Origin of the sequence: Shewanella sp. SP2S2-6 (assembly GCF_031931965.1) — a bacterium.
GTDB lineage: Bacteria > Pseudomonadota > Gammaproteobacteria > Enterobacterales > Shewanellaceae > Shewanella > Shewanella baltica.
The window spans coordinates 1-115,343 of the sequence record NZ_JAUOEQ010000010.1 but is presented as its reverse complement, the minus strand read 5'-3'; the positions used below and the strand labels follow the sequence as shown (position 1 = coordinate 115,343).

Annotated in this window: 106 protein-coding genes, 13 tRNA genes and 1 pseudogene (1 of these 120 running past the window's edge); 49 read left to right on the top strand and 71 right to left on the bottom strand. The window is 45.3% G+C overall.

From position 1 onward, the window contains the following. From Q4Q57_RS09835 to Q4Q57_RS09820, 4 genes are all read right to left on the bottom strand, one after another. On the bottom strand, positions 1-223 hold the start of the coding sequence (locus tag Q4Q57_RS09835) for a hypothetical protein (RefSeq protein ID WP_311890712.1). Its footprint begins 530 nt before the window's first position; the window shows 223 of its 753 coding nt (coding positions 1-223); its start codon is at positions 221-223; the stop codon falls past the left edge of the window. 136 nt (positions 224-359) lie between these two features. Beyond that, positions 360-686, bottom strand: a complete 327-nt coding sequence (locus Q4Q57_RS09830; protein WP_311890711.1) for a hypothetical protein — start codon at positions 684-686, stop codon at positions 360-362. 5 nt (positions 687-691) lie between these two features. Next, positions 692-1,315: a hypothetical protein gene (locus Q4Q57_RS09825; protein ID WP_311890710.1), complete on the bottom strand. Its 624-nt coding sequence runs from the start codon at positions 1,313-1,315 to the stop codon at positions 692-694. A gap of 31 nt (positions 1,316-1,346) precedes the next feature. Continuing rightward, positions 1,347-1,550: a Cro/CI family transcriptional regulator gene (locus Q4Q57_RS09820; protein WP_311890709.1), complete on the bottom strand. Its 204-nt coding sequence runs from the start codon at positions 1,548-1,550 to the stop codon at positions 1,347-1,349. A gap of 138 nt (positions 1,551-1,688) precedes the next feature. Here Q4Q57_RS09820 and Q4Q57_RS09815 point away from each other — a divergent pair, with 138 nt between their 5' ends. The 15 genes from Q4Q57_RS09815 to Q4Q57_RS09745 all read left to right on the top strand — a co-directional run bounded on the left by Q4Q57_RS09815 (position 1,689) and on the right by Q4Q57_RS09745 (position 11,546). Next, positions 1,689-2,414: a helix-turn-helix transcriptional regulator gene (locus Q4Q57_RS09815; protein ID WP_311890708.1), complete on the top strand. Its 726-nt coding sequence runs from the start codon at positions 1,689-1,691 to the stop codon at positions 2,412-2,414. A gap of 283 nt (positions 2,415-2,697) precedes the next feature. Then, positions 2,698-4,815, top strand: a complete 2,118-nt coding sequence (locus Q4Q57_RS09810) for a retron Eco8 family effector endonuclease (protein ID WP_311890707.1) — start codon at positions 2,698-2,700, stop codon at positions 4,813-4,815. A 142-nt stretch (positions 4,816-4,957) separates the two neighbouring features. Further along, positions 4,958-6,079, top strand: coding sequence for a reverse transcriptase domain-containing protein (locus Q4Q57_RS09805; protein ID WP_311890706.1), 1,122 nt, complete (start codon positions 4,958-4,960; stop codon positions 6,077-6,079). A gap of 513 nt (positions 6,080-6,592) precedes the next feature. Continuing rightward, a complete protein-coding gene (locus tag Q4Q57_RS09800) occupies positions 6,593-6,955 on the top strand; it encodes a hypothetical protein (protein WP_311890705.1) in 363 nt (120 codons plus the stop codon). Between the two features lie 103 nt (positions 6,956-7,058). Beyond that, positions 7,059-7,406 carry a hypothetical protein gene (locus Q4Q57_RS09795; RefSeq protein ID WP_006082041.1) on the top strand — a complete coding sequence of 116 codons (348 nt, stop codon included), beginning with the start codon at positions 7,059-7,061 and terminating at the stop codon, positions 7,404-7,406. 36 nt (positions 7,407-7,442) lie between these two features. Next, positions 7,443-7,607: a hypothetical protein gene (locus tag Q4Q57_RS09790; protein WP_012197007.1), complete on the top strand. Its 165-nt coding sequence runs from the start codon at positions 7,443-7,445 to the stop codon at positions 7,605-7,607. Positions 7,608-7,617: 10 nt separating this feature from the next. Next, complete coding sequence (locus tag Q4Q57_RS09785) at positions 7,618-7,947, top strand: hypothetical protein (protein ID WP_311890704.1); 330 nt, start codon at positions 7,618-7,620, stop codon at positions 7,945-7,947. Continuing rightward, positions 7,944-8,267 (top strand): hypothetical protein, encoded by a 324-nt coding sequence (locus tag Q4Q57_RS09780; protein ID WP_311890703.1) that lies wholly within the window; start codon positions 7,944-7,946, stop codon positions 8,265-8,267. The genes Q4Q57_RS09785 and Q4Q57_RS09780 overlap by 4 nt, the downstream gene beginning before the upstream one ends. Next, the gene (locus Q4Q57_RS09775; protein WP_311890702.1) at positions 8,267-8,560 is read left to right on the top strand and encodes a hypothetical protein; all 294 of its coding nucleotides are present in this window, start codon (positions 8,267-8,269) and stop codon (positions 8,558-8,560) included. The genes Q4Q57_RS09780 and Q4Q57_RS09775 overlap by 1 nt, the downstream gene beginning before the upstream one ends. Beyond that, complete coding sequence (locus Q4Q57_RS09770; protein ID WP_311890701.1) at positions 8,561-8,839, top strand: hypothetical protein; 279 nt, start codon at positions 8,561-8,563, stop codon at positions 8,837-8,839. Then, positions 8,836-9,066, top strand: a complete 231-nt coding sequence (locus Q4Q57_RS09765) for a hypothetical protein (RefSeq protein ID WP_012089043.1) — start codon at positions 8,836-8,838, stop codon at positions 9,064-9,066. Before Q4Q57_RS09770 ends, Q4Q57_RS09765 begins: the two co-directional genes overlap by 4 nt. Beyond that, a complete protein-coding gene (locus Q4Q57_RS09760) occupies positions 9,063-9,671 on the top strand; it encodes a hypothetical protein (RefSeq protein WP_311890700.1) in 609 nt (202 codons plus the stop codon). Before Q4Q57_RS09765 ends, Q4Q57_RS09760 begins: the two co-directional genes overlap by 4 nt. Beyond that, positions 9,668-10,000, top strand: coding sequence for a hypothetical protein (locus Q4Q57_RS09755; protein ID WP_311890699.1), 333 nt, complete (start codon positions 9,668-9,670; stop codon positions 9,998-10,000). Before Q4Q57_RS09760 ends, Q4Q57_RS09755 begins: the two co-directional genes overlap by 4 nt. A gap of 134 nt (positions 10,001-10,134) precedes the next feature. Further along, on the top strand, positions 10,135-10,356 hold the full coding sequence (locus Q4Q57_RS09750; protein ID WP_012089465.1) for a hypothetical protein: 222 nt from the start codon (positions 10,135-10,137) through the stop codon (positions 10,354-10,356). A 5-nt stretch (positions 10,357-10,361) separates the two neighbouring features. Continuing rightward, a complete protein-coding gene (locus tag Q4Q57_RS09745) occupies positions 10,362-11,546 on the top strand; it encodes a recombinase (RefSeq protein ID WP_012089466.1) in 1,185 nt (394 codons plus the stop codon). A gap of 163 nt (positions 11,547-11,709) precedes the next feature. Here the strand turns inward: Q4Q57_RS09745 and Q4Q57_RS09740 are convergent. After that, positions 11,710-11,786 (bottom strand) — tRNA-Pro (locus Q4Q57_RS09740). 496 nt (positions 11,787-12,282) lie between these two features. On the opposite strand from Q4Q57_RS09740, the gene Q4Q57_RS09735 reads away from it, so the two are divergent. Continuing rightward, complete coding sequence (locus Q4Q57_RS09735; RefSeq protein WP_311890698.1) at positions 12,283-14,463, top strand: diguanylate cyclase; 2,181 nt, start codon at positions 12,283-12,285, stop codon at positions 14,461-14,463. A gap of 98 nt (positions 14,464-14,561) precedes the next feature. On the opposite strand, the gene Q4Q57_RS09730 is transcribed toward Q4Q57_RS09735, so the two are convergent. Then, the gene (locus Q4Q57_RS09730) at positions 14,562-16,040 is read right to left on the bottom strand and encodes an alpha/beta fold hydrolase (RefSeq protein ID WP_311890697.1); all 1,479 of its coding nucleotides are present in this window, start codon (positions 16,038-16,040) and stop codon (positions 14,562-14,564) included. A gap of 185 nt (positions 16,041-16,225) precedes the next feature. Here Q4Q57_RS09730 and Q4Q57_RS09725 point away from each other — a divergent pair. After that, a pseudogene (locus Q4Q57_RS09725) lies at positions 16,226-16,707 on the top strand (DUF6942 family protein). A 260-nt stretch (positions 16,708-16,967) separates the two neighbouring features. On the opposite strand, the gene nadE reads toward Q4Q57_RS09725, so the two are convergent. The 10 genes from nadE to dapA form a co-directional block, all read right to left on the bottom strand. Then, positions 16,968-17,798: an ammonia-dependent NAD(+) synthetase gene (gene nadE, locus Q4Q57_RS09720; protein ID WP_311890696.1), complete on the bottom strand. Its 831-nt coding sequence runs from the start codon at positions 17,796-17,798 to the stop codon at positions 16,968-16,970. A 201-nt stretch (positions 17,799-17,999) separates the two neighbouring features. Continuing rightward, entirely contained in the window at positions 18,000-19,304 is a 1,305-nt protein-coding gene (locus Q4Q57_RS09715) for an inosine/guanosine kinase (protein WP_006086215.1), read from the bottom strand. Positions 19,305-19,467: 163 nt separating this feature from the next. Then, a complete protein-coding gene (hemH, locus tag Q4Q57_RS09710; protein ID WP_311890695.1) occupies positions 19,468-20,472 on the bottom strand; it encodes a ferrochelatase in 1,005 nt (334 codons plus the stop codon). 111 nt (positions 20,473-20,583) lie between these two features. Next, complete coding sequence (adk, locus tag Q4Q57_RS09705) at positions 20,584-21,228, bottom strand: adenylate kinase (protein WP_006082054.1); 645 nt, start codon at positions 21,226-21,228, stop codon at positions 20,584-20,586. Between the two features lie 140 nt (positions 21,229-21,368). Further along, positions 21,369-22,232 carry a tetratricopeptide repeat protein gene (locus tag Q4Q57_RS09700; RefSeq protein ID WP_311890694.1) on the bottom strand — a complete coding sequence of 288 codons (864 nt, stop codon included), beginning with the start codon at positions 22,230-22,232 and terminating at the stop codon, positions 21,369-21,371. A 301-nt stretch (positions 22,233-22,533) separates the two neighbouring features. After that, a complete protein-coding gene (gene htpG, locus Q4Q57_RS09695) occupies positions 22,534-24,447 on the bottom strand; it encodes a molecular chaperone HtpG (RefSeq protein ID WP_311890693.1) in 1,914 nt (637 codons plus the stop codon). A 181-nt stretch (positions 24,448-24,628) separates the two neighbouring features. After that, positions 24,629-27,724 carry an efflux RND transporter permease subunit gene (locus Q4Q57_RS09690; RefSeq protein WP_006082057.1) on the bottom strand — a complete coding sequence of 1,032 codons (3,096 nt, stop codon included), beginning with the start codon at positions 27,722-27,724 and terminating at the stop codon, positions 24,629-24,631. Beyond that, on the bottom strand, positions 27,721-28,803 hold the full coding sequence (locus Q4Q57_RS09685; RefSeq protein ID WP_259510572.1) for an efflux RND transporter periplasmic adaptor subunit: 1,083 nt from the start codon (positions 28,801-28,803) through the stop codon (positions 27,721-27,723). The genes Q4Q57_RS09690 and Q4Q57_RS09685 overlap by 4 nt, the downstream gene beginning before the upstream one ends. A gap of 369 nt (positions 28,804-29,172) precedes the next feature. Next, a complete protein-coding gene (gene bamC, locus Q4Q57_RS09680) occupies positions 29,173-30,270 on the bottom strand; it encodes an outer membrane protein assembly factor BamC (protein ID WP_311890692.1) in 1,098 nt (365 codons plus the stop codon). Between the two features lie 3 nt (positions 30,271-30,273). After that, positions 30,274-31,158 (bottom strand): 4-hydroxy-tetrahydrodipicolinate synthase, encoded by an 885-nt coding sequence (gene dapA, locus Q4Q57_RS09675; RefSeq protein WP_311890691.1) that lies wholly within the window; start codon positions 31,156-31,158, stop codon positions 30,274-30,276. A gap of 172 nt (positions 31,159-31,330) precedes the next feature. On the opposite strand from dapA, the gene Q4Q57_RS09670 reads away from it, so the two are divergent. Beyond that, entirely contained in the window at positions 31,331-31,882 is a 552-nt protein-coding gene (locus Q4Q57_RS09670; protein ID WP_311890690.1) for an ACT domain-containing protein, read from the top strand. A gap of 3 nt (positions 31,883-31,885) precedes the next feature. After that, the gene (gene bcp / locus Q4Q57_RS09665; RefSeq protein WP_311890689.1) at positions 31,886-32,353 is read left to right on the top strand and encodes a thioredoxin-dependent thiol peroxidase; all 468 of its coding nucleotides are present in this window, start codon (positions 31,886-31,888) and stop codon (positions 32,351-32,353) included. 244 nt (positions 32,354-32,597) lie between these two features. On the opposite strand, the gene Q4Q57_RS09660 is transcribed toward bcp, so the two are convergent. Continuing rightward, positions 32,598-33,215, bottom strand: coding sequence for a LysE/ArgO family amino acid transporter (locus tag Q4Q57_RS09660; protein ID WP_106650801.1), 618 nt, complete (start codon positions 33,213-33,215; stop codon positions 32,598-32,600). A 125-nt stretch (positions 33,216-33,340) separates the two neighbouring features. Here Q4Q57_RS09660 and Q4Q57_RS09655 point away from each other — a divergent pair, with 125 nt between their 5' ends. After that, a complete protein-coding gene (locus Q4Q57_RS09655; RefSeq protein ID WP_311890688.1) occupies positions 33,341-34,276 on the top strand; it encodes a LysR family transcriptional regulator ArgP in 936 nt (311 codons plus the stop codon). Positions 34,277-34,370: 94 nt separating this feature from the next. On the opposite strand, the gene htpX is transcribed toward Q4Q57_RS09655, so the two are convergent. Next, positions 34,371-35,234, bottom strand: a complete 864-nt coding sequence (gene htpX / locus Q4Q57_RS09650) for a protease HtpX (RefSeq protein ID WP_006082065.1) — start codon at positions 35,232-35,234, stop codon at positions 34,371-34,373. A 286-nt stretch (positions 35,235-35,520) separates the two neighbouring features. Here htpX and pepE point away from each other — a divergent pair, with 286 nt between their 5' ends. Then, complete coding sequence (pepE, locus tag Q4Q57_RS09645; RefSeq protein WP_311890687.1) at positions 35,521-36,234, top strand: dipeptidase PepE; 714 nt, start codon at positions 35,521-35,523, stop codon at positions 36,232-36,234. Positions 36,235-36,775: 541 nt separating this feature from the next. Then, entirely contained in the window at positions 36,776-38,371 is a 1,596-nt protein-coding gene (locus tag Q4Q57_RS09640; RefSeq protein WP_409438186.1) for a glucan biosynthesis protein G, read from the top strand. Positions 38,372-39,242: 871 nt separating this feature from the next. On the opposite strand, the gene Q4Q57_RS09635 is transcribed toward Q4Q57_RS09640, so the two are convergent. The 11 genes from Q4Q57_RS09635 to Q4Q57_RS09585 all read right to left on the bottom strand — a co-directional run bounded on the left by Q4Q57_RS09635 (position 39,243) and on the right by Q4Q57_RS09585 (position 46,803). After that, positions 39,243-39,329 (bottom strand) — tRNA-Leu (locus Q4Q57_RS09635). A 140-nt stretch (positions 39,330-39,469) separates the two neighbouring features. Next, positions 39,470-39,556: transfer RNA gene (locus Q4Q57_RS09630), tRNA-Leu, on the bottom strand. A 49-nt stretch (positions 39,557-39,605) separates the two neighbouring features. Next, positions 39,606-39,679, bottom strand: a tRNA-Cys gene (locus Q4Q57_RS09625). A 44-nt stretch (positions 39,680-39,723) separates the two neighbouring features. Continuing rightward, a tRNA-Gly gene (locus Q4Q57_RS09620) sits at positions 39,724-39,799 on the bottom strand. Positions 39,800-40,019: 220 nt separating this feature from the next. After that, positions 40,020-40,568: a CDP-diacylglycerol--glycerol-3-phosphate 3-phosphatidyltransferase gene (pgsA, locus tag Q4Q57_RS09615; RefSeq protein WP_006082068.1), complete on the bottom strand. Its 549-nt coding sequence runs from the start codon at positions 40,566-40,568 to the stop codon at positions 40,020-40,022. Between the two features lie 47 nt (positions 40,569-40,615). Continuing rightward, positions 40,616-42,445 carry an excinuclease ABC subunit UvrC gene (uvrC, locus tag Q4Q57_RS09610; RefSeq protein WP_311890685.1) on the bottom strand — a complete coding sequence of 610 codons (1,830 nt, stop codon included), beginning with the start codon at positions 42,443-42,445 and terminating at the stop codon, positions 40,616-40,618. Positions 42,446-42,548: 103 nt separating this feature from the next. Beyond that, entirely contained in the window at positions 42,549-43,193 is a 645-nt protein-coding gene (uvrY, locus tag Q4Q57_RS09605) for a UvrY/SirA/GacA family response regulator transcription factor (protein ID WP_006082070.1), read from the bottom strand. Positions 43,194-43,581: 388 nt separating this feature from the next. Continuing rightward, positions 43,582-43,672, bottom strand: a tRNA-Ser gene (locus tag Q4Q57_RS09600). A 299-nt stretch (positions 43,673-43,971) separates the two neighbouring features. Next, a tRNA-Ser gene (locus Q4Q57_RS09595) sits at positions 43,972-44,062 on the bottom strand. Positions 44,063-44,252: 190 nt separating this feature from the next. Then, positions 44,253-46,250, bottom strand: a complete 1,998-nt coding sequence (locus tag Q4Q57_RS09590) for a methyl-accepting chemotaxis protein (RefSeq protein WP_311890684.1) — start codon at positions 46,248-46,250, stop codon at positions 44,253-44,255. Between the two features lie 462 nt (positions 46,251-46,712). Next, a tRNA-Ser gene (locus Q4Q57_RS09585) sits at positions 46,713-46,803 on the bottom strand. Between the two features lie 221 nt (positions 46,804-47,024). On the opposite strand from Q4Q57_RS09585, the gene Q4Q57_RS09580 reads away from it, so the two are divergent. Both Q4Q57_RS09580 and fabA read left to right on the top strand, forming a co-directional pair. Next, positions 47,025-48,758, top strand: coding sequence for an AAA family ATPase (locus tag Q4Q57_RS09580; protein ID WP_311890683.1), 1,734 nt, complete (start codon positions 47,025-47,027; stop codon positions 48,756-48,758). A 74-nt stretch (positions 48,759-48,832) separates the two neighbouring features. Further along, complete coding sequence (gene fabA / locus Q4Q57_RS09575) at positions 48,833-49,348, top strand: bifunctional 3-hydroxydecanoyl-ACP dehydratase/trans-2-decenoyl-ACP isomerase (RefSeq protein WP_028759638.1); 516 nt, start codon at positions 48,833-48,835, stop codon at positions 49,346-49,348. A 123-nt stretch (positions 49,349-49,471) separates the two neighbouring features. On the opposite strand, the gene rmf is transcribed toward fabA, so the two are convergent. The 5 genes from rmf to rlmKL form a co-directional block, all read right to left on the bottom strand. Further along, complete coding sequence (gene rmf, locus Q4Q57_RS09570) at positions 49,472-49,648, bottom strand: ribosome modulation factor (protein WP_006082074.1); 177 nt, start codon at positions 49,646-49,648, stop codon at positions 49,472-49,474. 187 nt (positions 49,649-49,835) lie between these two features. Continuing rightward, positions 49,836-51,671 carry a DUF3466 family protein gene (locus Q4Q57_RS09565; RefSeq protein WP_220590500.1) on the bottom strand — a complete coding sequence of 612 codons (1,836 nt, stop codon included), beginning with the start codon at positions 51,669-51,671 and terminating at the stop codon, positions 49,836-49,838. Between the two features lie 28 nt (positions 51,672-51,699). Then, the gene (locus Q4Q57_RS09560) at positions 51,700-53,625 is read right to left on the bottom strand and encodes an ABC transporter ATP-binding protein (RefSeq protein WP_311890682.1); all 1,926 of its coding nucleotides are present in this window, start codon (positions 53,623-53,625) and stop codon (positions 51,700-51,702) included. A 1-nt stretch (position 53,626) separates the two neighbouring features. Continuing rightward, entirely contained in the window at positions 53,627-53,881 is a 255-nt protein-coding gene (locus tag Q4Q57_RS09555; protein ID WP_311890681.1) for a glutaredoxin family protein, read from the bottom strand. Continuing rightward, positions 53,874-56,003, bottom strand: a complete 2,130-nt coding sequence (rlmKL, locus tag Q4Q57_RS09550) for a bifunctional 23S rRNA (guanine(2069)-N(7))-methyltransferase RlmK/23S rRNA (guanine(2445)-N(2))-methyltransferase RlmL (protein WP_311890680.1) — start codon at positions 56,001-56,003, stop codon at positions 53,874-53,876. Before rlmKL ends, Q4Q57_RS09555 begins: the two co-directional genes overlap by 8 nt. Before the next feature lie 257 nt (positions 56,004-56,260). On the opposite strand from rlmKL, the gene Q4Q57_RS09545 reads away from it, so the two are divergent. From Q4Q57_RS09545 to Q4Q57_RS09525, 5 genes are all read left to right on the top strand, one after another. After that, positions 56,261-56,337: transfer RNA gene (locus tag Q4Q57_RS09545), tRNA-Met, on the top strand. Between the two features lie 41 nt (positions 56,338-56,378). Beyond that, positions 56,379-56,455, top strand: a tRNA-Met gene (locus Q4Q57_RS09540). 41 nt (positions 56,456-56,496) lie between these two features. Then, a tRNA-Met gene (locus tag Q4Q57_RS09535) sits at positions 56,497-56,573 on the top strand. A 155-nt stretch (positions 56,574-56,728) separates the two neighbouring features. After that, positions 56,729-56,805, top strand: a tRNA-Met gene (locus tag Q4Q57_RS09530). 47 nt (positions 56,806-56,852) lie between these two features. Next, a tRNA-Met gene (locus tag Q4Q57_RS09525) sits at positions 56,853-56,929 on the top strand. 181 nt (positions 56,930-57,110) lie between these two features. Here Q4Q57_RS09525 and Q4Q57_RS09520 read toward each other — a convergent pair. The 10 genes from Q4Q57_RS09520 to Q4Q57_RS09475 all read right to left on the bottom strand — a co-directional run bounded on the left by Q4Q57_RS09520 (position 57,111) and on the right by Q4Q57_RS09475 (position 66,920). Next, positions 57,111-57,524, bottom strand: a complete 414-nt coding sequence (locus tag Q4Q57_RS09520) for a hypothetical protein (RefSeq protein WP_311890679.1) — start codon at positions 57,522-57,524, stop codon at positions 57,111-57,113. Positions 57,525-57,775: 251 nt separating this feature from the next. Continuing rightward, entirely contained in the window at positions 57,776-58,267 is a 492-nt protein-coding gene (locus tag Q4Q57_RS09515; RefSeq protein ID WP_311890678.1) for a GNAT family N-acetyltransferase, read from the bottom strand. A gap of 454 nt (positions 58,268-58,721) precedes the next feature. Beyond that, positions 58,722-59,321, bottom strand: a complete 600-nt coding sequence (recR, locus tag Q4Q57_RS09510; protein WP_006082081.1) for a recombination mediator RecR — start codon at positions 59,319-59,321, stop codon at positions 58,722-58,724. A gap of 12 nt (positions 59,322-59,333) precedes the next feature. Next, positions 59,334-59,663: a YbaB/EbfC family nucleoid-associated protein gene (locus Q4Q57_RS09505; protein WP_006082082.1), complete on the bottom strand. Its 330-nt coding sequence runs from the start codon at positions 59,661-59,663 to the stop codon at positions 59,334-59,336. Between the two features lie 230 nt (positions 59,664-59,893). Then, positions 59,894-63,187 carry a DNA polymerase III subunit gamma/tau gene (gene dnaX / locus Q4Q57_RS09500; RefSeq protein WP_311890677.1) on the bottom strand — a complete coding sequence of 1,098 codons (3,294 nt, stop codon included), beginning with the start codon at positions 63,185-63,187 and terminating at the stop codon, positions 59,894-59,896. A gap of 37 nt (positions 63,188-63,224) precedes the next feature. Then, positions 63,225-63,776 (bottom strand): adenine phosphoribosyltransferase, encoded by a 552-nt coding sequence (gene apt / locus Q4Q57_RS09495; protein ID WP_086010671.1) that lies wholly within the window; start codon positions 63,774-63,776, stop codon positions 63,225-63,227. A 264-nt stretch (positions 63,777-64,040) separates the two neighbouring features. Then, the gene (locus tag Q4Q57_RS09490) at positions 64,041-64,409 is read right to left on the bottom strand and encodes a YbaN family protein (RefSeq protein ID WP_106650817.1); all 369 of its coding nucleotides are present in this window, start codon (positions 64,407-64,409) and stop codon (positions 64,041-64,043) included. Positions 64,410-64,763: 354 nt separating this feature from the next. Then, positions 64,764-65,510, bottom strand: a complete 747-nt coding sequence (locus Q4Q57_RS09485; protein ID WP_311890676.1) for a putative DNA-binding domain-containing protein — start codon at positions 65,508-65,510, stop codon at positions 64,764-64,766. Beyond that, positions 65,510-66,379: a DUF692 domain-containing protein gene (locus Q4Q57_RS09480; RefSeq protein WP_311890675.1), complete on the bottom strand. Its 870-nt coding sequence runs from the start codon at positions 66,377-66,379 to the stop codon at positions 65,510-65,512. Before Q4Q57_RS09480 ends, Q4Q57_RS09485 begins: the two co-directional genes overlap by 1 nt. A gap of 112 nt (positions 66,380-66,491) precedes the next feature. Further along, entirely contained in the window at positions 66,492-66,920 is a 429-nt protein-coding gene (locus tag Q4Q57_RS09475) for a hypothetical protein (RefSeq protein ID WP_311890674.1), read from the bottom strand. A gap of 268 nt (positions 66,921-67,188) precedes the next feature. Between Q4Q57_RS09475 and Q4Q57_RS09470 the strand changes: the two genes are divergently transcribed. Continuing rightward, positions 67,189-68,142, top strand: coding sequence for a tRNA-dihydrouridine synthase (locus Q4Q57_RS09470; protein ID WP_011847064.1), 954 nt, complete (start codon positions 67,189-67,191; stop codon positions 68,140-68,142). 247 nt (positions 68,143-68,389) lie between these two features. Next, positions 68,390-68,749 (top strand): TraR/DksA C4-type zinc finger protein, encoded by a 360-nt coding sequence (locus tag Q4Q57_RS09465; RefSeq protein ID WP_311890673.1) that lies wholly within the window; start codon positions 68,390-68,392, stop codon positions 68,747-68,749. A 103-nt stretch (positions 68,750-68,852) separates the two neighbouring features. On the opposite strand, the gene Q4Q57_RS09460 is transcribed toward Q4Q57_RS09465, so the two are convergent. The 4 genes from Q4Q57_RS09460 to Q4Q57_RS09445 form a co-directional block, all read right to left on the bottom strand. After that, positions 68,853-71,513 (bottom strand): TonB-dependent receptor, encoded by a 2,661-nt coding sequence (locus tag Q4Q57_RS09460; protein WP_311890672.1) that lies wholly within the window; start codon positions 71,511-71,513, stop codon positions 68,853-68,855. A gap of 421 nt (positions 71,514-71,934) precedes the next feature. Continuing rightward, complete coding sequence (gene ushA, locus Q4Q57_RS09455; RefSeq protein WP_311890671.1) at positions 71,935-73,653, bottom strand: bifunctional UDP-sugar hydrolase/5'-nucleotidase UshA; 1,719 nt, start codon at positions 73,651-73,653, stop codon at positions 71,935-71,937. Positions 73,654-74,016: 363 nt separating this feature from the next. Beyond that, positions 74,017-74,688 (bottom strand): carboxylesterase, encoded by a 672-nt coding sequence (locus Q4Q57_RS09450; protein ID WP_311890670.1) that lies wholly within the window; start codon positions 74,686-74,688, stop codon positions 74,017-74,019. An 88-nt stretch (positions 74,689-74,776) separates the two neighbouring features. Beyond that, positions 74,777-75,004, bottom strand: coding sequence for a DUF3389 family protein (locus tag Q4Q57_RS09445; protein ID WP_106651841.1), 228 nt, complete (start codon positions 75,002-75,004; stop codon positions 74,777-74,779). Between the two features lie 251 nt (positions 75,005-75,255). Here Q4Q57_RS09445 and Q4Q57_RS09440 point away from each other — a divergent pair, with 251 nt between their 5' ends. Further along, positions 75,256-77,199: a M1 family metallopeptidase gene (locus Q4Q57_RS09440; RefSeq protein WP_311890669.1), complete on the top strand. Its 1,944-nt coding sequence runs from the start codon at positions 75,256-75,258 to the stop codon at positions 77,197-77,199. 178 nt (positions 77,200-77,377) lie between these two features. On the opposite strand, the gene Q4Q57_RS09435 is transcribed toward Q4Q57_RS09440, so the two are convergent. The 3 genes from Q4Q57_RS09435 to Q4Q57_RS09425 form a co-directional block, all read right to left on the bottom strand. Beyond that, the gene (locus Q4Q57_RS09435; protein WP_006082096.1) at positions 77,378-77,866 is read right to left on the bottom strand and encodes a peptidylprolyl isomerase; all 489 of its coding nucleotides are present in this window, start codon (positions 77,864-77,866) and stop codon (positions 77,378-77,380) included. Between the two features lie 144 nt (positions 77,867-78,010). Beyond that, positions 78,011-79,333 carry a lytic murein transglycosylase gene (locus Q4Q57_RS09430; RefSeq protein WP_311890668.1) on the bottom strand — a complete coding sequence of 441 codons (1,323 nt, stop codon included), beginning with the start codon at positions 79,331-79,333 and terminating at the stop codon, positions 78,011-78,013. Positions 79,334-79,376: 43 nt separating this feature from the next. Beyond that, on the bottom strand, positions 79,377-79,511 hold the full coding sequence (locus tag Q4Q57_RS09425; RefSeq protein ID WP_311890667.1) for a hypothetical protein: 135 nt from the start codon (positions 79,509-79,511) through the stop codon (positions 79,377-79,379). Positions 79,512-79,764: 253 nt separating this feature from the next. Here Q4Q57_RS09425 and Q4Q57_RS09420 point away from each other — a divergent pair, with 253 nt between their 5' ends. Then, complete coding sequence (locus Q4Q57_RS09420) at positions 79,765-80,124, top strand: DUF2750 domain-containing protein (RefSeq protein WP_006082098.1); 360 nt, start codon at positions 79,765-79,767, stop codon at positions 80,122-80,124. Between the two features lie 51 nt (positions 80,125-80,175). Further along, the gene (locus Q4Q57_RS09415) at positions 80,176-80,817 is read left to right on the top strand and encodes a hypothetical protein (protein WP_311890666.1); all 642 of its coding nucleotides are present in this window, start codon (positions 80,176-80,178) and stop codon (positions 80,815-80,817) included. 184 nt (positions 80,818-81,001) lie between these two features. On the opposite strand, the gene Q4Q57_RS09410 is transcribed toward Q4Q57_RS09415, so the two are convergent. Beyond that, a complete protein-coding gene (locus tag Q4Q57_RS09410; protein ID WP_311890665.1) occupies positions 81,002-81,946 on the bottom strand; it encodes a chemotaxis protein CheV in 945 nt (314 codons plus the stop codon). A gap of 194 nt (positions 81,947-82,140) precedes the next feature. Further along, on the bottom strand, positions 82,141-82,755 hold the full coding sequence (locus tag Q4Q57_RS09405) for a class I SAM-dependent methyltransferase (protein ID WP_311890664.1): 615 nt from the start codon (positions 82,753-82,755) through the stop codon (positions 82,141-82,143). A 101-nt stretch (positions 82,756-82,856) separates the two neighbouring features. On the opposite strand from Q4Q57_RS09405, the gene Q4Q57_RS09400 reads away from it, so the two are divergent. The 5 genes from Q4Q57_RS09400 to Q4Q57_RS09380 all read left to right on the top strand — a co-directional run bounded on the left by Q4Q57_RS09400 (position 82,857) and on the right by Q4Q57_RS09380 (position 86,484). Next, entirely contained in the window at positions 82,857-83,408 is a 552-nt protein-coding gene (locus Q4Q57_RS09400) for an LON peptidase substrate-binding domain-containing protein (protein ID WP_220777788.1), read from the top strand. A gap of 145 nt (positions 83,409-83,553) precedes the next feature. Continuing rightward, positions 83,554-84,216: a sigma-70 family RNA polymerase sigma factor gene (locus tag Q4Q57_RS09395; RefSeq protein WP_220777787.1), complete on the top strand. Its 663-nt coding sequence runs from the start codon at positions 83,554-83,556 to the stop codon at positions 84,214-84,216. Further along, complete coding sequence (locus Q4Q57_RS09390; protein WP_311890663.1) at positions 84,209-84,928, top strand: ChrR family anti-sigma-E factor; 720 nt, start codon at positions 84,209-84,211, stop codon at positions 84,926-84,928. The genes Q4Q57_RS09395 and Q4Q57_RS09390 overlap by 8 nt, the downstream gene beginning before the upstream one ends. Before the next feature lie 821 nt (positions 84,929-85,749). Then, positions 85,750-85,923, top strand: coding sequence for a hypothetical protein (locus Q4Q57_RS09385; RefSeq protein ID WP_006082106.1), 174 nt, complete (start codon positions 85,750-85,752; stop codon positions 85,921-85,923). A gap of 300 nt (positions 85,924-86,223) precedes the next feature. Beyond that, on the top strand, positions 86,224-86,484 hold the full coding sequence (locus tag Q4Q57_RS09380; RefSeq protein WP_311890662.1) for a hypothetical protein: 261 nt from the start codon (positions 86,224-86,226) through the stop codon (positions 86,482-86,484). A 172-nt stretch (positions 86,485-86,656) separates the two neighbouring features. Here the strand turns inward: Q4Q57_RS09380 and Q4Q57_RS09375 are convergent, their stop codons facing one another. From Q4Q57_RS09375 to Q4Q57_RS09360, 4 genes are all read right to left on the bottom strand, one after another. Next, on the bottom strand, positions 86,657-88,129 hold the full coding sequence (locus Q4Q57_RS09375) for a nicotinate phosphoribosyltransferase (protein WP_311890661.1): 1,473 nt from the start codon (positions 88,127-88,129) through the stop codon (positions 86,657-86,659). A gap of 10 nt (positions 88,130-88,139) precedes the next feature. Further along, on the bottom strand, positions 88,140-89,045 hold the full coding sequence (gene prs, locus Q4Q57_RS09370) for a ribose-phosphate diphosphokinase (RefSeq protein WP_311890660.1): 906 nt from the start codon (positions 89,043-89,045) through the stop codon (positions 88,140-88,142). A 283-nt stretch (positions 89,046-89,328) separates the two neighbouring features. After that, the gene (locus tag Q4Q57_RS09365) at positions 89,329-90,042 is read right to left on the bottom strand and encodes an NrtR DNA-binding winged helix domain-containing protein (protein ID WP_311890659.1); all 714 of its coding nucleotides are present in this window, start codon (positions 90,040-90,042) and stop codon (positions 89,329-89,331) included. A 112-nt stretch (positions 90,043-90,154) separates the two neighbouring features. Then, positions 90,155-91,153, bottom strand: coding sequence for a pyridoxal-phosphate dependent enzyme (locus Q4Q57_RS09360; RefSeq protein ID WP_311890658.1), 999 nt, complete (start codon positions 91,151-91,153; stop codon positions 90,155-90,157). A 285-nt stretch (positions 91,154-91,438) separates the two neighbouring features. On the opposite strand from Q4Q57_RS09360, the gene Q4Q57_RS09355 reads away from it, so the two are divergent. Next, on the top strand, positions 91,439-91,846 hold the full coding sequence (locus Q4Q57_RS09355) for a YccF domain-containing protein (protein ID WP_106650835.1): 408 nt from the start codon (positions 91,439-91,441) through the stop codon (positions 91,844-91,846). A 30-nt stretch (positions 91,847-91,876) separates the two neighbouring features. On the opposite strand, the gene Q4Q57_RS09350 is transcribed toward Q4Q57_RS09355, so the two are convergent. The 3 genes from Q4Q57_RS09350 to Q4Q57_RS09340 all read right to left on the bottom strand — a co-directional run bounded on the left by Q4Q57_RS09350 (position 91,877) and on the right by Q4Q57_RS09340 (position 94,751). Then, on the bottom strand, positions 91,877-92,806 hold the full coding sequence (locus Q4Q57_RS09350; RefSeq protein WP_409438185.1) for an alpha/beta fold hydrolase: 930 nt from the start codon (positions 92,804-92,806) through the stop codon (positions 91,877-91,879). Continuing rightward, positions 92,803-93,831, bottom strand: a complete 1,029-nt coding sequence (locus Q4Q57_RS09345; protein ID WP_311890657.1) for a M14 family metallopeptidase — start codon at positions 93,829-93,831, stop codon at positions 92,803-92,805. The genes Q4Q57_RS09350 and Q4Q57_RS09345 overlap by 4 nt, the downstream gene beginning before the upstream one ends. 173 nt (positions 93,832-94,004) lie before the next feature. Beyond that, on the bottom strand, positions 94,005-94,751 hold the full coding sequence (locus Q4Q57_RS09340) for a transporter substrate-binding domain-containing protein (protein WP_311890656.1): 747 nt from the start codon (positions 94,749-94,751) through the stop codon (positions 94,005-94,007). A 270-nt stretch (positions 94,752-95,021) separates the two neighbouring features. Between Q4Q57_RS09340 and Q4Q57_RS09335 the strand changes: the two genes are divergently transcribed. Beyond that, complete coding sequence (locus Q4Q57_RS09335; protein ID WP_259590330.1) at positions 95,022-95,294, top strand: PGPGW domain-containing protein; 273 nt, start codon at positions 95,022-95,024, stop codon at positions 95,292-95,294. 106 nt (positions 95,295-95,400) lie between these two features. Here Q4Q57_RS09335 and Q4Q57_RS09330 read toward each other — a convergent pair whose 3' ends face one another. Continuing rightward, positions 95,401-97,113 (bottom strand): AMP-binding protein, encoded by a 1,713-nt coding sequence (locus tag Q4Q57_RS09330; RefSeq protein ID WP_311890655.1) that lies wholly within the window; start codon positions 97,111-97,113, stop codon positions 95,401-95,403. Between the two features lie 139 nt (positions 97,114-97,252). After that, the gene (locus Q4Q57_RS09325; protein ID WP_006082114.1) at positions 97,253-97,633 is read right to left on the bottom strand and encodes a DUF6508 domain-containing protein; all 381 of its coding nucleotides are present in this window, start codon (positions 97,631-97,633) and stop codon (positions 97,253-97,255) included. Positions 97,634-97,910: 277 nt separating this feature from the next. Here Q4Q57_RS09325 and Q4Q57_RS09320 point away from each other — a divergent pair, with 277 nt between their 5' ends. The 3 genes from Q4Q57_RS09320 (at position 97,911) to Q4Q57_RS09310 (ending at position 100,632) form a co-directional block, all read left to right on the top strand. Next, the gene (locus tag Q4Q57_RS09320; protein ID WP_071939306.1) at positions 97,911-98,372 is read left to right on the top strand and encodes an EVE domain-containing protein; all 462 of its coding nucleotides are present in this window, start codon (positions 97,911-97,913) and stop codon (positions 98,370-98,372) included. Between the two features lie 121 nt (positions 98,373-98,493). Next, positions 98,494-98,838 (top strand): hypothetical protein, encoded by a 345-nt coding sequence (locus tag Q4Q57_RS09315; protein WP_011847087.1) that lies wholly within the window; start codon positions 98,494-98,496, stop codon positions 98,836-98,838. Between the two features lie 519 nt (positions 98,839-99,357). Further along, a complete protein-coding gene (locus tag Q4Q57_RS09310) occupies positions 99,358-100,632 on the top strand; it encodes a hypothetical protein (RefSeq protein WP_311890654.1) in 1,275 nt (424 codons plus the stop codon). Positions 100,633-100,779: 147 nt separating this feature from the next. Here the strand turns inward: Q4Q57_RS09310 and Q4Q57_RS09305 are convergent, their stop codons facing one another. Further along, positions 100,780-101,574 carry a TIGR00266 family protein gene (locus Q4Q57_RS09305; protein ID WP_006082118.1) on the bottom strand — a complete coding sequence of 265 codons (795 nt, stop codon included), beginning with the start codon at positions 101,572-101,574 and terminating at the stop codon, positions 100,780-100,782. A gap of 315 nt (positions 101,575-101,889) precedes the next feature. Continuing rightward, a complete protein-coding gene (locus Q4Q57_RS09300) occupies positions 101,890-102,804 on the bottom strand; it encodes a LysR family transcriptional regulator (RefSeq protein ID WP_006082119.1) in 915 nt (304 codons plus the stop codon). Positions 102,805-103,018: 214 nt separating this feature from the next. Here Q4Q57_RS09300 and Q4Q57_RS09295 point away from each other — a divergent pair, with 214 nt between their 5' ends. After that, positions 103,019-104,179 carry a homogentisate 1,2-dioxygenase gene (locus Q4Q57_RS09295; protein WP_311890653.1) on the top strand — a complete coding sequence of 387 codons (1,161 nt, stop codon included), beginning with the start codon at positions 103,019-103,021 and terminating at the stop codon, positions 104,177-104,179. A 97-nt stretch (positions 104,180-104,276) separates the two neighbouring features. After that, complete coding sequence (gene hppD / locus Q4Q57_RS09290) at positions 104,277-105,317, top strand: 4-hydroxyphenylpyruvate dioxygenase (RefSeq protein WP_011847092.1); 1,041 nt, start codon at positions 104,277-104,279, stop codon at positions 105,315-105,317. A gap of 124 nt (positions 105,318-105,441) precedes the next feature. Here the strand turns inward: hppD and Q4Q57_RS09285 are convergent, their stop codons facing one another. From Q4Q57_RS09285 to Q4Q57_RS09260, 6 genes are all read right to left on the bottom strand, one after another. Continuing rightward, positions 105,442-105,996 carry a sugar O-acetyltransferase gene (locus Q4Q57_RS09285; protein WP_311890652.1) on the bottom strand — a complete coding sequence of 185 codons (555 nt, stop codon included), beginning with the start codon at positions 105,994-105,996 and terminating at the stop codon, positions 105,442-105,444. A 139-nt stretch (positions 105,997-106,135) separates the two neighbouring features. Beyond that, entirely contained in the window at positions 106,136-106,651 is a 516-nt protein-coding gene (locus Q4Q57_RS09280) for an Atu1372/SO_1960 family protein (protein WP_063883071.1), read from the bottom strand. Next, positions 106,648-107,637, bottom strand: a complete 990-nt coding sequence (locus Q4Q57_RS09275; protein WP_311890651.1) for a glycine betaine ABC transporter substrate-binding protein — start codon at positions 107,635-107,637, stop codon at positions 106,648-106,650. The genes Q4Q57_RS09280 and Q4Q57_RS09275 overlap by 4 nt, the downstream gene beginning before the upstream one ends. Further along, positions 107,624-108,100 (bottom strand): VOC family protein, encoded by a 477-nt coding sequence (locus Q4Q57_RS09270; protein WP_259590325.1) that lies wholly within the window; start codon positions 108,098-108,100, stop codon positions 107,624-107,626. The genes Q4Q57_RS09275 and Q4Q57_RS09270 overlap by 14 nt, the downstream gene beginning before the upstream one ends. A 141-nt stretch (positions 108,101-108,241) precedes the next feature. Further along, entirely contained in the window at positions 108,242-109,408 is a 1,167-nt protein-coding gene (locus Q4Q57_RS09265; protein WP_311890650.1) for an L-dopachrome tautomerase-related protein, read from the bottom strand. Between the two features lie 11 nt (positions 109,409-109,419). Further along, positions 109,420-109,995 carry a YbhB/YbcL family Raf kinase inhibitor-like protein gene (locus tag Q4Q57_RS09260; RefSeq protein ID WP_063883073.1) on the bottom strand — a complete coding sequence of 192 codons (576 nt, stop codon included), beginning with the start codon at positions 109,993-109,995 and terminating at the stop codon, positions 109,420-109,422. 185 nt (positions 109,996-110,180) lie between these two features. On the opposite strand from Q4Q57_RS09260, the gene Q4Q57_RS09255 reads away from it, so the two are divergent. Both Q4Q57_RS09255 and Q4Q57_RS09250 read left to right on the top strand, forming a co-directional pair. Continuing rightward, complete coding sequence (locus Q4Q57_RS09255) at positions 110,181-110,744, top strand: hypothetical protein (protein ID WP_063883074.1); 564 nt, start codon at positions 110,181-110,183, stop codon at positions 110,742-110,744. 198 nt (positions 110,745-110,942) lie between these two features. Next, positions 110,943-111,566, top strand: a complete 624-nt coding sequence (locus Q4Q57_RS09250) for a LysE family translocator (protein WP_107948040.1) — start codon at positions 110,943-110,945, stop codon at positions 111,564-111,566. A gap of 133 nt (positions 111,567-111,699) precedes the next feature. Here the strand turns inward: Q4Q57_RS09250 and Q4Q57_RS09245 are convergent, their stop codons facing one another. After that, positions 111,700-113,112: a GNAT family N-acetyltransferase gene (locus Q4Q57_RS09245; RefSeq protein ID WP_311890649.1), complete on the bottom strand. Its 1,413-nt coding sequence runs from the start codon at positions 113,110-113,112 to the stop codon at positions 111,700-111,702. Between the two features lie 108 nt (positions 113,113-113,220). Between Q4Q57_RS09245 and ggt the strand changes: the two genes are divergently transcribed. Then, a complete protein-coding gene (gene ggt / locus Q4Q57_RS09240; protein ID WP_311890648.1) occupies positions 113,221-114,960 on the top strand; it encodes a gamma-glutamyltransferase in 1,740 nt (579 codons plus the stop codon). Positions 114,961-115,343: the final 383 nt, after the last annotated feature.

The following is a 115,343-nucleotide window of genomic DNA, read 5'->3' as shown; positions in this document are numbered from 1 at the left end:
CAGCCACATTAGGCTCAGTGCTATTAGGCATGTTCGACTTAGATTTAAGCGCCATCGCCTTAAGCATTAACTGCTTTGCTTGCATCATGAGTAACGTCACTTGCGCGGTTTCCATCTCGGTAAGCGTGGCCACGGCGGGCCCATCAGCACTGCTAACTTGCCCATGTACCGAACACGCGGCGCCGCCCTCCAAACAACAAATTAAACATTCAGGATCAAACATCGTTCTGCTCCTCACTTCATCTTAGGTATCAAGCCCGCATCGGTCGCCAAACTGTGGCGGGCAATTTGATAACGGCACTTTTTACGCGCCCAGTTATCACTTAACTGATTTGTGAACATGTCATTCACTCCTTCTCTTATTTCAACAACTGCCATTTATGCCCATTGGCACACACGGCGCGTTTCGAGCCTGACTTGGTTTGCTTTAAAGCCAAACCGCACTGGCCACACGGCACATCAGCCACCCGCTTAAGCATCACCGCATTAATCTGTGCGCTGTGATTCGCGCGTTTTGGCCGATAACCTAACGCCCGCGCCACTTTTACATACTCTTTCGCAATCCATTTGCCATCGGGTTCTAAGTGCAAACCGTCGCCGATCATGTCGCCCAAGCGGATCAACTGCTGATGCAGCTCAGTCTTAGCACTGGCGATAACATTGATGTTAAGGTTCGCTTGCGGCATCGCGGTCACTTCTCGGCCGCGTATTGCGCCGCCTTGCCGCCATGACTCGCTAAATACGGATACGCCAGCTCTAACGCTGCCATGCTGGCTTGCGTGGTCGCAGCCGACTCTTTTAACTCACGGTGCGCCGCCACTAACTGCTCGCGCTTGGGCTCATTGCCCAAATGGATCACCGCCACTTGCGCCTCGGCGTTCTCTTTGGTTAACGATGCCGCCATATCGGCCACATGCAACACATGGCCGTCATTCATGCGGTCAGCAATGACCGTCACCCCAGTGCAACCAAACACATCGTTGAGATACTGCACCCGCAAATGCTCGGGCAGTGCCGCCACCAGTGCTTGCTCAACATGAAACAAGCGATCTGCCTGCGGATGCTGGCCCTCGTACTGGCCGAGCCAACGGAACAGCTTTTGGGCATTTATCCGCGCATCGTTGTGCACGTCTTGAGTACTCGCAAAGCTAATGCCCTCCGCCGCTAACACTTCACTCAGCCCAAGGCGCTCAACCGCCGCAACAAAATCTATCGCCAGCGCAAAGCGCGTCATCTTGGGTAACTCCAACACCCGATGAATCGTTTTCATCAACAAATTCAAACGGCTATCTTTTTTACGTGAATTGGTTTTCATGTGTACCTACCTCCTTCAACCTAAAGTGAACCTAAGCCACACTCGCCGACTTAGGATTATCTAAAACAATAACGGGGTTAACTTTGAGGGCGCCGTGGGTTAGGCGCTCGATTTGATAAGCGCGGAGTTCGGGAACGTCTTCACCCCAACCTGAAACTGACGGGCTTTTAATGTTCAGTGCAGCCGCAGTTGCTGCGGTTCCACCAAAAAAGTTAAGGACATCTGTCTTTTTCATGAAGACCCCTGAAATGGATTTAACAAAAACTTGAAAAGATAATAGTAGGTTTTCCTACATGTGTAAACTAAAACTACGATTACAATGTCATGGTTTTTATGTAGTCTTGCCTACATGTAATATCTGGAAGTGCTGTCAATGAAAAAAACCATGGGAAAACGAATTGCTGAGCGAAGGAAAGAACTGGGATTATCTCAGAATGAAGTAGCTCAATATGTAGGTATTAATCGCGTATCAGTGAGCAATTGGGAAACAGATGGTAAGAATGGCACCTCACCAAAAGGTGCCAATTTGATAGCTTTAGCAGAACTACTCAAATGCACTCCAGAATGGCTACTCAATGGCGATGTAGAATCTAAAGTAACAGTGGAGTCTAATGCTGAGTGGCATGCTGGCTTTGATTTGTGGGATGGTGATACGCCGCTAAGGGATGATGAAGTCGCATTACCTTTTTACCGCGAAGTCGAATTGGCCGCAGGTAATGGTTCAACTTTCGTGCAAGAAAATGGCGGTTGCAAGCTCCGCTTTGCCAAATCTACTCTAAAAAAGAGTAATGTTGATCCCCAACATGCCGCTTGTGTCACTGTTTCTGGTAACAGCATGTTACCCGTCCTGCGTCATGGCACCACAGTTGGCGTCGATACCAGTAAAAAGAATATTGTCGATGGCGAAATGTATGCCATAGATCATGACGGCATGCTAAGAGTAAAGATGCTCTACCGTATGCCAGGTGGTGGCATTCGTATCAAAAGCTACAACAATGATGAGTTTCCAGACGAATTTATCCAGCCTGAAAAAATGGCAGATATTAAGATTATAGGTTGGGTGTTCTGGTGGTCAGTTCTAAATATTTGGAATAGTTAGGTTAGTAAATTTAAAACTATGACTCTCCTTATGTTTTCATCTGAAAAGACTTATTAGAAGAAATTTCAATAATAGAACAAACATTCTATTATTCTTCAACCAATATCTTATGTAAGTAACTCTTCGTAGGTTAAGTACATGATATGAAAATTTGAATTTCGCATTTTCTCTAGAATATCTTTGACATTCTTAACCTAATAAACATAAAGTACGAGAGCCTAACACATCCACCCATACAAACAATAACATTTTTGCAACCAACCATATAGAAACTGAGCGATCTATGACAGTACAATCGATTAAGATTACAAACTTACTATCTTTTGATGAGTTAGAAGTAAAAGATTTGAAAGATATGAACTGTATCGTTGGCAGAAACAATGTAGGTAAGTCTAACTTACTTAAGGCATTAAAATTTTTCTATAACAAGTTAGATGGGAAAGAAGAAATATCACCAAAGCTGCATTCTAATTACTCTTATAAAGGAACTATATCAGTCACTTTTGATACAACTAGAATATATAGAATTACGCGAAAAAAACCAAATGACAAATACTTCTCATTTATATCCAGAAAATTAATCCCTGCACATAAAAGAGGTATATATGCACTCAATAGATTTGATGCTGACAATACTTCATTCACACTAACACTTAACATATATAATGATGGTTCGGTGAAATGGTTAACTAAGGATAAGAAAACTCGTAATCTGATTCTATATTTATATCCATTCTTTCATATTGAGCCCCGCCATATGGATCTTCATGAATGGGATAGCTTATGGGATTTGATATCTCGGCTGAAATCATTCAACCTATCCAGAATTGATGACGAAGCTGTCATCAATTTTTTTGATGAATCGATTAATTCAGCTAAAGGAAACTCCTATCGGACATATATTAATGAATTAAACGATATCATATCAACCAAGCCTAGCACACCAAAGGAAAAAGTACTTAGTTATATTAAAGCTGGGCTTAAAGGGTATAAGTTTGAGATAGATGAAAATGATTTAAAAATCCAATCAGATGGAACAAATTCCTTTCACTTTATAAAAATATTTCTAAAAATTCTAGTTACCATTTCAAAAAGAGAATATATTACTCCATTCGTTTTTATCGATGAGCCAGAACTCGGGCTACACCCTAAAATGAATGAGGTACTCATACATGATATTTATAACCATTACCAATATATAGAGGGAAGTAAAAGCAAATTAGCAAGGCCTAAAGTCTTCATAACCACGCATTCACCAAACATTGTAAAAGAAGTAATAAAAAGGTTCAGAGATAAGCAAAATGTATATAACTTCCAAAAATCAAACGACCTTTCTACTAATATAAAATTGTTGAATTCAACTTATGACAACGAAAGTTTTATAAACATTTTTAGTGACAATGAGGCAAGATTGTTTTTTAGCGATTTCATTCTCTTTGTAGAAGGGGAAACTGAACTTGAGATTTTCGGAAACATGAAACTATCAAAACATTTCCCTCATTTAAATAACATAGACATTTATAAAAGTAGTAGCAATGTTGTTGGTGAAAGAATAAATCCATCTTATTCTAACTCAGCAATTCCATATATGTTTTTGTTCGATGCTGATAAAGCAATAAAGTTATGTGGTTCTCCGGGGGATTTCTCATTAAAATATAACAGTAACGGTGATTACTTTAAAATGGGATTAAAGGATTTAGAAAAGGAAAGGAATAAATACAAATTAGGTTTCAATGAAAAGTATAGATCTATAAAATCTAATGTCACTTTTTTAATTAACAACTTATCAAAAAAGGTTGAAGTGGACATTACCAAGCAGGAATTCTCACCTAAACTTGAATTCGAATTTATATTTAATGCGATTAAAAAACATTTGCTAATGAAAAACTTTTATATTTGCAGAACAACAATTGAAGGTTGCTTAATACAGGATTCAAGTTCAGAAATATTTTATAACTGGCTTAATGAAAAATATAAAATTGATATGAACCCTGTTTTTGATAGAATAAATAACAATAAAAACCTAACAGAAAATATGCTCATTGATTATATGAGAGTGATCTTTAATGGTAAAACGAAGACTCTCATGAGCTATAAATCCTTTCATCCAGAAAGCTATAAACAATTAATTAAAAGCGGCAAAGAAATCAATTCAAATTTACTGAATACAAGTAAATTAGCCAAAGCATATATGAGTGCTCTTGAAACAAGTACGATAAGCAATAAAATGTTAGGTAAAACAGATGGTTGGACAACAAGCTTTATAAATTTTGCAATAGACCAAATAGAAAAAGAATGTTGTATTACAAAACAAACATTTGGTAGCGTATTTAAGCTTCATTTTCCAGAGCTATATGATATTATACGTATGCTTCAACCCGATAGTAGAGGGAAGATATGAGTTTTTACGAGTATCAGAGGGCTTGCCCCTCCCGCCTTCGGGCACAGTCCCAATAGCCACTATCACTGGTCAGCCTAATTAGGTTGCTAATGGGTCACACCTACGGTGTAATGATGTTCTTTTGTATCGGGTTGAAGTACTTATGAAAATTAAAATAATTAACAATGAATTTTTCAAGAATGCAATCTTAAAAGGCAACACAGCTTTACTCGATAATTTTCAACCAAGTGTTATTGAGCGAAAAGTTGGTGATGATGTTTTTTTTGAGATACAAAAAAATAGTGATCATCATTCTATTAATGAAAAAATTACGAAAATCGTTTTATCTCACATCCCTATTAATTCATCTGCATGTGGATTCGTGCAAGGAAAATCATACTTCGACTTCCTCAAACCTCACATCCACGGATATTATTTCCTACGATTGGATATAAAAAAATTTTTCCACTCCATAGCTTTTAATGAAATCCAATCACTACTTAAAGATTGTTTTAGTAGTGACAAAGAAAAATCTAAATATTCTCCTCTTGATATTGCTATTATGGCTGTAACACATAAAGTGACAGAAACATTTCTAGACGAAGATTTGAAAGGAAAAGATATCTTACCTATTGGATTCTCATCTTCACCTGTAATTTCAAATATTCTTTTCAGAAGAATTGATATATTAATACAAAAATATTGTGAAGATAAAAAAATAATTTATAGTAGATATGCTGACGATTTACTATTCTCATCCTCAGAAAGTAAATTCCTACAAGGTGAACAATTCGAAAAAGAAATATCAATCTATATTTCTAGCTTATCCTTGACCTTAAAAAGCTCAAAAAGAAAATCTTGTGAAAATACTATATCATTAAATGGCTATGTTATACAAAATACTAAAAAACAAAGCATTGAAAAGCAGAAAACATTCAGTTTTTTAAAAATACATAAAGAAGATCCTGTTGGCACCATAAGACTTTCTGATAAAAAAATAAAAATAATAAAGAAACTTGTATCTTATTTGCGAAAAAATAAATCCGCAACCTTTATTATGGAAAACTTGTTCAATTTGAATTTCATAAAATTTAAAAAAGAGTTTGCAGATGATAAAGTATTTTATAGAAAATTTTCACAAGATCAGCTACAAAACAAACTAAAAGGCTATAGGTCATATTTACTTTCTTTAATTATATTCAATAATAGAAATGGATGTGTAGATAAAAACTGTTTAAAAAAAGCAAATGAAATAATTAAGGAGTTAGAAAGAAAAATATTGTAAACCATCTACACCGTACATGACTGAAGTATGCTTTTTCAAGTTTGGAATAACACCTACTTAAATGCATAACTTAAACTCCAATATCAATAAATCTCATTTGCAAACTACAAAATCTATTTATACATCCAACGCTAGAAATAAAAGCATTAAATTTGCCAAAAATTTAATGGTCGCAATCTGCTGCAAAAAATTCGCCTTTTCACGGTGATTCCAAACAACCTTAGTTAACCCTCCTCCCTTACGAAGAACTTTCATGCACATAGCCACCGTGCCCCTAAATCTAACTTATCAGTCCCATCACATTGCATTTCGTTACTCAGACATGAATTTAAAAAACAAAAGTAGGATAACCTACATAAACATTGACACTAGAGTGTAGGTTATCCTACTATGGTTGTGTCGATTAGATACTGCACAGCAAACAGCTAATCCCAAGCACTGACATTCTGAACCATAAACGACTGATCGCCCTTTCGAGCTTTGCTCTCAATGGGCACTACCGAGGACAAGGAAATGATTCTAGCGAAAGTTCACACCACACCTAAGCAACGCGATGAGTTTCGTCTACTGGTTGCCATACGTTTTGCCTGCTTGATGGCGCTGGCCAAGGGCCACACCGACCCGATGGATTGCCCACGGGTGCAAGCCCGCTGCAATGAGCTAGTAAAGCATTTTGCCTATCACCACCCAAGCGCTGCCTTTTACCGCCAGTTCATTCGCCACACGGGCGAACTTGGGCTCAATTTCTGCCTGCGCTTCACTGAGCCCCAACAAGGTTTGTACGGCAAGGTGATGGTGTGGCGTAACGACTCGCAAGCCGTCGCTAATGTGCATCCGCTGCACACGATGACGACAGCCGCGCCCGTCGGCCGCTAAGCAGTAGAGCCGCTGCGAACATTCACGATTTAGGCAACCAAGGGGTGATGGTCCATATCCCAGTAACGATAACGGCGATAGTTTCACCTTGTTGGAGGCAATTATGTTTTTTGTTTACGGCGTGTCCATGACCTTAGCGAAAAATCAAGCGGCCAAAAAGTGCAGCACCTCTGTAGGCGCACACCCTAACCGCCGTCAACTGAGCCCCGACGAGTACCAAGCTAAGTTGGATGATATGGCGCAGCACTTGTTTGAAACCATGAAGCCACAACGCCTGTCGCATTCGTTATCGACGCCCGCGCTGTGCCAGCAATATATCGTGTTAGCCATGACCCAAGAAGCCCACCGCGATGTGCATATTCGCTATCACAAGCTGTCGGACAAGGTGAACCCCAAAACCAAGAAACCCATCATCAATCTGGTGGTGTTTAACGGCGAAGCCGCAGCCTAGCCCTGCTGAGTGTGATGACGAGAGAAGGAATGCAGCATGTTAACTGATGACAAACCGCTACACAGCGATATCAAAATCGGCGTTGGCCATATCGTCGCGTTTAAGGAAGGTTGGATGTTGCCCGGTGGCAAGTTTACCACCGACCGCACTGTCGCCATTCGTGCCGCCAAAGGTCTGCACCGTTTCTTGGTTAAAAGATAAGGAAATCAGCATGAGCCAATTTGACTACATCAAACAGCATTACGCTGTTCCAGCCGAAATAGGCCGCTTAGTTAAAGTGAATGGCCGCGCTGGCGTGATCATCAAAGATTGCGGTCATCACCTTGGCGTTAACTTTGATGATGACAAGCCTGGCGTTGTTCGTCATTGCCACCCAACTTGGGAGGTTGAATACGGTGGCATTGGCTGTATTCGAAAAACAACTAAGTCACAGCAGCGCTATAAGCGTTATTTAGAGTACGGCGACGGCTTTAAAAACTTTATGGAGTTTTGCTACTGGGACGCAAGCCCTGAGCACGAATGGAACAGAGGTGAAGCATGAATCAACAACTCACCCCAAAGCAAATTGCGGCAAGGGCGTACTACCAAGCGCATAAGGAAAGTATCAAAGCGCAAAAACGCGCTAAATACGCACCTAAAGCGCGAAAGCTAAAAGTGATGAAAGTCGCCAACTCATCTACCACATCGCCATCAATAGTTGCACCTAAAACACAAGCAGTACGATTTCAGCAGGAAAAGGAACCTGTAATTCAGTCCGTGAGGATATCGGCTGAAGATAAAGTTCGCTTGGATAAACGCCGCCGCATCGAGAATATCAAACTAGCTAAAGAGTTGGGCTTAAGCATTGAGGATTTTGAATGATGAACCACTTACTCCCGGGCTTTGAATCACAAGAGCGCGTTTCGTTATTGCTATCGCTCACCCGCATTAGTTCACCCGAGGTGATTGCCGCGTTAACGCTGCATTACACCAGTGCCCTGCCCGCCGAACGCGCGGCGGCTCGCCACGGTATTGAACTGTCGAACTTTATGCGCGGGCAAAAGAAGTTAGAGCAAATCGCCGCCACGGTCGAGGCCATTAAAGCCATCGACTGGGCCAAGCTGCAATTAACTCATTTGCAATCAGGCTCTTTGCAACCGAAGCAGGTGGCCTAAATGACTCAATCAGCGGCGTTTCGCCATCTGTTAAATCATTACCGCAGCCATAAGTTGAACCTGCTACTCAAGGCAACAACGGGCGACAGCATCAAAATCGCGCTGGCGCTCGGCGCACTAGATTGCCTGTACTGGCAAGCATTGGGCAACGGCTTAACCAACCTCGCTAAGGGCATTAACCGCACCATAGTGTATTCGTACCGATATCACTCAATGCGCCTGCCCTGCCATTCGCCTGTCAGCCAAACCAGCGACAACCAAAACAAGGAGGCGGCATGAATACGTTCAGCACTAAAGCGGGTGTGGTCACGCTATCTAAGCCCTACTCCACCTTGATGTGCGATCAACAACAAATCGAAGTGAAGTACACCCCAAACAACTATCACGGTTGGGGCATTTGTAAGTCTTTTAACGCCATCGAGTGCAGCGACTTCGGCCAAGCCGACGCCGAAGTATTCGCACTCAACGCAGAATCAAAACTCAGGATAAAAGGAGAAGCAGCATGAACACACCCAAGATTAAAGCGTTTCAAGTACAAGAACATTGCGAGGGCGCCGCATGCATTGTGTTTCATCAACATGCTGCTGCCGCTCGTCGCATAGGTGCGGGCGAACTTAATCTGACCTTTGAAGATGATATGTCAGTGACTCGCTGCCCTGAATATGACCAATACGCTGAGCAAGGCAACGTGCCTTATCAAGTGTTACTGGCCGATGGTTGGTGTTTTACCTGTTACCACTGCGGCAACCCAATTAAAGCCGAAGACGATGAAGGTAATGCGACGGACATTGAAGCGGTGATCTGCATTGGTGAGGCGTTTTATTGCAACGCGGCGTGCCATTCGCACAAGCAAGCTGACATCACGGAACACAATGCTAAGGCCGAAGCCTTTAAGCAACAGCTGTTATCACTGCGCCCTGATCTAACCTTCACGGCGTTTAACGGTGCATATCCACAACTGTATTGCACTGCGACATTTACTTTTGAGGGTGCTCAATATGGCGGCTCAGTGGCCTATGACAAGGCTGGCGAGCTTGATTGGCGAGTATCAAACACTGATTTGCCCGCATGGCAAACAAATCAAGCCCAGCGCCAAGGAGAAGCAGCATGAAGTCGATACAAGCAGCAACAGTTGAACGTGAAGAAGGTTATTGGACCCATCCAGATTTACCCGAGTGGGATGAAGGCGTGACCCGTGTTGAGTGTGAAGCATGGGCCGCACGCCAAGGCGGCGAGTTTGTGGCGATTTGGTTTGAACTCGATGCCCCTGAAAATCAGATCGAGCGCTACTTTGACGAGGGCGATAACGATATCAGCGATTGGAACCCCGTTTGCGACAAGGCCGGCTCATTCTTGCTGAGTATTCACGACACAGAAGATGGCCCCGTCGCACTGTTTTTCGCACCTAAGGACAAGGAATTGGCAACGGTAGGTAAATGACCTGACAGCAAAGAGAGGAGTTAGAAGGTAATTGCACCACAAAAATCAACGCTGAAGGCATTTATGTTCCTGCGATGGAATCGGCCTAAGGCCAAGTAAACATACAAACGTCATAGCAAATAAGAGAGGCTATTATGAAAAACACAGCAAAGTTAATGAAGGCACGCGAATGGGCTAGCCGCGAGTTCACTAAAGGGTCAATGCCGCAAAATAGAACGATTTCTACGTGGATATTGAAAGGTAAAATTCGTGGTGCCGTCATTAGTGGCACTGTCTATGTGTATGAGGATCAGTATTTTGGCGTTCCGCAGGTTGTCAGTAATGCGGTTATGCATCTGGTCGCGGAATCGGTGTAAGTATCATGGTGCGCCCAAAAATGCCGGTAAATAAGAATCTTCCTTCATATCTAAGATATGAGATCGACTCTGGCGTTTACCGCTTTACCCTGATTAACGGTATTAGGAAATCACTGGGTAAAGATAAAATCCAAGCAATACAGATAGCAAATGAATATAACCGGATCATGCGCCCAAGTTCTGGGTTGATTGTAGATGACCTGATAAAGGCTTCGGGCGGTATTGAATCTGAGCAGCAACTTCCTTTTGCTGATCATGTTGACCGTTTGATGGAGATCATTTTCAAAGAGGAGTCACCCAGTAAGCAATTCGCTAGCACTATGCTAAACGATGCGTCGAGAGTGAAGGAGTACTTCAAGGCTATACCAAGCCAGGATATTGGCCTTGAGCATATTAATGGATTTCTTAACCAGTACCATCCTAACGCGAGTGCGAATGTGCATAATCGCAAACTGGGTTTCATTGAAAAGTTGATTAATTACGCCATTGATCAATCGCTGATGGTTGATAACCCTGCCGCCAAAAAGATGAAAAAGCGTAAAACCAAAGGCAAAGAACGCCAACGCTTAAGTTTGGATGCTTTCAAACTTATCCACGCTGCGGCGCCACTTTGGTTACAAACAGCAATGGAGTTAGCGCTTCAAGCATCACAGGCAAGGTTAGAAATTTCTCGAATTAAGTACAGCATTAAAAAACCTAAGGATGGGCAATGCGGCTGTATTTGGTTTGAGGCTCCGGTTGATGGGATTTATGGAACGCTGTTTATCCATAGGCAAAAAGTTGAGGAAAAGGAAGCTAGCCATGTCGCTATCCCTATTGGTCAGGAGATTAAAGGGATTATAGATAGAAGCCGTGATGGGATTTTATGCCCGTATGTTGTTCATCGGGTTCCTGAGCGAAATACTAGGCAAAGCGCTGAAACAAACCATCGTTATCAGCTTGATCCAAACTACCTTAGCAGAGCATTTTCTGCGGTAAGGGATGACATTGGATTATTTAGTCACCTTGAAGTTAATCAGCGGCCGACTTTTCATGAAATCCGCGCCCTATCTGCAAGACTGTTTTCGGATATGGGGATTGATCCTCAAGGCCGCATGGCGCATACCGATTCGAAGTCTACCAAGGTCTATGTTCGTGATCATTTGGAATGGACTGAGGTACCACATGCAGAGATTAACATGGCAAATTAGCCTAGAAAAACTAAGGCAAACGGGCCTGAATGGCCTCGGTTATTGAAAGCCTGTTTGACCTGAGTTCGACCATAGTTTGACCGCTTAAAAATGAATATTAAAATCGGATTAAAATAAAAAAGCCTGCAAACTATTAAGTTTACAGGCTTTTTTATTTTGAATTTGGTCGGTATGAGAGGATTCGAACCTCCGACCCCTGACACCCCATGACAGTGCGCTACCGGGCTGCGCTACATACCGAAATTGTTTAAGTGAATTGTATTATTAGCGCTGACTTAGTCCGTTATAACGTACTGGCTATTTCAAGCTAATTTTTTAAATCACTTATCACCTAAGATACTGTTTATGGGGTTTATCTTAAGTGAGCCAGAACTGTAGCAATTGCCTTGCAACTGCGCAAGGGCTTCATGAGATCTCTTTGAACAACTGCTTAGTTTATGTTCTGAATGACACAATTTTCATCGATAACCGTTCGGAAATGGCCTTATCCATTGGTTATAGCATTCGTCAGCCTGCGACTGACGAGAATTGACCTATCTTCAGCGAAATCATCTAATGGCACTATTTGTTTCGACAATCCGTTTCGACAATCCATTTCTATCATCAGCTTCAACAATCTATTTACGTTATAGCTTTGTTTGGGGAGGTAATTGAATGACTGGGATAGAGGCGTTGGGTTTATTTGTGCCATAATCACAGACAGTTAACACAAGCCATTTTCTAAAGGGACTTTTCTTTGCATCTACCCGCCTTCCAAACCACCCATCTCAGACTGGCCATTATTTTTGGGGTATTCGGCTTAGCTCTGAATCTTTTTCCCATCCCTCTATTCGCTAATGTGCAATTGATTCTCGGCAACGTGGCCGTGGTGATAGTGGCAATACTCTTAGGGCCTTGGTATGCGTTGATCACCGCCCTATTTACCGCAACGGGGCTCATGATCGTGTGGTCGAGCCCGCACGTGTATTTACTGTTTTTACTCGAAGCATTATGGCTTGGTTTTGCAAGGCGCCGAGATATTCAAATACTCTATGCCAGTGTGAGTTATTGGGTATTATTGGGGATCCCGCTGTTAGCCATTTATGTGGCTGTCATTGCTAAAATGCCCGCCAGCCACATTCCTTTTACCGCGATAAAACAAGCCGTTAATGGCATGATTTACGCTGCAATTGGCGAACTCTGTGTGGTTGCTATTCCAAGCCTATGGCATTTTAAAGGCAAGCTGACCAATCTTAACCGGCGCACTTTTAGCTCGCAGCTCAGTTACTTGTTTACCTTAATCATTACTGTAAGTTTATTAGTTTCATCCTTAGCCTTTAATCACTTTTTTATTGATAAACAACAAGTGATGATTAATCGCAATCTGGACGATACGGCAACCCATTTGAGCCATGCAACCGACAACTATCTCGCTTACAACACCCAAGTCATCGCTAGTACCGCCAAGTTTTTGAGCCTGTCGAATGCAGACATCAATGAGTGGCAGGCATTACTTTCAAGCATACACGATAGTAATCAAGGTTTTAAAACCATGCTGATTGCGAATGAACAAGGCAACTTACTCGCAGCCAGTCCAATGGCCAATATAGTTGAGTTAGACCGCCTAGCAGAAATCCCTTCTGTGATGGATAGGGAATACTTTATCCAAGCGTTTTATAACCATAAAACCTTTGTATCACCCGCATTTATCGGTAGAGGTTTTGGTAATGACGTAATCGTTGCCATCAGTGCCCCCATTTTTAGTCCAAATGCTCCCAATCAAGCCAGAGGGATAGTCGAAGGCAGCTTAGATTTACGCTATTTTTCCAGCATAGATAAACAAAACCTGCACCATGAGCAGCAATCTATTTTACTGACCGATGAGAACAATAATCTGATTTATGCCTCCCAAGGGTTAGGACTCGCACCGTTCACCCCCTTGTCATTCAGCAAAGGCAGCGAGATATATCGCGCCCGGCTTCAACTGATGAACCTGCATAATCTAGATTCAAATACCCCTGAGTACATCTATGCCCAGCATAAGTTAAACAATGGGTGGCAACTCTATGTTTTAGAACCTTTTGTGCCGCTTTTAAAACTGGCTGAACGCCAATATGTCAACACGGTAATTTTGCTGTTTTGCTCCTTAGTCGGCGCCTTTTTTATTACTAAAGCCATCAGTAAGTTACTGACCGAACCTCTGTCGCTTTTAGCGCAGCATTTCGGTCCCGCTAAGCAAGAAAAAGCCAGCGACGAGAAGTTTGAGCATGATCTACTCGATAAAAGTACCCCTAAAGAGATCTATAGCTTGTATGAAAGTTTGGCCTCAAACCAGCAAACCTTACTCGAACACCAACAAGAACTTGAACAAAAAGTACAGCAGCGCACCCAAGATTTAGAGGCCGCTAATGTGAAATTAAAGGATTTAGCCGAGCGCGATCCGCTGACGAATCTCTATAATCGCCGCTATACCGAACACCAATTCCCGCTCATCCAACAGATGTGCGAGCGGGGTCAAGATGCCATGACACTTGCCATAATGGACTTGGACCACTTCAAACAAATCAATGATACTTATGGTCATTTGGGCGGCGACGAGTGTTTAAAAGTGGTTGCTAAACTCTTAACCTCGCTCTTCAAACGGGATATTGATTTAATCTCGCGCTACGGCGGCGAAGAGTTTCTACTGATTTTGCCTATGTGTAATGCCCTGAAAGTCGAAGCACATCTTAATGAATTTAAACAGCAACTCGCTGATACTGTGATAATCAATCCGCAGGATAATCGAAGCTTCAATGTCACGGCGAGTATTGGCGCTGTGATTGCCAATGCCACCTATAGCGACTCCTTAGAGTACTGGCTTAAACAGGCCGACAATAACTTGTACCTGGCAAAGGAACAGGGACGTGATCGGGTTGTTTGCAGCCTGATTGTTTAACTGGCGCTTGTTTAGGAGAAAGCTGTTGAAGAGGCAGTCGTTCAAAGGTAAAGAAGGTTAAGGCCAGATTAGCTGAGCGGTTAATCAATCACAAAATCCTAGTGCATATGGGCGAGTCGATACTCATCCATGCGCTCAAGTAGATACGGGAAAAAGGGATTCCATTTCTGGCGCAACATTTCCGATGCCGACACGCTATATAAACCGCGCTCTCCCCGTGAAGCCGTGGCACCGATTTGGATCCGATGTGAATCAGGTTGAATGATCGCGCCATAGAGGCCATCATCCACACCAAAGGGTAACGCAACATGGGACAAGGAATACACGCCGGCGGGCCAATACAGATCTAATGCACGCACTTGTTCATTGCCTTCTGTGACCACTTTACCCTGCGCAGCTAAACCAAAGCTACGCGCTTGAACTTGCGTGGTTTCGTGACTGATATTTTCCACCACAGTGCCGCGATAATGCAGCGCAGGACTATTGATACTCGCCAACAAGCCCGCCAGCGGATCATTAGATACCATTTTGGCATTCACATCGAGTCGGTTCATGTCGAACAGCACGAGCTCATGGCCTTTTTCTGGTAACGTTTGATACAGATTATTCACCACAGCCGAGGTTGAAACGGTTGCATCCACTACCGACTGAAAAGTGAGTATCGATGGAATTTGTGCCCTTTGCGGCAAAGTTAATCCAGCCAATAAACCTTGGTTACGTAGCGCTAATTGATACACCACATCGCCCGCATTGACCGCAAAAGAAGTGTATTTAAAGGGATCGTACTCCACTTGAATGCTGTTCCACTGCAGTTTATCCAGTTCCAGCAACCGGCCTATCCAACTCTGCCAGCGCGCGGCCGCCGCTAATGGCGCTAACCCTATGGCGGGAGAGATAAAAATCATCCCAGCATAATCTGGGTTCTTATCTTGACTGATACGTTCTAATTCATGGTTAAGCGCTACGGCGGCACCGGTCGAAAAGCCTACAACAAATAGCGGTTTACACTTCAGAGATTGCCGCATATGCGCTGTGGCTAAGTTCACCGCGGCGACAAGATCTTGCCAATAAACCTCAGTTAAGCCACTCGGAATGGTGCCATGCCCTGGCAATCTTAAACCCAGAACATGGGCTTTACCTTTAAAATGCGCTGCCACATTGGATAAGGCATAGGGCGAGTCTGACATGCCGTGGAGCAGCAATATCCCAAACTCGGCATCGGCTACGGGCCATTCATAACTGCGATTCCAATTTTGGGGCCAATGGGCAGGATCGGATAAGCTATTTTTGACATAGCGGTTCACGGGAGAGAATTCATTGGCAGGAATTTTTTGGACGACTTTGCGCTCAACTTCGGCGAATAAGCGCTCTTCTAGCGCTAAGTACTCATTAAAACTAGCGAGTTTAGTATTGTAATGGAACTCATTATCTAGCTCGACCGTATGCCATAACGACAATTCAGGGCGCGCATTGAGAAAGTAAATCCCGGTCGCGAGTAACGCCAGCGCTATGCCAATGCTCGCATACAATGCGGCTAAGAATAGGTGTTTTGTCGAACCTATGATGATGGCCTTCATGGCTGTTCCTACATAACAATAAGATAAAATGAGCAAGCCAATTATACGGTTAGAAAAAAACATCCTTCAAATTTTTTACCGTAATAACATCCACAGCCATAAACCGCGCTATTTTATTAACTGCATAAGCCCTAATTGGGTTAGGATCGAAAGCGCCTTATTCCAACGAAACTTATACGCTCTCGATGATTATCGGTAATCCCTACGCTAGCTTCGCCTACTATCTTCCTACTGCGCCGCTGATACCTGACAACTGGCATTACACTCAACCAGACGCTGTCGCGACTCTGATAGCGTTAAATGGCAATCATTGGCGTAAGATCTTCACTATTATGGCAAAAATCAGCGCGGTCGGAGAGGATTGGCGCAGCTATCGTGACCAAGTGTTACTCAAGCAAAATGAACTGATCTGCATAAGCGGCACTGAGTTGATGGCAAACACGAAGATCCATCTCATCGCGGGGCAAGTGGCTGCAAAGTGTTTAGGACTCACCATGTCTGCAAGCGATATCCATGCGCAGCATTTAACCGCCCAAAACAAATCCATAACCGCGATGACGCTTCCATCTTCGCAGGGGCAGCATTGTTTACTCACGCCCTATTTGGATTATGCCAATACCCAAACCAGCTGATCGCTCTGACACGGCAACACTTAGTCGTGCCATAATCCCTACAACAAGATGCCGTGGCTAAATGTTGCGACCAGATGCCACTGTCACAGGTCTCAGCAACATTCCTCTGCAACATCCCCCAGTGAGATGCCCCTGCAGGATAGCCAGCTTTAATGAATAATCGCAGCCAGTCTCCTCGTTACAGCGACGCCAACAGCTGTAAAGGCTGCCACTAGCTCAGCAACTAGGTAAAAAGACATAAAAAAGCACTCGTGAACTGAGTTCAAGCGAGTGCTTATTCGTGTACGATTTAGCGTTAGTCGTAGATCGTTGGGATAGGCTGACGCTTATGCTGCGTCGCCTTATAAATACCAATCAACTTGTCCTCAACCGCCTTGCCGACGTCTTTTCCCTCAAGGAAATCATCGATTTGGGCATAGGTTAGCCCCAGTGCGACTTCATCTTCGAGTAACGGTTTATTGTCTTCTAGATCCGCGGTCGGCGCTTTATGCACTAAAGACTCTGGCGCACCAAGATACGCGGCAAGTTGGCGAACCTGGCGCTTGTTAAGACCAAATAATGGCGCTAAATCGCAGGCACCATCGCCCCACTTGGTATAAAAACCTGTGATATTTTCGGCGCTGTGATCTGTCCCCACGACGAGTCCACCTACGAGTCCGGCGAGTTCGTATTGAGCGATCATCCGCATACGAGCTTTAACGTTACCCTTAACAAAATCCACTTTTGCCACATCGGGCAAAGGCAATCCAGCTTCGGCTAACGCGGCGACGGTAGCGCTGTGTACGCCATCAACACCTTGATGCACATTCACTGTGACCAATTTAGAGGGCTGAATAAACTGACAGGCTAATTGCGCCTCATGCTCATCTTTTTGGATCTGATAGGGTAAACGCACGGCGACAAACTGGTAACCGCCTTGGCTATTTTCGTGGTTTAGACTGTCCACCGCCAACTGACACAAACGCCCAGCGGTAGAAGAATCCACCCCACCGCTGATCCCTAATACCAATGCCTTGCTGCGCGCTTCTTTTAGTTTGGTTTTAATAAACGCGACCCGACGTTGCACTTCGAACTCTGGCTCTATGGCCGTGAGTACTTTCATTTCTCTTAAGATTTGCGCTTTCACCGAAAATTCCACCTTAAATAATCGCTTTATTTGGACTATCTGAACCCGACTAACGTTAACATTTATTCGCAACTGCCTGTAGTTAAAATTAGCGCTTGGCCGATTGATTGTTGATAAACGCCATAAAAATAAGGGCAACAACGGTTTGCCGTTATTGCCCTAGCGTAAATCAGTCAGCTTAATACCAATACAGGTACTGGCTTATCTTTCCCAGTAGGATTCTTCTAAGCTGTCTTCGCGCTCAGGTAAACCACGGGATAAACGCGGACTATGCTGGGCTAATACTTCATAGGCGACGCGGTTAGCGTACTTACATACTTGAGAAAACGAGGAATAACACAGGCCATCGCGCTTATGTTTACTCGAACCCGGCACGTTAGTCTTGTGAAAAGTATTAGCCGCCAGATCGTGCAATAACGCCGATAACGCGCCATCACCTGCCCCATTAGTATTCCCAATTTTTTCTGGACCGCCCATATAAGGTGAAATGTGGGCAAACACTTTGATTGGTGTTTCACAGTCATTCTTAAGCTTTGGACGGGAGAACTCATAACGGTTAAATTCTGGGATCGCGCCCGGCAACAAGGTATGAACGGTTTCGCGCTTTTCAGAATCTTCAGTATAACCCGCAGTATAAAGCCCGATTGGACCCGCTGTGGTTAATACCATGTCACACCATTCCAAGGCTTTTTCACTGGCGAGCAGAGGATCCCGTGAACCGGTTAAGGCTTCACCTTCATCTTCATTCATCGCCAAAATGGTGACATGTTCTTTGATGAAGTTTTGCCACCATTGCGGATCTTCTTCAATCAAAAAACGCGTGCCTAAGGTCAATACTACCGGCACCTCGGCGGCTTTTGCGTATTCGATGGCGCACATGGCCGCATCGGTAATACGGTCGCCATCGCTGGCGCGCATTAAATATGCGGTCAGCACTAAGGCAGAGCTGCCCTGTATTACATCTTTATCAATATATTCAGGCGTGAGTTTATCCATCGAGCCTTTGCTAATCGCAAATGTCCGCTCGCCACACTCAGAAATCAAGGTAAAACAGCGACCGATAGGGCCATCTACAGGCTGTAGAAAGTTAAGGTCGACTTTAGAAGAGGTATTACATAAATAGCGATAAGCGTAACTGCCCACTTCGATATTCTGACTCATCACCCCGAATAACACTGAACGGTCATCGGCCAGAATAGAATAATTGTGCACTGTGTTGCCAATCGTGCCACCAGCAAATTCATCGCTAATCAAGCCATGAATTTTTAACTCAGTGTAGAGTCTGTGGGCCTGTTCATCATTGATCAGGGTCGAGTTGCCTTTTGGTAAGCCATAACGGCTCAGCAATTCGTCCTCCACTTTCGCTTCGATATCCACTAAAGTTTGATCAATACCGCTGATATAGGTCGCAAACGGCTGAGGCTGTTGAGTCAGCTGTTCAAGCAGCGGATCTCGGGTTTTAACCGGAAAATAATGTTTTGATTTACGCTGACCGGGAAACTTCATAGTGGCTCTCTTTTCCTGGCATCCATGCTAATTGGCGTCTGCCGAGGCGGTCAAGCCAAGCAGCATCCTAAAAATATTGAGTCTAGGCTAGCGAGACAAAAAAACCACCCCTTAGCCGGAAGGGCGCAGATTCTATCACAAAATCAGTTCGAAGCCAGTGCTCCTATACCCAAGATACCGCTTGTTCTTGGATTAATTGCCGTAATAATTCAATGTGTGATTCATCGTCGTTCAAACAAGGGATAAACCGATAGTCGCTGCCACCCGCATGTAAAAAGGTTTCTTTCGCACCGATGGAGATTTCTTCTAAGGTTTCGAGGCAATCGGTCGCAAACGCAGGGCAAATCACATCGACACTTTTGATCCCTTGCGCAGGTAACTCGGTCAATAGTTTATCGGCGTAGGGCGTGAGCCATTCTTCGCGGCCAAAGCGCGATTGGAAGCACACCTGCCATTGCGACTCGCTCAGCTCAAGTTTTTGCGCCAACAGTTTAGCCGTGACAAAACACTGCTCACGGTATGGATCGCCCTCTTTCACATAACGCAGTGGAATACCATGAAATGACAAGAGCAACTTGTCGGCCTGCCCATGGGTTTTCCAGTGGCGCGTCACACTGTGTGCCAGCGCAGCAATATAAGCGCTATGGTCAAAATAGTCTTTATTAAAGCGAACCTGCGGCATGTCACGCACGGTTTTAAGATAACGGGCAACGGCATCGAATACACTTGCCACCGTCGAGCAGGAATATTGGGGATACAAAGGCAGCACAACAATGCGCTCTGCCCCTTGGTCTTTCAGGCGCTCAAATCCCGCATCGATGGAGGGATTGCCGTAACTCATACCCAGTTCAACAGGAATGGTCTGGTTAAACGTGGCACTTAAGTCCACCGCCAGCTTTTGTGCTTGGCGTGCACTTATCACCATCAAGGGCGAGCCTTCCGGCGTCCACACGCTTTGGTAGAGTTTGGCGACTTTCGCCGGACGGGTGTTGAGGATAATGCCGTTCAGCAGCGGTTGCCAAATCCACGGCGATAAATCAACGACACGCGGATCACTTAAAAACTGCCTTAAAAATCGTTTTACGGCCTTAGGGCTAGGTTCATCAGGCGTGCCGAGGTTAACCAATAACACACCAAAAGCAGGGGAAGGATTCAACGTTAGGCTCATGGTTAATGAAGTTCACTTGGAGGCTAACATTGCGATACCCATAAAAAAAGCCTGCATCGGCAGGCTTTTTTCTAATATGAGAACTCGTTCTCGTAAATTATGCTTTTTCGGTTATTTCAACACGCTGGCAAGCTGCTCACTCACTGCCGCAACCGATTGAGTACCGTCAAACTTGTTGTATTGAGTTTGACCAGCTGCAGCCACTTTACCGTAGTATTCAACCAGAGGCTTAGTTTGCTCGTGGTAAATCGCAAGACGTTTACGCACTGTGCTTTCTTCGTCATCTGGACGAATAGCTAAATCTTCGCCCGTTACGTCGTCTTTACCTTCCACTTTAGGTGGATTGAAAACCACATGGTAAACACGGCCAGAACCTGGGTGAACACGGCGACCGCTCATGCGCTTAACGATTTCTTCGTCTGGCACGTCGATTTCAATCACGTGATCAATGCTAATACCGTTTGCCGCCATCGCATCCGCTTGTGGAATAGTACGTGGGAAACCGTCTAACAAGAAACCTTTAACACAGTCTTCCTGTGCGATACGCTCTTTAACCAGACCGATGATCAGATCATCAGAAACCAGTTGACCAGCATCCATCACTTTCTTCGCTTCCAAACCCAGTGGAGTACCGGCTTTTACCGCGGCACGTAACATATCACCAGTGGAAATTTGTGGGATACCATACTGTTCCATAATGAACTGGGCCTGGGTACCTTTACCGGCACCTGGGGCGCCCAATAGGATAATGCGCATCTCAAGAGTCCTCTTTTCGCATTGATATTCTTCTTAGGGCGGCGATCTTCGCACATCTGGCCGCCATTGAGAAGGGTTTTAGCTTCGACTTTAGCCTCAGAAACCGCAAATAAACTGCGGTTACTAAGCGATTTTTTTCATTAATAGAGCAAGGTATAGAGCTTACGGCGGTATTGATTGGCTATGGGATTACCTTGGCCAAGTGCCGTTAACACTTCCATAAATACTTGTTTTACAGTGCCATTTTCAGCACCTAAATCTTTACTGAGCACACCGAATAACAGATCTAATGCTTCATCATCGCGGTGGGCGGCATGCAATGCCTTACTCAGCTCGAGTAATAACACTAAATCTGTTGGATTTTGCTCAAACTTTTGCTGTAAATCGCGAATTTCAGGGGTATCCGCTGCATCTAGGGCAAGTGCGAGCTTAGCTTTTAAACTCTGGAAGTAACCGTCTTGGTCGGCAAGCCCGACTTTCTCAAGCATGGCTTGCGCTAGCACTAATTCGCCCTGCATCAGATACACATCGGCGAGCACTAAACTCACCTCACCCGCTTGATTTGAGCCTGCATGCGCGTCTTTAAGCAACACGGCAGCAGTGGCAAGATCCTCTGCACTCACTTGACTAAGGGCGAGTAATGCTTTGGCCTGTGCTAACTGTAACTGCCACATAGGCGGTAAATGTTTATCCAGCATGGCTGTGACTTGCACCGCATCTTGCAGGCCAGCAAAACCATCGACAGGCTGACCTTTATCCAATACTAACGTGGTCGGTAGACTTTGAATGCGAAAGTAATTGGCAATTTCTAATTCTGCTTCACAGTCAACTTTAGCGAGCACGAATCGACCCGCATTTTGCGCGGCAATTTGCTCTAAGGTGTGCAGCATAGCCACACTTTGTTCCTGCGGCTGTGCCCAAAATGCTAATACCACGATCTGCTGCATCGAGGCATCAACCACTTGCTGAATATTGTCTTTAGTCAGGCTGAGGATATTGTCCATAGTATTCCCTTAACGTTTAAGGCCTCAAACATAGGAGGCCTTATGCTTTTAAAACTAAGTGTTAGCACTCAGTTTCAACGCGCTATTTTAAAATCGTTGTCTTAACAGCTTGTATACCCAAGCAACCTGAAGAGTCGAGTTTCAGAGCGCCTAGGGTGCTTCAATTCAAGGCGCATCAATGTCAGAATGTCGACCACCTTTTGAATTGATGCAACACGGAAGTGGAGTGCTCTAGGCACAAACCACTCTTCCTGCACTAGAAACAATATCGGGGCCGTTCAAAAAAGGCCCCGATAGTCATTTACTTCATGTTAGCCAGTAACATTTGGTTCATCAGCTTGATAAAGGCCGATGGGTCCGCAAGGCTACCTTTTTCAGATAATTGCGCCTGTTGCAGCAGCAGATTCGACCAATCCGCGAAGGCGGCTTCATCTTGAAGATCATTTAAGCGCGACACTAATGGGTGCGCTGGGTTAATCTCAAATGTCGGCTTCACTTCTGGCACTGGTTGACCGGCAGCTTGCATCAGCTTGATCATCTGAGTCGACATTTCGCCTTCACCCGCCACTACACAGGCTGGGGTGTCGGTTAAGCGTGACGTGACTTTCACATCCGCAACAGTCGAGCCTAATGCCGCTTTAATGCGTTCAACTAAAGCTACAGATTCTTGCTCAAGCTTTTCTTGCGCTTCTTTTTCAGATGCATCTTCCAGCTCGCCAAGTTCTAAATCACCACGAGTCACTGAGTGCAGTTGTTTCTCTTTGTACTCAGTTAAGTGGTTGATTAGCCACTCGTCGATACGCTCTGACATCAGTAAGACTTCGATGCCTTTCTTACGTAACAACTCTAAATGTGGGCTGTTAGCGGCGGCTTCATGGCTATCGGCAACGATGTAATAAATCTTAGTTTGGCCTTCTTTCATGCGGCTGATGTAGTCATCGAGTGACACAGTCGGCGCAGCACTGCCCGTATGGGTCGAGGCAAAACGTAATAAGCCAGCGATACGTTCACGGTTGGCGAAATCTTCCGCTGGCCCTTCTTTCAGCACTTGACCAAATTCTGCCCAGAACTGTTGATATTTTTCCGCATCGTCTTTCGCCAGTTTTTCCAGCATGCCAAGCACACGTTTGGTGATACCAGTACGCATCGCTTTGGTCACGTGGTTATCCTGCAGAATTTCGCGGGATACGTTCAGCGGCAAATCGTTTGAGTCAATTAAGCCCTGCACGAAGCGCAGATAAGATGGCATAAATTGCTCGGCGTCATCCATGATGAACACACGTTGCACAAACAGTTTCAGGCCGTGCTTACGATCGCGGTTCCACATATCCCAAGGTGCTTTGGCAGGAATATACAATAGGTTAGTGTATTCTTGCTTACCTTCTACCCGATTATGGCTCCACAGTAGCGCGTCGGTATAATCGTGGGAAATGTGTTTGTAAAATTCTTGATACTCTTCGTCACTGATGTCAGCTTTGCTGCGCATCCACAAAGCAGTCGCTTTGTTCATGACTTTCCATTGACCTTCGGTCGCAGGAATTTTTTCGCCATCTGGACCATCACGCTCTGGCGTACCCTCTTGCCACATTTCGACCGGCACAGAGATATGATCTGAGTATTTAGTGATGATCGAGCGCAGGCGCCAATCATCGGCAAATTCTTTTTCTTCATCACGCAGGTGCAGGGTGATTTCAGTACCACGGCTCGCCTTAGTAATGGTATCAACGGTGAAGCTACCCTCGCCTTCTGATTCCCACAATACGGCCTCATCAGCCTTATGACCGGCAGCGCGAGTACGAACCGTGACTTTTTTTGCCACGATAAAGGCTGAATAGAAACCGACACCGAATTGGCCGATTAACTGTGAATCCTTTGAAGATTCGCCCGATAGATTTTTAAAGAAATCAGCGGTGCCTGATTTTGCGATTGTGCCTAAATGCTCAATTACGCCGTCACGGGTCATACCCACGCCGTTGTCTTCAATGGTCACAGTGCCTTTTTCTTTATCGGCACTGATTCGGACTCGCAGTTCACCGTCGCCTTCGTACAGAGCGTCATTGGTCAACGCCAGATAACGCAGCTTGTCCGCTGCATCCGCAGCGTTGGAGACCAGTTCACGCAAGAAAATTTCTTTGTTGGAATACAAAGAGTGGATCATCAAATGCAACAGCTGTTTGACTTCTGTTTGAAAACCATGAGTTTCTTGTTGTGACATGAAATTTTCCTTTATTTGTTACGCAATTTGGTAAAAGTAACGCTTAGTGTTTACTAAATGGGGCTCCAAATTTGCTTTTCAAGGGCAAGGGCTAAAACGAGGTTCGAATGGCTAAAAATAAGGCGCTTGATGAATACCAAGCGCCTTATATGTGTGCTTTGAACATTAGCCGATGTAGGCGTTAGTCTTGGGCTAGTTCTTTTTCTAACTGTTGGGCTATGGCTTCGGGCGATCCACTGTTACGGGCAAAGAGTCCATAAGCGGCTGGGATCACGAAGATAGTGAATAGGGTTGCCAGTAAAATCCCCGACAACACAACCACACCAATCACAAAACGGGTTTCAGCGCCCGCGCCTGCGGCCATGACCAAAGGTACGGCGCCAGCGGCGGTGGTGATGCCAGTCATCAGAATAGGTCGTAGACGCTGCGCCGAGGCTTGGATAATCGCCTTATCAAAATCAACGCCTTTATCCCGCAATTGGTTCGCAAACTCGACAATCAAGATGCCGTTTTTGGCCGCCAACCCGACCAGCATAATAATGCCTATCTGACTGTAAATATTAAGACTCTGCCCCGTGAGCCACAAACCAATTAAGGCGCCCACGGTCGCCAGCGGCACAGTCAGCATGATCACCATAGGGTGAATGTAACTCTCGAACTGCGCCGCCAGCACGAGGAATACAATTCCCAGCGCGAGCAAGAACACGAAGTACATAGAGCTACCCGACTCTTGATAATCGAGGGATTGACCCTTATAGCTAATTACCGCCTCTGCAGGCAAATAAGCACGCGCCAATTGATTCATATAATCAAGGGCTTCACCTAGGCTATAACCATCTTCTAAACTGGCTTCTATGGTGATAGCGCGCATGCGGTTGTAACGGTTAAGCGAACTGGCGTCGGCAAACTCTTCCACCGTCACTAAGTTCGACAGCGGGATAAGTTCTTGAGTGCGCTCGGAACGTACATAGATGTTTTGCAGATCCGCTGCGGTATTTTGATTACCGCGCTCGCCTTCAATGATCACATCGTATTCTTCACCGTCACGCATAAAGGTCGTGACTAAGCGTGAGCCCAACATGGATTCCAACGTACGGCCAATATTTGAAATCGATACCCCAAGGCTAGCCGCTCTATCTCTGTCGATGACGACGCGAAGCTGCGGCTTAGTCTCTTTATAGTCGTGATCTAAACCGAGCAATTTAGGATTCTGTGCCGCCTTTTGCATCATAATATCGCGCCAGCGGGCCAGTTCTTCGTAGCTAGGTCCACCAATCACAAACTGCACGGGTTTACCCACGCCGCGGCCAAAGGCTTGGCGCATTACAGGAAACGCTTGCACCCCAGCAAGATCGGCAAGCCGTTTGTTAATATCTGCAATCACTTCTTTAACGGGGCGACGTTTGCCCCAATCTTCCAGCACGACGATGGCCATACCATTAGAGAAATCCGCCGAACGGCCAAAGCCACGGGGAGCACGGATCAGCAGACGTTTTATATCACCCGTGTCAACCAGCGGCATCAAGCGGTTTTCCACTTCATTCATGTAGGATTCTATGTATTCGTAACTCGCGCCTTGCGGTCCGTTAACCATCAAGAATAACGAACCTCGGTCTTCCTGCGGCGCAAATTCCTGCGGCACTTTTTGGACCAAATAGGCGCTAGAGCCTAACGCGATCAACACCAAAACCGACATCAATAACGGGTGGGCCATGGCGGATTTTAACGACAATTGATAACGGTTTGACACTTTGGTCATGATGCCGTCGACCTTACGCACCAACCAAGAATCCTGCGAGCTCGGCTTGAGTAACTTGGAACACATCATAGGTGTGAGCGTTAGCGCGACTATGCTTGAGAACAGCACTGCCGCACTCATGGTCACAGCAAACTCTTTGAATAGCTTACCTAAGTCGCCCTCAAGGAAAGTGATAGGCATAAACACCGCTACCAAGACTAAGGTGGTGGCGATGACCGCAAAGGCCACTTCACGCGCACCGAGGAAAGCGGCTTTGAGCGGTGAGTCCCCTTCTTCGATACGTCTATGGATGTTTTCTAGCATCACAATCGCATCGTCCACCACCATGCCGATGGCAAGGATCATCGCCAACAAGGTCAAGAGGTTGATGGTATAGCCAAGCGCATACAGCACAATAAAGGTGCCGAGCAAGGATACAGGCACAGTGATCGCGGGGATCAACATGGCGCGCACACTGCCAAGGAACAGATAAATTACGATAATCACTAAGACCATCGCAGTGAACAGGGTTTGGTACACTTCTTTAATCGAGGCTTCGATAAACACTGAGCTATCGTAGCTGCGCTTAATGGACATGCCCGCTGGCAAGGTTGGGTTAATTTTATCAACCAGTGCATTCACCGCGCGCGCCACTTCCAAGGTATTGGCGGTTGACTGCTTAGACACACCTAAACCTATCATCGCCTCTTTGTTACCACGGAACATAATCCGCTCTTCTTCAGAGCCAATTTCCACCCGCGCGACATCACCCAATTTAACTAAGTAACCGTCTTCCCCTTGGGTGATCACTAAGTTCGCGAAATCTTCTGCGGTGCGATAACCCCGCTCGAGCCTCACCGTAAAGTGCCGCTCCTTAGATTCAATCGAACCTGCGGGTAACTCGACGTTTTCGGCTCTAAGCGCAGCCTCTACATCGGCAACCGTTAAACTACGCGATGCCAAGGCTTGTCTGTCGAGCCATATCCGCATCGCATACACTTTACCGCCACCGATACGCATCCGCGCCACACCATCGACCACAGAAAAGCGGTCGGCTAAATAACGGTTAGTGTAATCGGTCAATTCGAGGGTCGTCATTTGATCCGACACCAAATTGAGCCACATGATCACTTCATCGCCGCCATTGGCTTTTTGCACTTCTGGGGGATCGGCTTCCTCGGGTAAATTGTCGAGTAAGCCAGAAATACGGTCGCGCACATCGTTAGCCGCATCTTCAATATTACGGCTAATATCAAACTCTAAGGTGACGGATGAACGGCCATCACTGCTCGATGAACTCACGTGCCGAATGCCTTCGACGCCGCTGATCCTGTCTTCAATCAATTGGGTAATGCGGCTTTCTACCACGGCGGCACTGGCGCCGCGGTAGTTAGTGTCGATAGACACCACAGGAGGATCGATGTTTGGGTATTCACGCAGGGGCAATTTATCAAAGGAGACAAGCCCAAAAGCGACCAGCAGCAAGCTGATCACTGAGGCAAATACGGGACGTTTTACTGAGAGATCAGTCAGGATCATACACTTGGCTCCGCGCTCGTATCCGCAAGATAACTAAACTTTTCCGCGAACTCCGTTTGCACTTTATCCCCAGGATGGACTTTCAATAAGCCACGGATCACCACGTTTTCACCCAAAGCTAAACCGTCTAAGATTTCCACCCAACCACGGGTACGAATCCCGATAGTGACTTGTTTACGCTCAATCACATTGTCGGCATTAACACTGTAAACATAGTGGTCGTTTTGGATCGGGATAATGGCAGATTCCGGCAACATCAAGGCTTCGCGGCTACGTTTGATGAGTTTTACCTTCATCAACATGCCCGGTAATAAACGCAGCTCAGGATTGGGGATTTCGGCGCGGACAATCACAGTGCGCGTCGTTGGGTTTACGCGGCTGTCAATCGAGGTCACCACGCCTTTGAAGGTAAAATCAGGAAAGGCCACGGCTTTAGCTTCGACTTTCTTACCTGGGGCTAAATCTTGAATAAAACGCTCAGGCACTGAAAAATCGAGTTTAATCTTAGAGATATCATCCAAGGTAGTGATCGCAGTGCCGGGCGATACTAGGCTGCCGACACTGATTTGGCGTAAACCTAAACGGCCATTAAAAGGCGCCAGAATACTGCGATCATTGAGTGATGCTTGCGCCTGCTCAAGCTCTGCGCGGGTGGTATCGATAAGGGTTTGTAATCTGTCGCGTTCTAACTCTGCCACTGTGCGGCTGGTGACTAACGAACTGATACGGTTGAATTCACGTTGATTATCACTGACTTTAACTTGCGCGGCTTTTACCTTAGCAATCTGTTCCGCATTTTGCAGTTGGACTAACAAGTCCCCCTTCTTAACTATGTCGCCATCATCAAACTTAAGTGCTATCACCATGTCGGTGACTTTAGGGGTTATGGTCACAGATTCTGCGGCTTTATTGGTGCCGATGGCTTCCACTTCATCGCGAATAGGTGCCATGGCAGCAGTGGCGATCACTACGTTAGGCATGAGTTTCATTTGCGCGGTGGCAATCTCTTGCGGTTGCATGGCTTGATATCCAAACCATGCCGCGGCCAATAGGGCGATTATTAGAATAATTTTTTTCATCGGGCTTCCAAGGGATGACTCGCATTAATGACGGCTAGTTTACTCACTCACATCATCGCATCAATACGTTTTACTTTTTCTTACAAATTACGCCAATAGCGCAAAATATGTGTGATTAAGTCTCTTTGGCGATATACATGGCGGAGTGGCCAGAATGCAGTACGATAATGAGGGTGGTTAGTGATTAGCTCTGCAATTGATAAATCCAGCGGAGTTTATTGCTAAAACCATTTAAAAATTATTGATATATAGACAATTAAACCCTAAAACACCGTTTGCTTAGATAATCATCAAAACCTGCTCCATAGCGCTAAATCGCAGCCAATAAAAAAGGGCGATAATTCGCCCTTCTCTCATCAACTGTTGAAATTAACGCAGCTTGCGTTCTTCTTTCATCAGGTTTGACAGTGACTGATACACATTGGTAACGACTTCATCGCTTAATGGCTGATCTTCAGCATCGCGGAGGAAGATCTTAGTGTCTTCAGGTGTATCACCATCTTCAAGCAGTAAACGGTAGCTGCCTTCTTTGAGCGCTAACTTATCGTCGCCCCACAATGAACTCCAGAAACCCGAGTTATCGTCAAACTTGATAAAGTACAATCCTTTCGCGCTATCCATATCGGAAATTTCGAAGCCCATTTCCGGCAGCACGATACGCAGACGATCCCACACTTGTTTGTAAGGGGCTTTAGCAGACCAGTAGGCTTTGCCTTCTTCTGGCGTGACTAAATCAACATTGATACCTAAGGTTTGCTTCAAACGATTCGCTTGAATCGCTTGGTCACGTTTAACGCTGATGTACGCAATAGCACTGTTCAGCATATCAATCGTGTATCTTTGTTTATCTTCGCCGCTTAATAACACGTTTTGTGCTTTATCGTCGTAAAACTCTTCGTGTTCAACTAAGTGAATAACGATATTCGCAGTACGACCATGTGGGCGTGTTTCCACATCAAAACGATAGCGTTGACGCAGCAGATAAACTTTATCTGAGCCCCACATGTTTGATTCGATCACTTCGCGATTTTCTATCCAATCGGTTTCTATGCTGCCTTTTTCGACATCACGACTACGAACGGCAATCCCTTTTTGGGCCAAGAAACCGTCTAAGTTAGTAAAGATTTCTTGTTTTAAGTCCACCGAATTGTCGATAGATTCGACCACGATTTTAATGTTGTCGCTGCCCTCTTCCACGTGAGTACCTTCAGCCATAGGCAGCACTTGCAGTGGCGGGCGGATATCTAAACTTTTACCATAGAGTGAAGCATTGGCTTTAGGGCCTAATGCTGGCACATCGAATTCTTTATTGTAGGGCGGTGTTTTCAATCCGGCAGGGATCTTAAGCAAAGGTGCTTGCTCAGCCTGAACATAGTCTTCAGTACCGTTCGCTTGGCGACGCTCAAGTGGCGAACTACAGGCTGCAACGGCAGCAACTAAGATCAGTGGGGTGACTTTCTTTAACATTAATTATTTAACCTCTATCTGGGCACGAGTCATTGCTTCTATCAACAGACCATGACATTGCTCAGAAAGTTCAGTCAAAGGTAAACGAATATGGCCACATTCAATCAAACCCATGCGATGGGCAGCCCATTTTACTGGGATAGGATTGGCTTCACAAAATAGTGTGCTGTATAAACCGCGCAGTGGTGTGTCTATACTCAGCGCAAGCTCAGCATTACCCGCCAGCGCCGCATCACACATAGCTTTAAACGCTTGTGGCACTATGTTGTTAGCGACTGAGATCACACCATTACCGCCTAAGAGTAAGAACTCTCTGGCAGTGGCATCATCGCCGCTATACAAGAGAAAATCGTCGCCGCACAGTTCGCGCAGACGTTTTACACGGGATAAGTCACCGGTCGCTTCTTTCACGCCAATAATGTTGCTCACGTTGACTAACTCGGCAACGGTTTCTGGCAACATATCAACGGCAGTACGGCCAGGGACATTATAAAGAATTTGTGGAATATCTGTGCTGGTAGCAACCGCTTTATAATGCGCAATCAATCCATTAGGAGTTGGCTTATTATAATATGGCGTTACGCCAAGCATAGCGGCGACACCCACCTTAGATAAGGACTTGGTGAGCTCAACGGCTTCAGATGTGGCATTGGCACCATTGCCACCAATGACAGGAACGCGGCCCGCAGCAAATTTAACGGTTTGTGAAACGACCGTTACATGCTCAGACATAGGCAGAGTCGCTGACTCGCCAGTTGTACCAACGGCCACAATGGCATCTGTGCCTTGGTCAATATGGAATTCGACTAACCTTTCAAGACTTGCAAAATCTACTGAGCCATCACTGTTCATTGGCGTGATTAAGGCTACGATGCTTCCGTTTATCATCTGACTTTCCCCAAGATTTCAGGATTCGCTATGGTACTGATGCCAACCACTAATGACAAGCATTAACGGGGCTCTCAAATTGAATTAGTTATGGTAGCATTACATCCCGCACAAAAACTCAGCTTCAACCCTGAGTTTTCGCTCTATGATATCGAAAAAGTGAGGAAAATTCATGACCAATTTCCTGGTCGTAACAGCGATGGGTCTCGACCGTCCTGGACTCGTAAGTAAACTAGCTCGTCTTGCCAGTGACTGTGACTGCGATATCGTCGACAGCCGTATGGCATTATTTGGTAACGAATTTACCCTTATCATGATGTTGTCAGGCTCGTGGGCATCAATAACGAAAATTGAAAGCATGCTCCCCAGTCTCAGCGTTGAGTTAGAACTGATGACAGTGATGAAACGCACCTCTAAACACACACCACAAAATTACCTTTCTCGCCTTGAAGTTCGCTTCACAGGTAAAGACCAGCGTGGCACGATTAAACGCATTACCCAGTTCCTTGCCGACAGGTCATTAGATCTGGCTGCAGTGCGCTCTTTCTCCGAAGAATTACCTGACAGTGAGCAGACGCAAAACGTGTCGCTGACCATTAATATTCCTGAAAAAGTTGAACTAGAAAAGCTCGAACAGAGTATCTATCAACTCGCCCAAGATATGACCTTAGATTGCACTATTCGTCGTATGGAAGGCACAGCCATTTTAGAGGACAGAGGATAATAGATGAATACCTTAACGGCTGGGGCAAAAGCGCCTCAATTTACCCTGCAGGATCAACATGGCACGTTAGTTTCACTGGCCGACAGCCTCAAGCAAGGTCCTGTTTTAGTGTACTTTTACCCTAAAGCAGCAACCCCAGGTTGCACAGTGCAAGCCTGCGGTCTACGTGACAGCAAAGCCGCGCTCGATAGCCATAATGTGACGGTATTTGGCATCAGCCCAGATCCTGTGGCTAAGCTGGCCAAATTTGCTGAAAAACAAGCGCTCAACTTTACCTTATTGAGCGATGAAGACCACAGTGTCGCCGATGCTTTTGGGGTCTGGGGCGAAAAGAAATTCATGGGTAAAACCTATGATGGCATCCACAGATTAAGCTTCCTTATCAATACCGATGGCACTATTTCCCACGTGTTCGATAAGTTTAAAACCAAAGATCACCATGAAGTCGTACTCGCGCAAATCGCAGGTTAATGACAGATATGGCGACGAATACAAGGCTTCAAGCTGCTGATTTAATCAGCACAAAAGTGTAAATGTCGTGGGTTGATGTCAAAAGGCTGAATAAATAATCGGCAATCGATAACGAAAAGGTCCTGAAATCAGGACCTTTTTCATGAAAAATTTTCACTTTCATATCACAAGATACGATCTAACCGAGCAAAAAAACCGCAAAAGCATTCAGCTAGCCCGTATTCTATGGCATCACAACGTCGGTTTATCCTGCCACATAGGGCCAAATAATCGCGGCGGCAATACTCCACATGGTTAACCAAATAAAACGGTCAAGATAACGCCATGCCGCTGGGCGAGTAAAAATGGGCGCCAGCAAACGCGCACCAAAACTTAAGCCAAAAAACCAAATAAACGATGCCAGTACAGCACCCGCGCCAAACCAAGGCCGATGTAAATCATCAAATTGAGTGCTAATACTGCCGAGCAGCACCACAGTGTCGAGGTACAAATGCGGATTAAGCAGACTGATCCCAAGCGTGGTCAACACGGCCTTTTTGAAGGTATCGGCACTATCAGCCTGCTCCATCTCAATGCCCTTGGCCACAAACGATGCCTTGAGCGCATTCGCGCCATACCAGAGTAGAAACGCGGCGCCACCGAAACTCGCCACATGCTTAATGGTCGGGAAAGATTCAATGATGTGCCCCAGCCCCGCCACACCCGCAGTGATCATCAGCGCATCAATGATAGAACAAAGCAAGGCAATCGGTAACGGGTACGAGCGCTTGATACCTTGCTTAAGCACAAAGGCATTTTGCGCGCCTACAGCAATAATCAAACTGCCACCAATTCCCATACCTTGTATAAATGCCGCTTGCATAACCACCTCTCATGTTCGAAGAAGGCGCTAGCATAGTCAAAACAACAAAATTAATATAACTAATGTTTTTTATGTATCATAAGTAAAATTAATAATCATCAAACGCACATCGATTAAGGATGACTATGCTGGAATACGCCAATCTCAAAGCCCTTGCTGTTGTGGTCTCAGAAGGCGGATTCGATCGCGCCGCCAAAGTGCTGCACATCACCCAGTCGGCAGTATCGCAACGTATTCGGCAGCTTGAGGAAAAAGTCGGTCAGTCATTACTTATTCGCTCCAATCCTGTGGTCGCGACACCCACAGGCAAACGCCTACTGCGCCACTATTCGCAGGTGCAATTACTAGAGAGTGAATTAAGAGCTGAGATGGACGCCGACGATCCCAACCATCCAACCACAGTGCGCATCGCTGTGAATGCCGACAGTTTAGCCACTTGGTTTTTACCTGCGCTGGCAGGCATGTTCAGCCGCCATGCTTGGTTATTGGAATTGATTGTCGATGACGAGTCTTACACCCATCATCTATTGAAAAACGGTGAAGCGGTCGGCTGCGTCACCACAACCGAAGTGCCGATGGCGGGTTGCAGCAGTGAGTTTTTAGGCACCATGGAATACCTGTGTGTCGCCACGCCCGAATTTGCCGCGCGCTATTTTGGTGAGCCGAGCGACACTCAGTCACTTAGCAACACTCAGCTGTTTAACGGCATTAGCCAAGCCCAGTTAGCGAAGGCGCCAGCAGTGGTGTTCTCCACCAAAGATAAGCTGCACGAGAAGTTTCTCGCCCAATATTTCAATATGACGCCAGGGCAATGGTGGCAACATACAATCCCCTCTTCAGAAAGTTTTTTAGAAGCGATTAACTTAAGCTTAGGTTATGGACTCGTCGGTCATCTGCAAGCTAAGCCATTAATCGATCAAGGAATACTGATTGAGCTCACGCCAGAGCGGCGCATGCGCGTGCCACTGTTTTGGCAGCATTGGAATATTAAGGCGAAGCAAACGACACTGGTCTATCGCGCCCTTGCGGCAACCGCGCAACACAATTTACTGCAGGCATAAAAAATCGGGCTCAAACCAAAGTTTGAGCCCGATTTTGAGAGTCATAGATCTAATCTCAAGTGAGTCTTAAAACTTAAACCTAACTCACTCTTTATTAGCTTGCTCTTAACGCTGCAATACGTTTTTCTAATGGAGGATGACTCATCATCATTTCCGCCATTGAACGTTTGCCGTTAATACCAAAGGCAGACATTTGTGCAGGCATTGCCGTGCTTTCTGGACCTTGGCGTAAACGCTCAAGCGCAGCAATCATCTTGCCTTTGCCCGCTAAACGGGCCGCGCCTTCATCGGCTTTGTACTCACGAATACGGGAGAAGTAAGCGACGATGATTGAAGCCAAGATACCGAATAGCATATCAAGCACGAACACTACGGCCATGTAAGCGAACATACCTAAACCTTCGCCTTCTTCATCATTGCTCGAAACGAAATTGTTGATAATGCCGGCAACCACACGGGCTGCGAAGATCACGAAGGTGTTCACCACACCTTGAATAAGTGTCAAGGTCACCATGTCACCGTTAGCTACGTGGCTCACTTCGTGGGCTAATACGCCTTCAATTTCATCTTGACTCATGCCATATAACAGCCCCGTACTCACAGCCACCAATGAATTGTCTTTACTTGGGCCTGTGGCAAACGCGTTCATGTCGGGTGATTGGTAAATCGCCACTTCTGGCATTTTAATCCCCGCTTGCTTAGCTTGACGGGCAACCGTCTCTACTAACCAACGCTCAGTGCTATCACGTGGGGTGGTGATCACTTCACAACCCATGGTCTTTTTCGCCATCCATTTTGAAATGGCTAAGCTGATAAAGGCCCCACCGAATCCAAAAATGGCAGCGAACACCAGCAGTCCACCCATAGTAGACGTGTTCACGCCTAGAATAGACATTACAATTGAGGCTACTAGCAACACAGCTAGGTTAGTCGCAATCAATAAAAATATACGCTTCATTTCAGCTCCTTTAGGGCAAGAATGTGCCATTTAACTTTGCTCAAAGACATAATATGTCCAAATCATCGAAATTCAAGTGGTAAAAGAAAAGAGTTTTTAAATTAGGTTATCTTTCTCGTATATAGGCACTGTCTTTCATGGATCGAGAGTCTAGGGACAGTATATTAATCGAAACTTAAATCTAGCGGCTATCAGTGCTACAGCGCAATTCTGCTTTATTTCTCTATGTTTATCGGGATTAATCTTTGTTAACATGCCTGCACATTCCGAGATTTCAGGATATAAAATGACAATCAATGCCCTACTACTGAGCAGCTCTCGTGTCGGTGATACACCTTACCTTGCCCACGCGATCCCTTTTATTAAACCGCTTACCGCCAAGGCGCAGAAATGGATTTTTATTCCCTATGCTGGCGTCAGCATGAGTTATGACACTTATTTGGCGTCTGTAGTGACAGGGTTAAGTGAGCTTGAACTCGATATCAGTGGCATTCACCAGCATCCCGATCCACAAAAAGCGATTAAAGATGCCGACGGTATTTTAATCGGTGGCGGCAACACTTTTCATTTATTGCACCAACTATATCGCTATGATCTGGTAACGCTGATTGGTGAGCAAGTCGCCCTTGGTAAACCTTATATCGGCTGGAGTGCGGGTTCTAACGTATCGGGACTGAGCATTCGCACCACGAACGATATGCCCATCATCGAGCCGCCGTCGTTCAACGCATTAAACTTAGTACCGTTCCAGCTCAATCCGCATTATTCCAATTACCAAGCACCTGGCCACAATGGTGAAACCCGTGCCCAGCGGTTATTAGAGTTCACTAAAGTTGACCCATTAACCCCTGTGGTCGGCATAGTTGAAGGCTCAGCCCTGTGGCGTCAGGGAGACAAACTCTCACTCTTAGGTAACCAACCTGCGTATTTGTTCTGCGGAGAACAGCAAGAAATCCCTATCCCTGTGGGCAGCGATCTGTCGCACTTACTCAAGGCCTAATTTACTTAAGCCCTAATTTACTCAAGCCCTAATATTCAAGCTAGCAGCCGCATAGCGCATCTAAATAGGCTCACAGGAAAAACGGTGAGCCTCAGTTATTTATCTAGTCCTATCGCTTGAGCCCTAATGCGCTTGTCTGTTTTCTTCAAATCCTAACGTTAACGGTGCCTCGGCTCTGTAGCAACGCCACTCGATTGAATCAGTGCTAAGTTAGCTTAGCCAAGCGCGTTTTCACCACACTCTTTATTACCACTGAGCTATTACTACCACTGACTATTACTACCGCCGAGCACATTCGCATTTACTGTTATTAACGGCTAAACCATGTAGCAAAGTATCCAGAGCAGCACCTAAATAGCGCAAATCATAATTTATGTTACAAATATCCTGCTACACAGGTAAAATTACCGTTCACCTCAGCGAGTCAGATCCCACAACTGAGGATTTTGTAGCAGACAAGTTATTAATATTTAGGGATTAGATAGACTGAAGCATATATTGTGCCTATGAATCAGCGTCATTTTAGTAAGGAGTTTCCATTTTGCGAATGAATCATACGATGAATTACCCTACCGGTTATCCGGCATTACTCAAAAAACTACCTTTTTTCATCTTGACCGCCATCGTCTACGTCGTCGGCATGAATAACGTCAATGCCGCAGCGGCAGAGACAACCGCAGCACCTGCGCCTGCCCCAGAAAAAAAATCTAAAAATTTTACCCACGATACTGTAGTCGAAATCGCGCAACAGCTGTCGCAAAAACCATTTAAAGAAGCCAAGAAAGCGCCTAAAGAGCTGATCGATCTTGATTTTGCCACCTATGGCAAAATCAATTATCAAGAAAATGCCGCGATTTGGGGCGGTACACCCACTAAATTTTCGGTACAGCTTTTTGCTCCGGGTTTTCTCTATAAAAACCTTGTCGATATCGACGTGGTCGAAAACAGCAAAGCGATACCGATAGAGCTCACTGAGGCCTCGTTCGATGTGCCCAGTGACGCCATTGAAAAACTCATCACCCAATTAGGTCAATATGCTGGCGTGCGTTTGCATTACCCCATCAATGACGATGAAATGAAAGATGAATTCATCATGTTCCAAGGCGCGAGCTACTTTCGCGTACTGTCTAAAGGGCAAACCTATGGCCTGTCGAATCGTGGTTTAGCGATAGATGTCGCCCAGCCTAAAGGCGAAGAATATCCCCTGTTTAAGCGTTTCTGGGTCGAGCGTCCATCTAAATATCAGACGGCAATTGTGGTTCATGCTCTGCTAGATAGCCAAAGTGTCACTGGCGCCTATCGTTTTGGTATTTATCCCGGCGCACCATCACGTGTCGAAGTGGATGTAACCCTGTTCCCACGCAAAGATATTCAACATGTTGGCCTTGCGCCGCTGACCTCTATGTTCCTGTTTGGTGGATTAGATAACTCAGATAAACCCGATTACCGCCCTGAAGTACACAACTCAGACGGCTTGCAAATCGATCGCGGTAATGGCGAGCGTCTATGGCGCCCCTTAAATAATCCCAACAAACTGCAAGTCAGCGCCTTTGCCGATGAAGATATTAAAGGTTTTGGTCTGATCCAGCGCCATCGTAAGTTTGAAGACTATCAAGATCTGAGTGCAAACTATCAACTTCGCCCTTCAGCGTGGATTGAGCCACTTAATGATTGGGGCAAGGGTCAGCTGGTGTTGATTGAAATCCCATCGAGTGCTGAAACCAACGACAACATAGTCGCCTATTGGGAGCCTCAAGGCGGCCTGAAGAAAGATCAACCATATAAATATTCCTATCGTATGACGGCGTCAAACGACAGCCCTTCAATCGCGTCAAAGGCACGAGTGGTCCGCAGTTCGAAGGGGCAAGTGCTCAGCAAGGGTAAAGAGTTACTCGTCGACTTTAGTAATATCAAGCCACAAGATATTGATAAAATTAGTATCGATGCCAGCATCAGCAAAGGCAAAATCCTGTCTACTCGGATTGTTGCCCACCCTGACATCAATGGTGCACGGGTATTTGTCAGCTTCGAACCAGAAAGCACCAATGTAGCCGAACTGAGATTACAGTTGAAGAAAGACGATAAACCCCTCGCAGCGACTTGGTTATACCGCTGGAATAGCGACGATTGGCAATAGAGCTCAATTAGTTCCCTTGCTTAGCGAGCATAAACCGACCCTATAGCGTTAATAAAAGCGTCAGTCTTTACTGGCGCTTTTTTATGCCTAGCGTTTATCGAGAGATTTTATTGATAAGTTTTCCATTCCTAGATTTATCTAAGCATAAATAAGTTAAACCAAAGCAAAAACTCACGACCTGTTATTTCGCCGAAATAATATCACGGCTTTTGCTCTGAGTTCACTGCACAAAGAGTTAAATCAACATAGCTACTGGCTTGCTTCAAAATGATGCTATCGACTTCAAACACACCGCTGCTGCATAACGCTATCGTTTTCAGCACTCCGCCCCATGACTAGCCCGCAGCAGGAAGCCCTGCTAACTAAGGCAAGAGATAATAGTCCAACACATTGATGACTATTCCTTATATCGAAAGCGGCACGCCAAGCGTGTCAGTCAAGTTTGGCCTTAAATCTCTCGCGGACAATACTGACTAAATGTGGAAATCCTGATGCAAAAAGCCCCAACTTTCGTTGAGGCTTTATGCTATTCAAACAGAATAATGGTACCCGAGGGCAGACTTAAGCTTTTATCAGCAGCGGCACGCCAAGCGTGTTAGTCAAGTTTGGCCTTAAATCTCTCGCGGACAACACTGACTAAATGTGGAAATCCAGATGCAAAAAAGCCCCAACTTTCGTTGAGGCTTTATGCTATTCAAACAGAATAATGGTACCCGAGGCCAGACTTAAGCTTTTATCGGCAGCGGCACGCCAAGCGTGTTAGTCAAGTTTGGCCTTAAATCTCTCGCGGACAACACTGACTAAATGTGGAAATCCAGATGCAAAAAAGCCCCAACTTTCGTTGAGGCTTTATGCTATTCATACAGAATAATGGTACCCGAGGCCAGACTTGAACTGGCACGCTGTTACCAGCGAGGGATTTTAAATCCCTTGTGTCTACCGATTCCACCACTCGGGCAAACTCTGAATATCAATGACGGGAATCATGTCAAAAATATTATTAACGCTATATAACTAAAACTTAATACAACAACTAAATCTTTAATAAACCCCTATTAATGCTTAGGACTTTATTTTTACCATTATCATCAAAAATAATGGTACCCGAGGCCAGACTTGAACTGGCACGCTGTTACCAGCGAGGGATTTTAAATCCCTTGTGTCTACCGATTCCACCACTCGGGCAAACTCTTTATATTAACGACGGGAATCGTGTCATTAATACGTTAATCTATGGAGGCGCGACCCGGAGTCGAACCGAGATCGACGGATTTGCAATCCGCAGCATAGCCATTCTGCCATCGCGCCATAGTTGCTAACTCGGATTAACCAGAATCAGACTTCAAGAATATTGGAGCGACATATCGGGTTCGAACCGATGACCTATACCTTGGCAAGGTATCGCTCTACCAACTGAGCTAATGTCGCATTGTGTTTTGCTATTGACTCAAATCAACAAGGTATCGTATTTCACCTTACCAACAGAGCGAATATCACATTTCAATATTCAGTAGCGTTAAGATTTTGTTTTCACATCGTCTCTTGTCTACGGGGTGGCATTCTACCGATTTACTACCCAGTGTCAACCGCTGTTTTATCGATAACTTACTGCTTGCACACTAAATAATCTCTTTGATTTTTTATTGCACTATTCAGCAGTCAGATCTTTCCAAGCGGCTAAAATGTAACTCATCATTGACCAAAACGTTAATACTGCGGCGATATATAGCAGCACAAAAGCGGCATTGGTCATTAAAGGATTGTATTGCCAAATAAGGCCAATAATTGCCACCATTTGCGCGGCAGTTTTATATTTACCAATCCAAGACACGGCGACAGTGCCACGTTTACCTATTTCAGCCATCCATTCTCTCAACGCTGAAATGACAATCTCGCGGCCAATCATAAATAGTGCAGGCATAGTCAACCAGATATTGGCGTATTGATCGACTAACAGCACTAAGGCTGTGATCACCATCAACTTGTCAGCGACAGGATCGAGGAAAGCACCAAAACGGGTTAATTGCTTCAATTTACGGGCAGCATAACCATCTAATGCATCCGTTAACGCCGCGAGCCAAAAAGTAAAAGCGGCAACAAAAGGGGTCCAGTCGTAGGGTAAATAAAACAGCACCACAAAGATGGGCAGTAAAAAAAGCCTGAAAAGAGTTAATGCTATAGGTAAGTTAAACGGCATGATCAAACCAGTTAGTCAAAAGCAGCGCCAATCTTGCCTTAATTTTATCACCCTCGCAATGCATCATGAATGGTTTGTGCCATTTCTATGCTGATCCCTGGTACTTTGACTAATTCCGCCACACTTGCCCCTTTCACTTCTTGCAACCCACCTAAATGCTGTAACAAAGCTTTACGGCGTTTAGGGCCAATTCCTGGAATAGATTCCAATGTGGAAGTATTGCGGGTTTTCTGGCGACGATTACGATGGCCTGTTATCGCGAATCGATGGGACTCATCGCGAATATGTTGAATCAGGTGCAACGCAGGCGAATCACCCTCGAGGGAAAAGCTCGTTTCTGTATCCCCTAAAATCAAGGTTTCGAGCCCAGGTTTACGGCCCTCACCTTTCGCCACCCCAATGAGCTGCGGTGCTTTATCTAAATGGACAAACTTTTCATCCACTATCTTCTGGGCGATACGCAACTGCCCGAGTCCACCATCGATAAACAGAATGTCAGGGATTTTACCGCCCGCCTCAATCTTATCGAAACGGCGACTTACCGCCTGCCTCATCGCCGCGTAATCATCGCCCGGTGTAATACCCTCGATATTATAGCGACGATATTCACCTTTATGCGGCCCTTCCCGATTGAACACCACACAGGAGGCAACCGTGCTCTCCCCCATGGTATGACTGATATCGAAACATTCCATCCGTTGAATAGGCGTACTCAATTCAAGGATTTCCTCAAGTAACACAAAACGCTGCTCGACCGTATTTTTATGGGACAAGCGCGTAACCACGGCATTGGTCGCATTGGTCACGGCTAACCGTAAGAAGCTTGCCCTGTCGGCGCGCACATTGGTCTTAATCGAAAACTTTTTATCTAGCGCTTCTGAAATCGCCGTTTCGAGTTCATGTAATTCTTCAAAGTTGTGGCTAATCACCACTTCTTTTGGAATAGTGCGTTGAATATCCGCATTTAAATAAAACTGCAGGATGAAAGAGCGCAGCACTTCGTCCATATCGGTTTGGGCGGGCACGGAAGGATAATAGCTGCGACTGCCAAAGATTTTACCCTCGCGGATAAATAGCAAATGGAAACAGGCGATGCCCGACGAATAATGCACACCGATGACATCCATATCACCTTTATTATTCGATACTTCCTGTTGTTCGGCGACTTTACGCAGCGCCATGATCTGATCGCGAAATCGTGCAGCTTGCTCATAGGCTTGTTGCTCGGCCGCAAGCTCCATTTTGTTAACTAAGGCGCTGATCACTTGCTGATCTTTGCCCTTTAAAAACAGGCTGGCGAGTTTTACTTGCTCATCATAATCAGCATTGCTGACTTTACCCACACAGGGCGCGCTACAACGGGAAAGCTGATATTGCAAACAGGGGCGTGAGCGAGACTTGTAGTAAAGGTCGTCACATTGACGAATTGGAAACAGCTTCTGCATTAAATACAGGCTTTCACGCACGGCGCCGCCGTTAGGATAAGGGCCAAAATAGTGGCCTTTTTCCCGCTGCGGACCACGATGATAGGCAAGCCTTGGGTGTTCGTGCTGGCTTAACAGTATGTAAGGATAAGATTTGTCATCACGCAATAACACATTGTATTTGGGCATGTATTGCTTGATGTAATCATTTTCAAGCAATAGCGCATCGGTTTCGCTATGGGTCAGCGTCACATCAATATGGTGTATATGCGAGACTAAGGCTTGGGTCTTAACATTGCCTAGATTTTTACGAAAATACGAGCTGAGCCGTTTTTTGAGATCTTTGGCTTTACCCACATAAATGACGTCATTCTTGACGTCATACATGCGATAAACCCCAGCGGAGGATGAAACCGTACGTAAAAAACTTTGGGCGTTAAATTCATTCGACATCACTTACACCCACAGTTTTGCAGACTTAACACAGACAACATGGCAACATTTAACCCACGAACTCACTCGACTCAAGCCATCGACCAACGCAATTCACTTACTATTAAAAATGGCCAGCATCCAACATCTTATAGCGAATAGCTAACCGCGTTAGCTCGACATCACCACTGATCCCCAGTTTGGCAAATAGGCGGTAACGGTAGCTGTTAACCGTTTTAGGGCTCAAGTTCAGCTGCTCAGAAATATCGTTTACCTTCTCGCCGTTGGTGATCATCAACATGATCTGTAACTCACGTTCAGACAAAGACTTAAACGGGTTTTCATCAGCGGGATTAAACTGACTCAGCGCCATCTGTTGGGCAATTTCAGGGGATAAATAACGCTGGCCGCGAGAAACCTGACGTATCGCCTGCAATACTTCCGGCGGCGTCGCCCCTTTCGTCAAATAACCCGAAGCGCCAGCCTGCATGACCTTGCTCGGGAATGGATCTTCCGTGTGCACAGTCAACACAATAATTTTAGCATGGGGTTGATAACGCAGAATTTTTCGAGTGGCTTCCAGTCCGCCCATCCCAGGCATATTCATGTCCATTAAGATCACATCGGCTTCGTTCTGGCGAGCCCACTGCACCGCAGTCTCACCATCAGGGGCTTCGCCCACCACTTTGATCCCACGTTCATCTTCTAAGATACGGCGGATCCCAGTTCTCACAAGCTCATGATCGTCAACCAAATATATCGAAATCAACTTTATCCACCTTTTACTATTTTCAGCTCGTTCCGTGCGTTAAATAAAGCAACACAGCAAACGGATAACGAGTTCATAAGGCTAATTTAGCCCAACAACCCCATTTCGCAAAGCATAAATTCAACATTGTTAACTAGATGATATTTAAAGAAAGGACTCCAGAATAGCATACCAATAAAAAGCGTTTAAAAACGAAGCAATACACAAAGCGCTATCAGCTTAAATGCTTGTTGGATCGGTAGTACAGCACAAACAAAAAAGGCCATCATTACTGATGGCCTTTTTTGTGAATATAGCGGAGGAGCTTCGCTTCTAATCAGGAACCCAAGGGTTCAAACGATATAAATGCAAAATGCCGCTAATTGCTTAGCGGCATTTTGACTAAATATGGCGGAGGAGCAGGGATTTGAACCCTGGGTGGGCTATAAACCCACGCCGGTTTTCAAGACCGGTGCATTAAACCACTCTGCCACCCCTCCGAACGAGCGAGATAATAGCGATCTCTACTGCCACTGTAAACTTAAATTTATACTTAATCGTGTTAATTGGTTATTTCAAATTCAATTTTTGATTAAAAAACGTGTTTCAAAGCAAAAACAGAAAACTTGTGGCTGAGAGTGAGAAACCTTGGTTCAAATTGCACGAACAAAAAAGGCCATCATTACTGATGGCCTGTTTCGTGAATATAGCGGAGGAGCTGAACTTAGAATGAGGAACCTTGGTTCAAATTGCACAAACAAAAAAGGCCATCGTTACTGATGGCCTTTCTCGTAAAATATGGCGGAGGAGCAGGGATTTGAACCCTGGGTGGGCTATAAACCCACGCCGGTTTTCAAGACCGGTGCATTAAACCACTCTGCCACCCCTCCGAACGAGCGAGATAATAGCTATCTCCTACTCCGCTGTAAACTCTTAATTTAAAATAGCAATCCACATGGTCAATCTACATCCAATTTGCTTAAAAAATCGCATAATTCGACTTATGCTTTGAATTTCCGGTCAGTTAAAGCGCCACTAACAAGGCGATCCACTACATAACTTTTTATCAGGATATTAGGCTTAAGCTCGATTAATATTGATTAAACGGTCGGATAGTTTCTGCATTTCAAGGCTTAACGCATCGAGTGCGGTCGCATCAAGTGAGTTATCTTCACTGATGCTATTAATCCTCACCGCCAACTCATTGATCTCCTGAGTCACTTGGCTTTGTTGCTGAGCAGCTAAAGCAATTTGCTGGGCTCGCTGCGAAATATCATCGAAACTTTGTACAGTACTCGATAGAGAACTGGCCGCTCCCTCAGCCTCAGCAACTGCGTGGACAGTGCGGGACTCGCCCGTTTGCATCGCTTGTACCGCAAGCCGAGATGCTGATTGCAAAGCATTAATCATGGTACTGATTTCATTAGCGGAATCTTGAGTACGACCAGCAAGAGTTCGTACTTCATCGGCAACAACCGCAAAGCCGCGACCCTGATCCCCCGCCCTTGCCGCTTCTATTGCCGCATTTAACGCTAACAGATTAGTTTGCTCTGAAATCGCCTTGATCACATCCAATACGGCGCCCACTTTCTGGCTATCTTGAGCCAACTGGGATATCACCTTGGTCGCATTGGCGATCTCCCTCGCTAATGCCTCAATCGAGGCATTGCTAGATGACACTCGGGTTTGCCCTTCTCGCACCACAATTAAAGAGGATTGCGCCGTTGCAGCACAATCATTAGTGTTATTCGCCACTTCCATCGCGCTTGATGACATTTGTGTTATCGCCGCGGCGAGTTGCGCACTCTCAAGACGCTGCTGTTCTGCACGTTGGGCTAACCTATGGCTAATACCACTTAATTGCGTTGCCTCAAACTGAACTTTCTTCGCCTCTTGGGTGATCAAATCGAGCATTGCCCTCAGTGTACCCGCATAGGTATTTACAGCTCGACGCAAAGCGCCAATTTCATCATCCCGCTGAATTTGCAGCTCGACATTGGCGCCCAAATTACCACTCCCAAGGGAAGCAATTTGATCTGTGGTTTCCTCAAGTTGCGCCAACAGTTTTTTACCCGACAACCAAGCCAAATAAAGTAAAATGGCGAGCAAGGGCAATAAAAACAACAAAATATCAAAGGTCAGCTCACGGGCAAGCCCTGTGACTCGGGTCTTTGGCGTCACAAGACCAATCACCCATCCGGTATCAGGCATCACAAAAAGGCTTACCTCGCTCGCCTGATTGAGTCTTCCATCCTTATCTAAACTCACAGAAATTACGTTATTAATTGAGGTTTGTTTAAGCGCAGCTTCAACGGGGGCAAGCCAAGGTAACTGCCCGACGAGATCGGTGAAGCGCAGCATAGTGTCGGACTTATTCGCTTCAGGAAAATGTAAGATATTACCCGCTTTATCTAAAGCGAAAGCATAGCCGTCAGTTACATTGCCATGTTCTGTTAGAAATTTTGCTAAATCATCAAGTTTCAAATCTATTGTTGCGACCCCAGCAAATGTCCACGTCAGACGATATGGCACACTGCATGTCACCATAGCCACTTTCGTCACGGTATCCTGATAGGCTTCAGACCATAAACACTGAGATACAGAACTTGTGCGTGCCCCTGTATACCAAGGATCATTGTGATAGCCAGGGCCAGATTGCGCATTATAGTCATCTGAATAAGCCAGCAAATTATCGCTACCACGGGCCCAGAAAAAACTATGGCGGGTGCTTCCAGCGACAAATTTATCCGGCTCAGGCCAAATCCCGCCGCCAGCGATAGTGAGATCGCCATTGTTATCAATTAGATTGGGTAAGGAATTAAGATAAAGAGCTTGCTCGTGGGGTAGCACTTCTGCAAGGCGTGCAAGGCTTAAAGTAATACCCTCAATGCTGGCAAGCTTAAGTGCGAGTTGCCTCACGATACTGCTACCGGTTTGCTCAATTAACTCCTGACTCGCCGCCACTACTCTAGGTTGCCCCCTCAGTGACATCACACCAAAAACGGCTAGTCCGGTCAGTAAAAGCAGTACTATGCTGCCCATAGTGAGCCGCTGCGAAATACGTGTTGGTAACCACATAGCTTTCTCTACTTAAAATAAGTCACCCAGATGGGAGAATTGCTCGGCCGTATGATCCAAGACTGTCGAGAATCATACGTCGCACCATCCTAGTGCAAATTTTAAAGACCATAAAAACCATAAACTTGGCCACAGAGATGAGTGTAGACCATAAATAGAAAGAGCGGACTAAAATGCCGCTAATCAGCCACAGTAACGCAGCTTTGAATGAAAACATGGGATTCAAATTGCACAAACAAAAAAGGCCATCATTGCTGATAGCCTATCTCCTGAATATGGCGCAGGAGCTGCGCTTAGAATGAGGAACCTTGGTTCAAATCATACAAACAAAAAAGGCCATCATTGCTGATGGCCTTTCTCGTGAATATGGCGCAGGAGCTGCGCTTAAAATCAGGAACCCAAGGGTTCAAACTGTATAAATGCAAAATGCCGCTAATTGCTTAGCGGCATTTTGACTAAATATGGCGGAGGAGCAGGGATTTGAACCCTGGGTGGGCTATAAACCCACGCCGGTTTTCAAGACCGGTGCATTAAACCACTCTGCCACCCCTCCGAACGCCGAAAATAATATAAGCATACCGCTAGCTTGTAAACCTCAATTTTTAATTCTCGAATCAAATGCTCAACTTATATCCACTCAGGTGTTTTTTACGGCAAATACATCACCCGTTTTAACGAATAATCGGGCAAACAGACGTAAAAACACCTATACAGTGAGAGACTTGTCGTCTTGGTATGGTAAAATCACTGTAACTTTTCACGGTAAATGCTTATATGAATTCACTCTTGATACCCACGTCTTCACTCGCACCTGAATTTAGCCTGCCAACCCTTTCTGAAACGGATGCTAATCTAAGCGCATTACTCTTAGGGCAAGAGCGCACTGTGGATGCGTTTAAACTCCACCAAGCGGTTGTCGATCAACACTTATATTTAGCCGATTTCCCGAGTATTGACCGCCTGTTAATCATCAAAGCTTGTATCGATAGCCTAGCACCTCTATCCCCTGCGTATTTAGTGGCGACACGTCCGATTGATAAGGCGGTAACATTTCAGTGGCAGTCCGATAAGCCACTGGAAAATCAAGGAAGTATTGCCGAGAAAACCACTCACTATTGCTACCTTAGTGGTAATATTCGCCGCGCTGATTTAGTTGGCCGTATGGTGCAAACTGGGACAACGAGTCAGTATAAAGCTGGCGCCCTAGCCCAATGCCATTATGTATTCATTTGCGCCGAGTCACTGTGGAAACGTGAAGGTTTATGGGAATTAGTGATGCAAATCCTTACCCATAAAGAATATCAAATTAGCAGCAGCCTAAGTCCTATTCCACTGAACTGTAAGATTGTCCTCGTTGGTGCTGGGATGATTTATAGCCAAGTCAGAACAGAGGATTGGCAATTTCAACGTCACTTTACACTACTAGCAGAACTCGCCAGCGAAATCGACTTGGTGCGTTATAAAGAGTCACAATACGTCACATGGCTGCAAGCGGTTGCCCAAAGCGTGGATGTCACGCTTGAACAATCCAGCTTAGCGCCACTCTTTCGTTATAGTGCACGGTTAACCGAACATCAACGTCGTCTCAGTTTGTCTATGCTCGAGTTTGCCCAACTCATGGTGCAAGCAAAAGCCTACCGTGGTAAACCAAGCATCAATGCAAGCAGTATTGAGCACGCGTTAACCCAAGCCAACTATCGGCATAACAGTTCGGAAGAATATTCAGGCCAAAGCTTCGATGACAATTTCATAAATCTGCCAACTTCGGGTGCTATGGTTGGCCAAATCAATGGCTTAACTGTGATTGATGCTATCGATTATAGCTATGGTGAACCTGCGCGGATCACGGCATCGGTTCACTACGGTGATGGTGAAGTAGCCGATATTGAAAGAAAATCTGAACTTGGCGGGAATATACATGCCAAAGGCATGATGATCCTTTCAGCCTGTTTATACCGTATCTTTGGACGAGACGCACCTTTACATCTGAACGCCAATATCGTTTTCGAGCAATCCTATCAAGAAATTGATGGCGATAGTGCATCACTCGCAGAGTACTGTTGTTTGATGTCGGCGATTGCCGAGCAGCCCATTATTCAATCACTGGCGATTACCGGCGCATTGGATCAATTTGGTAATGTGCAAGCGATTGGCGGTATCAATGAGAAGATTGAAGGCTTTTTTAATCTGTGTGAGCGACGCGGACTTACCGGAGAACAAGGCGTTATTATGCCCAAGTCGAACGTGTTACAGCTAAATCTTAATCCCAAAGTGATTACAGCTGTAGGCAAAGGACTGTTTCATATCTATGCCATTGAGCATATGGATCAGGCTGTAGAGCTATTAATGCAAATGCCCGCGGGTGTTGCCGATGAAGATAATGATTTCCCTCATGATTCATTATACGGCCTCGTACAGGAACGATTAGATAAGCTCGCAGGTAATGGAGAGGAGGAAATCGGTCTAATCACAAGATTGCTCGCAAAATTGGGATTTTTTCGCCGCTAATTAGCTGATCGGAGTTGTTTAGCTTACACGTGTTCGCTAATCTTGGCGGCTCTTATTGCTGGAGTAGTAAAACAATGAATAAAGCAAACAGTTTCAATAAAGAAGAACTCATCGCCTGTGGCCATGGGAAATTATTTGGTCCAAACTCACCTCGTCTACCTGTCGATAACATGCTGATGATAGATAGAATCGTCACTATTAATGATAATGGCGGTGAGTTTGGCAAAGGTGAAATTGTCGCTGAACTCGATATTAATCCAGACTTATGGTTTTTCGACTGCCACTTCATTACCGATCCTGTGATGCCAGGCTGTTTAGGCCTAGACGCCATGTGGCAGCTCGTTGGCTTCTATTTAGGCTGGGAAGGCGCTGAAGGTAAAGGGCGTGCACTGGGTGTAGGTGAAGTGAAGTTTACTGGCCAAGTATTACCTGGCGCGAAGAAAGTCACTTACAAGCTCAATATCAAGCGTACTATTCACCGTAAACTGGTAATGGGCATTGCCGATGCAATTCTTGAAGTGGATGGCCGTCAGATCTACAGTGCAACCGATCTTAAAGTCGGTGTCTTTAGCGATACCTCTACATTCTAATCCGCCTTACTCCAAAACACTGAAGATATAAGTACTGCAGATATAAAAATGCCCTCATCTGAGGGCAATATGCTGCATTACTTTACTTATTCTGGGCTATTTAATTAGTGAGGTAAAACTCAATTATTTATTAAATAGCCCATTAACTCGGCCATCCACACCTTCACGCCAACCACCTAACCACTGCGATCGCGAATCAAGATTTGCATATGGACAGAGCTCCTTAGAGCGTCCACCAACCCCAGCTTGGAATCCTTTTGAAAAAGCTCTGTCTAAACGATCTCGTTTTTGTCTTTTCATGCAAGCGTCCTCTGTTCTACATAAAATAGAAGCAAAAGCTTCACACATAGGAATAGTGCTTTTTGACGCCAAGATCAATCAAAAAATCGTCCATTTTATCGACTATTTATTAAACTATTGAGATCATGATTAAAAAAAATCGAGGCATTTTGCCTCGATTTTTTAAGTCTGAATTGAAGCTTAAAACTTAACGAATTCGACGACGGAACCACACTAATGGCAAGGCAAATAACCAAGCTAGGGTTGCTGCACCTTGACGTTCGTAATTGCCAGTATCAGTGTTGTCATCAACAGTACAAGCTTCACCGCTAGAGGCCGGTTTTAACACGACCATACGCGGAACATATGCTGTAACGGGATCACCATTACCATTAAGTTCAAATAATGGCATTCCATTTTCACCGATAACTACATTGCCATTAGCATCAAATTGATAAGAAGGTTTACGAATGAAAGCTGTACCAACAATCGCACCATTCTCATTAATACTTGTACCTTCAACAACTAAAATATCGGCGTTATATTGAAGCACTTTACCCGAGCCATCTTGAACTTCGACTTGATGACGTGCCCAGCTACCATCGCTGGCTTTTTCATAGCCTTTAGATTCGCAGGTCAACAACTTATTAAGATTGCTAAACTCACCAGTTGATTTCTCATACAGGAAACCGGCTTTAGGACGGGGTTTTTCTTTATCGTATGTTGTCTCAATATAACCTACAACTTGGCCTTTATTGTTGATACTCTTCGGTTTACTCGAAAGATCCGTTGTAGAAGCGGCGAAATCATTCGGGGTTACTATTGTTGCATCAGCTTGATTCGTATCAAAATAGAAAAACTTGTCGCGCAAATAACCTTGAATATAGCTGCGATAACTACCGACAAGAATACCACTATCGTTGATGTCATAGGCAATAGAGCTAGAAATCGAATCGACCATAGGGATCCAATGGTATTGGTATTTACCTTCAGTATCTTTAGCCCAATAAGCTGCATCTTGACGCAAATTATTGGTGTCACCACCACGATAAACATGTGAGCGACCCACTACGACACCATTATCATTCAAACCCAATGCTTGAGCGGTAAAGGTCAAGGTATTGTCAGTCGCAGGCGTTAGGCCTAAAGGTAACTCAGTGCCTGTAGCAACATTGTTGTCGATTTGCCATACATAGCCACGAGTCTGATACTGAATATTACGTGTACCAGTACTATTTGGGTATTGCTCGCGTTGTACGCAAACATCCAACGGCAAAGTATTATCTGTACCTAAACAATAATTGACACGATCGCTACCATATTTACTGATATCGGTACTAACATAACCCGCTACTAAATTATTGTTATTAATGGCTGTTGCCGCCGACCATCCACCTAACTCAGCTGTTTTAGTATTGTCAGCATTAACAAATTTAGTATAAGGCGGCGGTAAAGAAATTTCTGTTTGGCCGGATTTCGCGACACCGCGAAACTCATAATCACGGTAATACCAGTAATCATCTGTTACATCAGTAGTTGCTGTATTCTCTGTTTTCTTTTCAGGTGCAGTCATGCTGCCCACTTTGATACCTGCATCATTAATACCGTAATAAAAGGTATCAACTGAATTAATCACAGCCGTATCACTTGGCGGTTTAGTGCCATTAATGCTGTCAAAGGTAGGTAACCAAGGGTTAGATGTTTCGTCATTTTCCTTAGCAACAAAGGCAAAGTTGTTAGCAATGATGGCTTTATCTATCGAATACGTAATAGTTTCTTCTGGCGCGATACCATCGGCAACATCAATAACGCCACCTTCAACATCTGAACTGCTGAGTTTTTTCTTGCCCTTTGAAATACCGACTAATTCATCATTGCCATTCACACCTAAGGCATAACCACTACGAGTACCTTCAAGGGTACCTTGCAGATCAAAATTATCGATATTAACGATTTCATAGACAGGTGCAGCATGGGCACTGTTTAATACACCAAGGACACCTAGGGCAACCAAGGAAAGGGCTTTATCCAACTTTGACTTCATTAATTCTATTCCCATTTTTATTATTGGTTTACTTCAGTGACTCAAGCTCTTCCCATCGCTCGAAGCAAACTTCCAATTGCTTTTCTTTATCCGCCAACTGGCTCAATACCTGATTGACTTTATCCTGCGCCTGACTATAAAAGTCTGAATGTCCAATGGTGGTCTGCAATACAAGAATATCGGCCTCTAATTGCTCCATCACAGTGGGTAGCGACTCTAACTCACGCTGTAACTTATACGACAGTTTTTTTACCGCTTTCGCAGGTTCTGCAGCCTTAACTTCAACGGCTTTAGTTTCAACCGCTGGAGCTTCGACCGCCTTTTGCGAACTAGGTTCCTCAGAATAAAACTTTGCCCCCTGATTCACTGCGTCTTGATAGCCACCAACATACTCGCTCCATTGGCCATTACCCGCATACCACCAACTACTGGTGACGGTATTATCGATAAATGCCCTATCATGGCTCACCAATAAAAGCGTACCTTGATATTCAGTTAGCAGCGACTCTAACAATTCTAGGGTCTCAATATCAAGATCGTTGGTCGGTTCGTCGAGTATGATTAAGTTTGCTGGACGAATTAATAGCTTGGCAAGCAACAGACGGTTCTTCTCACCACCCGACAGCGCTTTCACTGGCGTTCTGGCGCGCATAGGCGAGAACAAAAAGTCTTGCAAATAACTTAATATGTGGCGGTCTTGGCCATTAATCGTGATGGTCTTTTTACCTTCGCCGACGTTATCTTCAACCGTTTGTTCAGGATCTAAGGCTTCGCGATATTGGTCGAAATAAGCGATTTCGAGCTTCGTGCCGACTTTAATTTCGCCCGATTGCGGTTGTAGCTTTTCAATTAATAGTTTGATCAAGGTCGATTTACCACAGCCATTCGGGCCAATCAGCGCAATGCGGTCACCGCGGATCACTGTAGTATTAAAGTTTTTCACCAGATTTTTATCGGGTAAATTGAAGTTAAGATCTTGAACATCAAACACTAACTTACCAGAACGTTCGGTATCCGATACCGCCATCTTAGCGTTGCCTTGACGGTTCAAACGCTCACTGCGCTCATCACGTAGCGCTTTAAGTGCACGCACTCGGCCTTCGTTACGGGTACGTCTGGCTTTAACACCTTGACGGATCCACACTTCTTCATCGGCGAGACGCTTGTCAAACAAGGCATTTTTTTCCGCTTCAACGCGTAACCATTCTTGCTTACCATCAAGATACATTTGATAGTTGCCCGGCCATGAGGTCACAACACCACGGTCTAAATCGACAATCCGCGTCGCCATACGGGCAATAAAGCCCCTATCGTGACTGATAAAGACGATAGCACCTTGATAATCAAGTAAAAACTTTTCAAGCCATTCAATCGTGTCTATGTCTAAATGGTTGGTCGGTTCATCGAGTAACAACAGATCTGGCTCGCTGACCAGTGCTCTGGCTAGCGCCACTTTACGCTGCCAACCACCGGATAACTCGCTCAAGGATTTGTCAGGATCGAGGCCTAACAACTCGCAGTTTTGTTGAATGCGAGAATCGAGCTGCCAACCATTATAGTGATCTAAGGTTTCTTGCAGACCCTGCATCTCATTTAACATACGATCCATTTGTTCTGGATCGGCATGGGCGACATCGTGGGACAGTTGATGATAACGCTCAAGCGCCTCACCCACTTCCTTTAATCCTGCCGCGATATACGCATATACCGTGCCTTGCTCAGCTTTTGGCGGATCTTGCTGTAAACGACTAACACTCACATTACCGGCAATGTTGAATTCGCCTTCATCCAGCAGCACATCGCCGGATAACACTTTTAATAAACTCGACTTGCCGGCACCGTTACGGCCAACAATACACACGCGCTCGCCGCGTTGAATAGTAAAATCCGCTTTTTGTAACAACGGAGTGTAACCATAGGCTAAAGAGCCACTATTGATACGAACCAGACTCAAACTAAGCTCCTGTAAACTCTTGTAATTGCGTTGCGTTAAATGGCCAATGTAATTCTCTATCATCCCAGGTTTTAAGCACTGGGATCGACACGCCATAACGCTGCGCGAGGTATTCATCGTCACATATATCTATGGCTCGATAGCCAATGTCGGCCGCGGCCAGTAACGCCGCGGCCAGTTCACACAGATGGCAGCCATCGGTGTGATATAGCAGATAAGTCCTGTTATCCCGCTCTGCTTGAGTCAACTCAGGCATGGGTGATAAGCCAGGTATTATGGATATGTGGATTACGTTTGTAGTCCATAGGCAAAGTCATGTCATCAATGTTCGTCACATTAATGTTCATCTTTGTCAGCGTCTCTATGTCCATCTTAAACTTACGTTTATTGTTAGAGAACACTAGCTCGCCCGTTGGGCTGAGCAGTTTTACTAAGGATGCCAGTAAGTTCACATGATCCCGTTGCACATCAAACGAATCTTCCATGCGCTTAGAGTTTGAGAAGGTCGGTGGATCGATAAAGATCAGATCGTACTGTTCGTTACAATCCCTAATCCACTGCATGCAGTCAGATTGAACAAACTCATACTGCTTACCTTGCAATCCATTGAGCGCAAAGTTGTCCTTCGCCCAAGCGATATAGGTATTTGACATATCTACCGTCGTCACCGACTTAGCACCGCCAAGCGCTGCATGCACAGAAGCTGAACCTGTGTAAGAGAACAAGTTCAGTACGCGGCGACCTTTAGACTTTTGACCGACTAAACGACGTGTCAATCTGTGATCGAGGAACAAACCTGTATCCAAATAACCGGTTAAGTTCAACTTGAACTTAGCGCCATATTCGGTAGTGATAAGCTCTAACTTGCGCTCATCCAGCTTTTGATATTGACTCGTGCCCTTTTGACGCTCACGCGTCTTCATGATCATCTTGTTAGGGTTGATGCCAATAGCCGACGGCAGGGCTAATAACACATCGCTTAAACGACGTTTAGTCACGGCTTCAGGTATGGTCGCTGGCGCCATATACTCTTGAATAATCACGTAATCTAAATACTTATCTACTGCGACGTTATATTCAGGAATGTCGGCATCGTAAATACGATAGCTGTCGATGCCTTCTTTCTTCGCCCATTTCTCTAATAACTTGGCATTCTTCTTAATGCGGTTAGCAAAAGCAGGGGCGATATCGGCAATGTCGACGCCATCTGGTAGCACTGGCGTATCACGGCGAGTACTGTTGGCATGTAAGGTGTAGATGTTAAAAGCACATTCAAGCGCGCCGTTGAACATCTTCATCTGTTTGTCGGCTTTAAGCTTTAGCGATGACACCAGTTCGATATCACTACACAGCATGGCCACTTTCCAGCCGCCAAACTCTTTCTTAAACTTGTCGCCCAGCTGATAGTAAAGCTGCAATAACTCAGACACATTGCCTAAACGCTCACCATAAGGTGGGTTAGTGATCAAATAGCCGCTTTCCGCAGGCGGCGCTATCGTTAAAGCATCTGCAACTTGAAACTCGATTAACTCCAGTACACCGGCATTTTCGGCATTACGTTTCGCTAACGCGACTAAGCGCGAATCGATATCAGAACCGTAGAATTTAATCTCGCAACGTTTCACGCCTAATGAGGCACGCGTTTTCGCTTCTTCAACGATTTCTTGCCATACGGCTTTATCATGGCGACGCCAATGTTCAAAACCAAAACGACTACGTTGCAGACCAGGGGCAATATCAGCCGCCATTAACGCCGCTTCAATCAGCACTGTACCGCTACCACAGAAAGGATCGAGCAAGGTCGAAGGCGCCGCTTGCCATCCACTGCGTACGAGCATATTGGCGGCTAAGTTTTCCTTCAATGGCGCTTCACCTGTGGTCGAACGATAGCCACGTTGATGAAGCGATGGACCAGAGAAGTTCATCGCAATCGTGATCACGCCATTACGGAAATGCGCATCGACTTTAAACTCAGCATCAACGCGAGACACATTCGGACGCTCAATATCATCGTCGCGGAAACGATCGACAATCGCATCCTTAATCTTCAAGGCGCCAAACTGGGTATTATTGATAAAACCACCCGTACCATGGAAATCGATACTAAAAGTGCTTTTATTGGAAAAGTGTGCCGGCCAATCAACACAATAAGCTGCATTATAGAGTTGTTCTGCCGACTCGCAGCTTCCTTTATAGATAACCAACACAATGCGGCTGGCTAAGCGTGTCCATAAAGTAATGCGATACGCTAAAGCTAAGGAGGCCGTGAAATACACACCAGCAACACTCTCTTTTACTTCAGTCGCACCAAATTCTGTCAGCTCTTGGGCTAAGCTATATTCAAAGCCCTTAGGGGCGGCGGCAAAAAAATTAAGCATGGGATAATCAGTACACAGTCAAAATCAAAGCGACATTATACCTGCTCGAATACATAAAAGATAAACAGTTATTAGCCCAAGTCCCATTTAGTCACTGTCTTGACCTAAGATAATCGACGAAAAATCCCCAACTTATACGTAAATCGTATGAAAGCCCCCCACTCCGCTTTATATTTAAGCGTTCACCACCTTTTTCGATCTTCGTCCTTGCAATGCCAAGGCGCTGCCGTTATAGTCTGCCCCGCTTTGAAGACGGACGCGGGATGGAGCAGCATGGTAGCTCGTCGGGCTCATAACCCGAAGGTCGTAGGTTCAAATCCTGCTCCCGCAACCAATTTAAAGCACAATAGTAAAGTAAAACAGATAGATATCGGACGCGGGATGGAGCAGCATGGTAGCTCGTCGGGCTCATAACCCGAAGGTCGTCGGTTCAAATCCGGCTCCCGCAACCAATTTAAAGTACAATAGTAAAGTAAAACAGATAGATATCGGACGCGGGATGGAGCAGCATGGTAGCTCGTCGGGCTCATAACCCGAAGGTCGTCGGTTCAAATCCGGCTCCCGCAACCACTTTCTATATGAGTTTATAACGAGAAACAGCTATCGGGCTCAACTCCTTATAAATAACAGGCGAAGGTAGTCGCTGATTTAACATTAGCAATCCGGCTACTGCAACCGATTCTTAAATGACAGAATTAAAACAGTGATTAACAGCAACAATCGGACGCGGGATGGAGCAGCATGGTAGCTCGTCGGGCTCATAACCCGAAGGTCGTCGGTTCAAATCCGGCTCCCGCAACCAATTCTTAGATGACAGAATTAAAACAGTGATTAACAGCAACAATCGGACGCGGGATGGAGCAGCATGGTAGCTCGTCGGGCTCATAACCCGAAGGTCGTCGGTTCAAATCCGGCTCCCGCAACCAATTTAACCAGCACAAGCTGGTTTTTTTGTATCTAAAAATTCGTAAAACCTTTCGTAAATAATCACTCGCGCACCCGGTAACTCGTCGGGCTCAACTCTTTTATAAACAACGGGCGAAGGTCGTCGGTTCAAATCACTTCAGCAACGGTATCCAAACTAATATTTAAATTATTCAGCTGACATCAATGCGTTTTTTGGATGTCAAATTTCGCCATAAAAATATCGGACAATATGACTCCTGCCATAGCACCAAAGGAAACGGTGAAAATCATGATAAAAGGTAGAGGTTTTAAATAAGCGGAAGTGAGCATGCCTTGACCAAACCAGTGCAGTAATAAACCAAGGAGCATGACACCAAAAGCGAGCTTATTCGCGGCAAAAAACATCGGAATTTCAAACGCCCATAGCTCCTTGTTTCCCTTAAATTGAGCGAAACCGAAATAGAGATAAAGCAGTAATGCGACCATAGCGATAGCACCAACACTGAGTGTATAGCTTAATTGAGATGTCCCAGCCAAGACTTGATAGCCAATACGAATGGAATAAATACCGACACCCAACCAAAGTATCAGCAGCGGCAATAAAATGAGTCCCATTTTTTATCCTTAAAACTTGAGATATACATGCACTTTGCACCTAAAGCGAGCTCTGAAAATGAGCGCTTAATGCTATTCACTAACCTCGGTTTGTGAAGTGAGCGCTTGAAGTACGTTCTTAGATTGAGCACTTAGCGTCAAATCTTATAGTAAGTACTTAAAGTTAGGACTTGGAATGGAATGAGCACTTAGAGTCCGTTCTTAAAGTAAATGTCTTAAGCAACTGTTAAAATAGCGCCGAGATCAGCATGCTACTTTATCCGCGCCATATGGTACACACTGACAAATTCACCATTTCTAAAGGCAAAATCCTTCGACTCACCTTCAATCACAAAACCAAACTTTTTATACAGACCAATGGCGGCATGATTGTCGGTATAAACCGTTAATTCAATTCGTTTTATATTCATCCATTTATCGGTAAGCTCAAGCATAGCGTTAATCAAAGCGCTACCAACACCGCGGCCTTGATAGCTATCCTTTACCCCCATTCCAAAGGAGGCTGCATGCCTGCGACGGGGTTGCTCGTACACCTCGAAACCCAACTCGCCGACAACTTCACCTTCAATCTCTGCGACATAGCGATGAATATTATTCGATGTTGCCGCAAGGCGTGACTCCCATTTATCGGTCGATGGCCAAGGGAGTTGTAAGGTTCCAGTATAGGCATTTGGGCAGGCATATACGGCTTGAATGGCTGCGGCGTCACGCTTCTCTGCATGCCTAATCGTAATCTTTTCCAATGAGTCCCCTCTATGGTTTTCTAATAAAAAATACCTGTCCGGTTCAACGTACACAGAGCTAAATCCACGAATTAGCTTAGGCACATGAACGAACACAATAGAAAATCGCAACTCTGCCCGCTTCTTATCTAACCGACTTTACGGATGAAGCTCGCATAAGACAAGTATGAAATTTAAAAACTATTGATAAACCTAGTTTTTATATGGATAGGTATCAGTTGATATGAGCATTTAAAACCACGGCGCTATCTCCACAGCCCTACCACACAGCCTCGACAATCCTGCCTCGACATCTAGATTGAAACACTAAGCAAATAAAAAACCCGCTCAAGATAAGTTCTTGGCGGGTTTATGGGATATCGCGACACTTAAGTCGAGCCGAACCGTTCAGCATTAAAATTAAGCTAATATAATCAATCACATTACACTAACTAAACTGAGTCACTGTGTTCTGTCAAAGCGGTAAACGACCATTAAATGACAAGGCTAACGTCGTGCTATCCACGTATTCAAGCTCTCCACCAACGGGTACGCCGTGGGCGATGCGACTGATCATCACCTTATGGCGTCTGGCCATATCAGCAATAAAATGCGCTGTGGCCTCGCCTTCTACCGTCGGATTGGTCGCTAAAATCAACTCGGCAACATCACCCGAAGCCAAGTGGCGCTCGAGTAACGCTAAACCTAGCTCTTCTGGCCCAACACCATCGAGTGGCGATAAATGACCTAAAAGCACAAAGTAGCGACCGGTGAAATGTCCACCCGCCTCAATGGCTAACACATCGGCCGGCGTTTCCACCACACAAATGGTGGAAGACGTGCCGCGTTTATGGCTAGCACAAATCGGACAGAGGGTTTCTTCAGTGTAGGTTCGGCAAGACTGGCAATGACCGACGTCACTCATCGCACTGGACAGCGCACTGGCTAATTTAAGCCCTGCTTTTCTGTCGCGCTCGAGTAACTGAAACGCCATACGTTGCGCCGATTTAGGCCCAACCCCAGGTAAACAACGCAGGGACTGAATTAACTCATCTAACAGTGGACTAAATTTCATCGGCTATCTCAATTAAAATGGCATTTTCATGCCTGGAGGTAATTGCATACCACCAGTGACTTCGGCCATTTTAGTTTTTTGGTTTTCTTCGATTCGACGGGCAGCGTCATTACAAGCCGCAGCAATCAAATCTTCCAGCATTTCTTTGTCGTCTTCCATCAGGCTTGGGTCGATTTCAACTTTACGCACTGTGTGCGCGCCAGTCATGGTGACTTTCACCAAACCTGCACCAGATTCACCCACCATTTCCATACGGGCGATTTCTTCCTGCACTTTGGCCATTTTTTCTTGCATCATCTGGGCCTGTTTCATCAGATTGCCCATACCGCCTTTTCCAAACATAGTCTTTTCTCTTCTATTAGGGTTAGTCGCAAGCATTAACGCGGCTAATCTTACTTAAATAAATGGGATTGGCAATCAATGCCGTTATCTTGTTAATAAACTTATGATCTCGATGCCGAGTTTCTCAGCAGCATCACTATAAATAGGTACTTTAAGCTCAAATTTAAACCACGGCGTAACAAATTAACGACCAAACTTTGCCCCTAGGACTCGTTGATTGTCGATAGTGGTTAACTCGCGGCCTCAGTTAGCTCAGGTAAAGCTTGTATTTGCTGACTGCGTAAATTCAACAACTCAGGTGGATACACTAAACTGTCGGCATCAAGTTCGGCGCCCATACGTTGGATCAGCCATTGCACATTGTCATCATGGATCAGTGATTGATGCGCCTGTTGCAGCAACTCTTGGTGGAAACGTTTACGTAACTCTAAAGGCGTTTCCCGCTGCGCATCGATTCCTATGACCACTTGTACCCGTCTTGGGTTCCCGAGCGCAGCACTTAAGGCTTGCTCGAGCTGCACTATGGCCACATCGGCCGCAAGATGCTTCTGGTTTGGCTTAAGCAACAGTGGCAAAGGATCGCTCTGGGTTTGGCAAACGGAATTCACCGCCAATTGCCGCACTCGTCCGCCGATCTCTAAGCTCGCCATCAACTTGTACCAATGCAAATCTAATGGATGACCACTAACAGGTTGAGTCGAACTGAGCGCAACGTGTGTCTCCTGCGTGCGTTCAACAGCACTAGCCGTCTGATTCAGTGCATCATTAGCAGTGTTGTTAGCCTCTAAAGATCCTTGGTCACCGTTGGCTGAGTCGACCTTAATTTCTGAGCCTTGAGCCACCATAACATCAGCAGCAACAACAGCGATATCATTATTGCCGCACTCAACCTGAGTCGTTTCGATAAGCTCAACCGTTAACTCTGCTTTTGGCTCAGCCTCCCAAGGCGGACGATCATATGCTGCCGGTTTGACTGGAACAACAGAAACAGAACTAGCTGAGTCTGCAATCGAAGATACGGATTGATGCAAAGCAATTGGCTCAAGATCTAAGTCAAAATCATCATCAAAATCTATCGCTAAATCGGGGTCTAAATCAGCCGCAGGATCAGCAGAAAATGACACATTTGTCTGACTGACATCACTTTTACTGGCCGACTTAGGTAAGGTGGCTACATTTGATTTACTGTTTGGTGTCTTTAACTTTGAGTCCAGTGACGACTTTTTTTCATCACCGTCCTTAACACTTAAGGCGCCGAGATCCGATAACAGTGAATCTCGCGCCGCCAACACAGCCGAGAGAATATCATCATCGGCTAAGGATGCAGAAGCAGGTGTTGGAATTGAAATTGGTGTCTGAGGAGACGCTTGAGCCATAGCTGCAGACTGACTATCAACTGAACCTTGCATGCCAACTGCACTTTGAATACCTATGCTTTGAATATCAGCAGAATGTTGAACACTATCCGAGTGTTGCACATTAGCTGAGTGTTGAACATCATCAGGTACCGCATGAGCTTCAAAGCTGTGATGAAAGTCATCATTGTAAGAGCCAGAAGAAAATTCAACATAAGCATCTTGATAGGAATCGAGCGGCGCTGACTCTTGGGCATAATCTCCCATCGCTGGATATGAATGCGCTGCTTCAGTTCCATAGGAACTATGCCCATCAAGCCCTTTTTGCTCAAGCGTGTTGTTAGCGGTGAGATTGTTATCCAGTGTGTTCTCAGCTGCGCTGTTGTTATCAGCAGATGTTGAATCAACAAGCGTTTCAGCCATAGCTGGATTAACAATACTCGACTCGGCAGCTGCCCCGATTAATTCAGGAACTTCACTATTCTGAGCATCTAAACTCGCAACCGATGCTTCAATGTCAGCAACGGGTTCAGAAATGTGTATAGAAGGCGCTTGAGCGGTTGATACTGTTTGAGTTTGAGGCTCTACCTCAGCATTCACTGTGTCAGCGTTTAAGCTGTCAGCGTTAAATCCCTGACTCTGCGCCTGACTTAGAATCACCGCCTGTTCGGCGATTAATGCCGCATCCGCTTCGAGCTCAGCATCAAGCGCCTGCTCTACAGTATCTGCTGGCTCAATTGACACGTCAGCCATGTCAACAGCGGCCGCTTGCGCGGTTTCAACTTGCTGGTTAGCGCTAGTTTGCTCAATTAATGCTGTTTTTTTTTCAGCAGGCACTGTTTGAGTGGTATGCGGTTCAGCTGTATGTGTTTCAGCAGTATGAGTTTCTGCACACTGTTGTTCATTTGCATGGGGAGCTTGCGCTGCAGCAGTTGCCGCAACGGGCGTTTGCCCTTCGGGTAAACGGATCTCAGCGACCGCATCTGGCTGCCAACGCTTTACCGGCTTTTCTGGCACAAATGCGACTGCGCGTAACAGCGCCATCTCAAGACCCGATTTAGGGTCTGGAGCATGGGGTAAATCTTTGCGGCCCGTTAATAAAATCTGATAATAAAGCTGCACTTGCTCCGGCGTCAGCTGCTCGGCAAAGGCGCGAATTTGCGCGCTATACAAAGATTGCTGCGCGGCCGCGGGAACAAATTGGGTCAAGGTAATTTGATGTAACAGCTCAAGCAAACTGCGCAGCACTTCTTGGGCATCTGCGCCGTACGCGAGCACTTGGGCACAGGTGTGCATTAACACGCCAATATCGGCATCGGTTAAGGCTTTAAGCAAGGCAACCACATGCTGCTCATCAATACTGCCCAGCATAGTTTGCACTTGAGTGAGCATCACATTGCCGCCACCAAAGGCGATCGCTTGATCGGTCAAACTCAAGGCATCACGCATACTGCCATTGGCGGCTTTGGCAAGAAGCTTTAAGGCTTCAGCATCAAAGGGAAACTGCTCTTGGGTCAAGATATGATTGAGCTGAGTGCCAATTTCGCCTTGGGTCAGGCTTTTTAAATTGAATTGCAAACAACGGGATAACACAGTCACGGGCAGTTTCTGTGGATCAGTTGTCGCCAAAAGAAATTTAACGTGTTCGGGGGGTTCTTCTAAGGTTTTGAGCAGTGCGTTAAAACTGCTGCGCGACAGCATATGCACTTCGTCGATGAGATAAACCTTAAAACGGCCACGGGTCGGACGATACTGCACATTGTCTAACAGCTCACGGGTGTCATCGACCTTAGTGCGGGACGCGGCATCGACTTCAATTAAATCGACAAAACGGCCTTGCGCGATTTCCACGCAGCTGCCGCAAACACCACAGGGAGTCGCTGTCACGCCTTGTTCGCAATTTAAGCCTTTGGCAAAGAGTCGCGCCAAGCTGGTTTTACCGACACCGCGCGTTCCCGTAAACAGGTAAGCATGATGTAAGCGCTGCTGGCTTAACGCATTGGTCAAGGCATGCAAAACATGGCTTTGGCCAACCATTTGATCAAATGTGGCAGGGCGCCATTTTCTGGCTAACACCTGATATGACATGGAACTCCCCAGAGTATGTGATACAAGAGCGGGAGCATGCGCCCCGAGAACTTTGAAAGATAACATGTCATGATTTGACATGCCATCAAACTATCCCAAGGCGCCTTTAGCTGCAGATTTATTCGCCTTCAAACTCACAAAGTTTAACCAACTCAAGCCCTAAAGCGGTTAAACGTGCTTCACCACCTAAATCAGGTAATGAGATCACAAAGGCTGCATGTTTAACTTCACCGCCCAGTTGGCGAATGAGTTTAACGGTCGCTTCAATAGTACCGCCAGTCGCGAGTAAATCGTCAACGACTAGCACTTTGTCATTTGGATTAATCGCATCGGTATGAATTTCTAGGCTATCGTGACCGTATTCCAGTTCATAGCTTTGGCTGATAGTCGCACGCGGTAATTTACCCGGTTTACGCACAGGCACAAAACCCACACCCAATTCTAAAGCCAACGGCGCACCGAATAAGAAACCACGGGCTTCGGTGCCCACAATTTTGGTAAAGCCTTGGCCACGATAATGTTCAACTAACAAGTCGATGGTCGCTTTATAGGCGGCTGCATTCTCAAGCAAACTGGTGACATCTCGAAATAAAATCCCTTCCTTAGGATAATTAGGAATCGTTTTAATGCTTTGCTTTATCAAGGATAAGGTTTCTGTATTCATAGCCATCATATTTACTTAATAAGTTACTTAATCAATTCACCAACCTAGCGTTGGCGGTATAAAACAAAACGTCCACACTGGGTGGACGCATTGTCGAAAGTCGGACAAAGCTTATGCCGCTTTAGTTTTAGTTGCAACAATCACAACGCACAAGTGATGGAAAGGTTATCAATTTGTGCCTCAGATCAAACCCTGTCGACACAGTGTTAAATCACCTCAACCATGACGCGACGAAAACGATTTGCCACACATTGAATCCACAGTGTCGCTCTATTCCGCTATTTCAGGGATCCCTTTGAGATACCAGAGTAAGACGAGTGCCATCACGAGCAGCAAACCTTTTACCCAAAGGATGGGCACCACAATAATGCTGACACTAAAACTCAGCGCGCTGACTATCATAGCTTTGCGTTTCAATCCCTTACGCATTGCTCGCTGCTCTTGCCACTGGGTTAAGGCATCGGCAAACCATGGGTGAGTCATCAACCAATGGTGTAAACGTTCACTGGAGCGGGCAAAGCAGAAAGCGGAAAGCAAGATAAACGGCACGGTCGGCAGCAAGGGCAGCACGATACCGAGTAAACCTAAGGCTAACGCGGTTAAACCTAACAATAAAAATAATCCGCGCTTTAATACCATCGATTTACTTACCCTTTATCAGAAAAACAAAAGCCACTCTAAGAGTGGCCAATAGTCTATGCGCTCGAGATTAACGCTCGCTTAAATTAGACCTAAGTGCTTTAACCAAGACAGGCTTGCTGGCAGAGTCGGCAACAGTAAAACTAAAATAAAACCAATAAAATACAAAAAATTAAATGGGTCTTTGAACGGCTGACTACTCATTACAGCTCCTCTAGTATGTGCAAGTATAAGTGCGCAGGAATCGTACAGTGATTGAGATCACAAAACGGCCGACATTGTAGCGGTTTGTCAAATTAATAAAAACCCTTTAGATGTAGGGTTATTGCATTTATTTCGGCAATAATCCCCACCTTAAGACTGACGACCGCGCACTATCCCTTTGGCCGCTAATTGCTCGAGTAACTGGCTACAACCTTGCCCAATAACCTGAGGTGCCATTTGAGGGTAAGTGATTGTTAACCAATCAAGTATCTCTTGAAAACTCGCTTGGCCCTGAGCTTGAAGAAATGCCAGCACCTGCGCACTTAAGGGGTTTAACTGTAAGAAACACACTTCGCAATCAACATCTTGATAGAGACAAAAAAACACTGGCGTATCGAGTTGTTGCTGCGGACGATAATCCTGACGAATGTGCTGCACCTCAAAATGATACTGCGCCACCCTCGCCGTCTTCGATAAACATAAGGCCTGCGTCGAAATTTGCGCTGGGCTAAGTTGAGATTCATCCCCACTCCCCTGTGCCACCGCGACGGCCAACTCCAGCCATTCATAGTGGGCTAATTCGAGCATAAAAACAGGATCATTCGCCGTGGGTTGATATTGCTGCTGTAAAAAATCTAAAAACTCGCCCGCGATGTCGATAAAAATTGGCGATTGGCAATCGTGCTGGCTAAAAAAACTTTGCACTAATGCCAACCACTCTTCTTCAGAGTACAAACTTTTCAGCACGGGAAAGCCGTTCGACACAAATCCCAGCACATTATTGAAAAATAACTCGCGGTAAACCTGCATGTGCCGAACATCAGTATCCGCGGGCAATGGCCGAGAAGGATCGCGGATATAATCGATAAAGGATTGCTGCACTTGCTTAAAATCCATTAGGCGATCCTCTTTACAACATGAGCGCTATTTTGAATGTGAGAGCTGTTCGCTGCCGCTTGATAAGCGTAGATTTGATTTAGCTCGAGCAACAATTCAGCGGTTGTCGGCACATTAAAGTCACGCTCAAGCAAGGTCGGCTTTACCCCATGTAAGGCATAGCAACGTTGCAACAATGCCCAAACGGGATCGTTAATGGCGGCGCCATGGGTGTCGATGAGTAAATCTTCAGCTTGCTTATAGTGCCCAGCGATATGCAGATAAGCGATACGCTCCGTCGGCATGGCCTGTAAAAAGGTATCGGCATCGTATTGATGATTTATCGAGTTCACATAGATGTTGTTCACATCGAGTAGCAGCTTACAATCGGCTTCTTGCAGCACGGCATTGACGAATTCAAGTTCGCTCATGTGCGCGCCGGGGGCGGCATAAAATGACACATTTTCTAAAATGAGTGGCCGCTCTAAAATATCTTCGACCTGCTTCACCCGCGCCGCCACATGCTTTACCGCTGCGTCGGTAAAAGGGATAGGCATGAGATCGTATAAGTGACCTTGGCCTGAGCAATAACTTAAGTGTTCGGAATAGACTTGGATTTGGTGTAAATCCATAAAGGTTTTGATGTTTTTTACAAACGTGAGATCTAAGGGTTCAGGGCTACCAATCGATAAGCTCAAACCGTGGCAATAGAAACTATGTTGCTCAGTCAGTTCACGAAATTGACGGCCAAACTTACCGCCTAAGGTCATCCAGTTTTCTGGTGCCACTTCAAAAAAATTAATCGCTTCAGGCACCGATTCACAAAACTCACTGAGCATTTCTCGCCGTAAGCCCAGCCCTACCTGTACCGCATTTTTTTGATTATTCATAGAACCTCACGAACGCTTGGTCATCGCTTTAGGATAAAACAAAAGAGACCAGCGCGGGCTGGCCTCTTTAGACTCAATAACCCCCATCACAGCGGGCTCAGTGCAGTCAGATTTATTTCATTTCTTTTTTAACGGCTTCGACTTTAACGTCAACTTTCTCTGCGGTTTTCTTCATATCAGCGCCACATTTCGCTTCACCACACTTACCTTCATGGGCCTTATCCGCGGCTTTTTTCATGTCAGCGCCGCATTTCGCTTCGCCACATTTGCCTTCATGGGCTTTATCTGCGGCCGCTTTCTTCATATCCGCGCCACACTTAGCTTCACCACATTTACCTTCTTTGGCTTTTTCAGCAGCGGCTTTCTTCATATCCGCGCCGCATTTGGCTTCACCACATTTGCCTTCTGAGCCGACAATTTGATAACCCGCATCCATTGCTTCAAAACCAAACGGGTTAGTTTGGGCATTGACAGCAAAAGCTGAACTCATGACGACTGAACCTAAGGCCACTGCAACTGCTGTTTTTTTAACTGAATTCATAAATAATCCCTTCTTGTTTATTGAGTAATGTTGACCAACAACAGTATAAGTAGCTGGCTTACTGCAAAAGACCTGCCCTGTTTCAATTCTATTGCAAAAAATATCACTAAATCACAGAAATGGTCAAAATATCCTGCTAGGACAATCAGTTTAGCGTGGATTTTATTTATGGGAGCGCATAATCATCCGCATTCACTCGGCCACTTTGTAACTTAAGGCCGATAAGGTAGAATGCTCGCCCTTTGCAAATAGATATAGGTTTACTGCAGTGCGTGTGATTTTGGCTCCAATGGAAGGCGTAGTAGACGCTTTAATGCGTGACATTCTATCGACCATCAATCCCTACGATTTGCTCGTCACCGAATTTGTGCGTGTGGTAGACCAACTGCTGCCTGAAAAAGTCTTTCTCAAACTGTGTCCTGAGCTACTCAACAACGGCAATACTCCTTCGGGTACGCCAGTGCGAGTGCAGTTACTCGGCCAAGAACCCCAATGTATGGGTGAAAATGCCCTGCGGGCAATTGAACTCGGCTCACACGGTGTCGATGCCAACTTTGGCTGTCCGGCAAAAATCGTTAACCGCAGCAAAGGTGGCGCCGTATTACTGCAATATCCTGAGAGCGTGCACGATATTGTCAAAGCCATGCGTCAAGCGGTGCCGAAAGAACATGCCGTGACCGCCAAAATACGTTTGGGCTACGAAGATAAGTCACTGTTCATGGAAAATGCTATCGCTGTGTATGAAGCCGGCGCAACTGAGCTTGCCATCCATGCGCGCAGTAAAGTCGACGGCTACAGACCGCCCGCCTACTGGGAATACATCACAGAAGTACGCAAACGTTTGCCTATCCCGGTGATCGCCAACGGCGAGATTTGGAACAGCGATGATGCTAAGCGTTGCATCGAAGTCACCGGCTGCGACAGTATTATGATCGGCCGCGGGGCGATTTCATTGCCGAACTTGGCCGATACCATCAAGACAGGTGCAACCCCTTATACTTGGGCGCAAACCTTAGGGCTGATGCTCAGTTATACCCAAAGAGAGCTTAATGGTCGCAAGAGTGACTATTATCCCGCCCGGATCAAACAGTGGTTTACCTACCTCAATCGTCAATATCCCGAAGCCGATACTTTATTTAGGGAGCTACGCGTGTTTAAAACAACGGAAGAAATCGTCGCGGTATTAGAAGCTGCGCAGCGAAACTTAGGCAACGAATCATAGAAGAGTGAGCAACCACAGAACGACGGCCAACCATAAAACTGTTAGAAATCGAGATTCAATGCGCGGCAATGTGAGCCATGAAAGGGACTTAGCGATAGCACACATAATGCGATAGGAATGAAGTACTTTTTCGATTTTTAACGGCGAAAATATTTAAAATATGGCAGATACTTGATCTTTATCATAGTCGTTGGTAGTGGAACTATTAGACTGGACGCCTAGAGTCAAATGAAATAGGCGATTTTACGTGAGCACCACCCATATCAGACATGAATTGTCAGAGCTTGAAGCTAATCTAAGGAAAGAACTCGGCGCGCTCCCTCCGTTCCTCGAAGTCATAGGGGAGCATTATGCTAGCCTGAGTCTGACAGAATTAATTGATACATTGGCGCAAACGCCACTGGCCGATCACCCGCTATTTTGCCAGCTGAATAAACTTGATGCCGCCTTTTGTCAGCTCGACTTAGGCCTCTACGGCCTTTGCTCCGACTGCGAAGCGGAAATCGAAACCGAACGCTTAAGCCAAGATCCCACAGAACAACGCTGCGCCTCCTGCGCCGAACATTATCAACACGAACACCGCCACGAGCTGCGCCTCACCCATTGATAGCACTGATTCGATATCCGATAAGCAACCTGAAAAGCAGGAAAAAATAAGCAAAAAAACCTCCGCAAGCGGAGGTTTGAGTTATCCAGGGAGGGCGGACAACCTAAAACTTCTGGTTTATTCTCAGGTAATACGTTCTACCTAACACATCATATAAACCCACATTCACATCGCGATAATCGGCGTAGGTATAATAGTTTGGTGTTTCAGCATCAAACACATTATTCACCCCTACTGTGATAGAGCCGTTATAAGCATGGGTATAACCAAATTGGATATTGTGTTTAAAGTAATTATCGTAATCGACATAACGGTCGGTTTTTTCTAACTCGTTGAAATAACTTGCTGATTGACTACCAATATAGACGACTGTCCATGCGGCAGAGAAATCATCGTATTTCCAACTTGTCGCAAAGTTGCCACGCCAATCGGGTGAGTCCGTCGTTCCTGCGTAGTCGATCATCTCTGATTCGGCATTATCCTGCTTCTTAAAATCAAGCACGTGAGTCAAATCCAGTTTGAAATTGAAATCACCAAAGCCAGTTTCTAAGTTATAAGCCGTTACAAAATCGATACCAGAGGTCTCAACTGTGGCTAAATTACGTATTCCCGCCTCAATATACTCAATCTTGCCATCTGGACCACGGGTCACATAGGGAGACGATCCATTCTTGATTTCATCACGCAGAATATCATCTACATCGATCGACTCGATTTTATTGTCGTAGGTGATTGAGTAATAAGATAACTCCAAGTTCCATGCATCAGTGACATTCCAAACACCACCAAAGGTTAACGAGTTACCCTCTTCAGCCTCTAAGTTTGGGTTACCACCAAACCAAGTTTTATGCTGATTATTGGTGGCGCAATATATGGCATCCACGTTACCGGGTTCATTACACCATAGGGAATCCACCGCCTTCTCAAAACTCAAGGATTGAGACGAGAACATTTCACTCATATTTGGCGCACGGAACGAATCACCGTAACTGGCACGCAGTAACAAGCTATCCACTGGGCGCCAGCTTAAACCAAACTTAGGCACCACGGCATCGAAGGTCGATGAGTTAACCACTTCACCTTGAGGCCCTGTGAGGGTTCCTTCCTGCTCATAGCGCTCATAACGTACTGCGGCAGAGAACTCAACGTTGGCAGGTAAGCCAACTTGGAGTTCCAAATAAGCGGCGCTACGGTCACGCGTGGCGTCCACATCATCACCACCCGAACCGCCGGAGATAATACCCGCCGCTGATTCTGGATCACTGGTTTGCTTAAACTTGATCATTTCATATTCAAGACCGCCGACCATAGCGACCGAAAAATCACCGTCATCGAGTAGTAAGGTCGAAGCAAGACCATCCAATTGAGTACTTTCAAATTTACCCTGATAAACCCCAGTATGTGCAGCTTTGCGATACAGATCTGTCATCTGTTGGTCCCACTGCTCATAACTCATGCCAGAGGTATTGAAAATATCATATTGCTCTGAATCTATTTCTTGCTGAATAATATTGTCATTCAGTAAATTGTAGTTAAAACTGTTTGTTGTTGAGGTCGCATGCTGGGCATTTAATTCCCAGTCGATACCATTACCGGAATCTATTGTGCCAACAAAGCCACCAAGAATATCAAAATTGTTGGTTTCAGTTAATGTATCTCGCTCACCAAGTTGTGCGCCTCGCATAGAAATAACTAATTCTTCGCCAACGGGGTTGTACTTATTATCGGCACTCATCACAGGGGTATTAGTTGATACTGGCGTACCGGCATAACGAGTTTCAGTTTCAGCTAATGAAGCAGAAGCTCGGCCTCGAAATTTTATATTTTCTGAAATCTCATAGGAGAAATTAGATAACAGCGAATTACGGGTTTGATCGCCAAATAACTTAGTGACATTACCATGATTATATAAACAACGACCATCACCTGAGTCTATGGTATTTTCCGTTTTTTCACATATATCTGAATTACTATACCAGCTACCATTGCCTGGTCCATATTTACCATTTGGTACTGAGCTATATCCGCTATAGGCGTTATAACTTGAATCATCCATTCGCCAAATATCACGGTCCATTACCGCTTTTGTATCATAATATTCATAGGTGAGAGTGATATTGCCTTTATCGGTATTAAAGCCAGTTGCAAGCGATAGACGGTTAGCATCCCCCCCTTCTACGCTTGGTTGCTCTGTACTGTAATCAAGCTGAAAACCTTCAAACTCTTTCTTAGTGATAATGTTTATCACGCCCGCAACCGCATCGGAACCATAGACTGCTGAAGCGCCATCCCGCAGGATTTCAATACGTTCCACGATAGCCATAGGGATAGAAGATGTATCTGCCACTGAGCCAGAGCTCGAACTCGTCCCTGGCATACGGCGTCCATCTAATAACACTAAGGTCGCAGACGATCCTAAACCGCGTAAATTGACATTACTGGTTGAGCTTGCACCAGAGCCATAACCTGAAATACCACGCCAAGAACCAAAGCTGTTTATCGCAGAGTTATTTAATACGTCAGCAACGGTTTTTTCACCTGTCATAGCAATATCTGCAGCATTGATGACAGTCACGGGTGAAACGGTTTCCATATCAACTTGTTTAATACGAGAACCCGTCACTTCAATGCGTTCAACTTTGGTATTTTCTTCTGCTGCATTTATCATTGCAGAAAAACCTAATCCCGAAAAAACCACACTGCTTGTCGCCGCAGTAATTAAACTAGTACGAACGGCTTTGGCCGTCAAACTTAAATAGCGCATTAATCTCTCCTTGAGGTAAATAAAACCCTATGCTTTTATTTTTATATTTAATCAGCGAACTCTATTTCGCTGTAGAGATAATGTTAATACGCTACATTCAAGTCAACTATTAAAACAAATTTATTCCACAATAAAACAAATTGATACACAATCTGATGTATGAAATATCGTCAACAGCAATTAAAAAGTTGATATACATCATACCATTAAGAAGTTAATACCAATCAAAGGCATTAAAAAAATTGCTTGATACAAATTAATTCAATCGTAAACGAATGCAGTGATATACATTTTAATGATACAAATAAATCTAAATGTATCACCAATAATTATTGAGCATTATTTTATAATTCATAAAATATAAAAAATGCCACTCTATTGAGTGGCATTTTTATTTAAACACTAAGTAGTTTTCGATTACTTAAAGTTGACAACCTTCAACACTGTTTGAGTTTTCATAAACAATATCGCCTATCGGACTGTAGTCAGCAGCTTTAATCGCTTGTTTCTCTTTCAAGAAAGAATAGAGTAAATCAGCATCAACAAAACCCGTTTGGATTGGGCTTTCTAGCTTAGGATAACCGTCACCACCTGCAGCGTTAAAGCTAGGTACAGTGAACTTATAAGTTCCTGTTGGGCTGAAGTTCTCACCATTGATGACACTGATATTGGCAGTCTTAGCTACACAGTCAATGGTCATTTTCACGCCCGTGATTTGTGCATAACCACCTGAACCAATTTGAATACTACCTACCGCGCCTAAATAAGCCGCAACTTCAGTACCTGTCATTTCGTTCAGAGTCACCATGTTACCGAATGGCTGAACAGTCAGCACGTCACGGTAAGTGATATTGCCAGGTTGAATAGAGGCACGTACACCGCCGGAGTTCATCACGCCAAAATCGGCTTTGACTTTATCACTTTGCGCCATCGCTAACATACGGCCTAAGTTAGTTTGCTTATTACGAACGTTTGCACGCTCGCCATCTAACAGAGCATCCGTAGTCGCTATGACTTCGTCTAACTTAGCTTGACCTTTCTCTTGGTAGTAAGACAGCAGCTCTTTTAACTCAGCGTCAGGCTCAATCTTAGTGCCCGCTAAATCAGCAGTCTTCTTGCCCGCGTCATCCAGTTTACGCATATTCACTGGCACAAGTTTATAGCTTGCTAAATGAAGCTCACCGTTAAAGTATTCAAAATCTGCACGACCAACATATTTACCCCATTCATGGGCTTGCATGATCCAAGTGCCATTCTGTTTATCTGGAGCACATTCATCGCCTGGTTTAAAGTCAGCGTAGGCTTTGTTGTCAGTACCTGGTTCCATACACACTGGGTTTTGTGAATGACCACCAATAACCACTTGCAGATCGCCTTCTTTCAGTGCGCGAGCCATAGCCACGTCACCAGGGGCGTTACTACCGTTATGGCCGTCAGCATAGTGACCCATGTGCGTGGTAGCGAAAATAATATCGGCCGCTTTGGCGTCTTTAATTTCTTTAATCACTTTAGCGACTTCAGTCTTTGGATCGGTGAACTCCAGGCCACTGATGAATTCTGGATTACCAATCTTAGCCGTATCTTCGGTCGTTAAACCTATTACAGCCACTTTCAGACCGTTTATGTCGAATACCTTATAGGCATCAAAGTAACGTTCCCCTAGATTGCCATCTGCATCTTTATGGTAAATATTCGCCGCTAACATAGGGAATTCCGCAAGGCGGCGCTGCATATCAACAACGGATAATGGATTATCAAACTCATGGTTACCAACAGCCATAGCGTCGTAACCAATTTTATTCATACCCGTGAAATCTGGGATCGCATCTTGTAGATCCGATTCTGGCACGCCAGTATTAATGTCGCCACCAGACAGCAATAATGTTTGACCACCATTCTTACTGACTTCTGCACGAATGCTGTCAATTAAGGTTTTACGCGCAGCCATACCATATTCGCCGTCACTGTTTTCCCAGAAACGGCCATGGTTGTCATTGGTGTGTAAAACGGTAAATGTTGTGCAAGCGCTTCCCGCTTCAGCACACGTTGTTGGGACTTTATCGTCATCACTATTATTACAACCCGCAAGCGCAGCGACAACAGCAGTTGCAACTAGTCCTTTAATAAGCATATGTCTCATTACATCAACCCCTTGATTTTAATTATTTTATCATAGAAAGATTGCCGTGAACTCCATCAAGTTCAGCGTCACGAATAATAACAAAGAATAAAGATAAATTGTGTCATTTTTATTAAAAACTTGACATTTATAGGGGAATTCGCGGGCGTTATAAGACAGATTTGTTTCATATAAAAAATAAGCTGAATGACTGATTTCTATATATTTAGAGAATTAAAAATAAAAATGAAATAAATTAATTTAAATCGTTCAGTATAAATGACTTAGAAAACATTACAGAAAACAGTGATTGTTCCCATAAAAAAACAAGCATGGGCAATTTTCAATTTACCGCATGCTGTTTTTATCAGCAATTAGACTTGTCTACATTTCAAATCGCTGTAATAACCACTTAGAAATCTCTTTTAACTGCGCAGGGATCACTGAATGCGGCATAGGATAAGTCTGCCACACAATATTATAACCGCCCGTAATTAAAGCTTCTTTGGCTAATGTTCCAGCGGATAATGGCACTACATCATCCTGTAGACCATGTTGCTGTAATATGGGTGTATTACGATTCGCTGCGCTTAATTCAGCGGGTAATACATCGCCCGTCGGTAAATAGCAAGACAGTGCCATAATCCCTGCAAGTTGCTCGGGGAAACGCAGTCCAGAGAATAAACTCATGACTCCGCCCTGACTGAATCCTGCTAATACGATACGCTCGCTCGCAATACCCGCCGCGATTTGTTCGTTAATTAGTGCAGCAACCCTTTTCTCCGACTCAAGCACGCCTTGCATATCGGCTCTGTCGTGCAAATCCATGCTTTTAATATCGTACCAAGCGCGCATGACGTAGCCGCCATTAATGGTCACGGCTTGTTCTGGTGCATGGGGGAAAATAAACCGGATAGCATGATCGGCAGGCAAACCTAATGCAGGCACAACAGGGGCAAATCCGGCACCCGAATCCCCTAATCCATGTAACCAAATAACCACGGCTGTAGCTGGTGTCTTAGGCTCAACGACAATACGCTCAAGAGAAACTGACATACTAAAAAATCCCTAATTCGATATTAAACACTCATCAACTAAAAAGTGATGATAAATCTGTAAGTTAGACATGCTGTGCAGGCGTGCTTTATTCCGCATCCATGCCCAGTACATCTTGAATCGCACGCAACTGGGTATTTGAGTCCAATACTAAGCTCCAACGTACACCGCCACCATCGGCGATTAACATAGGTGGCTGACGTCGCAAACCGATATCCTCCGCACTCGCTTGCAGCACGATACTGGCAACATTGAGCCGCACTTGAACTTCGAACTCAGTGACGATTAACTTACCCTGCGAAAAATCTAACACCATTTTGATAACCGCCCTATGTGAAAACGCCGCCATCATAGCAAACTTGTGGTCTTTTACCGATGGCATTTCCTTCCCAACAGACGAGCCATTAAAGTTTGATTACATTTGAGCTAACAGTGAGATCACAAATCCAGTGGATTATCAGGTAAACTTTTGCCCTAAATAGAATGGGTCGATAGAACACCAAGCAAATTGGTGCACTTATCGCCCAAAACTCGAGCAAAAATACTTCATCATTAGGCTGTTAAATAATGCTTTCACTTCGACGTACCGTCCTAAGCAGCGCCCTTTTGTTTGCGCTGCAACTCCTTGCTAGCACCTATGCCAATAGCGCTCCAAATACGTTAGCCGCTGAACCTAGTGCCACTGTTGTACAAGCACAGACGCAGCAGAACCTAGATGCACTGACCTATGCCAATTACACTGACGTCAGCGTGAGTCATGTTGAACTAGCCCTTGCCATCGATTTTAAACAAAGCCACTTATCCGGCGAAGCCACCCTTGATTTGGCTTGGCATAAGGCGGGGAAAGAACTCATCTTAGATACTCGAGATCTAACGATTAACAACGTGAGTGCTTTGAATTCAAATGGGAAATGGCAAAGCGTGCCCTTCACCTTAGCCAAAGCGGACGCTGTAAAAGGTGCGGCGCTAACCATCAAACTTGCCGATGAAGCTACCCAAAAAGTTAAAATCAATTATCACACGTCGAATAATCCATCCGGTATTCAATGGTTAACTCCTGAGCAAACCCAAGGTAAACAGTTACCTTTTATGTTCAGTCAGAGTCAGGCGATTCATGCTCGCAGCTGGATCCCACTGCAAGATACCCCAGCCGTGCGCCAAACCTATAGCGCAACGATTACTACCGATAAAGCCATTACTGTGGTCATGAGTGCCGATCGTAAAACCCTGTCGAGCACGCAGACCCAATTCACTATGCCGCAGGCGATCCCAGCTTACTTAATCGCCATCGCAGCCGGGCATTTAAAGTTCGCCCCTTTAGATAACATCTCGGGCATTTGGGCTGAGCCAGAAATCCTCGACAAAGCCAGCAAGGAATTTGCCGACACGCCGGAGATGATCAAAATCGCCGCTAAACGTTACGGCGATTACCGTTGGGGACGTTATGACTTGCTTATTTTACCGCCAAGCTTCCCCTTCGGCGGGATGGAAAATCCACGGCTTTCGTTTATTACGCCAACAGTGATCGCGGGTGATAAAAGTTTAGTGAGTCTAATTGCCCATGAACTTGCCCACTCGTGGTCGGGTAACTTGGTGACCAACGCCACTTGGCGCGATCTCTGGCTTAATGAAGGTTTTACGACCTATGTAGAGAATCGCATTATGGAAGATCTCTACGGCCGCGACCGAGCGCTGATGGAGCAAATCATCGGCTATTCAGAGCTGCTTGCCGAGCTTGCAGAACTCACGCCTAGCGATTCAGTGTTGCATGTGGATCTTGGAAAGCGCTCACCCGACGAGGCCTTCAGCGGTGTCCCTTATGTGAAAGGCCAGTTGTTTTTACTCTTTTTAGAGCAAAAATTTGGCCGCGAGCGCTTCGATGCCTTTGTAAAAAACTACTTCAATCATTTTGCATTTCAAAGCATTACCACGGCGCAGTTCCGTGAGTATTTATCTTTGAATCTATTAAACAAATACCCCAATGTGGTCAGTGTGGCTGAAGTGGACACTTGGATTGAAGGGCAAGGTTTGCCATCATTTTTGGTGCAGCCCAACTCCCACGCCTTCGATGATGTCGATGCCCAAAGCCAAACTTGGCTCGACGGTAAACTTAGCGCAAGCGAGTTGAAAACCAACACTTGGACAGTGCACCAGTGGTTAAGGTTTATCAACGAAATGCCAAGAGTCAATCTAGACCAAACCAAGCTTGCCGAGCTGGATAAGGCGTTCCATTTTACGGGCACAGGCAACAGTGAAATTGCTTTTGCATGGTATTCGCTCGCCCTAGACAACGGCTATTACGCGGTACTACCCGCATTAAAACAACACTTAACCCATATTGGCCGCATGCGCTTAATCGTGCCGTTATACCAAAAGCTTGCAAGCACAAATCAATACGATTGGGCCAAGAGCGTCTATCTTAAGGCTCGCAGCGGCTATCATCCACAAACCCAAGCAAGCCTAGATATGATGTTTGCCGACAAACCACTCGAGCATGAACATAGCCATTAGCCATTAGCCATTAGCCATTAGCCATTAGCCGTTAGCCGTTAGCGCCATAAAAACAAAAAGCCCAAACCTAGGTTTGGGCTTTTGCTATTCAATCTTCTGCCTCGATTCATTCAACTCATACTGAACTTATATTCATCTCACATTGAGTCAGATAAAAGCCAAGTTCGAAGCCTGAAAATTAGTGGTGATGACCACCAGCGCCATGGGCATGGCCGTGGGCGATTTCTTCATCACTCGCGTCACGGGCACCAACGACTTCGATATCAAATGTCAGTTCGCGGCCCGCTAATGGATGGTTGACATCCACAGTCGCCATAAACTTACCCACTTTAACGATAGTCACTTGGCGTTGACCTTGGTCAGTATTGACCACAGCAGTCATACCCGGTTTCCACGCAGTCGCGCCCAATAAGTGCTTAACCGACACACGTTGGTGCGCATCAGCATCCGCTACGCGCTCACCGTATGTTTCGGCAGCAGGTAAAGTCACAGTGAATTTTTCACCGATGGCTTTACCATTGATCGCGTTTTCTACACCAGGCATCATGTTGTCATGACCATGTAAATAGGCAATCGGATCGCGACCTTCGTTCGTCTCAATCACTTCGCCTTTCTCGTCACGCAGTGTGTAGTTAAACTGCACAACCATATCGTCTTTAATGCTCATCGAATATCCTTTGATTTTCTTCGATTTCAATTGTGGGCCGAGCTTAACAAAACTGAGCTTTTCACTCCACTTTTTTATCCGGCCTAAAAGCGCTCAAAACCCGCGGCGAGCGCTCTTTGGCTGCAGTAACGACAGTGACAGTGGCTACAGTGATAGTCCTAAAGCAGTAAACACCTCTGGGCTTGGGAAGCCATCGGCAATCATCTGTTTGCTCCGTTGAAAGGCTTGCAATCCTGCCACAGAGTTACGCCCTAACACACCATCTGGCTTGCCAACATCAAATCCGGCCTCATTCAGTTTTGCTTGCAATTGCTTAACTTGCTCACGACTTAAGCGTGGCTGTTCTGGCGGGCTCACTGTCAAAGGTAACCCCCCATTAATGCGATCGGCAAGATGCCCAACTGTGATGGCATAATACTCAGAGCGATTCCAACGCATGATCACATTGAAGTTCTCATAGCCTAAAAAGGCAGGCCCAGTATGCCCTGCTGGCAAATACAGCGCGGCTTGAATATCCACGGCGGGCAAAGGTTGGCCATTCGCTTGCGTGACATTAAGGGCGGCCCATTCCGATAACGCCAAGGGCTGCTTTGCACCTAAATGGCTGTAACTAAAATCCTTTGGCAATAAGACTTCACGGCCCCAGCGTTCATTTCGCTGCCAGCCTAAGTGCTGTAAAAAGTTCGCGGCGGACGTCAGCGCGTCAGTGGTACTATTCCATAAATCGGCTTTACCATCGCCGTCACCGTCGACGGCATATTTGGCATAGGCCGACGGCATAAATTGCGTGTGTCCCATGGCGCCAGCCCATGATCCCACCATAGTGTCATCATCGAACTGATACTTTTCTTTCAGCTTTAAGGCTTGTATCAGTTCTATGGTGAAATAATTGCTACGGCGTGGCTCACAGGCCAAAGTCGCGAGCGAATTCAATACCGACATCTTGCCTTTATAGGAACCATAGTTGGTTTCAAGCCCCCAAAAAGACAAGATATATTGTGGCGGCACGCCATATTCTTTAGCTAGTTGATTGAGTAAAACGCTGTGTTTTTTCAGTAAGCGACGGCCTTCATTAACGCGCCATTCAGTAGCGCGCTTACTGAAATAATTATCGAAGGTCTGGCTGAATTCGGGTTGTTGCTGATCAAGCTCAATCACCCGCGGCACAAATTTCAAATTTGCAATGGTCGAGTTAATGGTCGCCTCTGACAGCCCTTTAGAGCGTGCCCGCGCTTGTAGCCCAGCCAGACAACTCGGAAATGCCTCAGCATTTACTTGTACGCTAGCATTAATATCAGACATTTGATTGGCTTCAGCAGCTATGCCACTGGCGTTGCTACTGACTGCGTTAGCAGTTGCGCTAGTGTTGGAACTGGCACTCGCCGCTGGCACGCTTGAACAGGCACTCAAGCTGACACAGGCGGCAATACTCGCAAACAGATAAGTTAACCCTTTAATTTTAATCAAATCAACAACTCCAATATTTGATTTCACAACAATGACACAGTAATCACACTGCTGTGGCTAAAAACGGCAATCTTCCTTCTTCGAGAAGGCATTGCCCTAGAGAGATATTCACCTTGGCATAACGAGTTAAAGGTTCTACTACAAAAAAACCTTTAACGGCCAATGGTATAGAAGACATGTTTCTCCCCCACGGAAAGCCTCTATCTGAGCCACACTTGAACAGTAAAGCACACTGCATCAAGGCTTATCATTGCCAATAATCCTGACCCATAGCGACACGTAACACAATCCTTATCGCCATAAATACCTTGTGGCATCGGCTTATTGCTCAGTTATCCAACACAAGAAAAATCTTAACAAAGAATCCCTTGGTATCGCAGCATGTTACCGTATAATGGATAAGTTAACAGCACACATCAAAGAGACCTATCATGACTGAAATCAATGCGGCTTTGGCTGGCTTTATCAAAAATGTAAAACAACATCAGACGCTTTGGGGTCTAATGGATGAAACTGGCGAAGGCTGGGTCGTTTGTGACTCTTCAGAATTTGAAGACACAGATGTGATGCCATTGTGGTCAAGTGAAGCCACTGCAAAATCCCATTGCAGCGACGAATGGCACGACTACCAACCCGTTGCTATTTCATTAGAAGAATTTCTGGAATATTGGGTGTCGGATCTCAACGACGATGGTGTGTTGATCGGTGTGGATTGGCAGACTGATGAAGATTGCCTCGAACTTGATCCTATTGTTTTAGCAAAAGATTTGGTTGATGTTGAAGAAGTTTAATCCCTTCAATGTGCCATTAATGACATCAAGGACTGAGGTGCTCATCCCTTGATGTCTGCTATCCCGCTTATCGATATTCCCTTCGACCAACGTCATACCTGTTGGTTTTGCGGCGAACCGAGCAATCAACACTTCGAATATATTGCCCACACACATACGCCACATCCTTCATTAGCCGTCCCCGCCTGCAGCGAATGCTTACGATTAGCCAAACAACATACCCTGAGTTCAATTTGGGATTGTCGTATGGCCGTCAAAGATGCACTGATGCGCATTTATGCAAAACACCTCGCGATTGGGATTAATTGGACCGAAGAAGAACTTGCCGAGTCTGAATTTTCCTGCAAAGTGTTTGAAGGCTTTAAGAAAAGTGCTTGGATGATGTACCAGATTGCCCGCGACCGTATCAACGCACCCGGCTGGCCACTGGTATTAGAAGGCGAAGAAATTGACGACCAAGGTTATAACGCAGGTTTCGAATTTGATGGCGTGACCTTTAACTCAGTCAATGCTGCAATCCAGTACTACTCGACGCAATTCACCTTAGATCCTCAGTTTTTTGCCGAACTGGTGCGCCTCGTCGGCCGAGCAAGATTCAACTACGCCCTACGACTCGCCCGCATCCATATTGCCGCCGCCAAAGAAATGAAACGCCAAGTATTACAAGATATAGAAGCCGAATTCGCCTCGTAATCGAGCGTTAAATAAAAAGGTAATTTGGTAGGATTTGCACAGAAGCGATGGAAAGGTTGCAATTGAAGGGCTGATATTAAAAGTCTGATATAAACAGGCCACATTTAAAAGCAATTATTAAAAGCGCTGAGCCTACCGATGACCAACACAAGGTCAATCACCGATAGTTCGTATCTCAAACTGCTTAGTGATTAATCACTTGTCTTAATCTTTCTTGTACCACTTCCACCAGCAGATCCGGCTGGAACTTAGAAATAAACTTATCACAGCCCACCTTTTCAACCATGGCATGGTTAAAGCTGCCGCTCAGTGAAGTATTCAAGGTAATATATAGATCTGACATAGCTTTATCACCGCGGACTTCAGAGGTCAGTTTGTAGCCGTCCATCTCGGGCATTTCGGCATCGGTAATCATCATCAGTAATTCTTTAGACACTTGCTTGCCTTCATCGCGCCATTTTTGTAATAAATTCAATGCCTGCAAGCCATCAGAAGCTTCAATAATTTCTATGCCTAGTTGGCTTAAAGTCTCACGCACCTGACGCCTTGCGGTCGATGAATCGTCCACAATCAAGATTTTTCTGCCTGGCATTTCATGGACTAAGGTTTCATCGAGCACACCTTCAGAAAGCCTAATATCGTAGTGAATAATCTCAGCTAGCACTTTCTCTACATCGATAATCGACACTAGTTGCGATTTGCCTTGGTGCTCGATGCGGGTAATTGCCGTCAAATAATTATTGCGCCCTGCCGTTTTCGGCGGCGGCATGATATCGCTCCATGTCATGTTGATAATGTGCTCAACCTTGCCGACTAAGAAGCCCTGCACGCTGCGGTTATACTCTGTGATGATCATATTGGCATCATCATCCGGCGGTAAAGGTTTAAACCCAATCGCCGAACGTAAATCAATCACAGGGATAGAAATGCCGCGAATATTAGCAACACCATAAATATGAGGATGACTCCCAGGCATAGCATTAAGGGGAGGAAGCTTGACCACTTCTTTAACTTTAAAGACGTTGATGGCAAATAACTGCGTGGAATTAATACTAAAGAGCAACAACTCGAGGCGGTTCTCACCCACGAGTTTGGTACGCTGATCTACGGTTGCAAGTACGTTTGCCATAATGCTGCTTCTCTACTCTTGAGGAAAATCCTTTCCTCACATGCGACGGATTAGCTCAAATTATAGCGGTAAACTCCTATGAAGAACCATGCCGTGAGTCTATTTTATCTAAAAATTACAACCACTCTCGCAAAAGTACGAATATTCAACCCATTCAAAACGCATATTCAATTTTAGGTCAGCGACACTGTCGCCTAACGCTGCGCTTTCTGTGCAAGCACCATGCCCGCAAGATCCAAGGCATTTCTGTCGCAGATTATCTCAAACCCCGATTGACGCAGCACAAGTAACAACTCGCGGTGATTAAACCGATTTTGCTGTGGATGCTCGAATAGGCGTCGGCTTAATGGATTACAAATCGCAGCGCGATATAAATCCTCAATAACAAAGTAACCGTTTGGTTTCAGTACCCTTGCAACGTCCTTAATGGCCGCCTGCCAATCTGGAATATGGTGGAATACGGCAAAATCAAACACCATATCAAACTCGCCATCGGCAAAGGGAAGACTAGAAGCATCGGCAACCGAGAAACTCAGCCCTTTTAAGCCCTGCGGCCGAGCTTGCCAACGGAACTGTGCCGCTGCAACCATTTCGGGGTCGATATCCACGGCCGTGATATGTCCTGCGCCAAAATGCCCGCGGATCAACTGAATACCATTACCAAACCCACAGCCGATTTCTAATGCACGCTCGCAGCGGGCCATAGGTTTAGGCATCATAGAAGTCAGTAAAGGCGCTTCGATATGATTTTGTAGCCAAAAACGTATTGGATGCTGAACGAGCTTTTTCTCAAATGGATTTAATTTCATGCCATCCTCTAAATATGGGTAAACTATTGTTGAATAATTTTACTGATCGAACTGCCACTATGGTACGTAATGATAGGAACATAAGTTCACCAGAGGCCACGATGAAATTACCTCTTTTCCCACTACCCATTTGTTTATTGCCCGAAGGTTACACACAACTGCGGGTATTCGAACCTAGATATAAGCGTTTAGTCGCCGAATCGTTAAAGTCAGGCGAAGGATTTGGCTTATGTATGCTCGAAGAGGATGGTAAAACTATTCAGCCCATAGGCACCTTAGTGCATATTATTGATTTTGAAACCCTACCCGATGGCTTTTTAGGGATCAGTATTCAAGGTGCGCAGCGCTTTAAACTCAATGAAATCCGTGTCGAAGACGATGGATTAAAGCGCGGCGATGTTAGCTTTATCGACAATTGGCCTGCGACACGTATTGCGACCGATGAGCGTTACTTGAGCCAAATGTTACAAAATATCCTCAAGGAATATCCGCAACATCTCAAGCACTACCAAGCGGAACAGTTCGAAGATATTGCTTGGGTCTGCCAACGCTGGCTAGAAATATTACCCGTGCAAGCCTCCGAAAAGTACACCTGCATTAATGCCTTAGATCATATTATGACCCGAGACCTATTGCGAGCCGTGATAAAATAGCCCTGTGAATGATCCTTTATTTAAGCCAGTCCGTATTGATTGATAGTTTGACAGTAAAACTGGGCTCAGAAACGAATCAAGCCTCTCAATGTTGTCGTTACTGATGTCAACATCAGGACTAACGACTGTGATAAGAGCGAAAATAATGGAAAATATTCAATCACAAAGCAGGCAAAATCGGTATCATGGCCCTATCACGTCTCTGACTCATTCGGCTATGGATAACGACATTCCCGCTGTTAAAACCTGCGAGCCTCAAGCAGATGCTTTAATCACGTTCATGCTTCAAGTAGCAGATAAGCGCGATAGAGCAGCCTTTGGGCACTTATTCCAGCATTTTATGCCCAAGATCCGCGCTTTTGGTTTGCAAAGACTGAATCAACAAGGCTTAGCCATGGATTTAGTTCAAGAAACTATGACCAGCGTGTGGACTAAGGCCCACCTGTACAATGCTGAAAAAGGCTCAGTGACAACTTGGGTGTTTACCATAATGCGTAATCAGTGTTTCGATATGCTGAGACGAGTACAACATAATAAAGAAGATACCTTTGGCGATGATATTTGGCCATTGTGCGATGCAACCATGGCTCAAGACACACTCACTGATCATAAATTGACGGCGAAACTCCTCCAACATCTTGATGCCCTTCCCCTCGCGCAACGACAAGTCGTGCAAGGTATTTACATGCAAGAACTCACTCAACAAGAGTTAGCCGATGCCCTCAAGGTGCCTATAGGGACCATAAAGTCACGATTAAGACTCGGGCTAGAAAAGTTGAAAAGTTTCTTGGAGACACACAATGATTAAGCATCATCCCCAACAAGAATTACTCGTGAGCCATGCGAATGGGGACTTACCTTTGTCTATGGCCATCGCGGTAGCAGCGCATTGCGCGTTATGTGAGACGTGTCGTGAGCAACTTGCCCTATTAACAGAGCAAGCCGCCAATTTGGCTTTAAATCCAGATGATGCTCATGCTGTAAAGCATACTGATAAAGCGACGATTCACACAGCACATATTGCTGAAAACACTCAAGCCACTAATGTACCAGTGATGGATATTAACGCTATGCTGGCGCAAATCATGGCTCAGCCTGCGGCAACGGATGTGCCTAGTAACGCTCCTCTAAATATTCACGTTAAACAACAGCATTACACAGTGCCATCGGTATTTCGCCAGCATTTGGCTCGTCCTTGGCAAATCCTAGGCAAAGTCAGTCGCATGCGTTTTGATGTTGATGAAATGAACACCCGCGCGAGCTTATTGCACATAGATGCCCAAGGTGAAATCCCGCAACATACTCACAAAGGTTATGAACTAACACTATTACTGGCTGGAGAGTTTTCGGATCTTAATGGTGACTATGTGCCAGGTGATTTTATTGTGCTCAATAGCCAACATCACCACTCACCAAAAACCGTTGACGGTTGTTTATGCTACACAGTGTTAGATGCGCCACTGCATTTTACCAAAGGCCTAAGCAAGCTGCTTAACCCCATAGGTGAACTGATTTATTAAGCCTACTGCCTGCGCTATAGCGTGACTTAATTTATTCAATTTGTTTAGATGAATCAGTTGCTAAATTTTCAGTTACTGAATTTTCAGTTGCTAAATTATCAGTTACGAAATAAGCCATTAATCCCATTGAAATAACCTATTTCAGTGGGATTTTTGTTCTATTTTGCGAGAGTTTTTATTCAGTTTTCTAGAATTTTTAATTCAGTTTGCTAGACGTTACCTCATCCTATTTGCCTAAAAAGCCGCAATATGGGCACACTGCATTGCCGCTAAATACAAGATAAGAACATAATTCATACCGAGCTTTATTCTTTAAATCAAATAAATAGCCAGAAACAATTCACGTCAACCCAACATTAATCAACAAATCATTACATTGAATAAAAATTAAACTTGCATAAGCTGTTTTTATTGATATACTGCACGTCGTTTTGAGATACACCTTGTTGTTTACCTTTTTAAACCAGCCTGATCATAAGCAATCAGAGTTCGGTCCTCATAAAGAAAGCCTACTACAAGCAAAACCCTATAAGCTCAAGCATTCGATACCACTAAAATCATGTGCTTATGTCTGTGAACTTACTGTTCTCCACACTGTCATAGTATTGTCATTAAGCTATGGTCAACTGGCAGAATCAAGTTAGTCCATTGGCATAATCGACAACATGTATTATTTATCGATTAAGCATCTCTTGATTAATGAATCAAAGATGGGGTAACCTCGATTCTCAATAGAACGAATCTTTCGCAAATTGCTAAGGATATTTTATAGTTACAACTATCTCACCTATGGGTGAATTAACAAAAAAGGAGTGTGGCATATGTCATACAAAATTAATGGACATGAAATTACAGTGAACTTTCCTGTAGATTCAATCTCAGTAAATAAAACCTCAATTGCTTTTACCGATCGTCAAGGTAAAAACAGACAGACTTTTTCAAAGCGTACAGAAGCCATCAGCTTTATGAAATGGTTATTGTCCGCAAACAAATAAGTCAAAAAATAAATTAGACGATAAGTTAGAAATAAGTACTGTTATACCCCGTTTGCTCAAGTGTATTTAATCGGTTTCCATTCTCTTCGCAGTACCGAGCACTTAAGTAAACTGATAGCCGAATGTCACGAACACGCTATCCTTTTTTACGTCATGATGACGAACACATTTGGTTCAGGCTGTATCTCTCTCACGCAGATACCTGCCGAACCAAATGAGTCAAATCCAGCTTAGATCACCTACTTCCACTGCAGCATCCGCTAATATTCATTCCCATGAATACTGTTACGTACCTCTTCTATGACAAAACCCAATACCCAAATCGCCATGCAAAGCTTGATAAACCAGATCAAAGCGACTATTCCACTCAACTTAGAAGAAGCACAATTGTGCCAGGGACAATGTTTAGGTTGTTCGAAAAAAATGCTTGAAATGCTCGATGCAGAAATCAGCTATTGGCAATATTCAGATGCGATACCTAGCCTAAAAGATTTAAAAAACCTCGAAAAGATAGGCCAACGTACCTATAAAATCCTTAAGCGAAACCAGTTGCTGCCTTAATCGCTTGTATTTGCATTTAACTATTTATGGGGCGCTTTACTTATACGACTGAACATCAATTCATAACTGAACTGAACTGAACTGAACTGACAATATGATCCTGATAGAAATCACATTGCCAGTTTTATCTTAGCTATTGTCTATAGCCGTTAAAAATTACAATTCTATAGGCTCAACGTCTGGACTCTGCCAACCTTGCGCGAATATCTGCCAAAGAATATTCAGTTAAGAGTTCACCATCGGCAAATACGGGGACAAACTCGCAATTGTTAACATCTTGCCAGCTCGCTTGATCTTTAAGATAAAATTGCCCTTGCTCATCTTTAAACACCGCAACCAGTCCCTTAGCCGATTTTTTAGTACCGTCATCGGTTTTAGGATCTTTAAATATTTCTCTGTCTTTACCATCAACTTTCGCAAAGGTCGCTTTCACCGCGTAACCGTCGGTATCTCGGGTCACGTGTTGATAGGTAAAACTGCCAATCCCAAACACAATATTGGTTGACGCAAAACCTTTGGCCTTTAAGCCGGCACAAATGGCTTCAGCCCGCTCAATGGTGATTGAATCGCCATAAATCAGTCCGACATGGCTATCGAGTAATTTGTAACCTTTGGCAGTTGTGCTGCCCCCAAAGACATCCCACAAACACTCGATAGCGCCTTTATACTCAGGGCTCCCCACAGCTGCTTGTGGATCGCCACAAATGATCTTCACCGGACAACCCGTATCAGGCCTAAACACCACTTTGCCCTCACGCGCAAAAATACGGTCTTTTAAGGCAACGGTGAACTCTGTCATCACCTGCCAAAAATCCCAAGAATCAGAAACGATACTGACAATGCCGCTAGGATAAATATCTTCAATCAGACGGCGGAACGTCTCTAATTCATTCTCCATACCACCCGCACACATCACACTGTGCTCCGTTGCGGCCACACTGCCACCGACAAGTTCATGATCACTATCGGCACGGTAATATTGCTCAAGAAAATCAATCGCGGGAATGGTATCTGTACCCGTAAAACTGAGTAAATGGGCGGCGCCGCTCATTACCGCAGCCTCTGCACCATACATGCCGCGGAAACTAAAATCATGGCCCTGCCAATCAACAAATGCGATGTCACCATCGGTTTCTAGCGCGTAAGTCTCAAATATTTTGCGGTATTGCAGCGCGGTAGTGGCGCTAGTACACATGCCCCACACATTCGCAGAAAGGATGGTTTCGAGGTAATTGGTTAACCAAAAGAATCGCTCATCGGTATTGTACAAAACCAAGCAAGGCACTTTTAGTGGATACACTGAGCCTTCAGGTAAGGCCATGATTTTTATTGGTAAATAACCTAAGCCATGCAACTCCTCAATATGCTGAGTACCCACATTATTTGGCCCGAGATAGTTATTGATACGGCGGGAGAATTTGCGAATGACCTGATCTTTAGGTTGTTGAAAGAAATCACGGTTCCAACTGTCGATCAAGAAATGCTTGATAAAATACTGCAAGCCAAAAAACACCATTTGGTCTGTATAACCACGACGGGATTTACGGGCGGTCAAGTTACTAAAAATCACTTGAGTATTATCGGGATACTGACGACGGTGGTCGACTTTGTAGCCATCAATGGCGGTAACGGGATTCAAGTACATAATATTTTCCTTAATTATTCATATAACTCAAAACAGCATGACAATCACAGAACTCGCTCGAAATATGTGCAGGGACACCTAAACTATCGGTACAAAATAATCTGTCTATGCCCACCTCGCGCAGAGCCGATTCGCTGGCCTTATCTTCATAATGTGACACGATCAAAATGACGCTTTGGGCCCCCTTTTGCTTTAACTTGATGGCAAGTTCGATAAAGGTTCTGCCACCAGCACAAATGTCATCGACGATTAAGCAGGTTTTACCCGATAAATCATCACAGAACACTTCAGTAGCGATAATATGACCATTGACCACATCGCGATGTTTATCTGCCCTGATCACCGGCATTCCCTGTAACGCTTTCGCTAAGCCGAATACTTTCTTATTCGCCCCTGCATCGGGCGAGACTAACACTAGCTCACCCGATAATTGAGCTGCAATCGCGGCGACAAAGCTATGGTTGTCAATAACTTGCACTCGGTCTAACAATGCGGCGGTGACATCGCTGTGCGGGTCAAAAATGCTGACTGAAGTATATTGCTGCTGATTAATCAGGCTGGCATAGACTTTTACCGATAAGGCCTCGCCCACATTACACACTCTATCTTGGCGGGCGCCCGGCATATAAGGAAGTAACAGATCGATTTGCTCTGCACCGCTGCGGCGTAATGCATCAGTTAACAACAAGAGCTGCATGATGGAATGATCGCCACGATAGCCGAAGAAAAGTGTGACGCGTTTCGCTGGAGGAACCAGCAGTTGAACATGATTCTCCCCCGCGCCAAATTGAAATAAACGGTAATGAGCCTCATCACTAGCTGCGGGTAACTGATAAAAATCGGCTTGCAGTTGTTGAGCGTTAACAGTGCCTTGATACGCTTGAATGCTTTTAGATGCTTGAATACGTTGAGACATACTAACCTCCTGTCTATGGCAAGATTACCGCAATTAACGGCGCCCTTGTTGTCTACAGAACCAATAGTGTCTTAAAGACATTATTATGTAAAGTTGATTTTTAGACTATTTATGACGAAATAAAAGCCATTGATATACCTAAATTGCATATAGTGTCTTTTAGACACTATGTGCAATTTAGGTAACTGAATAGGAAAAAAGCTGTTGAGTAATATCAAAACCTAAAACATAAGCAGTTGTCATTAGCCCCATGAAAACGCGTTTCAATCTGCAACGACTTTGATCAACATTCTAAATTTCTTAAGAATCGGTACGATGCGGTATCGGGTTTCAAGCGGTATAAATTCGCAGGACGCCCCCGTTCAGTGCGCTTCAATCCGGTATCGATCAATAAATCGGCCTGTTCAACCCGCCGACGAAAAGATTTACCTTGGATAGGCTTACCCAGTAAAACTTCATGTACATGCTGCAGTTCTGGCAAGGTAAAAGGTTCAGACAGTGCAAAGCCTGGCACTAAAGAATATAAGGCTTTCTGTGTTAAGCGTTCCCGCGCTTGCTCAATTAACTGCAGATGATCAAACGCTAATGGCATCTGTAACACATCCTCTAACGGCCACCACTTAACATCACTCACTGAATCAATTTGGATTTGGCAGGCTTGATAACTCATCAAGGCGGTGTAACACACAGTCACGGACCAGCCTCTTATATCACGGCCACTATTACCCACAGTGCATAGCTGCTCAATATAAGGTGGCACTACCGCGGTTTTCTCATGCAGTTTACGTAATACGGTTTGTTCTAAGGATTGATCGCAATTTTCATCTATAAAGCCTCCGGGTAATCCCCACAAACCTAAAAAAGGATGGTTTGAACGTTGCACTAAGAGTACTTTAAGCTGCTGATCATGGTAGGTAAACAATACGGCATCCACTGTCAGTAGCTGAGCCTTGAAAGCCTTAGGATCGTAATTGGCAAGATATTCCGCTTCAGTCATGAGTATTCCCCATCATTCAATATCATAAGCTTAACTTAGGCATGACACAGCTTCAAACACATTATGTCTTAGCGTCACTAAGTAAATATCCTGCACCGTGGGCTTAGCTACTTTAGCCAAATTTACGCTGATAACGCGGCAACATAGTCTCATTCCCCAATAATCCGCCTTGATGCAAATACATCACATGACCTAATTCACTACGCTGTAAGTAATCCTCAAGCACAATAAAACCTAAGGGATCGTAGATTAATTCAAACTGAACTCCTGAGGCACAAACCCGCTGCCACATGGCATAGAATTCAGGGTAGAGTTTACCAAAGTGATATTTTTTGCCGACATTCACGATATGTGGATGCTCGAGAGTATTTGGATTAAGCATAGAGAATTGTAAACGTAAATAATCATCGCCGCCCACCACGGCGCAAGTCACGACGCGAAACGCCGTTTGCTGACGAATAAAGTACTGATTTAAAAATAACGCCGTCGTCCCCGTCCCCGACGGTAAAAATACTGTTAAATCGACTAAATCATTCGCCTGCGCAAATTGCACTATTTCTTGCGCCAATACATTTACCCCGTATTCAGCGTAGGAACAACGCCCACCCTCTGGGATAAAAAGCGCCGTCGGCTCATTCGCGAGTACTTGAGTCTCGATATACTCTTGGCAACTCAGTCGCGCACCACCCGTTTGCAAAGCAGGGTCACAACTAACATTAAGGTCAGATAAAACCTGAGGTTCATCCTGCGACTGAGTAAACGCCAGCTTTTGCGCCATTAACTCACTTAAGTCGATAATATTGGCGCCATTTGCCAATGCCGCAGCGTAATTCCCCGTGGGATGCTTAACAATCTGACTGGCAATATGGTCAACATAAAAATCACACTGCCAGCCTTTCATCTTGGCCAATGTTGATAGGGAATACAAAGAGTTCGCTAAGGGTGAGCCATGGCCTATCACCTTGGTGATGCCGGCAAACTCATGATCTAAAAAGTAGCCGAATTTACGTGCTTTATTGCCGCTAAACGCTGGATGCAATAAATCATCACGTTTTAGAAATATTTCTCGACCAGCAAAGGCAAAAATATCGACGGGGGAATTTGCAAACATCAGGCTACTCAAACGATTAAATACTCTGGCTTTTAAGCCATTGGATGGAATGGCTAGTTTAACGCCACCTTTGATCTTCTGCTCTTAAGAAATTAGCAATTTAGCGAAGAATTAGTGAAAATCACAAATAAAGCTTAAACAGGTGGATGTAAGGCATTGATTTTTGAAAACAAAATAATTGGCACGTTTCTCGCTTAGTCATTGACATATATTCAGTTTATCAAAGCTAACGGCATTCATTACAGCTAACGATAAAGGCTAAAAAAGTAACCTAAGGAGTTTTCAATGGCAGTATTACGCTTAATATTCAACATCGCTTGGTTTGTGCTCGGTGGATTTGTGATGGGACTCGCTTGGTGGCTCGCAGGTATCCTGTGTTTTATCAGCATTATTGGTATTCCCTTTGGCCGCGCCTGCTTTGTTATCGGCGAAATGACCTTCTGGCCATTTGGCCAAGAACAAATCAACCGTCGCCACTTGACCGGACGTGACGATTTAGGCACAGGTGCCCTAGGCATGGTGGGAAATATCATTTGGTTTTTGCTGTTTGGGATCTGGTTAGCCATAGGCCACCTGGCCCATGCCTTAGCCTGTTTTGTGACTATTATCGGTATTCCCTTTGGAATACAGCATCTTAAATTGGCGTTACTCAGCCTAACACCGATAGGTCAAACCGTCGTGGCTAAAGCCTAATAGGCAGTGAGTTATCCGTCTTAGCGCTGTTCATTGCTGATGATTTACTGTCGATGATTTACTGTGGAGAATGGATAGCGCTTTTTCATCCCATTCTGAAAATATCGCCTCAATGAAGGCCATTTCCTCCTCCAGTAAATCATTGCAACTATATTGAGTATGGACATATTGAGCATGGGCAGGTTCATCATCCTCTTGAACCTCAGTTTGCGGCTTAGTCGGCGTCGCAATCGCTAACAGGTAATGTGCCAGTTTTGCAGGGGCATCAATGGCCGCATCATGGCCGCAATACGCTAATACTATCAAATCAGTGTGAAAGTGCTGCGCTAAAGCTTTACTCGATGCCATGCTCACCAACGCATCACGGTCACCGCAGAGCACACTTATTGGTACTTCCACGGTCAATGGACACTGATATTGAAAAGCCGCCCACAGTTGCCGCCAGGCATTACGGATAGTTGGCGAGGATTCGCGGCGAAATTCACTCCATTCGGCAATTAAATCGCAATCTCGCCGATGGCGAAAACTGGTTAAACGCACTATCGTCGACTCGATGGGATGTAAGGCTTTACCCCGAGCCCGCAAGCAAAACGCCTTCAATGCATTCAGTGGATTAAGTCTTTGATACCAAGGCGATAAATTCGCCGCACTGCTGTTTAATACAAAAACATGCCTTATCTGCCAAGGCCGCTGGTGCGCCATTTCCAGCGCCAACATACCGCCCATAGACAAGCCGAGAAGATAAATAGTCTCGCCTTCCTGCACCTGCTCATCCAATTGCAACCACACGGCATGGGCATAATCGGCAATCTTCAGCGGACTGGCCTTATTGGATAACGTCCCATTACCCGGCAAATCTGGGGTCAGTACTCGCAATCCTTTATGTCGCAGTCGTTGATCGAAGCCATGCCAGTGGCGTTGATCACGCATTAATCCCCGCAGTAACACCCAAGTTGTCATGACTGTGGCTCCCGATACCAATACTGCCGCGCGCACTCAGTGAGTTCAGCCAAACGTTCAGGCGTTAACTGTTCTAACGATTGGGCGTAGGCCGCTTCCATCATAAATTGCATCAGCACTGTGTGCCTGCGTAAAATTCTGTGGTGACGATGTGTTTTCTGCGGATTAAAAAAACCTGCAAAATTAAATATTTGCCTTGGGTTTTTCTTTATCCAAGCCCAGGACCCCATCTCTAATGTCAAAGGCAGAAACGGTACCTGTGCATGGGGATCGGCCACTTGATGCTGGCGATAGAGGTAATCCCAAATATCCCCATGGGTGCGATAGAACTGGCTCTGCGGCGCAAGCCGGTAATGGCCATGATGTGGATAACTCTGTTCAAATAATTGTTTTAGATAAAAAATATAATTGGCATTTTCGAAGGCGGTACGTGTATGGGCGTAGGGGAACCAAATATGATCACTCAAGCCAAAGCCTGAGTGAGCATCGAGGGAAATCAAACTGGTGCTGCGGCTCAGCAATTGCTGTACATAGGCAACTAAACCGGCGGTTTCAAGCTCCATTCCCTCCATGCCGCGATACCAGGGCAGCCGTGATGATATCCGCTGCCCTCCCACCATAAAGGAGACTTTTTCGCTGGCTTCTATCGGGGCGTTACGCATCAAATCCACTTGATTGCCATTACCTCGCGTTCCCATAAATAAGCCAACGGGATTCACCACTGGGACAAAAGCTAACCGCACGCCCGTTAGCATCTGTTGTAGATGTTTATCCCACACCAGTCGCTGCAACAAACTGTTCAGCAATGCCAAGATGACTTGAGAGCCAATACGTTCAACCCCATGCACGCCGCCCACAAAGAGTACTGTCGGACAGGGCTTATCTCCTCCGCCCAGCTCAACACTGTAGAGAGGAAAATGTTCATGACGAAATGGAATGTCGGCAAGAATTTGATACTGCAACTTAAGATGATGAGTATCAATGAGTTGTTGCAGCGTATATAACTCAAAGGGAAGTTTATTCATGTCACCTTAATCAAAAAATGAGAGAGCAACTCATGCCGTTAAGGTGATGCTAATAGTGAACAAAGACAGAATGATGACAAGCGGAATATCTGATGTAATTTTAAGAGGAATTGGCTGAAAATAGAGGAAAAAATAAGGGGAAAAATTGAGAGCACACTAACCTAAATCATGCATTAGTCTTCACGATACAGTAGCTCTCCGATGATGGTTTCGACATCAATTTGCGCCAAGCCTTGGTCGAAAATATCTCGCCAACGTCGACCTTCTTCGGTATTACGAAACGCAATATAAAGCTGCTTATTCGCTAAAATTTGGCGGTTGATTTGCAGTTTGTCTGCCAATGGCTGCAAGGGCTTTTGCTTAAGTAAATAGTGCAGCACGTTGACATCGATTACCGCCGCATCAATACGGCCTGCAGCCACTTTCTTAATATTGTGCTCATCTGAAGTCACCGCTTCAGTCGGCTGAACGCCTGTGGAAATCATGCGATCTAACGCCTGAATATTCACATAATCTTTCACCACACCTAAGGTATAGCGATTCAGATCTTCGACATAATTCCAACTCACAGGATGGGCTTTTTGCTCCACCAGTCCCAAAGGACCGTCGCCAATCGATTTAGAAAAAACAAACTTTTCAGTCTCGAAATAATATTCAGGAAAATAACCCAGATAGTCTGAATTAGGCATACTGGCGAGCTTTACTGCGCGGCTCCATGGGTAAAAATCCACTTCTAATTGGTGCCCCATCACTTTGAGCGCCGCCCGCGCCACAGCAATACTCGCGCCCTGCTCTGCTAACTGCTGCCCCGAATAAGGCGGCCAAAGTAAGGATGTCAGCATTAAGGTATCCGCCTTCGCTGTGCTCAATCCCATGGAGGAAAGGCAACACGCAAGGAGCATTGAACGCCATCGAACCATTTGGGACTCCTTAGCCTGCAGAATGGATTGACTACTAAATCATCGACAAATTGAGCTTTAGTTTTTATCTGCCAAGATTTTTTCTCTGGTTTTAGTATAGCCATGAAGCCACTGCGGGGAAGTGAAGTTTTGTTACAATTAGGCTGACGACATAAGCTGCCAATAAATGAGCAAAGGATTAGACTGAAAACTGACATACAGTTAGCACACAACTGATAGTCAGCTGACAGTACAGCTTGATTCGATTAACTCACCATGAGGCCAACTCCTATGCGCAAAGTTACCTTTTTCAATCTCGCGCCGTCCTCCCATGCAAAAGGCGCGATAACTAAAGCAGGGATCACTGTGATTGGCGCAGCTTTAACCTTGCTCGGGCTGGTCTTTTTACCCTTACCCGGCCCAGGTTTACTCTTGATCATCTTAGGGTTAGCGCTGCTCAGCACACAATATGCCTGGGCAAAGCTGGCGCTACGTCGCAGTCAGCGAAAGTTAACTCAAAGTGCCGCTTGGCTTGATGGCATGACTCGTCGACTCTTCCGTTAACTCGTTAACTTGTCGGTTAAACGACATGGGTAGACAGAATAAAATTCAAGCCGCATTGTGCGGCTTGAAAGTCAAAAACAGACGAACCCACTCAAAATCACATCACTTAAGCATTAATATCTTCATATAACTCTTGATACATCAGCTCACGCATTTTGAATTTCTGAATTTTCCCCGTTACTGTCATTGGATACTGATCCACAAACTTGATGTAACGCGGTACTTTAAAGTAGGCAAACTTCTCGGTAAGAAAATGACGAATATCGTCCTCGGTAATCGCGGAGCCTGAGCGGACTTTAATCCAAGCACACACTTCCTCCCCGTATTTATCGCTTTGAACACCAAAAACCGCCGCATCCTGCACATCTTTATGGGTGTAAAGTTTCTCTTCAATCTCACGGGGATAGATATTCTCGCCACCACGAATGATCATATCTTTAATGCGACCCACAATTTGCACATAACCTTGCTCATCCATTTGGCCGATATCGCCCGAATGTAGCCAACCCGCACTGTCTATAGTCGCCGCCGTTTTTTCGGGATCGTTCCAATAGCACTGCATTATGCAATATCCCCGACTACAGACTTCACCGGGTTGATTAACTGGCAACACTTCACCAAATTCGTCGACTATTTTCACTTCGGTATGGGGCAAAGCCCGGCCGACGGTGAGCACCCGTTTCTCAACCGGCGAATCGATTTCAGTAATATGATTGAGCGGACTGCACTCAGTCTGACCATAACCAATTAGTACTTCCTTCATATACATGAGATTTTGTACTCGGCGCATCACTTCTTCTGGGCAAGTTGCCCCCGCCATCACGCCGGTTCGTAAAGAACTCAAATCAAAACGCGTAAATTCAGGATGCTCAAGCTCGGCAATAAACATGGTCGGTACGCCATGTAAAGCGGTGCAACGCTCTTGCTCAATCACTTGCAATGTCGTCAAAGGATCGAAGGATTCGCCGGGGAACACAGCCGCTGCGCCTTTGGCTAAGCAGACTAAACTGCCGAGCACCATGCCAAAACAATGGTATAAGGGCACAGGAATACAGAGTTTATCGTGGCAGGTAAACTTCATCGCCTCTGCGACTAAATAGCCATTATTCAAAATGTTATGGTGGGATAAGGTCGCACCTTTCGGGCTACCCGTCGTGCCAGAGGTAAACTGGATATTAATCGAATCATACGGGCTTAATGCTTTGCCGATAATCTCGAGTGCCGCCTTGTCATCGGCGGTCACATCGACGAGCAGATCATCAAAATTCAACATGCCGACAGATTTTTCAGCGCCCATACGGATCACAAACTCGAGCTCAGGAACGGCCTTCGCCTGTAATTGACCCGCAGGGCAAGAAGTTAGCTCAGGCGCCAATTCGTATAGCATTTCGAGGTAATTGCTGGATTTAAACTTGTCGGCACAAATTACCGCGCGGCAACCCACGTTACTCAGCGCATATTGCAACTCTTCAGGCCGATAGGCAGGATTAATACACACCATAATGGCGCCAATTTTAGCGGTCGCATATTGGGTTAAACACCATTCAATATTGTTGGGTGACCAAATGCCCACCCTATCGCCGGACTTAATACCGAGTTTTAATAATCCTGTGGCGAGCGCCTCGATTTGAGCGAGATATTGGCGATAGTTCCAGCGGATATGTTGATGATGTACGACAACCGCTAATTGGTCGGGATAGGTTGCCGCAATCTCATCAAGATACTGACCTATGGTTTTCTCAACGAGTTTCGGTGATCGCACACCATGAAATTCGCTGACGTTGAGCGGGCTGATAACTTGGCTTGTTGGAACTGACATTAAGGCCTCCGTGCATTTATTATTATGGTTAGCGAGGTCCAAACTAACCAATCCACGGATAATGTCACAAGCAAAAAAGCACTTTATTAGACTAAAGAGTAAGATAATCGATTAAATAACAATCCATTAAAGTGCGTGGTTAGCGGCTGATAAATTCAAGATGAGTACTCGACTTAGGCACATTTAAGCTTTGCAAGCGCTCAACAATGGCCAGTAAAATCCCTTGGCGACGCATATTCTCTAACACGCCAGGGCTAAAGACCTCAAGTCGCGTCATGGCGGTCAGCAGCAACTTGCATTGTGCTATGCTCGCTTCACGAATGTAGGCGGGTTTATCGACTAAGTAACTGTTGTTATACCAATAGTCCCAAGTGAAATTTGCCAATAACCAACCTTGGGTTGTCAGGTCATTAATAAATTCCAGCATCCGCTCATGGCTTAGGATCACATCACCGGCTGTAAAATCCTTAAGATATTTAGTGTATAAACCACAGTCGGACGTCATTGTTGAAGTTCCCATAACACACCTCACAGGTTTTGATTGCCACTGCTGCCACAACTTGTATGGCACCAATCACAAACCGAGATCGAATTTGACGCTTTGCCTTAGTATCGAGAATCTGCATAAGGCATACCAAATAAGATTGCAGCCCACAGGCTAAGCCACCTTATCTGAACCGAAACTTAATCAAACTCACAATGCTTGATATGAGTGACGAACTGGGGTGTTCGACTAAATTAAGATAAACTCAGGGATATTGAAGCGCTTAACGGCAACTATGAATAAAGGAAACAAGATGAACTACTGGCTTATGAAATCGGAACCCGACGAATTCAGCATAGATGATCTTAAGGCTTGCCCGAACCAAACCGAAGCTTGGCATGGGATACGTAACTATCAGGCGCGTAACTTCATGCGCGATGAGATGCAGATTGGCGATCAGGTATTTTTTTACCATTCAAGCTGCAAAGTACCCGGTATTGTCGGTATCGCTGAAGTCGTGACAAATGCGTATCCCGACAGCACAGCCTTCGATCCCGAATCTAAGTATTTCGACCCTAAGTCCGATCCAACCAAACCGAGATGGCTACGAGTAGATATCCGCTTTGTTGAAAAATTTAACGATATTATTCCTTTAAGCCTGATTAAAAACCTGCCGCAATTAGCCGACATGTATTTAGTGACTAAGGGTTCAAGGCTGAGTATCCAACCTGTGACCGCCGAACAATGGCAAGCTGTGCTAATGTTAACCCGTTGAGTTTAAACATCTCGACTCAGTAACGTTCAGCTAAGGTTCATTTAGTATCGCCTATTGTTGGCCGCATCAAGCATTGCCGCTGCACTAGCTCAATGCTCTCTCAATGCCCTTTGGAGCACAGATGAATAAATCAACGTCAGTGGTTATCGCAGGACTCGTGCTCAGCTTAATGGCACCTATCTCAGTTTTTGCTAAAGATGGCCATGAACACGAGCACCACAAAAAAGAGAAAGGCTTACCACCTGGATTACAGAAAAAGGTCGACCACGGTGAACGTTTACCACCCGGTTGGCAGAAAAAACTCCATCGTGGTGATGTGCTTGAGCATGATATTTATGACCGCGGTCGTATCATTGTGCCCTTAGACAGAGATGGCATTATTAGCATCCAAGTTGAAGGCGCATTGATCAAACTCGATAACAACAGCCGTAAAATCCTCGATATCGTCAATATCATTACCGAATAACGCAAGACATTCGCGAAATGGCTAATCACGGCAGTTTTATTAGCACGCCCAGTTCTTATTAGGGCGTGCCATCATCCCAAATCATGATGCTTGCACAACCCTATCCCTTGTCTGTACTTCTATTTATCCCACAATTTCTCGCGAGTTAATGAGCACAGTTACAATTAAGCAACATACTGATATTTATCATATCTTTACTATCTGATGCTTGGTCACTCATTAGCTGAATGCTAGACTCAGCCAGTGCTAATATGCGTATAAACTTAGAAGAAACGTCTTCGGCGGTTCTCGAGGTTTTAGTCTAAACAAAAGGCTAAGCCCCTGACATCAAAGCATTGGTATCAAGTTCTTTGCATAAAGTTATAGCATCGAACCGAATCAGATAAGCGTTATCAAAAAGTACTCACGCAGCTAAAGTAACCAAAGCAGCCAAAGCAACCAAAGCAACGACTAATGCAAAACCTTAACGACACCCATAGCATCCCTATAATGACCGCAGACTAAAGCTGGATTTTGACAATGGAACACACCTCATCACTTCAACGGGTTAAGCAGGCGATTATTGCGGGATTCTGGGCATCACTCGCCAGTATTTCTGTGGGTTTTCTCTTTAAGCTTTGGTTAGCACAATGGGTCGCCAAAGCGGATCTAGCGCTCTATCACACGGTTATCGATATTATCTCACTGTCGCTGATCCTGATGACAGGATTTCGCTCCTCTATGGTGGTGACTTACTCCCAGACCAAGCAAGATGTGGATATCACCAATATATTCCGCTACAGCTTGATCGCTATGGTGCTGCTGACATGGGGCTTAGTCTTGCCCTATATCAAACACAAACTTCACCTTAACGTTGAATATTTTCAATTGGTTGGCATTGTTTTGAGCATGGGACTCAAGGTGTATTTTACCAATCAAATCGCTATGTACCGGCTATATGCCATCTCCAATCGAGTGACTTGGCTGGAACCGATAGCGCAAGTGACCAGCTTTTTCTTGTGTTTCTATGGGCTAAAACAAACGGCCATAGCCTCACTCTTTTACAGCATGACACTGTCATCGCTCATCGTTGCCTTATATATGTACTTAAAACGGCGCAAAGATATTGCCACTCCGCCCTTAAGTGCGGTGCATTTTGATACGGGCTTACGTAGTTTTATGAAAAAAAGCCTGACAGCGTCCATGGAAGCGGGTGCCAGTATCTTGATGATTTACATCACAGTACTGCTGACTATTGCCTATTTTAGCATAGATGAACTGGGTGATTTTCAAGTGGTAGTGCGGCCGATGATCACTTACCTCACCTTGCTGTTTGTCTTCCCCATCTACCGCTTTGTGCTGCCCGAAGTTGCTGTGTGTGTACGAGAAAAACGCTTTGATGAAGTGCAACAAATCAAGTCATGGCTGACTAAAGTATCCCTGTGGATCAGCGGGGTGTTTTTCGTCGCTATGATATTCGCGAGCAAGCCATTGGTGGCTTGGTTATTCCCCGAGCAATACATTAAAGCGGCCCCAGTATTAATGCATTTCTCCATGTTTTTTATATTTATGATGCTCAACGGCTATCAGTTAGCCTATATCAAAGCCCACGGCTATTTTACCCAAAGCCTACTCATTCGCCTCGCAGGTATCGCAGTACTGGTCGGTACTTTCTACGCTTATCGCCTATATACCGAGAATGTCGTCGCAGTAATTTTAGCCTTGGGCACAGGCTATTTAATGATGTATCTGATATCAAAACTGGTGGAAAGACGCATTCAGCAAAGCCTTAATAACGGCCAAACACAGCTTTAATAGCAGCGAAATATGCTGAAAATAATGAAGGAAATAACATCTAGCAACTAAAAAGGCATCCCAGAGGATTGTCTGGAATGCCTAAAGAAGAGACAGCGTAATTTCAAAATAGTGCTGTGATTGATTTACATCGATTGAGCTTAAGGTTTAACGCCCATCAAGCATGCGGCCAAGACCACCAAGCACTGAACCTTCACCGCGATCACTGCCACCCGCAGATGGGGCATGGGCGATAATGCGGTCTGCCATTCGTGAGAACGGTAAACTTTGCAGCCAAACCGTGCCGTGACCTTTTAACGTCGCTAAAAATAAGCCTTCGCCGCCAAATACCATGGACTTTAACGAGCCTGCGCGCTCAATGTCGTAATCTATCCCAGGCGTAAATCCAACCAGACAACCTGTATCAACCCTTAAGGTTTCGCCTCGTAGTTCTTTCTTCACTAAGGTGCCGCCCGCATGGATAAAAGTCATGCCATCACCTTGTAAGCTTTGCAGAATAAACCCTTCGCCACCGAAAAATCCCGTGCCTAAACGGCGATTAAATTTCATCGTCACCCGTGTACCTAAAGCCGCGGCTAAAAAACTATCCTTCTGGCAGATAAGCTCGCCACCATATTCGGCTAAGTCGATCGCAAGGATTGTGCCCGGATATGGGGCAGCAAAGGCGACTTTACGCTTTTGGTTGCCTTGATTGGTAAAGTGAGTCATAAAAATACTCTCCCCCGTTAACGCCCGCTTACCCGCGCCCACCAACTTGCCAAAAAAGCCTGACTCAGGTTCAGAACCATCGCCCATTTTGGCCTCAAAGCTAATATCTTGCTCTAGGTAATTCATCGCGCCTGCTTCGGCAACCACGGTTTCGTTAGGATCGAGCTCCACTTCAACCAACTGCATACTGTGGCCGATGATTTCATAATCCACTTCATGACAACGTCTAGACATACTGTTCCCCTTAACTGTCAGTTCCTTGTTACTAGCCTTTAGATTGATCCCGATGGACGACTCTTTATCTATCGCGGCTCAATTTCACTGTTAATCTAGCGCTTAATTTATGCCTTAACTTATACCCTAACTTATGCCTTAATTTTGACCTAAATCTAAGCTAAGTCTGAATCTAGGACTTATTCGAAGTCTCAATCTAAGCTAAGCCTGAATCGAAACCTTAATCAAACCTCGGCATTAATCTATGACATAAAATGTCACAATGCGATTATTTTATGCGGTAACTTGTATCAAAAGATGACAAACGGCGACTTATCAACCTAAACCCACGCCATTAAACTGCTCAGCCTTAGCAAACTCCTCTAATATCAACTCAGTAAAAAGTTGTCCTGCACGGCCTAACGGCCGCTCTAAGGTCGAGACGAGTTGTGGAATAAAGGTAAAACGGCTGCCACCGACAAAGTCGATTTCAACTAACTCCCCCTTCGCCAACTCTTCTTGCACTAAAAAGTCCGGCAACCAACCAAAACCTAAGCCTTTTAACAAGGCGTTCTTTTTCATGATGAAGCCTGAAAGATAAAACACTTTATCGCCGCCAAATTGCATTTCATCGCGGTAACTTTTATTGGGCGAAGAGTCTTCGATAGTCAATTCCACGTGTTGCTGCAGTTCAGACAAACTAATTTCGCGAATAAAAGACAAAGGATGCGAAGCACTTGCCACCAGCACACTGGTGATGGCTGGCAAAGGTTGCGGATGATAATAGGGGCCAGTGCGATAATCTTTTACCAACATCAAGTCGGCATTATCCCGCTCAAATCTGTGTTGTACGCCGCCTAAAAACTCCATATTGAGCTGAATTTTTGTGGGGATCTGATGTTCAGCCATACGCTTTAAAGCCGTCATAATTGGCTCCATTGGTAAGGCTCCGTCTATCACTAGCTCTAGCTTTGGCTCCCAGCCTTCACTGAAACGACTGGCAAGATGTTCAATGTTTGCAAGGTGTTGCAACAATCTTCGCCCCTCGGCCAAAATCACCCGGCCCTCTTGCGTCAGCTCTGCACGATATTGCTCACGGCTAAAAAGCTGTACGCCTAAGTGCTCTTCTAACTTTTTAACTTGATAACTCACCGCCGATTGCGCCTTGTGTAACCGCTCCGCCGCCTTGGCAAAACTGCCCTCTTCCACCAGCACTTGCAGCACATTAAAAGCATCAATATCGATGCGCATGGTCACTCCTTGGCTCTTATGAACATGTCACGGAAACACTACGATTCGTAAAGATTAGAATACCATCTAATTTTTAGATTGAGATAACGGATTTATTATTCTTTTTTTTGTTCATTCAAGCAACTAAATTGATAACAAGATCACACTAATGCAACTTGCAGCATAACGACCAGCGATGTAGGTAATCCTGCAACGCAATATTGAAGGAATAACCATGCCATTTTATGTGAAACAAGGCCAGATCCCCCATAAGCGCCATATCGCATTTGAAAAGGAAAACGGCGAGCTTTACCGTGAAGAGTTGTTCTCAACCCATGGTTTTTCCAATATTTATTCCAATAAATATCACCACAACATGCCAACCAAAGCGTTGGAAGTAGCGCCCTATAGCCTAAGCCATGGTGCCAATTGGGAAGATTCACTGGTCCAAAACTATAAACTCGATTCCCGCGATGCCGACCGTGAAGGTAATTTTTTCAGCGCTCGTAACAAGATCTTTTATAACAATGACTTAGCACTTTATACCGCCAAAGTCAGCGCCGATACCGACAAGTTTTACCGTAATGCCTATGCCGATGAAGTGGTTTTTGTTCACGAAGGCGAAGGCACACTCTACAGCGAGTACGGCACGATTAAGGTTCAAAAGTGGGACTATCTCGTGATCCCACGCGGCACGACTTATCAACTTAAATTCAACGATTACAGCAATGTGCGACTTTTCGTTATCGAGTCATTCTCTATGGTGGAAGTGCCTAAGCATTTCCGTAACGAGTATGGTCAGCTATTAGAATCGGCACCTTACTGCGAGCGCGATTTGCGCGTGCCCACATTGCAAGATGCAGTGGTTGAGCGCGGCGCCTTCCCCTTAGTGTGTAAGTTTGGCGATAAATACCAACTCACCACACTTGAATGGCATCCCTTTGATTTAGTGGGTTGGGATGGCTGTGTTTACCCTTGGGCATTCAACATTACCGAATACGCGCCAAAGGTAGGCAAAATCCATCTGCCGCCTTCTGATCACTTAGTCTTTACTGCCCATAACTTTGTGATTTGTAACTTCGTGCCGCGCCCTTACGATTTCCACCCGAAATCGATTCCAGCGCCTTATTACCACAACAACATCGATAGCGACGAAGTCTTGTATTACGTCGATGGCGACTTTATGAGCCGCACGGGCATTGAAGCGGGTTACATGACCTTACATCAAAAAGGTGTGGCCCACGGACCACAACCGGGTCGCACTGAAGCCTCGATTGGCAAGAAAGAAACCTATGAATACGCAGTGATGGTGGACACGTTCGCCCCACTTAAATTAACCGAACATGTACAAAATTGCATGAGCAAAGACTACAACCGCTCTTGGCTAGAAGACTAGCCCTAAGCCACCAGCGCACCGAAAAGGTTGCGTATCCCAAGGTAATAAAAGGGATAAAGAGTGTCGGCGGTTGAACTAAAATAATGAGGAAAACATCATGGCAAGCGAACTAAATCCACTGGGCTTATTAGGTATCGAATTCACTGAATTCGCCAGCCCTGATACTGATTTTATGCACAAAGTCTTTATTGACTTTGGTTTTTCACTACTGAAAAAAGCCAAGAACAAAGACATCCTGTACTACAAACAGAATGATATTAACTTTTTGCTCAACACTGAGCGCGAAGGTTTCTCTGCTAAGTTTGCTAAATCCCACGGCCCAGCCATTTGTTCTATGGGCTGGCGGGTAGAAGATGCTGGCTTTGCCTATCGCGTTGCCGTTGAACGTGGTGCAAAACCCGCCGATGATGCCAATAAAGATCTGCCTTATCCTGCGATTTACGGCATTGGCGACAGCTTAATTTATTTCATCGACACCTTCGGCGCAGATAACAATATCTATGCCGCTGATTTTGAAGACTTAGACGAGCAAGTGATCACCCAAGAGAAAGGCTTTATCGAAGTCGATCACTTAACCAACAACGTCTACAAAGGCACAATGGAACATTGGGCTAACTTCTATAAAAACATTTTTGGTTTTACTGAAGTGCGCTACTTTGACATCAGCGGCGTACAAACTGCGCTAGTGTCATACGCCCTGCGTTCGCCCGATGGCAGCTTCTGTATTCCGATTAACGAAGGTAAAGGCAGCGATAAGAACCAAATCGATGAATACCTGAAGGAATACAATGGCCCAGGTGTGCAGCATTTAGCCTTTAGAAGTCGCGATATCGTAAAATCTCTGGATGCGATGGAAGGCAGTTCAATCCAATGCCTAGACATCATCCCTGAATACTACGACACCATATTTGAGAAGTTGCCGCAGGTGACTGAGAATCGTGAGCGCATCAAACATCACCAAATTTTGGTGGATGGCGATGAATCCGGTTATTTACTGCAGATTTTCACTAAAAACCTGTTCGGACCGATTTTTATCGAAATCATCCAACGCAAAAATAACTTAGGTTTTGGCGAAGGCAACTTTACTGCTCTGTTTGAATCGATTGAACGGGATCAAATGCGCCGCGGCGTACTGTAAGTTTTTATCCTGCTAATAAAAAACGGTACGCACTGCGTACCGTTTTTGTTTCTACGACTATCTAAATCGTCATCTAAATCAGCATCAGCATTGACGCCAATCACTCGGCATCGACCTTCCTGCATTATTCCACATTGATGGGTTTGATAACCTTGCAAGGGTTGCCAGCCGCCACACAGTTAGCCGGAATGCTCTTATTAACTACGCTGCCAGCACCGATGACACAATTATCGCCAATGGTCACACCGGGCAACACTGAGACATTACCGCCAAGCCAAACATTATTGCCGATTTGAATTGGCGCGCCGTATTCCGTCGTTTGCCGTGCAATGGGATCAATCGGATGCGTAGCGGTAGAAATCATCACATGGGGACCAAACATCACGTTATCGCCAATCGAGACTGAGCAAACATCTAATATGGTTAGATTATGATTAGCATAAAATTGTTTACCAATATGGATGTTATAACCGTAGTCGCAAAAGAAATTAGGCTCAATATGGGCGCAGTTTGGCATATCAAGCAGGCCACGAAGGTGATCCATACGGGCATCAAGCAAAGTCGGTTCGGCAAGATTAAACTGATGGCAAACGGATTTCGCCCGCATCCGCTCAGCCAATAACTCATCATCCCAAGCCTTATAGGGCTTACCCGCTAACATTTTTTGTTTCTCAGTCATCGTATTGTCAACATTCCATCCATGATGACCTAACCCTAACAATCGATTAATGAAAGTTCAAGAACTGCCTTATATGCTATTGAATGAACTACCCATCTTGCTGACAGAACATTTAACTAACAGCCAATGTGAGTCACATTCAAGAACTCGATTTCAATCGAGACAAAGGTCGTTGCCTTTGTTCGTCATCACAATAGAGTTCTGCAAATAAATACACTAGACACAAACTGTTCAGCGGCATGACCGGATTTGTCCAAATCATTCGGCTGTGACGCCCTGCTTCACCGAAGATTTCAAGCAATAAATCCGAAGCCCCATCGAGCGCTTTAGGATGTTCAAAGCAAGATTGATGCACATTTAACACCCCTTCCAAGCGATAAATTTGTTTTATCCGCGAAAGCTCACCGCAAGCCTGTTTCAATTGGGCAATGGCATTTAGGGTCGCAAGACGACAGGCAGCGTAGCCTTCGCTCACAGTATGATCGGCGCCCAATTGTCCTTGATACTGAAGCTCGCCCTCTAAATAGGGAAACTGACCCGAAGTCATTAACTGACTGCCGACAATTGAATAGGGTTCATAATTCCCAAGAGCCGCAGCAACCTCAGGTAGTTCAAGCCCAGCCGCCACAAGCCGCGATTCAGGTGTGATCATCATAATGTCACCTCCTGATATGAGACTTTCGCAGGATTAAGCAACGGGGCTAACCAGGTCGTCAAATGCTGAGGATTGACTGTCAGCCAGTTCGCAACGGCCTCATCTTCCGTCATTCCTTGTCGATTAACCGCATAATCGAGTTCTGCAACCATTTGATTCGATAATACTATGTTATCAAGTACTTGAATTTGTGCAGGCGAGAAATTAACCACTAACTCGCGTTCACGGGCGAGCAATACCGCTTTATCTTTTCCCCCGAGTAAACCTTTGGGGTCCTGAAGATCGCGAATACCGTATTGATGGTGTAAAAATTGTGGATGCCACAAAGGAACGATCACCCACTCGTTTACCGCTACGGCAGACTCAAAAGCCGCGACACAGTCGGCCTGAGTGCCTGTTCTAAATTGATAACCCGCCGCCGTTAATCCATATTGCGTCATAATATTTTTAGAAAATCGCGTGATCCCCGCCCCCTCACCAATCCCTTGAATGATGGGCCGCATACGTTGCCGCACGTCAGGCTTGAGTAAATCCTCAATGCTCGACACTTGCTCAGCAGGCACATAATCGGGTACGCCCCAGAGCGCATAGGGCTCATAATGTAGCCCGAGTTGCCGCGTAGCAACTCGCTCTTCGACACCTTGTCGATAAATCCCATGGCTATGGGGCAGCCATGCTGAACACAGCATATCCACTGTGCCTTCACCTAGCTTCTCAAAATTAGCCTCGTGCAATGCATAGCTTCGTTGCACCTCTTTGCCCATAATCCCTATCACATGAGCCACCACAGCGGCGGTGACACGATGAAAACTTAAGTCCGTCACTCCCATGCGAATCTTCGGCTTACCCTGTGAGCTCTCCATATTTGTACTCGTATTCAATGAATTCATACCTATCACACCTCGAGGAAATAATGCCACTGATGCCAAACTGCCCAATCCCAGCGTTTGCAATAATTGCCTTCTAAAAACATTAATCTCCGCCATGTTCAGGCTCCTTGGTGTCTAAAATAGTGAGCCTATCCATCACAATCCCTACGATGGCGTTGTCCTTTGCATAAGGGAATATCATCTCTACTTTGATGCCATTCGGGTCTTCAAGGAACAACTGATGCTCACCAATCTCAGGCACAATTCGTTCCTGAAAAATCATCCTCTGCTGGCATAAATGCTGCTGCATCTGCTGTAAATCCTTGCCACGAAACGACAAATGGTCAACACGTCCCGAGCCATAAATATTTCTGCTTTCCCCTAAGTAGGCATCTAGCGCCTGATCGCCCGCTTCCACTAAATGCAAAATGGGCTTATTTGAGGCATAGAGCCAATGTCCAGGAAAACCAAACTGTGGCCGCCAACCTAATTTCAATCCAAGGATGACTTGATAAAACAACAGTGTTTCAACCAGTTTGGGCGTTCTGATGGTAAAGTGATCCAATCCGATAATGTTCATATTGTCATCCTCTGGATGTCGTGACTCAGTGACTCGGTATAACCAAGTGCAAATCCAAACCGTTTTAATCCGCAAAAATCGTGTGAATAAATTCAGTTCAAATAAGCACTTGACGTAAGGTTATAAGATTAATGGTTAAGGTTAATTACCACGAACGCCCGCCGCTAACGGCTTAAAACGGAAAATATAATAAGGTGGACTGTTTTCAGCTTTGCCATTATTTAATGGTGCCGATAACGGTAATTGCGCAGCCCCAGAGTACAAGTAACCTTGCTTGCCATAACTCACACCGTCGGGCCAAACCATACGTTCATCATGGACATAAGTGCGATACTGGCGAGAATCTGCAGGGATCACACCAATAGCCCGCTCTCCCACTTCTGTTAGATACAAATTATTCGCTTCATCAATACTTAAGCCACCGTTGTCGGGCTTATCGGCATAAGCCTCCACTTTGGCAGAGAGTGCCGCAGGCGTTAACGAAGGATTGATGAGATCTGTCATCCGCACACGGTAAACTTTGTCTTTATTCATCGGGGCAAAGTAGAGCCATGTTTGGGTTTTATCTAAAGCAATGCCATCGGCACCCACATAGACTTCAATCTGCTTTCTATCTTTTGAGTCTTTATCGATAATCAGTGGCCGCTGTAAGTCTGGCATCACACTGTTATCACCCTGTAATAGGCGCCGACTTTTCCCTGTATTTAAGTCCACAACTACCAGCGCAGCCTTTTCACCAATGGGACCCGTGCCAATCCCCTCATCGGCAATCACAATCGCTTGATGTCGAGATGAGATAACAAAGTCATTATGTTGTGACTCAGGAAGAGAGACTGGCGCGGGCAAATGAATAATGCGATCTAATTGATTTTTCTTGGTATCCCATGCCACTAATTTAGGCTCAATACGTGGCGCCTGCTGGCCAGAGTCTAATAGCCAAACTCTGTCTTGATCGTCGGTTCGCAGCCCCAACACCCAATTAAGGCAAGTGTCAGGTTCTTTCGCTTTGCCCTGCGGATCATGGCATTGCTGCCAATCCGAATTAGGGAATGGCTTAGTACTACCATCCGCTAAAAGCTCTGCCACCTTAATGTTAGGTTGATAGAAAGGGTGATAACTGAAAATCAATCGATCATCTGATGTGAAAGTAATACCGCCCACAGCCCCATCAAGTTCGGCAAAGACTTCCATTTTTGCCAGCGGCTCAGTCTGTGTCGCCCATGAGTGAGAACACAACAAACTGCTTGCCAGTAGAGTAAAAGCCTTTGATAACATGGGGTATGTAATGCGCGTAGATAATATGGTCATCTTCATTCCTCCTAACGTGGGCCAGCTAAAAGCGTTAAACTTGCTTCGCCTAATCTATGCTGCCAAAGATAGAATCCCACCAAAGCGGGTGTTGATCCCTTGTCTATCGGCAACTGCGCCACATCCAAAGCATGCACTGTCCATACATAGCTGTGTTCACGTCCCTCTGGTGGACAAGGTCCAAAGAATCCAGGTTTACCTAAATCGGTATTAGCTTCAATGGCACCACTGGGTAGCACTCCGCCATTCACACCACCTGCGAGAGTCGACACCTGTGCCGGAATGTCATACACAACACGGTGCCAAAAACCACTGCCAGTCGGCGCATCTTTGTCATATAAAGTGACAGCAAAGCTCTTGGTACCGGCAGGTACATTTTGCCAAGCTAAACGCGGCGCAATATTTTCGCCCGAACAACCAAATTGATTCCAATAATACTCAGGAGGGAAGCTTGAATTATCGGCAAGATTACTTTGTAAACTAAACACTTTGGTACTGTTGTCAGCCATAACGTTATTAATGCTGGCAGCCAAAACAACACTCAGTAAGAAGGTATATTTACTTGCGGATAGAGATGATTTGATCATATACAGAATCCATTATTAAACTGTTGTATAACAGTTATTGATAATTAATTTAAGAATGGGGTTAGCATATCAATCAAATAAATATTGATAAGTCGTGTCTCGCTGATATGAGTTTCAAAAATTATTAGATAATCTAAACATGCTTCAGCGTTATTTTTCAATTATAGTATTGGCGGCACGAGTGAATGAATAACGGTAAGCCGCAAGATAACGATAATGAAGCGAGTAACCTAATGACCGAACAAGAATGCGCTATGACTCAGGCAAGCTATCAGCCTTGGTTCCCCGTAGAAAGAAAGCTTAAACCCCATCCTGATTTGAGCTGCAGATTAGAGGGGGTATCGTTGACCTTACTGTGGCAAGAGCTTAATGACTGTGCGTTCTCGATGGAAATTCACTTCCCAACGATCGCAGGTATTCTGGTGATTGATGAATCAAGTTATCAAACTTTTTCAAATAGCATCCATGTTAATCTGAATGATGATTTAGGCAGTAATATCAATAATGAAAAAATCAATACGCCATTCCCTATCGATACCGATTTAAATATGACAAACCCATCCAGGTCCGATTATTTTTCTTTACCTTGGCCAATATGGAAGTCGGTAAAAAATGCACGTCGTCCTTATTATGGCGAATTAGGCGAACATATTTACCAGAGTCTATACAGTTATTATATTGTGGGTGCCGATAGCGTGTATTTGATCGATACTGAAACAAAACCTGAAATCAAAATCTTATCTTGTTAGCAGCAGGATGACTCTGCACATAATTCACGCCAGTGCACTAACCGTTCACACCCCAAATGGGTAACCGACAAAAAATATCGTTCGCTAACACAACCGATTACATTTATGTGTTGTCAGGCCAAAACAAGCGCATTGGCTAAACCCGCAGTTTTCATTACACTATCGGCCTTCTCATCTTCACCAAAGAATGACCAAACCATGCCTGATTTTGCCTTACTCGCTGTGTTTATCCCGACTTTTTTCTTTGTTTCTATCACGCCTGGCATGTGCATGACGCTCGCCATGACCTTGGGCATGAGCATAGGTGTGCGCCGCACCCTGTGGATGATGCTGGGTGAACTGGTAGGCGTAGCGTTAGTGGCGACAGCCGCCGTGATGGGCGTTGCCAGTATCATGCTCAACTATCCCGAAGTCTTTCAAATCTTCAAATGGGTTGGCGGAATTTATTTAGGCTATATCGGCGTACAGATGTGGCGTGCCCGCGGCAAGATGGCCATGCTAAGCGATGACGACACTAACCCCAGAGCCAGCAATGTTACCTTGATCTCCCAAGGCTTTATTACCGCCATTGCCAATCCTAAAGGTTGGGCATTTATGGTGTCGCTACTACCACCTTTTATCAATGCCGAGCGCGAAGTCGCGCCGCAGCTGCTCGCACTGCTGAGCATTATCATGGTGACCGAGTTTACCTCTATGCTCGCCTACGCCAGCGGCGGCAAAAGCCTGCGTATTTTCCTAAGCCGCGGCGATAATATTCGCTGGTTAAACCGCATTGCAGGCAGCCTGATGATAGGCGTGGGCGTGTGGTTAGCCATGAGCTAACATTCATAACCAATATTCATAGCTAACCGTTTGAATTAACAGCTTAGATAGAACTACTTAGGTTGTACTACATAGGTTGAACATGCACGACATAAATGAGAGCCCAATAAAGTCCCGTTAACTCGGTCTTTTATTAGGGCTCTTTTTTGTAGGGCAAAACAGCTCGCATCTGCGCCATATATTGCTGCATTTGCTGTGCTTCTTGCTCAACAAAGTCGGCAATCGCCGCCCTAAATCCTAAATGGGCAATATTATGGTAGGAATACATTTCAACGGGTTCGAAGCCGCGCAGCACCTTATGCTCACCCTGTGCGCCCGCATCAAACATCTGGAACCCATGTTCAATACAGTATTGAATGCCTTGATAATAACAGGCCTCAAAATGCAAGCCGTCGAGCTCAACCGTGGTGCCCCAATAACGGCCATATAAGCATTTTTGCCCTTGGGTATTCTCGCCTTTGAGATACAAGGCGCCAGCTACCATCTCGCCCTTGGCATCTTCGACCACCAACAGTAAGACTTGCGCAGCGAGTTGTGCCCCCAACTGCTGAAAAAAAGTTGGCGTTAAATAGCCGCGATGACCGGAGCGCTTAAGGTAAGTTAATTGATAACATTGGATAAACGTCTGCCATTGTGAAACGGTAATGTGTTCACCTTCGACAAAGTGAAACTTAAGATTAAAAGGCTGTAACTGCGCCCGCTCCTTCAAGATATTCTTACGTTTGCGCGAACTAAAGCCCGCCAGAAAATCATCAAAGTCGCGATAACCGCGATTATGCCAATGGAACTGCGTGCCTAAGCGTTTTAACAGCGGATTGGGCAAGCCTTCAAATAACGGCGTTTGGCTTGGGGTAACAAATAAGCTATGCCATGAAGAAATCGGGCTGTCGCCCTGATCTTTAACGCTTTGCATTGACCCATCAAGATCAGCTTCATCAACTACGGGCTCATCAAGCTCTGACTCATCAAAAACCGAATCACCTTTCTCTAACGCACAAGGCTCTGACGCAAATAGCTCTGATGTTAGCCGGCGATTCAATGTCAGCAGCAGTAATTGCGCCACGCGCAGTTGCTCAACGCTATCGAATGCAGGATGAATGCCCATCCTTCGCCCTTGCACTGGGGTAAAAGGAATCGCATTCACCCATTTGGGATAATAATCGAGTCCATGGCGATCATAGGCTTCGGCCCACGCCCAATCGAACACATACTCGCCGTAGGAGTGAGACTTTTGATACAAGGGCATCACCGCCACCAGCGATAATGGATTGAAGTGCTTAGCCGCTTGCCGACTTATCAGGGCTCCTGCAGCCAAAGGCGACAGGCTTTTATCGGTACTTACGACATCATTTAATCTGTCACCCACATCAAACACGCATAAATGCCGCGGCGTCCAACCCGTTGCAGCGCAGGCCGAATGGCTTTGCTCTAGTGCCAACAGAAACTCATGGCGACAGAAGGGATTCGCCTCCCCCATAATGGCATTCCACGCACTGGCCGAAATATCCGACATTGAGCTCGCAAAGGCCAAGATAAGCTGTCTCATTGGGTAAATTCTCGTCCTTTACGGATCTTAACTAATATACAAGGTTGCAATTAAGCCTAATTCTCGGCACATTGCATAGCCATAATGAAAATAAATTCAGGATTGAGTATGCGTCCAACAAGACCTTTTAGACCTCTTATTCTCGCCATTGCCATGGCGCTTCCCCTACTATCATCACCCAGTCTGCTTGCCGAAGAATCGTCAATTTTCAGCCAGATGGCCACAGCACAACCTGTGTGGGCCAAGCATGGCATGGTTGCCAGCCAAGAAACACTCGCCAGTCGCACTGGCGTTGAGATCCTAAAGCAAGGCGGCAATGCGGTTGATGCGGCCGTGGCCGTGGCTTTTAGTTTGGCAGTCACTTTACCGCGCGCTGGTAATATCGGTGGCGGCGGTTTTATGTTGGTGCATATTGCCAAAGAAAACAAAACCATCGCAATCGATTACCGTGAAATGGCGCCATCTAAAGCCAAAAAAGATATTTTCCTCGATGAAAATGGCGATGCAGTGGAAAAGCTGAGCCGCGAACACGGCCTTGCTGTAGGTGTCCCTGGTACAGTCATGGGCATGAGCTTAGCCCTTGAAAAATATGGCACTATGACACTCGCACAAGTCACTGCTCCCGCGATTAAAATGGCGCAGGAAGGCATTAGCGTGACGCCAGATCTTGCACAGTCCCTTGCAGGTCTAAAACGCCGCATGTCCCAATGGCCAACCACAGCAGCTATCTTCTATAAAGCCGATGGCAGCGATTATCAAGTTGATGATATTCTTAAACAACCTGAGCTTGCTCATTCATTAAGTCTGATCGCTGAAAAAGGCACCAAAGGATTCTACGAAGGTGAAACCGCCACTAAACTCATCAATGCGGTGAAAGACGCTGGCGGCATTATGACCTTAGACGACCTTAAAAATTATAAGGTTGTAGAACGCGAACCCGTGCGCGGCGAATACCGTGGCTACGAAGTTGTGTCTATGCCACCGCCATCATCGGGCGGCGTGCACATCATCGAAATGCTTAATGTGTTGCAACAATTCCCGATTGATAAACTCGGCCACAATACGGCGCAGACGATTCATCTGATGGCAGAAACCATGAAGCACGCCTATGCCGATCGCAGCGAATACTTAGGCGATCCCGACTTTTATAAGGTGCCCGTCAAAGCCTTAACCAGTAAGGACTACGCCCAAAAAATCGCCAGCCAAATCGCGATGAATAAAACAACGCCAAGCGCCGAAATCAAGCCAGGTAAACTCGCGCCCTATGAGAGCGACCAAACCACTCACTTCTCGGTAGTGGATAAATGGGGCAATGCGGTTTCAAACACTTACACCTTAAACTTCAGCTACGGCTCAGGTTTAGTGGCCAAAGGAACTGGCATTTTGCTCAATAACGAGATGGATGATTTCTCGGCCAAACCCGGCGTGCCAAACGGCTACGGTTTAGTTGGCGGTGATGCCAATGCGGTCGAAGGCAATAAGCGCCCATTGAGCTCCATGAGCCCAACAATAGTGATGAAGGATGGCAAACCCTTCCTCGTCACTGGTAGCCCGGGCGGCTCACGCATTATCACCACCACACTGCAGATCATCATGAATGTGATCGACCATGGATTAAACATCGCCGAAGCCAGTAATGCAGCGCGGGTACACCATCAATGGCTGCCCGATGAGCTACGAGTCGAATCCAGCTTAAACCGCGATACCATTTCCCTGCTCGAAGCCAAAGGCCACAAAGTGAAAGTACAGTCCGCTATGGGCAGCACGCAATCAATCATGGTGACCGAACAAGGGATTTTTGGCGCGTCTGACCCTCGTCATTCAGGTAGCGAAGCCATCGGCTACTAGCATCTCCATGATGACAATGTTAGTGAAAGAGATGAGTGTAAAGAAATGGGTGAGAGAAATAGGTGGATGAGATAAAAGGATTTATGACCTATTCGATCTAGGTCATAAACCCTGAGTAAAGCGTGTCCTTCCGCTCAACGAATACAAACTCGCAATCAAAAAGCCCTGCTATACATCACTGTATAAGCAGGGCTTTTTATTGCGTGGAAAAGTTATTGTGCTGATTTACATTGTTTTTTACTTTAGTTCTCCTGCAATAGAGTCATGAAATATCATACTAAACACAACTCACTTCAGGACAGAAGGTGTAGGCAAATTGTACTGGGTGACCTGTTATTTCAGTCACAGGGATCTAAGTGTTGGCTGGTATTCAATCATATAGG

Excerpts from the sequence above, each read along its gene's own strand:
- Q4Q57_RS09830 (WP_311890711.1), bottom strand. The coding sequence starts at position 686 with ATGCCGCAAGCGAACCTTAACATCAATGTTATCGCCAGTGCTAAGACT.
- Q4Q57_RS09825 (WP_311890710.1), bottom strand. The coding sequence starts at position 1,315 with ATGAAAACCAATTCACGTAAAAAAGATAGCCGTTTGAATTTGTTGATG.
- Q4Q57_RS09820 (WP_311890709.1), bottom strand. The coding sequence starts at position 1,550 with ATGAAAAAGACAGATGTCCTTAACTTTTTTGGTGGAACCGCAGCAACT.
- Q4Q57_RS09815 (WP_311890708.1), top strand. The coding sequence starts at position 1,689 with ATGAAAAAAACCATGGGAAAACGAATTGCTGAGCGAAGGAAAGAACTG.
- Q4Q57_RS09810 (WP_311890707.1), top strand. The coding sequence starts at position 2,698 with ATGACAGTACAATCGATTAAGATTACAAACTTACTATCTTTTGATGAG.
- Q4Q57_RS09805 (WP_311890706.1), top strand. The coding sequence starts at position 4,958 with ATGAAAATTAAAATAATTAACAATGAATTTTTCAAGAATGCAATCTTA.
- Q4Q57_RS09800 (WP_311890705.1), top strand. The coding sequence starts at position 6,593 with ATGATTCTAGCGAAAGTTCACACCACACCTAAGCAACGCGATGAGTTT.
- Q4Q57_RS09795 (WP_006082041.1), top strand. The coding sequence starts at position 7,059 with ATGTTTTTTGTTTACGGCGTGTCCATGACCTTAGCGAAAAATCAAGCG.
- Q4Q57_RS09790 (WP_012197007.1), top strand. The coding sequence starts at position 7,443 with ATGTTAACTGATGACAAACCGCTACACAGCGATATCAAAATCGGCGTT.
- Q4Q57_RS09785 (WP_311890704.1), top strand. The coding sequence starts at position 7,618 with ATGAGCCAATTTGACTACATCAAACAGCATTACGCTGTTCCAGCCGAA.
- Q4Q57_RS09780 (WP_311890703.1), top strand. The coding sequence starts at position 7,944 with ATGAATCAACAACTCACCCCAAAGCAAATTGCGGCAAGGGCGTACTAC.
- Q4Q57_RS09775 (WP_311890702.1), top strand. The coding sequence starts at position 8,267 with ATGAACCACTTACTCCCGGGCTTTGAATCACAAGAGCGCGTTTCGTTA.
- Q4Q57_RS09770 (WP_311890701.1), top strand. The coding sequence starts at position 8,561 with ATGACTCAATCAGCGGCGTTTCGCCATCTGTTAAATCATTACCGCAGC.
- Q4Q57_RS09765 (WP_012089043.1), top strand. The coding sequence starts at position 8,836 with ATGAATACGTTCAGCACTAAAGCGGGTGTGGTCACGCTATCTAAGCCC.
- Q4Q57_RS09760 (WP_311890700.1), top strand. The coding sequence starts at position 9,063 with ATGAACACACCCAAGATTAAAGCGTTTCAAGTACAAGAACATTGCGAG.
- Q4Q57_RS09755 (WP_311890699.1), top strand. The coding sequence starts at position 9,668 with ATGAAGTCGATACAAGCAGCAACAGTTGAACGTGAAGAAGGTTATTGG.
- Q4Q57_RS09750 (WP_012089465.1), top strand. The coding sequence starts at position 10,135 with ATGAAAAACACAGCAAAGTTAATGAAGGCACGCGAATGGGCTAGCCGC.
- Q4Q57_RS09745 (WP_012089466.1), top strand. The coding sequence starts at position 10,362 with ATGGTGCGCCCAAAAATGCCGGTAAATAAGAATCTTCCTTCATATCTA.
- Q4Q57_RS09730 (WP_311890697.1), bottom strand. The coding sequence starts at position 16,040 with ATGAAGGCCATCATCATAGGTTCGACAAAACACCTATTCTTAGCCGCA.
- Q4Q57_RS09715 (WP_006086215.1), bottom strand. The coding sequence starts at position 19,304 with ATGAAGTTTCCCGGTCAGCGTAAATCAAAACATTATTTTCCGGTTAAA.
- hemH (WP_311890695.1), bottom strand. The coding sequence starts at position 20,472 with ATGAGCCTAACGTTGAATCCTTCCCCTGCTTTTGGTGTGTTATTGGTT.
- adk (WP_006082054.1), bottom strand. The coding sequence starts at position 21,228 with ATGCGCATTATCCTATTGGGCGCCCCAGGTGCCGGTAAAGGTACCCAG.
- Q4Q57_RS09700 (WP_311890694.1), bottom strand. The coding sequence starts at position 22,232 with ATGGACAATATCCTCAGCCTGACTAAAGACAATATTCAGCAAGTGGTT.
- htpG (WP_311890693.1), bottom strand. The coding sequence starts at position 24,447 with ATGTCACAACAAGAAACTCATGGTTTTCAAACAGAAGTCAAACAGCTG.
- Q4Q57_RS09690 (WP_006082057.1), bottom strand. The coding sequence starts at position 27,724 with ATGATCCTGACTGATCTCTCAGTAAAACGTCCCGTATTTGCCTCAGTG.
- Q4Q57_RS09685 (WP_259510572.1), bottom strand. The coding sequence starts at position 28,803 with ATGAAAAAAATTATTCTAATAATCGCCCTATTGGCCGCGGCATGGTTT.
- bamC (WP_311890692.1), bottom strand. The coding sequence starts at position 30,270 with ATGTTAAAGAAAGTCACCCCACTGATCTTAGTTGCTGCCGTTGCAGCC.
- dapA (WP_311890691.1), bottom strand. The coding sequence starts at position 31,158 with ATGATAAACGGAAGCATCGTAGCCTTAATCACGCCAATGAACAGTGAT.
- Q4Q57_RS09670 (WP_311890690.1), top strand. The coding sequence starts at position 31,331 with ATGACCAATTTCCTGGTCGTAACAGCGATGGGTCTCGACCGTCCTGGA.
- bcp (WP_311890689.1), top strand. The coding sequence starts at position 31,886 with ATGAATACCTTAACGGCTGGGGCAAAAGCGCCTCAATTTACCCTGCAG.
- Q4Q57_RS09660 (WP_106650801.1), bottom strand. The coding sequence starts at position 33,215 with ATGCAAGCGGCATTTATACAAGGTATGGGAATTGGTGGCAGTTTGATT.
- Q4Q57_RS09655 (WP_311890688.1), top strand. The coding sequence starts at position 33,341 with ATGCTGGAATACGCCAATCTCAAAGCCCTTGCTGTTGTGGTCTCAGAA.
- htpX (WP_006082065.1), bottom strand. The coding sequence starts at position 35,234 with ATGAAGCGTATATTTTTATTGATTGCGACTAACCTAGCTGTGTTGCTA.
- pepE (WP_311890687.1), top strand. The coding sequence starts at position 35,521 with ATGACAATCAATGCCCTACTACTGAGCAGCTCTCGTGTCGGTGATACA.
- pgsA (WP_006082068.1), bottom strand. The coding sequence starts at position 40,568 with ATGCCGTTTAACTTACCTATAGCATTAACTCTTTTCAGGCTTTTTTTA.
- uvrC (WP_311890685.1), bottom strand. The coding sequence starts at position 42,445 with ATGTCGAATGAATTTAACGCCCAAAGTTTTTTACGTACGGTTTCATCC.
- Q4Q57_RS09590 (WP_311890684.1), bottom strand. The coding sequence starts at position 46,250 with ATGTGGTTACCAACACGTATTTCGCAGCGGCTCACTATGGGCAGCATA.
- Q4Q57_RS09580 (WP_311890683.1), top strand. The coding sequence starts at position 47,025 with ATGAATTCACTCTTGATACCCACGTCTTCACTCGCACCTGAATTTAGC.
- fabA (WP_028759638.1), top strand. The coding sequence starts at position 48,833 with ATGAATAAAGCAAACAGTTTCAATAAAGAAGAACTCATCGCCTGTGGC.
- rmf (WP_006082074.1), bottom strand. The coding sequence starts at position 49,648 with ATGAAAAGACAAAAACGAGATCGTTTAGACAGAGCTTTTTCAAAAGGA.
- Q4Q57_RS09565 (WP_220590500.1), bottom strand. The coding sequence starts at position 51,671 with ATGAAGTCAAAGTTGGATAAAGCCCTTTCCTTGGTTGCCCTAGGTGTC.
- Q4Q57_RS09555 (WP_311890681.1), bottom strand. The coding sequence starts at position 53,881 with ATGCCTGAGTTGACTCAAGCAGAGCGGGATAACAGGACTTATCTGCTA.
- rlmKL (WP_311890680.1), bottom strand. The coding sequence starts at position 56,003 with ATGCTTAATTTTTTTGCCGCCGCCCCTAAGGGCTTTGAATATAGCTTA.
- Q4Q57_RS09520 (WP_311890679.1), bottom strand. The coding sequence starts at position 57,524 with ATGGGACTCATTTTATTGCCGCTGCTGATACTTTGGTTGGGTGTCGGT.
- recR (WP_006082081.1), bottom strand. The coding sequence starts at position 59,321 with ATGAAATTTAGTCCACTGTTAGATGAGTTAATTCAGTCCCTGCGTTGT.
- Q4Q57_RS09505 (WP_006082082.1), bottom strand. The coding sequence starts at position 59,663 with ATGTTTGGAAAAGGCGGTATGGGCAATCTGATGAAACAGGCCCAGATG.
- dnaX (WP_311890677.1), bottom strand. The coding sequence starts at position 63,187 with ATGTCAAATCATGACATGTTATCTTTCAAAGTTCTCGGGGCGCATGCT.
- apt (WP_086010671.1), bottom strand. The coding sequence starts at position 63,776 with ATGGCTATGAATACAGAAACCTTATCCTTGATAAAGCAAAGCATTAAA.
- Q4Q57_RS09490 (WP_106650817.1), bottom strand. The coding sequence starts at position 64,409 with ATGGTATTAAAGCGCGGATTATTTTTATTGTTAGGTTTAACCGCGTTA.
- Q4Q57_RS09485 (WP_311890676.1), bottom strand. The coding sequence starts at position 65,510 with ATGGATTTTAAGCAAGTGCAGCAATCCTTTATCGATTATATCCGCGAT.
- Q4Q57_RS09480 (WP_311890675.1), bottom strand. The coding sequence starts at position 66,379 with ATGAATAATCAAAAAAATGCGGTACAGGTAGGGCTGGGCTTACGGCGA.
- Q4Q57_RS09475 (WP_311890674.1), bottom strand. The coding sequence starts at position 66,920 with ATGAATTCAGTTAAAAAAACAGCAGTTGCAGTGGCCTTAGGTTCAGTC.
- Q4Q57_RS09460 (WP_311890672.1), bottom strand. The coding sequence starts at position 71,513 with ATGCGCTATTTAAGTTTGACGGCCAAAGCCGTTCGTACTAGTTTAATT.
- ushA (WP_311890671.1), bottom strand. The coding sequence starts at position 73,653 with ATGAGACATATGCTTATTAAAGGACTAGTTGCAACTGCTGTTGTCGCT.
- Q4Q57_RS09450 (WP_311890670.1), bottom strand. The coding sequence starts at position 74,688 with ATGTCAGTTTCTCTTGAGCGTATTGTCGTTGAGCCTAAGACACCAGCT.
- Q4Q57_RS09445 (WP_106651841.1), bottom strand. The coding sequence starts at position 75,004 with ATGGTGTTAGATTTTTCGCAGGGTAAGTTAATCGTCACTGAGTTCGAA.
- Q4Q57_RS09440 (WP_311890669.1), top strand. The coding sequence starts at position 75,256 with ATGCTTTCACTTCGACGTACCGTCCTAAGCAGCGCCCTTTTGTTTGCG.
- Q4Q57_RS09435 (WP_006082096.1), bottom strand. The coding sequence starts at position 77,866 with ATGAGCATTAAAGACGATATGGTTGTGCAGTTTAACTACACACTGCGT.
- Q4Q57_RS09425 (WP_311890667.1), bottom strand. The coding sequence starts at position 79,511 with ATGTCTTCTATACCATTGGCCGTTAAAGGTTTTTTTGTAGTAGAACCT.
- Q4Q57_RS09420 (WP_006082098.1), top strand. The coding sequence starts at position 79,765 with ATGACTGAAATCAATGCGGCTTTGGCTGGCTTTATCAAAAATGTAAAA.
- Q4Q57_RS09415 (WP_311890666.1), top strand. The coding sequence starts at position 80,176 with ATGTCTGCTATCCCGCTTATCGATATTCCCTTCGACCAACGTCATACC.
- Q4Q57_RS09410 (WP_311890665.1), bottom strand. The coding sequence starts at position 81,946 with ATGGCAAACGTACTTGCAACCGTAGATCAGCGTACCAAACTCGTGGGT.
- Q4Q57_RS09405 (WP_311890664.1), bottom strand. The coding sequence starts at position 82,755 with ATGAAATTAAATCCATTTGAGAAAAAGCTCGTTCAGCATCCAATACGT.
- Q4Q57_RS09400 (WP_220777788.1), top strand. The coding sequence starts at position 82,857 with ATGAAATTACCTCTTTTCCCACTACCCATTTGTTTATTGCCCGAAGGT.
- Q4Q57_RS09395 (WP_220777787.1), top strand. The coding sequence starts at position 83,554 with ATGGAAAATATTCAATCACAAAGCAGGCAAAATCGGTATCATGGCCCT.
- Q4Q57_RS09390 (WP_311890663.1), top strand. The coding sequence starts at position 84,209 with ATGATTAAGCATCATCCCCAACAAGAATTACTCGTGAGCCATGCGAAT.
- Q4Q57_RS09385 (WP_006082106.1), top strand. The coding sequence starts at position 85,750 with ATGTCATACAAAATTAATGGACATGAAATTACAGTGAACTTTCCTGTA.
- Q4Q57_RS09380 (WP_311890662.1), top strand. The coding sequence starts at position 86,224 with ATGACAAAACCCAATACCCAAATCGCCATGCAAAGCTTGATAAACCAG.
- Q4Q57_RS09375 (WP_311890661.1), bottom strand. The coding sequence starts at position 88,129 with ATGTACTTGAATCCCGTTACCGCCATTGATGGCTACAAAGTCGACCAC.
- prs (WP_311890660.1), bottom strand. The coding sequence starts at position 89,045 with ATGTCTCAACGTATTCAAGCATCTAAAAGCATTCAAGCGTATCAAGGC.
- Q4Q57_RS09365 (WP_311890659.1), bottom strand. The coding sequence starts at position 90,042 with ATGACTGAAGCGGAATATCTTGCCAATTACGATCCTAAGGCTTTCAAG.
- Q4Q57_RS09360 (WP_311890658.1), bottom strand. The coding sequence starts at position 91,153 with ATGTTTGCAAATTCCCCCGTCGATATTTTTGCCTTTGCTGGTCGAGAA.
- Q4Q57_RS09355 (WP_106650835.1), top strand. The coding sequence starts at position 91,439 with ATGGCAGTATTACGCTTAATATTCAACATCGCTTGGTTTGTGCTCGGT.
- Q4Q57_RS09350 (WP_409438185.1), bottom strand. The coding sequence starts at position 92,806 with ATGACAACTTGGGTGTTACTGCGGGGATTAATGCGTGATCAACGCCAC.
- Q4Q57_RS09345 (WP_311890657.1), bottom strand. The coding sequence starts at position 93,831 with ATGAATAAACTTCCCTTTGAGTTATATACGCTGCAACAACTCATTGAT.
- Q4Q57_RS09340 (WP_311890656.1), bottom strand. The coding sequence starts at position 94,751 with ATGGTTCGATGGCGTTCAATGCTCCTTGCGTGTTGCCTTTCCTCCATG.
- Q4Q57_RS09335 (WP_259590330.1), top strand. The coding sequence starts at position 95,022 with ATGCGCAAAGTTACCTTTTTCAATCTCGCGCCGTCCTCCCATGCAAAA.
- Q4Q57_RS09330 (WP_311890655.1), bottom strand. The coding sequence starts at position 97,113 with ATGTCAGTTCCAACAAGCCAAGTTATCAGCCCGCTCAACGTCAGCGAA.
- Q4Q57_RS09325 (WP_006082114.1), bottom strand. The coding sequence starts at position 97,633 with ATGGGAACTTCAACAATGACGTCCGACTGTGGTTTATACACTAAATAT.
- Q4Q57_RS09320 (WP_071939306.1), top strand. The coding sequence starts at position 97,911 with ATGAACTACTGGCTTATGAAATCGGAACCCGACGAATTCAGCATAGAT.
- Q4Q57_RS09315 (WP_011847087.1), top strand. The coding sequence starts at position 98,494 with ATGAATAAATCAACGTCAGTGGTTATCGCAGGACTCGTGCTCAGCTTA.
- Q4Q57_RS09310 (WP_311890654.1), top strand. The coding sequence starts at position 99,358 with ATGGAACACACCTCATCACTTCAACGGGTTAAGCAGGCGATTATTGCG.
- Q4Q57_RS09305 (WP_006082118.1), bottom strand. The coding sequence starts at position 101,574 with ATGTCTAGACGTTGTCATGAAGTGGATTATGAAATCATCGGCCACAGT.
- Q4Q57_RS09300 (WP_006082119.1), bottom strand. The coding sequence starts at position 102,804 with ATGCGCATCGATATTGATGCTTTTAATGTGCTGCAAGTGCTGGTGGAA.
- Q4Q57_RS09295 (WP_311890653.1), top strand. The coding sequence starts at position 103,019 with ATGCCATTTTATGTGAAACAAGGCCAGATCCCCCATAAGCGCCATATC.
- hppD (WP_011847092.1), top strand. The coding sequence starts at position 104,277 with ATGGCAAGCGAACTAAATCCACTGGGCTTATTAGGTATCGAATTCACT.
- Q4Q57_RS09285 (WP_311890652.1), bottom strand. The coding sequence starts at position 105,996 with ATGACTGAGAAACAAAAAATGTTAGCGGGTAAGCCCTATAAGGCTTGG.
- Q4Q57_RS09280 (WP_063883071.1), bottom strand. The coding sequence starts at position 106,651 with ATGATGATCACACCTGAATCGCGGCTTGTGGCGGCTGGGCTTGAACTA.
- Q4Q57_RS09275 (WP_311890651.1), bottom strand. The coding sequence starts at position 107,637 with ATGGCGGAGATTAATGTTTTTAGAAGGCAATTATTGCAAACGCTGGGA.
- Q4Q57_RS09270 (WP_259590325.1), bottom strand. The coding sequence starts at position 108,100 with ATGAACATTATCGGATTGGATCACTTTACCATCAGAACGCCCAAACTG.
- Q4Q57_RS09265 (WP_311890650.1), bottom strand. The coding sequence starts at position 109,408 with ATGACCATATTATCTACGCGCATTACATACCCCATGTTATCAAAGGCT.
- Q4Q57_RS09260 (WP_063883073.1), bottom strand. The coding sequence starts at position 109,995 with ATGATCAAATCATCTCTATCCGCAAGTAAATATACCTTCTTACTGAGT.
- Q4Q57_RS09255 (WP_063883074.1), top strand. The coding sequence starts at position 110,181 with ATGAATAACGGTAAGCCGCAAGATAACGATAATGAAGCGAGTAACCTA.
- Q4Q57_RS09250 (WP_107948040.1), top strand. The coding sequence starts at position 110,943 with ATGCCTGATTTTGCCTTACTCGCTGTGTTTATCCCGACTTTTTTCTTT.
- Q4Q57_RS09245 (WP_311890649.1), bottom strand. The coding sequence starts at position 113,112 with ATGAGACAGCTTATCTTGGCCTTTGCGAGCTCAATGTCGGATATTTCG.
- ggt (WP_311890648.1), top strand. The coding sequence starts at position 113,221 with ATGCGTCCAACAAGACCTTTTAGACCTCTTATTCTCGCCATTGCCATG.